The sequence below is a fragment of the Streptacidiphilus sp. MAP5-3 genome (assembly GCF_041262505.1).
GTDB lineage: Bacteria > Actinomycetota > Actinomycetes > Streptomycetales > Streptomycetaceae > Streptacidiphilus.
The window spans coordinates 1-112,633 of the sequence record NZ_JBGCCL010000007.1 but is presented as its reverse complement, the minus strand read 5'-3'; the positions used below and the strand labels follow the sequence as shown (position 1 = coordinate 112,633).

Below are 112,633 nucleotides of genomic sequence, written 5' to 3'. Positions count from 1 at the left end.
CTGGCAGTCCTGGATGGCCCAGAACTGGAGCCCCGGCCAGGTGCGCTCCGCCATGGCTGCCATGGGCAAGCAGATGGCCGCCGCAGGCGTGAACATGGACCTCGCCCCGGTCGCGGACGTCGACGGACGTCAGGTCGTCCCCGGCCCCACCAACCCGGACGGCGTGCGCGCGTTCAGTGGCGACAGCAACGTGGTCTCGCAGTACAGCGTGGCCGCGATGCAGGGTCTGCGCGACGCCGGCGTGGTGCCGGTGGTGAAGCACTTCCCCGGCCTGGGCGGCTCGAACGCGGACTCGGACTACGCCGCGGCGAACACCGTGCCGTGGTCGACCGAGCAGCAGGTCGGCATCCCGCCGTTCCAGGCGCAGATCGCCGCCGGGGCGCCGGCCATCATGGTGGCCAACAACACCGTTCCGGGGCTGACGACCGGCCCGGCCTCGCTCTCCTCCGCGGCGATCACCGGTGAGCTGCGCGACCACCTCGGCTTCCACGGTCTGGTCATCACCGACTCCCTCGACGCCGGGGCGATCACGGCGGCCGGCTACGACCTGCCGTCGGCGTCCGTCCAGGCGATTCGCGCGGGCGCGGACATGGTGATGTTCAGCAACACCGCCCAGGCCGGTCCGGAGACCAGCGCGATCGCGAACGCCATCACCTCCGCCGTCGACAACGGCCAGCTCTCCCGCGCCCGGCTCGTCTCGGCCGCGGCCTCGGTCCTGGCCGTCCGCAACGTCAACCTCTGCGGCTGACGAACCGAGTCGTCGGCCCGGCTGTCCCCGCCCTGAGTCCCCGGCCGCTCACGCGGCCGGGTGCCAGACCGGGAGGTCGAGGACCATGGTCAGCCCGCCGCCAGGGGTGTCCTCGCAGGTGAGAGCGGATCCCATGGCCTCGGCGAAGCCGTGGGCCAGGGCGAGGTGCAGGGTGGGGCCTGCGCGGGTGGCGGCGGGCGGCACCACGCCGTCGAAGGCGGGGACGGCGGGGTCGAAGAGCGCCTCGCGCTCTGCCTCGCGCAGGGACGGCCCGTGGTCGGCCACCCGCAGTTCGACCCGGTCGGCGAATCTGCTGGCGGAGACCAGCACCGCAGACGGCTCCCGGGCCGCCGACGGCGGTTCCTCGGCCGCCGACGCCGACGCCGAGACCGGAGCATCGGCCACTGCCACGGCGGCTGCGGGCACCACCGCCGGAGCGGCGGAGTGCTGCAGCGCGTCGGTGACCAGGTTGGACAGGATCCGCTCCAGCAGCGCGGGATCGGCGTCCACCTCCGGGATCTGGTCCAGCCCGCGCGCGGCGATCCGGTCCGCGCCGTCGCCGTCCGCCTCGGCCAGCGTCTCCTTGACCGAGGCGAACACCCGTGCCGTGTCCGTGGCCTGATGCTGCGGCACCAGCGCGCCCGCGTGGGTGCGGCTGAGGTCGTAGAGGTCGTCGGCGAGCTCCGCCAGGCGGTCCAGCGACTCCTCGGCGACGTCGAGCAGCTCGTCCTGGTCCTGGCAGGCCGCGTCGTCCTCGGCACTGCGCAGCGAGCCGACGGCGGAGAGCGCGGTGTCGATCGGCTGGCGCAGGTCGTGGCTGACGGCGGCGAGCAGGCCTGCCCGGCTGCGCTTGACGGCCCCCGCCGGGCCCGCCTCGGCGGCGGCATGGGCGAGCCGGGCCCGGCCCAACGCGACGCGGACGTGCGCGGCGAACGCGGTGAGGACCCGGCGGTCGGAGGCGGGCAGCGCCCGGCCGCGCAGGATCAGCGACACGTCGCCGGTCACCGCAACCTCCTCGTCGACCGCTCCCGGTTCCCGCGCCCGCGACTTCGCGGGCGCGGGCGCGGGCGACGGCGCGGGCTCGGCAAGGGCAGCGTCGTCGCCGGCCAGGCTGTCCGTCGCCAGCACCACGGTGTCCCCCGCCGGGCCGCGCGTGACCAGCGCGACGCTGTCCATACCGAAGGTCTCCCGCAGCCGGTCCAGCAGCGGCGGGATGGTGTCGTCGCCGTCGAGCAGGTCGTGGTTGAGCGCCGACAGGGTCTCCGCCTCGGCGGTGGCGCGGGCGGCGTGGTGGGCGAGTTCGGTGGCGCGGTCCACCACCGCGGCGACCACCACCGCCACCACCACGAAGGCGATCAGTGCCAGCACGTTGTTGGCGGTGTCGACGGTGAACTGGTGGATCGGCGGGATGAAGTAGTAGTTGAGCAGCAGCGACGCCACGACCGCGGTGAGCAGCGCGTTGCCCACGCCGCCGAGCATCGCCACGCCGACCACGGCGAGCACGAACAGCAGCGAAGTGCCGGTCAGGTTGAGCGAGCCCCGCGCTGCCGTGAGCACCAGCGTCAGCAGCACCGGAACGGCCACCGCCACCACCGGGTACGCGATCCGCCGCCACGACGTCGTCCCCCGCCCGGTCCCGCGGCGCAGGTGGAGACCACGACCGGCGGCCTCGTGGGTGACCATGTGGACGTCGATGTCGCCGGAGTCCTCGATCGTGCTCTCGCCGATGCCGCGTCCGGCGTTGAGCGTGCGGGCCATCCGGCCGCGGCGACTGGTGCCGAGCACGAGCTGGGTGGCGTTCTCGGCGCGGGCGAAGTCGAGCAGCGCGGTGGGGATGTGGTCGCCGACGACCGAGTGGTACGTGCCGCCCATGCTCTCCACCAACTGCCGCTGCGCCGCGAGCGCGGCGGGCGAGGCTTCGGCGAGGCCGTCGCTGCGGGCCACATGCACGGCGAGCAGTTCGCCTCCGGCCGTGCGGGCGGCGATGCGGGCCGCGCGGCGGATCAGCGTCTCGCCCTCACGGCCGCCGGTCAGGGCGACCACCACCCTTTCCTTCGTCTCCCAGACACCCCCGATCCCGTGCTCGGCGCGGTACCGCTGCAACCCCTCGTCGACGCGTCCGGCGACCCAGAGCAGCGCGAGTTCGCGCAGCGCGGTCAGGTTGCCGACGCGGAAGTAGTTGGAGAGCGCGGCGTCGACCTTCTCCGCGCCGTAGACGTTGCCGTGCACCATCCGGCGACGCAGGCCCTCGGGCGGCATGTCGACCAGCTCGATCTGGTCGGCGCGGCGCACCACCTCGTCCGGGACGGTCTCCCGCTGCGGAACGCCGGTGATCTTCTGGACGACGTCGTTGAGCGACTCCAGGTGCTGCACGTTGACGGTGGTGAGCACGTCGATCCCGGCGGCCAGGATGTCCTGGACGTCCTGCCAGCGCTTGGTGTGGGTGCCGCCGGGGATGTTGGTGTGGGCCAGCTCGTCCACGAGTACCACCTCGGGGCGGCGGGCGAGGACGGCGTCGGTGTCCATCTCGGTGAACATCGCCCCGCGGTACTCGCGGGACGCACGAGGCAGCACCTCCAGTCCGGCCAACCGCTCCTCGGTCCGGGGGCGGCCGTGGCACTCGACCAGGCCGACGACCACGTCGGTCCCCCGGTCACGGCGACGCAGCGCCTCGTCGAGCATCCGGAAGGTCTTCCCGACGCCGGGCGCCGAGCCGAGGTAGACCTTCAGCTGCCCCGGAACGGATCGGACATGCGCGCGAGTCTCGGACACGGACACGGCGGCCTCCCTCCGTGCACTCCCTTTCAGGGTAGGCAGGCCCACGGCAAACGGGGCGGTTGCAGGCCCACAGGTGACGGCCAGCGGTTGTCGGTCAGCGGTTGTCGGTCAGCGGTTGTCGGTCAGCAGCTCGGCACGACGCGTGCGCCGTCGCTCGGAGAGCCAGGTGGCGGCCAGGTAAAGCGGCATGCTGACGGCGATCAGAACCGCGCAGCCGGTCACCGCGCTGGCCAGGAAGTGCCCGCCGACCTTGGAGACGCCCTGGTAGAAGGCGACGATGACGACCATCAGCAGCACATAGCCACCGAGCGCGGTCGCCCCCGTCTGCCAGAGCAGCGCGGGCCAGCCCTGCCGCGCCCACGCGGGCGTGAACCGGCCGGTCCGCCACCGGCGTTCGCGCTCGTCCGGGTGGCGGGCGAGGGCGCGCAGGCCGAGGGCCAGGTAGAGCATGAGCAGCAGGTAGCCGGCGAACGTCACCCCGAACGACAGCGGCCCGGACAGCAGCGGCTGCGGCGCGGGCTGCGACTGATCCGCCGTCACCAACGCCGTCACCAACGCTGTACCCGAGGCGACGTACGCCGCGAGCATGCTCACTGGCCGCTGCCTTCCCGCAGCAGGAAGTGCCAGCCGCGGATGAAGGTGTGCCAGCCGAACCAGAGCCACAGGCCGAACAACACCCAGCGCCCGACCGGATACCGCATGACGGCGCGGGCCGTGTCGCTCAGCGTCGGGTATCCGGCCGCCACGCCGCCGCGCGCCAGCGCGAAGCCCTCCCAGGCGAAGAGCGCGCCGAAGACCACCGCCCAGACGAGATACCCGATCAACCGCTGGTGTCCCATTCCGCTCCCTCGCCGCCTCGCTGCCTCGCCTTCGGGCACTATCGCCGATCGTGCTGCATGGCCCCGGCGAAGCTCGGCAGATCCCGCCCCCGGCAGCGCGTCGTGTCGCGGATCGGACCCTGACGCGGGACCGCAGGCGGAGTACCGTAGAAGGCGGCCTGCAGGGTGAGCAAGGGAGCTTGACCGGGCAGTACCGGGCAGATGCGCACCGCCCGGAACCGCGGTCGACGGCCGAACTGATCCGCCGGAGGAACGACAGACTCCGGCGCACTCCACCACCTCGCCAAGGCGATGCCCCCCGGAGGGCGCGCGCTCTGCAGGTCGGCAGTGAGATGCAGGTGTACGAGGCCCGCGCGGGAACACGCCCGCGCGGGCCGGTGGCGTTCCGGGCCGGCGCCCCAGCCGCACGCGGCCGTCGAGGTGCTGGCACTCGGCCGGATCCCGATTCATGCTGCTGGAGTCGGCTCCGCCGACCGTAGCCAGACAGCCACCGGACGCGAATCGAGCATCATGCTGAATCTCCGCATCGCATCGGTCGAGTGCACGGACCTCTTCGTCGGCTCCACGGACGGGTCCGCCGGCGAACCCCGCCAGGTCGTCCGGGTCCGGGTCAAGGGGGCCCGATCCGGCCGGGACGTGACGGTCACCGTCCGGGGCGGGGCCGAGGGCTCGCTGACCGCACCGGCCGGACGCGAGGCGCTCGAAGTCCCGGTCCGGTGCACCGAACCGCCCGGCACGGAGGTGCCGGTGGAGGTCGAGGCGGTCGTCGGCAGACGCCGGGCGACGGCCAGGGCCACCATGACCGTGGCCGAGCCGGGCTGGACCATGTACATGGTCTCCCACTTCCACTACGACCCGGTCTGGTGGAACACCCAGGCGGGATACACCGTCGCGTGGAACGACCAGAAGCACGCGCAGAAGCACCGCTCCGGCTTCCAGCACGCCGGGTTCGACCTGGTCCACGCGCATCTGGAGCTGGCCCGGCGCGACCCGGACTACTGCTTCGTGCTGGCGGAACTCGACTACCTCAAACCGTACTGGGACGCCTTCCCCCAGGACCGGGACGCCCTGCGCCGGCTGCTCGCCGAAGGACGGCTGGAGCTGATGGGCGGCCTCTACAACGAGCCGAACACCAACCTGACCGGAGCCGAGACGACCATCCGCAACGCGGTGCACGGCCTCGGCTTCCAGCAGGACGTGATCGGCGGCGACCCGGCCACCGCCTGGCAGCTCGACGTCTTCGGTCACGACCCGCAGTTCCCCGGCCTGATGGCCGCGGCAGGACTGACGTCCTCGTCCTGGGCACGCGGGCCGTTCCACCAGTGGGGCCCGAACATGACGCCGCACGGCTCCCGGCCCAAGGACGCCGACACCGAAGGGATGCAGTTCGCCAGCGAGTTCGACTGGGTCGCGCCGAGCGGCGAGTCGCTGCTGACCCACTACATGGCCGGGCACTACAGCGCCGGCTGGAAACTGGACTCCTGCGGCGCGCTGCGCGAGGCCGAGGAGGCCGCGCTGCGGCTGTTCCGGATCCTCTCCAAGGCGGCAGCGACGAAGAACGTGCTGCTTCCCGTCGGCACCGACTACACGCCGCCGAACCGCTGGGCCACCGCGATCCACCGCGACTGGAACGCACGCTACGTCTGGCCGCGCATCGTCTGCGGGCTGCCGCGCGACTTCTTCGCCGCCGTCCGGGCCGAGTTGGCGTCGAGCGGACGTCGACTGACGCCGCAGACCCGGGACATGAACCCGATCTACACCGGCAAGGACGTCTCCTACATCGACACCAAGCTGGCCCAGCGCGCCACCGAGAACCTGCTGCTCGACGCCGAGAAGTTCGCCACCCTCGCCTGCCTGCTGGGCGACGCCGCCTACCCCGAGGCGGCCCTGGACAAGGCCTGGCGGCACCTGGTCTACGGCGCGCACCACGATGGCATCACCGGGTCCGAGTCCGACCAGGTCTACCTGGACCTGCTCGCGGGGTGGCGCGAGGCCTGGGATCTGGCGTCCACCGTCCACTGCAACGCGCTGACCCACCTGACCGCGCGCATCGACACCGCGTCTCTTGCTGCTGCGGAACCCGACGCCGCCGGACGCGTGTTGACGGTTTTCAACCCGAGCAGCTGGGCGCGGACCGATCTGGTCCGGTTCACCGCTCCGCCGTCCTTCGGCGGGCTGGTGGACGCGGAGGGCCGCGCGGTCCCGACGCTGCGCGAGCCGGGCGGGGAGGGCCCGGACACCGTCACCTTCCTTGCGCAGGACGTCCCTTCGCTCGGTCACCGCAGCTACCGGGTCGCGGCGAACGGGTCCACCGCCGCCGCACCGGAGGGCTGGCGGGCACGCGAAGGCACGTCCATCGCCAACGAGTTCCACGACCTGACCGTCGCCCCCGCACGCGGCGGCGGCGTGTCGAGCCTGCGCGAGCGGGCCACCGGTCGCGAGCTGATCGCGTCCGGCGCGGTCGGCAACGAGCTCCTCGTCTACGACGAGTACCCCGCGCACCCGGACTTCCACGAAGGCCCGTGGCATCTGCTGCCCACCGGACGCTACGACGGCGCGGCCGCGCACCCGGCGGAGTCCGTCGTGGTCGAGCAGTGCCCGCTGGGCGAGCGGGTCACCGTCCGGGGCAGGGTCGGTCCGGCCGACTACACCCAGCGGCTCACCCTCTGGCGTGGGCTGGACCGGGTCGACTGCGAGACGCGGCTGGACGACTGGACCGGCAGCGACCAACTGGTCCGGCTGCGCTGGCCCTGCCCGGTCCCGGGTGCGCTGCCGGTCTCCGAGGTGGCGGACGCCGTGATCGGACGCGGCTTCGCGCACCCGGACGTCGACGTGGCCGTCCATCCGTGGACCCTGGACAACCCCGCCCACCAGTGGTTCGGCCTGAGCAGTGCCGCGCGTGTGGTGCTCACCGGCACGGACGGCGCGGCCATCGGCGCGCGCGCCCTCGGCGTCGCCGAGATCGTCGCCCCGGACGAGGCGGGCGCGGCCGGGCTGGGCCGCGAGCTGAGCGTCGCGCTCGTGCGGGCCGGGGTCACCGCGACCTGCTCGGTGGCGGACGGCCACCGTTACGGGGTTCCGGCGCTGGACTCGAACCTGCCGGACGTCCGGATCAGCGTCGGCGGCCCGGAGGTCAACAGCTTCACCGCCGCCGTCCTCGACGCAGCCGGGCCCGCCCACGCGGACGAGCTGAAGCGCCAACTCGCCGCCGACGGCCACGCCTTGGTCTGGGTTCCGGCGCGCAAGCCGCTGGCGCACACCTGGCTTCCCGGCGCGGACCTGACGGCTCCGCTGGATCTGCCCGTGCTCGTCCTCGCGGGCGCGTCGGGCGGCGACGGCGTCGAGCTGGAGGCGGCCGTCGCCCGCGTGGTCGCGGACCTGCGCGACGCCCGGATCGAGGTGCGCCAGGCCGCGAAGCTCTGCGGCGAGGCGGACCTGCAGTTCGAGGACCGGACGGTCGCGCTGCTCAACCGGGGCATGCCGGGCTTCGCCGTGGACGTGCGCGGACGGCTGCACGTCTCCCTGCTGCGCTCCTGCACCGGCTGGCCCTCGGGCGTGTGGATCGACCCGCCCAAGCGCACCGTGCCCGACGGCAGCGGCTTCCAACTCCAGCACTGGACGCACACGTTCGCGTATGCGCTGGCCTCGGGAGCGGGCGACTGGCGCGAGACCGGCATGGTGGCGCGCGCCCATGACTTCAACCACCCGCTGACCGCCGTTCTGACAGATCGTCATGCTGCCGGTCCATCGGAAACTCCAGGAGCATCAGGAATGCTGCCGCCCACCGGCTCGCTGGTCTCGGTCGAACCGGCCGGGCAGGTGGTGCTGACGGGGCTCAAGGCGACCGGCAATCCGCTGGCCACCGGCCGCTCCGGCGGCGCGGATCCGGTCGGCTCCGGCTTCACCGCCCGGTTCTACGAGGCCCACGGCCACGACGCCGAGGCCCGGCTCACCGTTCCGGTCCCGCTCGCCTCGGCCGCCCACGCCGACCTGGTCGAGCGGCCGGGCGCGGCGATCGGCGTCGGGCCGGACGGGACGGTCACCACGACCGTCGGGCCCAACGGCGTGCAGACCGTCCTGCTGAGCCCCGCAACGCGCGGATCGGAGGCAACCACAGCGCTCGCATCCCGGCACGAGGCGGCCCAGCCGGTCTTCACCCGTTACTGGCTGCACAACCGGGGCCCAGCTCCGCTCGGCAACCTGCCCGTCGGCGTCCATCTGACGGCCGCACCGGACGCTGCCACCACCGCCCTGCGCGTGACAGTCGCCTCCGATCTGGTCGACCGCGCGGCGGAGGTCGCCCTGCGCCTGGTCGCGCCCGAGGGCTGGCAGATCGACCCGTCGGACCGTCCGCTGTGGCTGCCCCCCGGCGACTGGACCGAGGTCGAGGCCACGCTCACCCCGCCCGCCCCTCCCGCGAAGGCCGGAGCAGGTCCGCACCTCGTCCGGGCGCAGCTGGAGCACGAGGGCCGGACCTACGAGGACGTCCTCTTCGTGGACGGCTCCGGCCGGCCGACCTCCGTCGACAACGGCACGCTCACCGTCGAGTTGGACGCGAAACGGCTCACCCTCCGTCCCGGCGGCAGCGCCACGCTGACCGCGACCCTGCGCAACAGCGCACCCTTCGAGATCCAGGGCGAGTGCCAGGCGGTCAGCCCGTGGGGCACCTGGTCCGCCGTCACCCCGGCGACGCAGGGGTTCACCGTGCCCGCGCACGGGTCGGCGCAGGTACGGGTCGACGTGGCCGCGCCGGGCGGCGCGGCAGGTGACGACGGGGGGCACTGGTGGGTGCTGCTCAAGACGATGTGGTTCGGGCGGATCGGCTACTCGCCCGCCGTCCGCCTCGTGGTCGGGGAGCAGCCGTGATCGCCGCCCGGATCGGCGGCCTCACGGTCACCGCCGACGAGGTCGACGCGCGGGTGGCCGAGCTGCGACTCGGCCCCTACGCCGGCCTGCTGCCGTCCCCGACCACCGCCGAGGGCCGCCAGTTGCGCCGGTGGACCACGCAAGTCCTGGTCACCGAGCGGGTGTTGCGCGACCACGCCCGTCGGCACGACCGTCCCGCTCCACCCGACGCGCCCCGGCCGTTGCCGCAGTCGGCACGGATCGAACTGGGCAGCGTGCTCGCCGCGGTGCTGGCCACCTGCCCGGCTGCGTGGGCGGCCTACGACCTGGTCACCGCGTCGGCCACGGTCCCGGAGGAGGCCGTGCGGGCCTACGCCACCCCCGACCGTCGTCGCCCGGCGCGGCGCAGCGTCGTCCACCGGTTCCGCGGACGACCCGTCAACAACGGGCGCCCGTACCTGGTCGCGCGGCACGAACTGCCGCCGCCGGTCGCGGCGGCGGTGTTCGCCGGGCCGGTCGGGGCGGTCGTGGAACCGTCACCCGACCACTGGTTCACCCTCGGCGAGCTGGAACCCGCCGCCTCCGCACCCGGGAACCCGACTGCGGAAGCCCTTGCCGCGGCCCGTGACGCGTTGACCGAGGCGCAGCGGCGGCACGTCTTCGCCGAGTGGACGAGTCGTCAGGTCGCCCGGGCCACCCTGATGCCCGGCTTCGAACACCCGGCCGACATCCGCCAACCCGACGCGACTCACCACCACTGACCGCTCCCCCGGCACCACGGCCGCCACGGCCGCTACGGCACCCGCTCGGTGAAGCACTGCGGATCGCCGGGGTGCCCGACGGGGGTCAGACAGGCCCGGAGCACGGCCCCGGGACGCGTCGCGCTGACCATCGGGGTGGACGCCCCGTCCGACGCCAGGTAGGGGTTGGCCATCAACAGGTCCTGCGTCGCCACCCCAGGCGTCGAGATCGACACGGTGTCACCGACCTGCCCGTTCCAGGCCTTGACCCAGGCCGAGTCGCACGTCTGGCTGTAACGGAAACTCAGGTCCGCGCCGGTGCGGGTGGCGAAGTAGTCCGGCCCCAGGGTCGCCGGGCCCATGCCGCAGCCCGTCTGCTGCGCGTCCGCCCCGACGCAGGAACTTCCCGAACAGCCCATCCGCACCGCCTTCCAGTACGGCACGGGAGGCGCAGCGGAACTCGCCGAGCGCCACGCGTACGCCGCGCCCGCCGTGAGCGTGGCACAGACCACCGCGACGACGACGAACAACCATGCCCCGGACCGCGGTCGGCGCAGCCGCCGCGCCCGGCGCACCGGCGCAGCCTTCTCGGTCTGCTCCGGCTCCTCGGCCTTCTCCGCTTCAACCGGCTTCTCGGCCGGTGCGGTGTCGTCGACCGGGTCGCCGTCACGGGGGTCGTCGGCTGCCGACGCGTCGGTGTCGTCCGACACCGCCTCAACGGCCGGGGCCGGCACGGCCAAGACAGTCGGCACAGCCGACACGGCCGACGCGGCTCCGGCCGAAGGGTTCGCGGCCACCTTCCCGCGTCCGCTCCAGGCCGCCTCCGCGAGCTCCCACAGGGCGCGCAGCGCCCGTTCGGGCTCGCCGGCGACCAGGCACAGCTCCTGAACGGCGGCCCACGGCGGCAACGACTTGGCGTTGAGGTAGCGCTCCCACGACGACTTGCTGTACGTCGTGGCCGCCGCGAGCTGGGCGAGCGAGAGGCCCGCACGGACGCGCAACGCTCGGAGTTCTGCCGCCAGGCGGCGACACTCGGGACCTGTCGTACTCATGCCTGCCACCTCGCGCTTCGCTTCGGCTCCGCAGCGCTGCGCCTCAGCTCGCCGCTCACCGTTGTCCCCTCGCGCTTCGCTTCGGCTCCGCTGCGCTACGCCTCAGCTCGCCGCTCACCGGCGCAGCGCTCCCCAGGTCTGCGGGCCCACCACCCCGTCGATCTCCAGGTGCCGGGCCACCTGGAACTGAACCACGGCCTTCTCGGTCTTCATCCCGAAGCTCCCGTCGATGCCCTCGGGCGTGAAACCGGCCCGCTGCAACAGGCACTGGAGCTCGACGACCACCGGACTCTGCATGGTGATCTCGGTGGTCGTGGTGGTGGTCGTGCTGTAGCCGGCCTCCCACAGCCCGTTGACGCGACTGTCGTGGCACACGTAGGCCGGCGGCGACGGCACGATGGGCGGCTGGGGCGGCGCGACGGTCGCACAGGCGGCGGTCCCGTTCCAGGGCTGGACGATCGCCAGTGCGATCCCCGCCCCGGCGAGCGCGGCTACAGCCGAGGCGATGACGGTCCGCCAACCCCGGTGCGCCTGCTGCGGAGTGGCGGACCCCCCGGCCGCCACGCCCACGACCGGCTCGGTCGGCCCACCCACTCCGCCTGCTTCGCCCGAGTCCCCCCACTCTCCCGGCTCCCCCGACTCGTCCTGCCCGCCCGGTTCCTCGGCATCCAGATCTGCAGCCGCGTCCATATCTGCATCCGCGTCCGCCTCGACCCCGTCCGTCGCGCCCTCCGGGCGGGTGGCGGACGTGGACTGCCAGGCCTCGCGTGCGGCCTGATGCAGGGCCAGCAGCGGGACGGGATCCGCGCCGGTCGCCCGGGCCAGGGACTCGACGGCCTCACGCGGGGGCAGCAGCCTCCCGCCGAGGTAGCGCTCCCACGACGAAGCGCTGTACTCGGTGCGGGCGGCGAGCCGATCCAGGCTGGATCCGCTCTCGTCCTTGAGCCGCCGCAGCTCCGCCACCAGCTGCACCACCGCCGAGGGAAGCCCCTCGGGCAGTGCCTTCCAACGCGCCATGCGTCGCCCCCCTGTGCATCAACCTTGCTCACATGATCGGCTTCCGACCGAGGCTCTTCCGCGCAGCCCGCGTGATGCTACCGCGCATGCGCATGCCACCCCCAAGCGTCCCGCCACACCGTCGTGCACCCCTGAATCGCCGCTGTTCAGAGGCTCGTCGTCCCAAGATCTCGGCAAATGTCCCGTCAGACTGGCGCAGTGGGACACAAACCGGAAGCCTGTCTGCCATCAGCTGCCGAACCGCCGCAGTCGCGTCGGCGGAACGGCCTCCGCCGTCCAGGCCCTCGCCGGGGAGGGGCCTGGGCGGCGCACGGAGCCAGACCCTCCCCACGGGTCCCTCCGCTCACCCCCGTGCGCAAGCATGCACCTGCCACGCCGCTCAGGGACATCCGTCTTTCAGCCAACCGACACCCGGATCTCACACCGCCGCACACCATCTCGATGCGCCTTACAGCGCCTCAGAGCACCATCGGCCGGTCGGACGCGGCGATCGGGGCGGGCAGCTCGGTCGGCCGCCCGCGCAGATAGCGGTCGGCCGCGGCGGCAGCCGCGCGCCCCTCGGCGATGGCCCAGACGACCAACGACTGCCCGCGTCCCGCGTCGCCCGCGACGAAGACGCCCGGCCTTCCGCCCGCGAAGCCCTCGTCCCGCGCGAACGCACCCGTCGGCCCGAGGCGCAAGCCCAGCTGGTCGACCAGCCCCCCGTCCTCCGGTCCGGTGAAGCCGAGGGCGAGCAGCACCAGCTCCGCCGGGATCACCCGCTCCGTCTCCGGGACGGGTCGGCGCGAGCCGGGATCGGCGTCGCTGAGATGGAGCGCGCGCACCCGTCCCTGCGCGTCGCCGTCGAGCCGGACCGTGGCCGCGGCGAAGACCCTGACGTCGCCGTGCTCGCCGGTGAGGTGCTGGTCGTCGGGGTCGCCCGGGGCGACGACGCGGAGCCGGACCAGGTCCCGGCCCTCCACGTGCGCGGGCGTCAGCCGGTGGATGCGCGGATAGGTCGGCCACGGCTGGTCGTCCGGGCGCTCCTCGTCCGGCTGCGGCTTGATGTCGAGCTGGACCACCGAGGCGGCGTGCTGGCGCAGCGCCGTGCCCAGGCAGTCGGCGCCGGTGTCGCCGCCGCCGATGATGACGACCCGCCTGCCCTCGGCGGTGATCGGCGGCCGGGGGTAGTCGCCCTCCTGGACCCGGTTGGCCTGCACCAGGTACTCCATGGCCTGGTGCACCCCGGCCAGCTCCCGTCCGGGCACCGGCAGTTCGCGCGGGCGGGTGGCGCCGGAGGCGACGACCACCGCACCGTGGCGCTCCAGCAGCGTGCTCGCGTCGAGCTCGGTGCCGACGGCGACGCCTGGGCGGAACACCGTCCCCTCCGCCTCCAGCTGCGCGATCCGGCGCGCCAGATACCGCTTGTCCATCTTGAAGGCCGGGATGCCGTAGCGGAGCAGCCCGCCGATCCGGTCGTCGCGCTCGTAGACGACCACCTCGTGCCCGGCGCGGGTCAGCTGCTGCGCGGCGGCGAGCCCGGCCGGGCCAGAGCCGATCACGGCGACCCGCGCTCCGGTGTGCTCCTCGGGACGGACGGGGCGGGCCAGTCCGTGCTCCCAGGCGTAGTCGGCGATGGCCGCCTCGATCGCCTTGATCGCCACCGCGTCGCGGCCGTCGATCGCCAGCACGCAGGCACTCTCACAGGGGGCCGGACAGAGGGAGCCGGTGAACTCGGGGAAGTTGTTGGTGGCGTGCAGGCGGTCGGCCGCCGCGTCCCAGTCCTCGCCCGCGGAGAGCACGTTCCAGTCGGGGATGAGGTTCCCCAGCGGGCAGGCGTGGTGGCAGAAGGGGATACCGCAGTCCATGCACCGACCCGCCTGCGCGCTGATCAGCGGCAGCAGCCCGCCGGGCACCTCGGCATCCGGGACGTGCACGTCCCGCCAGTCGTCGACCCGGTCCGGAACCGGGCGCAGCGGCCAGTCGTGTCGCGGGGTGGTGAGAAAGCGCCAACGGTCATCCATGGCAGGCTCCCAGCGGATGTGACCTGCGTCACACCACCATACGACCGCCACGGGCAGCACAGCACGCCCTCGCCCTCACGTTGCACTCATGCGTCCTTCACACTCCCTTCACTACCCCACCGACCTGCGCAAATGCCTCATGCCACCGCCTGTACGGACACTCCGGACATGTGTGGCTTGAACCACTTCGCCGCGAATTTCCTTGCCCGGCCGGACGCGTGCGTGTGACGGTGTTGAAGCGTTGGACGACGTCGAGACGTCCCCGACGACACAGCGGCCGGACGCACGGCCGCACCGGAGCCGACGGGCTCCGGGGTGATCGGTTCCCCACCCTCTTGTGCGAGAGGCGGCAGGTGCGACTGCCGAGCTGGGCATGCCGGATCACTTCTCCCACATATGCACAACCACACCTCCCACACAGTGGCTGCGTCCTGCCTTGTTCGGCAGGCCCCGACGGTTCGGCCGCGCTGCGAGAGAGCTCGACGGAGCTCGCCACAGCTCGACCGCGTCCGCCTGCGGGGTCTCCGCCACTCCCCCCTGTCCACATGGAGTGACATGCGCATCAGCGCTCGCAAGACCCGTATCGCCGTCCGCGTTGCCGTTGCCGCGACCCTCATCGGCGGCGTGGCCGCCGGCACCGTCGGCACCGCCGAGGCCGCCGCCCCCGCGTCCGCCCCGGCCGTCACGTCCGGCTACTCCAACAGCTTCTACGGCTGGATCGCCCAGGCGCAGTCCATCCTGGCCGCCCACGGCGACCACGTCCCGCCGGCGGCTGCCATCGCCGCGCGTGCCATGACCGAGTCCTCCGGCAACCCCAGCGCCGAGAACAACTGGGACTCCAACGCCGCCGCGGGCACCCCGTCCATCGGTCTGCTCCAGGTGATCCAGCCCACCTTCGACACCTACTCGCTGCCGGGCTACAGCAACATCTGGAACCCGGTCGACAACATCATCGCCGCCGTGCGCTACGCGAACGCCCGCTACGGCGCGTTCGAGAACATCGCCTACGGCACCAACGGCTACTGAGCCGAGCCGGCTGACACAGCTTCACCAAAGACCCCGCCGACCCGCACCCGGGCCGCCGGGGTCTGGGTGCGTTGAGGCCTGGGCACATTGAGGCTCGGCTGCGTTGGGGCTTGGGTACGTTGGGGCCCTGACATCCCGTCATCTGACGATCCGTCACATGTCGAGCTCGCCCTCGATCAACGCCAACTTCCGCCTGGCCATGGCCAGATTGGCGCGCTCCCGATCCAGCACCAGGACCAGGAAGAGCCCCGCGCCCGTGCGGGCGGTCAGCGGGCGGATCAGGTGGTACTGCCGGGTCAGTGTGATCAGGATGTCCTCGATGGTTCCTTGCAGCCCGAGCATCTCCATGGTCCGGTGCTTGGCCCGCACCAGGTCGGTATGACCCGCGGCGGCGATCGCCATGTCGAGTTCGCCGTTCCCGCCGCCCAGAGCCCCGAGGCTCATTCCACTGGTCAGATCGACAAGCGCGACGCCCAGCGCGCCGTCGATGCTCATGGCGTCTTTGAGTGCGATGTCCGTGTTCACCATGGATCGTGACGTTAGGGGCGCGCCGACCGGCGGATTCGACGAATTTCAGAAGTCTGCAACTCGCGGAATCCGCAGGTGTATGCTCCCTCGCCCTACGTCAGACCGCCTTCGCCGCATGGCGTTCGAAGACCTCGGGACGCGCGCGCCGCAGCGCCGTCGTGATCGCACCGAGCAGGACCGCGTCGTCGCCCAACTCGCTCGCCGCCACGCGGGGACGCAGCGGGGTGAGCAGCCGGAGCGACGCTCGGACCGGGTCGAGCAGCAGGTCGGCGCCGTGGCCGACACCGCCGCCGAGGACGACGAGGTCCGGATCGAGCACGGCGGACACCGCCGAGACCACCAAGGCCAGCCGCTCGCCCTCCTTGCGCACCGCCGCGACGGCGGCGGGCTGCCCGGTGCGGGCCGCGTCGAAGACGTCCTTGGCGGAGGCGACTTCGTCCAGGCCGAGCGCGCGGGCGATGCGGACCACCGCATCGGCGGAGACCGCGTCCTCCAGCGCGCCGCGCCGGACCCGCCCGTCGACCGAACCAGCCTCCCTACCCGCCTCGACGCCCGCCGCCGCACCCGCCTCGACGCCCGCCTCGACGGCGCCGTCGAGGGCACGGCCGTCCAGCGCGCCGCCGTCGAGCGCGGCGAGCGAGACGGGCAGGAAGCCGACCTCACCCGCCGCGCCGTGCGCGCCGGTGAAAAGCTCGCCGTCGGCGACGATGCCGATGCCCAACCCCGTGCCGACCAGCGCGTAGACGAAGAGGCGGCTGCCGCGCCCTGCGCCGAAGGCGTACTCGCCGAGCGCGGCCAGGTTGGCGTCGTTGTGGACGGAGAGGTCGGGACCGCCCAACTGTCCGCGGATCCGCTCCACCAGCCCGGCCCGGCCCCAGCCCGGCAAGTTCACCGCATAGCGGACCCGCCCGGACTCCGGGTCGAAGACGCCGGGCGTGGCGACCGCAGCGTGCACGACGCGGTCCGCCGGCACGTCGGCCTCGCGCAGCACCTCGCGGGCCGCGGCGACCACCGCGTCCGCGACTGCGTCGGCGGTGGTGCCTTCGTTGGGCACGTCGATCCGGGCCCGGATCCCGCCCGACAGGTCGGCGACCGCGGTACGCAGCCGGGCCCGGCCGATGTCGATGCCGAGCACGTACCCCGCGGTCGGGTCGGGTTCGTAGAGCACGGCCGTGCGTCCGCGCTCCGGGACGACCGTCCCCGCCTCACGCACCAGCCCGCCCTGCTCCAGGGCGGCGAGCGCGCTGGACACCGTCGGCTTCGACAGGCCGGTCTCCCGCGCGAGTTGGGCACGCGAGGCGGCACCCGTGGTGCGCAGGTGCTCCAGCAGCAGCCACTCGTTGTTGCTGCGCAGGCGCTGCCGGTTCCAGGGTTGCTCGTCCACGTGCTGGTGATCCTCGGTCGGTCCGATGGGGATGCGTGCTCGACCACTGTAGGCAACCGGTGATCTCGGACACGCGCCCCTTGACGATACAAGTAAAGGAATTTAACTTTACTAACTGCCGAGCTCGTCCTGCAGCGTGCCTCCACGCCCCCGCACCCTCACTCCCCGCTCTCCCACGCCACCCCCACTCCCCACGGAGGATGACAACGATGTCCGAATCCCCGACGCCCCGACTGTCCAGACGGGTCGGACTGTTCCAGGCGACCGCCATCAATATGAGCCAGATGTGCGGCATCGGTCCGTTCGTCACCATCCCGCTGATGGTCGCCGCCTTCGGCGGACCCCAGGCCGTCATCGGCTGGGTGGTCGGCGCACTGCTCGCGCTCGCCGACGGCCTGGTCTGGGCCGAGCTCGGGGCCTCGCTCCCCGGCTCCGGCGGCACCTACGTCTACCTCCGTGAGGCCTTCCAGTACCGAAGCGGCAAGCTGATGCCGTTCCTGTTCGTCTGGACGGCCATGCTCTTCATCCCGCTGATCATGTCGACCGGCGTCCAGGGCATGGTCCAGTACCTCGGCTACCTGTGGCCCGGCATGACGACACTCCAGGGCGACATCGTCGGCGTCGCCGTGGTCGCATTGGTGATCGTGCTGCTGTGGCGCAAGGTCGAGAACATCGGCAGGATCACTGTCGCGATGTGGGCCGTCATGATCGTCGCGGTCGCCGTGGTGATCCTGGCCGCCTTCACGCACTTTCACCCGTCGCTGGCCTTCACCTGGCCCGCGCACGCGATCCAGCTGACCCACGGCTCGTTCTGGATCGGCTTCGCCTCCGGCCTGACCATCGGCATCTACGACTACCTCGGCTACAACACCACCGCCTACATGGGCGCCGAGATCAAGAACCCGGGCCGGGTGCTGCCGCGTTCGGTCATCTACTCGATCGTCGCGATCATGGGCATCTACCTGCTGCTGCAGATCGGCGTCCTCGGCGTCGTGCGCTGGCAGGACATGCTGAACCCCGGCAACGTGGCCTCCCAGTCCGTCGCCTCGGCGGTCATGGAGAAGACCTTCGGCAAGGGCGCGGCCGACGTGGTCACCGTGCTGATCCTGATCACCGCCTTCGCCTCGGTCTTCACCGGCCTGCTCGGGGGCTCCCGGGTGCCCTTCGACGCGGCACGCGACCGGGTCTTCTTCCGGTCCTTCGGCAAGCTGCACCCCAAGCACAACTTCCCCGTCCTCGGGCTGGTGAGCATGGGCGTGATCACTGCCGCCGGATTCGTGCTGGCCCGCCACGTCGGCAACGCCGCCACCCACCCGCCGCTGGGCGTGCTGATCACGCTGCTGACCACCGTCATGGTGATCATCCAGGCGCTGGCGCAGATCGCCGCGGTCACCGTGCTGCGCCGCCGTCAGCCGAACCTGGCCCGCCCGTACAAGATGCTGCTCTACCCGCTCCCCAGCGTGGTCGCCGGGATCGGCTGGCTCGTCATCTACGGCTGGGCGGACAAGGCCAACCCCGGCGTGCACCCGATCGAGTGGTCGCTGGCCTGGGTCGTGCTCGGCGTGGTCGCCTACCTGATCTGGTCGCGCGTGGAGAAGTCCTGGCCGTTCGGCCCGAAGGAGATCCACGAGGAGTACCTCACGGCGCAGGAGCAGCCGGTCCCGGCCGCCTCGCGCTGAGGCCGCGCCGGCCGGGCTCCTCGCCCCCGCCGCGCCGCACCACCCATCCCGCCGGTCTCCCGGTCGGGCGCACGCACCGCTCCCCGTGACGGTCGCGCCCGGCCGGGGCCCTGCCCAAGGACGCCTCCCGATGCTGGAACACCCCGCGCCCCACCCCGACCCCGACTCGGGCCTCGGCCCTGGCCTCGACCCCGGCCTCGACGTCGGAGCTTCCCCTTACCCTGCAACGCCGTTCACCGTGATCGGCATCGACTTCGGCGGCACCAAGACCGAGGTCGCCCTCGCCGACCCGCACGGCGCCGTCCTGGCCCGCGAACGGATCGCAACCCTGGCCGACCGCGGCCCCGAACAGGCGCTGGCCCGCGCCGCCGAGGCCGCCGGACGCCTCGCCCGCGCCTCGCTGGACCGCTTCGGCGTGCCGGTCGCCGCGCACGCGGCCGTCGCGCCGGGCATCGTCCAGGCCGACCGGATCCTGCTCACGCCCAACCTCCCCGGCTGGGAACGCATCGCGCTCGCCTCCCGCCTCGCCGAGGTGTTGGGGACCGACGCGGTCTCCGTCGCCAACGACGTCCGGGCCGGCGCCCTGGCCGAGCTGCGTTTCGGCGCGCTGCACGGCGTCGATCCGGGCATGTACGTGAGCCTGGGCACCGGCATCGCCGCCGCGCTCACCACCGGCGGACGCGTGCTCGCGGGCGCGCACCAAGCGGCGGGCGAGATCGGCTACATGAACCCGGGAGACGCCCCCGCCGACGCGGTCACGGCCGGTCGGGCCCCGCTGGAGGAGGCCGTCGCCGGAAAGGGCCTCGGCGAGCGCGCGGCCGAGCTGCTCGGCGTCCCGGTCACCGGTGCGGAGCTGTTCCACAGCAAGGCCCCGGCCGCCCGGGAGTTGGTGGACGAGACGCTGACGGTCCTGGCCACCGCGCTCGCCAACCTCGCCGTCTTCGTCGACCCGCAGCGGATCGTCCTGGGCGGCGGCATGATGGCCTCCGCCGATGTCATCCTGCCCCGGCTCACCGAGCTGATCGCCGCGGCCACCCCCTTCCCGCCGGAGCTGCGGGCGGCGCGCTTCCTCCAGGACGCCTCGCTGCACGGGGCCGTCGCCCTCGCGCTGGACGGCCTGCGCGCGCGGCCCGCAGCGTCGGCGCGCCCCGCCCGCCCGGCCTCCGCCCTGTCCGTCACGTCCCGTCCCGGAGCGACCCAATGACCACGACCTCTCCCCAGTCCGCACTGCTCGGTGCGCAGATGAACACCGAGATGCGTCAACAGCCGGACGTCCTGGCGGCGTTGGCCGACCGGTTCCCGGCACTGACCGCTGAGGTCTCCCGGCTGGCCGCGTCGCTGGGCGGTCCCGGCGGCGGCCCGCTCGGCGTGGCCTTCCTGGCGCGCGGCTCGTCGGACCACGCCGCCCTGCTCGGGCGCTACGCCGTCGAGCTGCAGACCGGCCTGCCGACCTGCCTGGTCGCGCCGAGCGTCACCACCGCCTATCACCGCGCGCCGGAGGGCTTCCGTGGCTGGCTTCTGGTGGCCCTCTCGCAATCCGGCCGCACGCCGGAGATCGTCGACCTGGCCCGGCGCTACACCGCCGCAGGCGCGGCGGTGGTCGCGGTGACCAACGACGGCGACTCCGACCTCGCCCACACCGCCGCGCTGACCGTCGCCCTGGACGCCGGACCGGAGCGCGCCGTCCCGGCGACCAAGACGGTGACCGCCCAGATGCTCGCCGTCCTGGCCGTCGCCTCGGGGCTGGGCGGCACCGGGGCTTTGACGCATCGTCAGGCCGCGTCGCTGCCTTCGGTCCTGGCGGACCTGCTCGCGGACTCCGAAGGCCCGGCAACAGCCGCCGAGTTGGTGGCCCGCCACGACCGGCTGGCCGTCGTCGGACGCGGCGCGTGCTACCCGGCCGCACTGGAGAGCGCATTGAAGCTCCAGGAGACCACCGGCCTGATGGCCCACGGCTTCTCCACCGCCGACTTCCGCCACGGCCCGATAGCGGTCTGCGGCCCGCACGCCCCAGCCGTCCTGCTCGCGGGCTCCGGCCCTGCCGACGCCGACACCCTCGACCTCCGCACGGCCCTGACCGAACGCGGCGCACCGACCGTCCTCGCCGGCACCGCCCCCGAGGCGCTGCTGCCCTGGCCCGCCCTCGGCCACCTCGGCGAGTGCCTCCCCGCCACCGTCCGCGGCCAGCAACTCGCCCTGGCCACCTCCCGCGCCCTCTCCATCGACCCGGACCAGCCCGTGGGGTTGAACAAGGTGACCATGACGTCCTGACTCTTCCTCCGCGTGGCGGACGCGCGGGGCGGGGCCGTGCTGGAGACCGCGTGGTCGGCCCACCTGCGGCCGTTCGCCCGGGCCGGGCTGCGCCCCGCGGGCGCGACCGACGTCGGCGCGGTCTGGTGCGAGGTGCCGCTTGACGTGGCACGGCCTCACCCAGCGGCTGCGGTGACCAGCGAACCCTCAAGCCCGGCCTGCGCCCGCTCCACCGCCTTGATCTGACGTCGCGCCAGCCACAGCGGGATCGCGCCGATGACACCGAAGGACATGTCGATCGGCAGCCACCACAACGGCAACCCACGCAGCGGGCCGCAGATCAGCGCCAGCGGGACGATCCCGGCGCAGGCGATCAGCCCGAACTCCAGTACCCACACGTTCCGGACGGGATCCCGCAGCGGCCCGACGAACGCGACGGCGATCGTCAGGTGCGCGAAGGCGAGCCAGTCGGTCCCGTAGGCGAGGAACGGATAGGCCTTCCCCGTCGCGACCAACCCGTCGTGCGCGTGCCGAATCCAGGCGACCTGAGCCGGAAGACGGGCCGCCACCCCGGCGAGCGGCGAACTCCGGTCCGTGGCCCACCACAGCAGCCACCGGCTCTCGGTCACCAGCGGAAAGGCCGTCAGCCCGGCGAGCACCAGGCCCGCCATGAACACCACGATCCACACGCGTGCGCGCCTCAGGCGCTCCCCCTCGGTCATGGCCGCCATCATGGACCTGTTTTTGAACACGTTCAACTCCACCTCTGACATTGGTCGTCACCCCTCCCCACGCGGATACTTGAGCTGTGTACACCGTGTACGAGGAGCGTCCGGCCGAGCGGTTCGCCGGGGCGGTGGTGTGGAGCCGGGTGCGGGAGGCGGCCGCGCCGACGCCGGTGCGGGTGCTGCCCGACGGGTGCATGGACCTGATCTGGATGGACGGCGAGCTGCTGGTCGCCGGGCCCGACACGGCCGCGCAGGTGGTGTCCGGGGCGGCCGGACAGCACTACACCGGGCTGCGGTTCGCGCCCGGCCGGGCCGCCGCCGTGCTCGGGGTCGCCGCGTGGGAGCTGCGGGACCAGCGGGTGCCGCTGGCGGCGCTGCGGTCGGACCGCCTGGTCCGCGAGTGGAGCGAGCGCGTCGGCGACGCCGCCGACCGGGGCGTGGCGCTGGAGACGCTGGCCGCGCAGCTCGCCGAGACTCGTGACCTCGCCGACCCGGTTCCGCCCGGCGTCCTCGGGGGCCTGCGCCGCGGACTGGCCGTGCCCGCTCTGGCCCGCGGCCTCGCGCTCAGCGAGCGGCAGTTGCGGCGGCGCTGCCTGGACGCCTTCGGCTACGGGCCGAAGACGCTCGACCGGGTGCTACGGCTGGGCCGGGCACTCGGACCGGCGCGCGGCGGGCTGCCCTTCGCGCAGGTCGCCGCCGTCGCGGGCTACGCCGACCAGGCGCACCTGGCCCGCGAGGTGCGGGCGCTCGCCGGCGTGCCGCTGGGACGACTGCTGGCCGACGAGGCTGGTGCGAACGGGTCCGAGCAGTCCGCGCCGGGGACCACTCAGGCGGGAACCTCAGGCGGGCAGTGAGGCGAAGAGGTCGACGCCGTTGCCGTCCGGGTCGTGGACGATCGCGTAGCGCTGTCCCCAGAAGGCGTCCCACGGGGCCTTGTGGCCGTGATGGCCCGCGGCGACCAGATCCGCGTACACCTTGTCCACCCCGGCCGGATCGCCGCAGTCGAACGCCAGGGCCACCCGTGCGCCACCGGTCGGCGGCTGCCACTCCGGGTCGAAGCTCCGGATCGTCTCGACGGTGTCCCAGGCCAGCCGCAGACCGCTCGGGAGCACCACGTCGACATGCGGCTGCGAGTCCGCGTCGGCGGGGATGTCGATCCCGAGGCGGCGGTAGAAGGCGAGCGCCGCGGCCATGTCCCCGACGGTCAGGCCGATCATTCCAAGGAAGGGCTGTGAAGTCATGGCTTCACGCTAGCCAGCGCAACACGTCGCGGTCTTGAACGAAACGGCCACACCGCAGCGACGTCGCAGGCACGTCCCAGCCACGTCCCGCTGCCCACCCGCCCGCCGCCGGCCCGGCGGGCTTGGGTACGCTCGGAGCGCATGTCAGCCGATTCACGCGTGGTGCTCAGGACGGTCGCCGCCCGGGTGATCGACCGGATGCCGGAGCTCAGCGCCCGGACCATCGAGTTGATCGTGTCCCACGAGCGGGCCTACCAGAGCGGTGGGCGGGTCCCGCTCAGCATGCTCACCGAGTCCGTCGACGCCAACATGCGCTCGATCCTGGAGGCACTGGCCGGCGCGGCGCGGCCGGAGGCGGACGAGCTCGCCCCCGCCCGCACCACCGGCCGCCACCGCGCCCAGCAGGGCGTGCCGCTGGAGTGCGTGCTGCGCGCGTACCGGCTGGCCACCCGGGTCATCCTGCACGCCATGATGGCCGAGGTGCGGGGACGGCCCTACGACGAGCTCGAGGCCTTCCTCGACGTCACCACGGCGGTCACCGACATGGTGGACCGCCACTCCCAGGCCGTCGTCGACGGCTACCGGCGCACCGAGGCCGAGCTGCGCCACCGCGACACCCAGCGCCGACAGGCCATGTTCGACGCACTGCTGGAGGGCCGCGGCAGCGACCCGCGGACCGCCGCGGAAGCGCTGGACGCCCTCGACCTCCCGACGACCGGCCGTTACGCCGTCATCGTGGCCGCGTTCGACGTGGCGGCGCAGCACACCTTCAGCGCCGCGCGCGACGCGCTGGCCGCCTACGGATTCTCCGCCGCCTGGCGCAGCCGCAGCGACCGGGAGATCGGCCTCGTGTCGCTGGCCGACGGGTCGCCGACGGACAGGTCAGCGAGGGACAGGTCGCCGGCGGACAGGTCGCCCGCCGCCGACGCGTCGCTGGCGCGTCTGCTGACGACGCTGCGTCGCGCGCCGCTCGGCCGGGTCGGGGTGTCGGACGCGTTCGACCGAGTCAGGGACCTGCCGGACGCGCACCGCTGGGCCGATCTGGCGGCCCGGACCATCCCGCCGGGCGAGGCCGAGGTCGCCTGGATCGCGGAACGGCTGCCCGAGGCACTGCTGGTGGCCAGCCCGGCACTTGCGGAACGCCTCGCCCAGGACACTTTCGGCGGTGTACTCGACCTGCCCCCGGAGGAGCGGGACCTGCTGCTCTCCACCCTGGCCGAGTGGTTCGCCCACGGCCGCTCGTCGGCGCGCGCCGCCCCCGGCCTCTACTGCCACCGCAACACGGTGGTGCACCGCCTGCACCGCGTCGAGCACCTCAGCGGCGGCAGTTTGGAGGACCCCCGGTTCCTCCTCCACTGCCAGCTCGGCCTGCTGACGCTCCGACCACCACGTCCGAGCGCTGCAGGCTGACGAACTGACGGGCCGACGGATCGACCGGGGGCGATCGGGGGTCGATCGCGGGGCCATCAGAGGACGATCCGGGGGCGATCGACGCAGAGGCTTTTCACAGCTTCGGCCCCATTTGAGCGTGATCACCGTCACAGCAGGCCGGATCGCGTCGGTCCTGCCGGTCACGGTTCCGTTACCACGGCATTCACCCTGTAGCGTGATCGCCGCACGGTCGACGCACGCTGACGCGACGTCCGGGTCGGCAGCGGTTGGAGAGGGCTGAAGCATGGAAGAACGGCGTCGTCTGGGCGGACGGTACGAGCTGGGCGGCCTCCTCGGACGGGGTGGCATGGCCGAGGTGTACATCGCCCACGACGTCCGGCTGGACCGGACCGTCGCCGTCAAGACCCTGCGTGCGGACATGGCCCACGACGAGACCGGCCTGGCCCGGTTCCGTCGCGAGGCGCAGTCCACCGCGAGCCTCAACCACCCGGCCATCGTCGCCGTCTACGACACCGACGAGGACCAGTTCAACGGGGCGTCGATCCCGTTCATCGTGATGGAGTACGTCGAGGGCTCCACCCTGCTCAAGCTGGCCCAGAGCGGTCGCCGTCTGCTGCCCGAGCGTACGTTGGAGATGACCGTCGGCATCCTCCAGGCGCTGGCCTACTCGCACCGCAACGGCATCATCCACCGCGACATGAAGCCGGCCAACGTCATGCTCACCCGTACCGGCCAGGTCAAGGTGATGGACTTCGGCATCGCCCGCGCCATGGGCGACGCCGGGATGACCATGACGGCGACCTCCGCCGTCATCGGCACCGCCCAGTACCTCTCCCCCGAGCAGGCACGCGGCGAGCAGGTGGACGTCCGCACCGACCTCTACTCCACCGGCTGCCTGCTCTACGAACTGCTGGCACTGCGCCCGCCGTTCATCGGCGACTCGCCGATCTCGGTCGCCTACCAGCACGTCCAGGACCAGCCGCTGCCCCCGTCGACGTTCGACCCGCAGATCCGGCCGGAGATCGACGCCATCGTGCTCAAGGCGCTGACCAAGGACCGCGAGGCCCGCTACCAGACCGCCGACGAGATGCGCGCCGACATCGAGCGCGTGCTGGGCGGCCAGCCGCTGACCGTCGCCGCCCCGATGGTCAACACGGTCGCGGCCGGCGCCCGCAGCCAGGACTTCGGCGGCCCGCAGGCGGCCTCGCGGCCCGCCGCGCCCGCGTCCCCCGCCGCCACGACGTACGGCACGTCCCGCCCGGACGCCACGCGTTCGCGTGGCGCGTCCTCCACCACGGGCAAGGACCAGCGCCGCGCGTACGCGCTGATCGCCCTCCTGGGCGGCGTGGTCCTGCTGGTCTCGTGCCTCGCCACGCAGGCGCTGATGAGCTGAGGGGCGCGGGTGGTGAGTCCCCACGGGGCTACCGCCGGCCGAAGGCACTTCAGGCTTCGGCCACCGCCGTCACGGCGACGAGCAGCACCAGCGCGATCGCCAACGCCCAGGCCGCGCCGACGTGCAGGAACACCGCCGCCCCGCACAGCGCGCCACACAGCATCGCCGTGACCGACAGAACCCTGCGCAGCGCCGCTCGCGCGGGTGGGTCGGTGGCGAGGCCGGTGAGGGTGAGCGTCAGCACGGTCGTCGTCAGGTCCGGCACGGCCAGCCTGCGGACCACCGCGTTCTGCATGCCCATCCCCCAGCCGAGCAGCGCGATCAGCGCCACCTTCGCGCCGACCGAGGTGTGTCCCGCCGTGCCCGCGACCACGACCGCCCCCGCCACCAGCAGCGACTGGACGCCGACGACGGTCCGGAACAACGGAACCGGAGCCGCACCGGAGCCCGCGGCGCGCGCCTCGCGCAGGCCGGAGAAGCGGCCGACCAGCCAGGCGCCCGCCGCGAAGGCGCCGATGGCGAGCAGCGAGGCCCAGACCGACAGGCCCGGCGCACCCGCCAGGGAGAAGCCGAGGAAGACCACGTTGCCGGTCATGTTGGCGACGAAGACCCGGCCGAGCCCGAGGTAACTGACCGCGTCCACCACGCCCGTGACGAAGGTCAGCACGACCAGCAGCACCGGCAGCGCGCCGAAGCGGTTGCCGTCGGGCGGAAAGAGCCGGTCCGCCGCACGCCGCAGCGCCTCCCGCACGCCGCCCGAACCCGCGCCCGAGCCCGCGCCTGCGCCTGCGCCTGCGCCCGAACTGGCCTGCTGCGACTCGCCCATGACGGTGCCTCCGAATCCACCTCACGCGAACGGCCCGCCCCTCTCGCGCAGGGCCAGAGGCGAGCTTCTCATGGTCAACAGCCCCCCGCGTGGGAGGACGTGGGAGCTTCGCGGGTCCGGCTGCTGACGGCGGCGGGACTGGTCCGCTCAGCCGTCGGCAGCGGTCAGCACGGTGACGCCGTTCAGCCGAGAGGGTGAAACGTCCCGCTCGGGCGCTCCCCCAGAGCCCCCGTCGGCGTTGGTCGCGGTGTACGTCGACTCGCTGGTCGGGCCGACAACAGACGTGATCCACGGATCTTCTGATCCACCGACAGTTCCTGGAAGGGACGGATTTCATGCGTAGCACCAAGCGCGGCCTCCTCGTCACCGTCGCCGCCGCCGGCATCCTGGCCGCCGGCGCGGGCGTGGCCGCCGCCAGCAGCACCGCCAACGGCGACGCCTCCAACTCCCCCGGCTTCCTCTCCGGCAACCTGGTCCAGGTTCCGGTCCACATCCCGGTCAACGCGTGCGGCAACACCGTCAACGTGATCGGCGCCCTGAACCCGGCGTTCGGCAACGGCTGCGCCAACGCCGGCTGAGTCACCTCAGCACCCCAGAGCCCGGGCCTGGGTCCGGACCTGGCTCCGGTGCCCCCGGTCCGACCGCTTTCGCGGCCGGGCCGGGGGCACCGGCGTCTGCGGACGCCACACCGGAACATGCCGCGTTCTGGCGGAGCGCCGGGCCTGGAGCGATCCTGTGATCGTGAGGCACACGGCTGCGCACTTCCTGCACCGGCTCTGGGAGGAGGGCCGGGAAGCGGAGATCCTGAACCGCTCCATGGCCTTCGCCGCGCTCTTCTTCGTCACGCTGGTGCCCCTGCTGGTGGTCATCTCCGCCGCGTCCGCGTCGCGCGGCAACGGCATCACCCAGTGGATCACCGACGGTCTCGGCCTCTCCGGCTCGGGAGCGCACGCCGTGAAGATGCTCTTCGCCTCGCGCAAGCAGGTACTCAGCACCACCACCGCCTTCGGCCTCGCCGCGCTCGCGGTGTTCGGCCTTTCGCTGTTGGCCTCCGTGCAGACGGCCTTGGAGCGGATCTGGAAGCTGCCGCGCGGCCCCTGGCACACCACCTGGCGACAGGCCGTGGGGCTGGCCGGGCTGATCGGCTACATCCTGATCGCCGCCTGGAGCGGCGTGCCGTGGCAGCAGACCGTGCTGCAGCCGACGCTGCACGTGGTGGCGACGATCTTCGGCGGCGTGGCCCTCTTCTGGTGGCTGCAGTGGCTGTTGCTCGGCTCCCGGGTGAGCTGGGGCCGCCTGCTGCCGGGCGCGGTGGCGACCATGGTCGCGCTGGCCGGACTCCGGCTCTTCTCGCGCTTCGTCTTCGCCCCGCTGCTGGTCTCGAACGCCGTCTCGTACGGGACGGTCGGCACGGTGCTGATCTTCCAGTCCTGGCTGATCGGGGTCGGCTACACGATCTACGGCGGCGCCCTCGCGGGACGCATCCTGGCCGAGGCGCACCCCACGCACACCGACCACTGAGCAACGACCGCTGACCGCTGGCCACCGATCGGTTCGGCCGCCTGACGTGCGCCGCCCCGCCAGGGGGTAGTTACAACTGATTGATTAAGCTAGTGTAAGTATTCGTGGAACCCAAGGAATCCCCCGAACGCACTGCCGAACGCGCGCGCGAACACGCGTCCGAACTGGCCGCCGAACTGCGGCTGGCCGTTGGCCGGATCGCCAGGTCGCTGCGACAGGCGCACGCCGTCGGCGACCAGACGATGTCCGAGGTGTCCGTGCTCGCCCGGCTGGACCGGGACGGGCCGATGTCGCCGAGCACGCTGGCCGCGTGCGAGCGGGTCCGGCCGCAGGCGATGGCCACCACGCTGGCCGGTCTGGTGGACCGCGGGCTGGTCGCCCGGACGCAGGACGCCAGCGACGGCCGGCGGATGCTGATCTCCGTCACCCCGGACGGCCTGCGGATCCTCTCGGATCGCCGCTCGGCGTCGCTCCAGCGGCTCACCGAGGCGGTCCACACCGCACTGACACCGGCCGAGCAGGAGCAACTGCTCGCCGCCATCCCCCTGCTGGAACGACTCGCGGAGCAGTTGTGATATCCGACAAGGCCCCGTCCGGCCAGTCGCCCTCGGGCGCGACCGTGGTGCGGAGCGACCGCTACAAGTGGGTCGCCCTGTCCAACACCACGCTCGGCGTGCTGATCGCGACGGTGGACAGCTCCATCGTGATCATCTCGCTGCCCGCGATCTTCCGCGGCATCGGCCTGGACCCGCTCTCGCCTGGCAACATCGGCTACCTGCTCTGGATGATCCTCGGCTACACCCTGGTCTCCGCCGTGCTGGTGGTGGCGCTGGGACGGCTCGGCGACATGTTCGGCCGGGTCCGGATGTACAACATCGGCTTCGTCGTCTTCTCCCTGGCCTCGCTCGCGCTCTCGCTGGACCCGATGCACGGCGGCGCAGGCGCGCTCTGGCTGATCGGCTTCCGCATCGTCCAGGCCGTCGGCGGCTCGATGCTGACGGCCAACTCCGCGGCGATCCTCACCGACGCGTTCCCGGCCCGGCAGCGCGGCATGGCGCTGGGCATCAACCAGATCACCGCCCTGGCGGGCATGTTCCTCGGCCTGCTGGCGGGCGGCGTGCTCGCGGCGATCGACTGGCGCGCGGTGTTCTGGGTCAGCGTCCCGATCGGCGTGGTCGGCACCTTCTGGTCGTACCGGAGCCTGCGCGAGGTCGGCACCCGCAAGCCGGGACGGATCGACTGGATCGGCAACATCACCTTCACCGCCGGTGCCGCCGTGCTGCTGGCCGGGGTCACCTACGGGATCCAGCCCTACGGGGGCCACTCCACCGGCTGGACCAACCCGTGGGTGATCGCCGGGCTGGTGGGCGGTGTGCTGCTGCTGGCGGCGTTCTGCCTTGCCGAGACCAAGGTCGCCGACCCGATGTTCCAGCTGAGCCTGTTCCGGATCCGTGCCTTCGCGGCCGGGAACATCGCGGCGCTGCTGATCGCCATCGCGCGCGGCGGCATGCAGTTCATGCTGATCGTCTGGCTGCAGGGCATCTGGCTGCCGCTGCACGGCTACAGCTTCGAGCGGACACCGCTGTGGGCCGGCATCTTCATGCTCCCGCTGACCGTCGGCTTCCTGATCGGCGGCCCGGCGTCCGGGTACCTCTCCGACCGCTACGGCGCGCGGCTCTTCGCGACCACAGGTCTGCTGCTGGTCGCCGGGTCGTTCATCGGCCTGGTGCTGCTGCCGGTCGACTTCTCCTACCCCACGTTCGCCGGGCTGCTCTTCGTCAGCGGGCTGGGTCAGGGGATGTTCTCTGCGCCCAACACGTCGTCGATCATGGGCAGCGTCCCGCCGGGCCAGCGCGGCGTGGCGTCGGGCATGCGGTCCACCTTCCAGAACTCCGGGACCGCACTCTCCATCGGCCTGTTCTTCTCGCTGATGGTCGTCGGCCTGTCCGGCACCCTGCCGCACACGCTGAGCAGCGGCCTGCACGCCCAGGGCGTCCCGGTGGCGACCGCGAACCAGGTCGCCTCGCTACCGCCGGTGGCGACGCTCTTCGCCACGTTCCTCGGCAACAACCCGATCGGCCACCTGCTCGGCCCGAGCGGCGTGCTGAACACGCTGCCCGCGCACGCCGTCCAGACGCTGACCGGCAACAGGTTCTTCCCCGAGCTGGTCTCCGACCCATTCCACCACGGGCTGATCACCGTCTTCGGCGCGGCTGCGGCGATGGCCCTGGTCGCGGCGGGTGCGTCGATGCTGCGCGGCAAGCACCAGGCGGCGCCGGGGCGTCCGGGCGGTCCGGGCTCGGGGTCGGACGCGAGCGCGGACGCGTCCGGCGGCTCCCCCGCTGCCGCCGGGCAGGACGACGCGGCCACGTCCCGCTCCTGACTCCCTGGAATCAGGCAGGGGCACCACAGGGTTTCCACAAAGTGCCCCCGTAGGGTCCAGACCTACCCGCGAGTGATCGGAGCACGACCCATGGCAGAACTGCACATGTTCGCGGGCGGAACCGCCGTCGAGGACCGGCTGGTCCCCGACGCCGCCTGGTGGGTCCGGCCCGCGCACTCCTCGCGGGGACGCCAGGCGCTGGAGATCTACCACGGCGACAGGCTGCTCGACGTGATGGTCGAGGGCGCACTCGCGCCCGAGGTGCTGCGCGGGGCCGTGCGCGGCGAGCCGGACGAGCCGGTGCTGGCCTGGGGCCTGCTCGCGGCCGAGGAGGGCCTGCCGGAGGTCCGCTTCGGCCGGGAGTCGGCCGCGGCGGAGGTCCGCGTCGTCGCGGACGTCTTCTGGGTCGCGCTCGGGCGTGCGGACGCGGACCGCGTCACCGTCCTCGCCCACCCGGGCGCCGAGCCGGAGGGCCTCCGGGTCGGGCGTCCGCGCTGAGCCGGCTGGTTGAGCTGACCGGAGGAACGGGCCTGGCCGAACGGTCAACCGCTCGATCCCGGGTATGACTCCGACACGGAGAACATGACCGGGCGGAGGAGCGACATGGCCAGGAAAGACAGCCCCGCGTCCTCGCCCGACACCGCACCGTCGGGCGCGCGGCAGAGCCAGGGACCCCACCCGCACCTGCGCCGCACCCGGCTGAGCTCGGCCTGGGTGGCCACGATCGTCGCGTCCGTGGTGCTGGTGCTGCTCCTGATCTTCATCCTCGAGAACAGCGACCAGGTCGACGTCTCCTTCCTCGGTGCCCACGGCCACCTGCCCCTGGGCGTGGCGCTGCTTCTGGCAGCGGTCTGCGGCGTCCTGCTGGTCGCCGTCCCGGGCACCGCCCGCATCATGCAGCTCCGCCGCGCCGGCAAGAAGCTCGCCGCCAACCCACCGGCGCCGTCGACGCGCATCGACGCCTCCGAAACCGGCACCAGCATGGGCACGGGCACCAGTTGAGTCGTCATCGTCGCTGTCCGGAACTCCGGTGACGTCGCTTCGCCAACGGCTAAGCTCTGCTACCGACCGGTAACCAGGGCCCTTCGACCGCTGCGAGGCATCCGTGCACGCGACCACGACCGCATCCGACCGATCCGCCGCATCCGACCGCTCGGCCCGACGGCTCGCCGGACTGCTGGCCACCGCCGGGGCGCTGCACTTCCTCGCGCCCAAGTCCTTCGACGCGATCGTCCCGCGCGCCCTGCCCGGACGCGCCCGCGCGTGGACCTATGCGAGCGGGGTTGCCGAACTCGCGGTCGCGGCAGCACTCGCGTCCCCCCGCCACCGTCGGCTGGGTGGTCAGCTCGCGGCCGGGCTCTTCGTCGCCGTGCTGCCCGCCAACGTACAGATGGCCGTCGACTGGCGGCAGAAGCCGCTGCCGCTCCGTGTCGGCGCCTGGGCCCGACTGCCGCTCCAGCTGCCGCTGGTCATGGAAGCCGTCAAGGTCGCTCGTGGCAGCGGCGGCGTCGGCGCCCCGTGCGAGGATGGCCGCGCCAGCATGGTGTGAGACGGGACGCAGGAGGGGAGGAGCGCGGGGTGCCCGAGGGCGATTCGGTGTTCCTGGCGGCCAAGCAGCTGCACGACGCACTGGCCGGGCAGTCGTTGACCGTCTCCGACCTGCGCGTCCCGGCCCACGCCACCGCTGACCTGACCGGTCGTCAGGTGCTGGACGTGACCCCGCGCGGCAAACACCTGCTGACCCGGATCGAAGGCGGCCTCACCCTCCACACGCATCTGCGGATGGAGGGCCGCTGGCGCGTCTTCCCGACCGGCGCGCCCTGGCATGGCGGTCCGGCGTCGCAGATCCGCGCGGTGCTGGGCAACGCGACGAACACGGCCGTCGGCTACCGCCTCGGCGTCGTCGAACTCCTGCCGACCGCCGCCGAACCGCGCATCGTCGGTCACCTGGGCCCCGACCTGCTCGGCCCCGACTGGGACCCCGCCGAGGCCGTCCGCCGACTGACCGCCGACCCACGACGCGGCTTCGCCGAGGCCCTGCTCGACCAGCGCAACCTGGCCGGGATCGGCAACGTCTACGCCAACGAGCTGTGCTTCATTGCGGGCGTCTCCCCGTGGACCCCGGTCGCGGACGTCGCCGAACTCGACCGCGTCGTCCGCCTCGCCCACCACCTGCTGACGGTCAACCGGCTCCAGCACGGCCATGTGACGACGGGTGACCCCCGCCCCGACCGCCAGAACTGGGTCTACGGCCGCACCCACAAACCCTGCCGCCGCTGCGGCCGCCCCATCCGCACCGGCCGCATCGGCACCCCACCCAAGGACCGCACCGCCTTATGGTGCCCCCGCTGCCAGCCCCGCCCGCAGGCGTGACAGTGCGCCACTCTCATTGCGGTCCCTGACTCTTCCGGGGGACAGGGCTACGGAGCATTAGCCTCAGGTGTGGCCAGAATCAGCCTGTCCCGGACCGTGGACCTTCCTGCTGACGTCTGCTGGCGGCGTGTCACGGACTGGGACCGTCATGGTGACCGGGTGCCGTTCACCCGGGTGTTCGTCGCGGAGGGGTCCGGGCGGGAGTGCGGTGACGTCATCGTGGCCCGGACCGGGATCGGGGCGCTGGGGTTCGACGACGCGATGGAGATCGCGGAGCTGCGCGCACCGGAGCAAGTGGCCGGGGACGACGAGTCCGGGTTCTGCCGACTGGTCAAGCGCGGGCGGGTGGTGCGTGGTTGGGCGGAGCTGAGCGTCGTGCCGGTGCGCGGCGCGTCGCTGACGGAGGTGCGCTGGGAGGAGGAGATCCGGGTGGTCGGGGTGCCCCGGTTCGCCGATCCGCTGGTCGGCGCCGTGGGACGGGTCGTGTTCGGGCGCGCGTTGGAGCACCTGTTGCGCGGGGTGCCGCGCTGAGCGCTGGAGCGCTCGGATCAGCCGCCCGTCCCCGTCAGGCCGACGATACGGCTGTCGAAGCCCGGGCCGACCTCGGCGGTGAGGACCACGTCGGAGTGGTGGGTGTGGGAGTCGACGGCGATGTGGTGGTCGTCGCCGCAGACGCGCGTGACCGTGTCGCTGCCGAAGTAGAGCCCGAGGTGCATCTGGACCGCCTTGAGCACGACGCAGCCGTGGTCGCTGGTGACCTCGCCGCGCACGTGGAACGCGCCGTGGTCCCTGGTGACGAGCAGTCGGGCGTGGCCGCCGACGGCGGAGTCGCCGCTGTAGGCGTTCAGGTTGATCGTCTGGTAGTCCGCCGTGCGGGTGAGGGCGGTGCCCGCCAGCATGAGGACTCCGGCGGCGACCGCGGCGACTGCGTGGAGCTTCATGTTCCCTTCAACCGTGGGATCGGCCGCAGGTCACCGACGGTGGACCGGGATCATCCGGATGGCCGCGCACCCTGACGCTGGACCGCGCGGGCGCCTGCCGCGCAGGCGTGGGCGGCGGCGCGGAGCGGGTCGGTTCCGGCGAGGCGGGCGGCCAGCAACGCTCCCGCGAAGGCGTCGCCCGCGCCCGTCGTGTCAACCGCGGGACGCTCCAACGCGGGCGCCGGGACGCGGCCCAACAGCCCCTCCGGACCGGCCAGCAGCGCGCCCCGCGGGCCCAGCTTCACGGCGATCAGGCTCCCCGTCCGCTCCGCGAGCAGCACTGCGGCGCGCTCGGGATCGGTGGCGCCGCTGAGCAGCCGGGCCTCGTCCAGATTGGGCAGCAGCATGTCCACCCCGCCGCCCACCAGCTCCAGGAACCGTGCCGGTCCGAGCAGGCCCAACTCGCCCGCCGATGCCGGATCGACGCTGATGCCGAGCCCGCGCTCCCATGCGCGCCGCAGCAGCAGTCAGGCCAACTCCCGCCCCGGCTCAGCGAAGAGCAGGTAGCCGGAGAGGTGCACCCATCCCACTCCGTCGAGCAGGGCGTCGTCCCAGTCGGCGACGCCGAGGGCCGCGCTCGCGCCGCGGTCGTTGAGCATGGTCCGCTCGCCCCGGTCGTCGACCAGGCAGACGACCACGGTGGTCGGCCGCTCCGCGTCGACCCGCAGCTCAGCGGTGACGCCGACGCGGTGGAGCTCGTCGCGGTGCCAGTCCGCCGACTCGCGGCCGACCCGGGCCAGCAGCGTGACGTCCGCGCCCCAATCTGCCGCCCAGGCGGCGACGTTGGCTGCCGCGCCGCCGGGGAGCAGCGCGATCGAGGCCGGAGTGTCGGTGGCGGGTGTCAGCCGTCCGGCGTGGACGGCGACGACGTCCGTCGCCAGGTCGCCCACCACCAACAGCCGGCCACCCGCACCCGAGGTCACCGCCCCGCCGAGGTGTGCGATGCCTGCGAGGCGTACGCGACGGCCACCGCAGTGGCCACCCGCACGTTGCCGCGCACGGCGGCGAGGTTGGCCTCCAGCGACGCGCCCTGCGTGTGCTCGGCGAGGTAGGCGAGCAGGAACGGCGTGACCGCCTGCCCGGTGACGCCCTCACGCCGGGCCGCGTCGAGGGCCTCGGCGAGGACGCGGTCGTGGAGGGCGGGATCGAGCTGTTCCTCCGTCGCGACCGGGTTGGCGACGACCAGCGCGGACGAGGCGGTGCCGACCGCGTCCTGCGCCCGCATCACCGCCGCGACCTGGTCCGGCGAGTCGGCGCGCCAGTCGACGGGCAGGCCCGAACTGCGCAGGTAGAAGCCGGGGAACTGGTCGGTGCGGTAGCCGATCACGCCGACGCTCAGCGTCTCCAGGCGCTGCAGCGTCGCGGGGACGTCGAGGATCGACTTCACCCCGGCGCAGACGACGGTGATCGGGGTCCGGGCCAGCAGCCCGAGGTCGGCGGACTCGTCCTGGTCGGTGACCCACTCGCGGTGGACGCCGCCGAGGCCGCCGGTCGCGAAGACGCGGATGCCCGCCCGCGCGGCGAGGTGGGCGGTGCCGGAGACGGTCGTCGCGCCGCTCTCCCCGAACGCCAGCGCGGGCGCGAGGTCACGGACGCCCAGTTTGCGGATGCCGTCCTGGAACGCGATCCGCTCCAACTCGGCCTTGGCCAGGCCGATCCGGGCACGTCCGTCGAGCACGGCCACGGTCGCGGGGACCGCTCCCCCGGCGCGGACCAGTGCCTCCAGCTCCTGCGCGAGCACGAGATTGCGCGGCCGGGGCAGGCCGTGCGCGATGATCGTCGACTCCAGCGCGACGACGGGCGCGCCGCGCTCCAGCGCGTCCCGGACCTCCTCGGAGAACTCCACAGCCTCATGCGTCGCGTCGTTCGTCATGGTGGTGATCCTGACCGGACGTTCGCCCCCCGAAACCCCTGAGCGCCAGGCGCTAACGCGCGTAGAGCTCCGCCAGCAGCGCGACGACGTCGTGGGTTGCCGGATGCGGGTCGCTGCGCCGCCAGATCAGGTGGACCGGGACCGGTGGCGCGTCGCGGACGCGGCGGTAGGCGATGCCGTCGCGCCGGTACTGGGCCACCGTGCCCTCCGGGGTGAGGCCGACGCAGCGGCCGGTGGCGATGGCGGCGAGCCAGTCGTCGATGTCGCGGGTCTGCTCCAGCCGGGGGCGGTCGCCCTCGGGCCACAGGTCGGCGGTGGTGGTACCGGTGCGGCGGTCGACGACGAGGGTGCGGGAGCGGAAGTCGTCCAGCAGCACCGTGCGCCGACCGGCCCACGGGTCGTCGGCGGCCATGGCACAGTAGCGGCGCTCCTGCCCGACCAGCGCGTTGGCGTGGCGGCGGGCGTCGACACCGGTGCGGATGACGGCGAGATCGCAGAGCCCCTCGTCCAGGCCGCCGGTGGCGGTGTTGCTGCGCACCAGCTGGAGTTCGACGTCGGGTCGCGCGCTCGCCCAGCGGCGTTGGAACTCGGCGGTGTGGCGGCCCATCGACGACCAGGCGTGGCCGATCCGCAGCCGGGTGTGGCCGGTCGCGACCTCGGCGACCAGGTCGTCCGCCTCCGCGAGCAGATGCCGGGCGCGGCCGAGGATCCGCGTGCAGGCGGCGGTCGGCGCGACCGATCGGCTGGTGCGGTGCAACAGGCGCGCGCCGAGGATCTGCTCCAGGGACTGGATCGTGCGGGAGACGGCGGCCTGGGAGAGGCCGAGTTCGGCCGCCGCATCGGTGAAGCCGCCCGCGTCGACGACGGCCACCAGGCAGCGCAGGTGCCGCAGTTCGAGGCTGCTGCCGCGTTCTGCCTTGGTTCCGTCGACTCGGCCGGTTCGATCCATGTGTTCAGCGTATCAATTGGCCGATCCATGCATTTTGCGCATGCATCGAGCGGGTGCATGGTCGATGGCATGGCGACGCAGACGAGCGGGGCGGCAGCAGGGATCGGCCGCACGGCCGCGCGGGCAAACGACGGGCCGTCGGGTCAACTGGCCGGAACCGCAACGATGCTGGGCAGCGCGCTGTCCAACCAGGTGGGCGCGGCCGTGGCGGCGACGGCCTTCCCCGCGATCGGGCCGGCGGGGGTGGTCGCGGTCCGGCAGTGGGTGGCAGCCGTCGTGCTGGTCGCCGCCGGGCGGCCACGGCTGCGGTCGTTCACGCGGGCGCAGTGGGGGCCGATCCTGGGCCTGGCCGTGGTGTTCGCGACGATGAACCTGTCCCTCTACACCGCGATCGACCGGATCGGGCTCGGTCTGGCGGTGACGCTGGAGTTCCTCGGACCGCTCGCCGTCGCCCTGGCGGGCTCGCGGCGGGCGATCGACCTCGGCTGCGGGCTGGTCGCCGGTGCGGCAGCGGTGGTGCTGGCGCGTCCGCAGCCTTCGACGGACTACCTCGGCATCGGGCTCGGGCTGCTCGCGGCGGCCTGCTGGGCCGCGTACATCCTGCTCAACCGGACGCTCGGGCAACGGGTCCCGGGCGCGCAGGGGTCCGCCGCCGCGGCGCTGGTCTCGGCGCTGCTCTATGTTCCGGTCGGGGTGGTGGTGCTGGTCCACCACCACGCGTCCGCAGGCGCGCTGGCACGGGCGGGGGTCGCGGGCGTGCTGTCCTCGGCGGTGCCGTTCCTGGCCGACCTGTTCGCACTGCGGCGGGTGCCGACGCGGTTCTTCGGGCTCTTCATGAGCGTCAATCCGGTGTTCGCGGCGCTGGTCGGGCTGGTGGTGCTCGGTCAGTCGCTGGGCTGGGTGGAGTGCGTCGCGATCGCGGCGATCGTGGCGGCGAACATGACCGCCAGCCTGGTCCCGCTGCTGGCAGGCGCAGACCAGGCCGCTTGACCCCGGACCGCTTGACATTCTTAGGTTAGGCTACCCTAAGTTGATCGCATGCTAGAGACCCGCTCGCTCCGCCTCGACTACCGCGGCCCGCGTCGCCGACCCGCCGCCGCACGCCCCGAAGCCCATCAACCTGACGAACCATCAGCGGTGGTCGCGGACCTGGACCTGCGGCTGCCGGAGGGCGCGGTGACCGCGATCATCGGCCCCAACGGCTGCGGCAAGTCGACGCTGCTGCGCGGCTTGGCCCGACTGCTCCGGCCCAGCGCGGGATCGGTCCTGCTGGACGGCGTAGACCTGCACCGGCTGCCCTCCCGCGAACTGGCCCGCCGCCTGGGCCTGCTGCCGCAGCAGCCCACCGCACCGGACGGGATCACCGTCGAGGGCCTGGTCCGGCTCGGCCGCCATCCGCACCAGGGGCTCTTCAGCCCGTGGACCCGCGCCGACCAGGACGCCGTCGAGCAGGCGCTGGCGCAGACCGGGACCGTCGAGCTGCGCGACCGCCCGGTGGACGAGCTCAGCGGCGGCCAACGCCAGCGCGCCTGGATCGCGCTGACCCTGGCCCAGCAGACCGAACTGCTGCTGCTCGACGAACCGACCACCTTCCTCGACCTGCGCCACCAACTGGAGGTGCTCGACCTGGTCGCCCGGCTGCAGCGCGAGTCCGGCCGGACCGTCGTCGCCGTCCTGCACGACCTGGGCCAGGCCGCCCGCTACGCCGACCACCTGGTGGTGCTGGAGCGGGGACGCCTCGCCGCCGCAGGCGCACCGGCAGAGGTCCTCACGGCCGAGCTGGTGGCGCGGGTCTTCGGCGTGGAGTGCCGGATCGTGCCCGACCCGGAGTCCGGCACCCCGCTCGTCGTCCCTGCGGCCCGGCACGGTTCGCACGCGGCAACCGGGAGGACGGACGACTAGGCCCTGTCTGACAATTCCCGTCGGATCAGCCCGGGTCGGCTGGCGCGGTCAGCTGCAAGGCGGAGGATCGCCCTCGTACTGGGCCGTACTTGGGCGATCCGACAACGCAGCATGGGGGCACCCCCTAGCCGAAGGCCGGGGGAGGCCGTGCCAGGCGGGTCGGGCCCGACGGGAATTGTCAGACAGGGCCTAGGCCCCTCAGGCCGCCGTCCGGCGTTGAGCGGCCAGGAGCCAGATCAGGTATCCGCCGCCGAGCAGCCCGGTCACCACCCCTGCGGGGAGTTGGTGGCCGGGCACCAAACGTTGTGCCACCCAGTCCGCCAGTACCAACAGCACCGCTCCCGTCGCCGTCGACGGCAGCAGGTTGGGACCGGGTGAGCGGGTCAGACGGCGGGCCACCTGCGGTGCCGTGAGCGCGACAAAGGCCACCGGCCCGACGGCGGCAGCGGCCGCCGCCGCGAGCAGCAGCGCGGCCACCAGCAGCGTCCGTCGCGTGCGCTCGGCCGGGACGCCGAGCGCGGTCGCGGCGTCGTCGCCGAGTTCCAGCAGCCGCAGTGCACGCCCGTAGCCGAGGCAGACGACGGGCACGAGCAGCCCGAGCACGGCCAGCAGCAGCATCGCACCGCTCCAGTCCGCGCCGTCCAGGCTGCCGGTGAGCCAGAGCATCGCACGTGCCGCGTCCGTCAGCTGACCACGCGTCAGCAGATAGCCGTTGACGCCGGTCAGGACCGCGCCCACCGCGATCCCCACCAGGACGAGGTGCTGCCCACCCCGCCCGGCGAGCAGCAGCACCGATCCACCGGCCGCCAGGGCACCGATCACCGCGCCCAGCGGGACAGCGAGCGCGCCGCCGCCGAACAGGACGATCGCACTCAGCGCACCGGTGGCCGCGCCCTGGGTGAAGCCGAGCACGTCCGGGCTGCCGAGCGGATTGCGTACCAGCGACTGGAACACCGCGCCGGAGAGCGCCAACGCCGCTCCGGCGAGCAGTGCGGTCAGCACGCGGGGCAGGCGCAGCTGCCAGACGATGAAGTGCGTGCTCGGGTCGCTCGTCGCGTTCGCGCCGACGAGGCTGCGCAGCACGTCGAGCGGGCCGATCGGGACGTCCCCACTGCCGAGCACCACCACGGCGACGACGAGGGCGGCCACGCAGAGCAAGGCGGTCACGGTCCGCGCGCGCCGCGTCGTGCGCCTCACGCGCCCTGTGCACCTCATGCGTCACCTCGGCGGACGCGCAGCAGGTTGAGCAGCAGCAGGCCGCCCACCACGGCTGTCACCACTCCGACCTGGAGTTCGCCGGGCCGGGCCACCAGGCGGCCGAGGACGTCGGCGGCCAGCAGCAGGCAGGGGCCGGCCACCGCGCAGTACGGCAGCAGCCGTCGCGGGTCCGGGCCGGTGAACCGCTCGACCAGATGCGGCGTCAGCAGCCCGACGAAGACGATCGGTCCGCAGGCCGCCGTGGCCGCGCCGCAGAGCAGCGTGACGGACGCGACCGCTCCCGCGCGGGTCGCGGTGAGCCGGGAGCCGAGGGCACGGGCCGTGTCCTCGCCCAGGGCGAGCGCGCCGAGCGGACGGGCCAGCAGCAGCGCGAGCAGCAGTCCCAACGCCACGAACGGTGCGAGCGCGGCGACCGTGCCGAGCGACGCGGAGGCGAGCGATCCCACGGTCCAGAACCGCATCCGGTCCAACGCGTCGCTGTCGAGCAGCTCGACGGCGCTGACGTAGGAGTAGAGCGCGGCGTTGACCGCCGTCCCCGACAGCACCAGCCGGGCGGGGGTGGCGGCGCGACCGCCGCCGACGGCGTAGACGAGCACGGCGACCCCCGCCGCCCCGGCGAAGGCGAACCAGACCGCGCCGGCGAAGCCGCCGAGGCCGAGGACGGCGGACGCGGTGACGACGGCCGCTGACGCACCGGCGTTGATGCCGAGCAGTCCCGGGTCGGCGAGCGGATTGCGGGTCAGCGCACGCAGGACTCCCCCGGCCGTCCCGAGCGCCGCTCCCGCCAGCAGCCCGAGCAGGGTGCGCGGCAGGCGCAGGCCGTGGACGACGTCGTAGGCGGGCGCCGCCGGATCGGTGAGGCCCTGCCAGACCGCCTGCGGCGAGAGAGCCCGCGCGCCGAGGGCCAGCGACAGGACCAGCACGGCCGCCAGCAGCACCGCAGCGGTCAGCGCCCGCGTGAGGCCGGGCGCGGGCGATGAGGGCGGGTCAGCCGTGGTGGCTGCCGGGGCCGACGGAGCCGTGGTCATCGGGGTCCTCCTCAGGGTGGCGGCAAGGCCGATCAAAACTTAGGTTAGGCTACCCTAAGTTGACCTTGGCAAAGGGTTCTCCCCGGCCCTCCCTGAACCACCGAACCACCAGGACCGCCATGCCACTTCACCCCACCCGCCGTTCCGTGCTCGCCGCCGGTGGCATCACCGGACTCGGCGCCCTCCTCGCCGCCTGCGGCTCCGGCAGCTCCGTCCCACGCTCCGCCACAAGCTCCGCCACAAGCTCCGGCGAACCGTGGACCTTCACCGACGACCGCGGCACGCGCATCGCGCTTCCCCAGCGCCCGAGCCGGGTCGTCGCCTACACCGGCACCGCCGCCGCGCTCCACGACTTCGGCGTCACCGACCGGATCGTCGGCGTCTTCGGCCCGACCCGCCTCGCTGACGGCAGGCCCGATCCGATGGCCGGGAACCTCGACCTCGCCAAGCTGACGGTCCTCGGCAACGCCTGGGGCGAGTTCGACCTGGAGAAGTACGCCGCGCTGCGCCCGCAGCTGCTGGTCACCGACATGTGGGTGCCGAGCCAGCTCTGGTACGTCCCGGACGCGAGCAAGGACACGATCGCCGCGCTGGCGCCCACCGCCGGGATCACCATCGCCAAGGTCCAACTGCCCGAACCTCTGCGCCGCCACGAGCAGTTGGCCGGGCTGCTGGGAGCGGACCCGACCGGGAGCGCGGTGGTCGCCGCCAAGAGGCGGTTCGAGCAGGCGGTGGAGACGGTCCGTCAGGCCGCCAAGGCCAAGCGCGGGTTGCGGGTGATGGCCGCCTCCGCCGGCGCGGACCTGCTCTACGTCTCGGTTCCGGGCGTCTATCCCGACCTCAGCTACTACCGCAGCCTCGGCGTCGAGCTGGTCACCCCGGCCAAGGTCCAGGGCGGCTTCTTCGAGCCGCTGAGCTGGGAGAACGCCGACACCTACGCGGCCGACCTGATCCTGCTCGACAGCCGCAGCTCCGCCCTCCAGCCCACGGACCTCACCGCCAAGCCGACCTGGCAGCAACTCCCCGCCGTCAAAGCCGGTCAGGTGATCCCCTGGCTCAGCGAGGTGCGGTTCTCCTACGCGGGCTGCGCTCCGCTGATCGAGCAACTCGCCGCCGCGCTCGACCGCGCAAAGCGGGTGGCCTGATGGCCGCCTCCGGCTGGGACTTCTTCCGGCTGCGGGTGGCGCGCGCCGTACCGCTCGGCGCGTCGACGATACGGATCACCTTCACGGGACCGCGGATCGACGACTTCCGCTCGGGCGGCCGGGACCAGCGGTTCAAGCTCTTCCTCCCGCAACCGGGCGAGCTCGACCCGCTCGTGCCCACCGGGGCGGGCAGTGAGTGGTTCGCCGCCTGGCGCACGCTGGACCCGGCGCGGCGCGGCATCATGCGCAGCTACACCGTCGGCGCCCGGCGTCCCGGTGTGCTGGACGTCGACTTCGCCGTCCACGGCGGCACCGGGCCCGCCGGACGCTGGGCCGCCGCGGCACGGCCCGGGGACCGCGCGCTCGCGCTCGGCCCCACCGACCCCGACAACGCGGGCGTCGACTTCCGCCCGCCGCCCGGAACCGACGCGGTCCTGCTGGCCGGGGACCTGACGGCACTCCCGGCCATCGCCGCCATCCTCGAAACACTGGACCCGGGCCTGCCCGTCCGTGCTTTCGTCGAGGTCCCGGACCGTGCGGACCGCCGCGCTCTGCCCAGCGGCAGCACGGACGCCCAGGTGCACTGGGTCACACCCGGCGGGCTTCCCGACGCGCTCGCCCGCTGCCCGCTGCCGGGCAGCACGCCGTACGCGTGGATCGCGGGCGAGGCGGGCGGCGTCCGGGCGCTCCGCCGCCATCTGGTCCACGGGCGCGGCTTCCCCCGAGCCGCGGTCACCTTCACCGGCTACTGGCGGCTCGGAGCGACCGAGGAGCAACTGGTCGCCGAGGCCGTCGCGATACCACCCCAGCCCGCTGGTCGCTGAACCGACCATCAGTCAGTCCCCTGAACAACCTGCCCTGCCCGAAGGAAGCCCATGGCCACCCCGCAGCACCCACGGACCCCACGGACCCAGCTCCTCCACGCCGCCTCCACCGACGCGTACGTCGACCTCGTCCACCACGGCGCCCGACGGGTCGCCGCCCGCGCGGTGCGGGCGCAGAGCGCCGGTCCGTTCACCGGTGTCACCCCCGATGCCCTCGCTGCCGAGTTCGCCGGGATCGACCTGGACGTCCCCCTCCCCGACCCGGACGCCGCGCTCGACGAGCTGGACCGGCTCTACCTCCGGGACGCGGTCTGGTTCCACCACCCGCGCTATCTGGCCCACCTCAACTGCCCGGTCCTGCTGCCCGCGCTGCTCGGCGAGACCGTGCTGGCAGCGGTCAACTCCTCGCTGGACACCTGGGACCAGAGCGCGGGGGGCACGCTGATCGAGCAGCGGCTGATCGACTGGACCGCTGGGCGGATCGGCCTCGGCCCGCACGCGGACGGCGTCTTCACCAGCGGCGGCACGCAGTCCAACCTCCAGGCGCTGCTGATCGCCCGTCAGGAGGCGTGCGGCGGCGACCTGTCCATGCTTCCGCGGCTGCGCATCCTCGCCTCGTCCGATACGCACTTCAGCGTCACCAAGGCCGCGACACTCCTCGGGCTCGGACCGGACGCGGTGGTGGCCGTCCCCTGCGACACCGACCGCCGGATGCAACCGGCCGCGCTGGAACGCGCGTTGGAGCGCTGCCGCCGCGCCGGGGAGGTGCCCGTGGCGGTCGTCGCCACCGCCGGGACCACCGACTTCGGCAGCATCGACCCGCTCCCGGCGATCGCCGACCTCTGTGACCGCCACGACGTGTGGCTGCACGTGGACGCGGCCTACGGCTGCGGGCTGCTGGTCTCACCGACCCGCCGCGCGCTGCTCGACGGCATCGAGCGAGCGGACTCGGTGACCGTCGACTTCCACAAGTCGTTCTTCCAGCCGGTGAGTTGCAGCGCCCTGCTGGTCCGCGACCGGTCCGCGCTGCGGCACGCCACCTACCACGCCGACTACCTCAACCCGAAGCGCATGACCGAACAGCGCATCCCCAATCAGGTCGACAAGAGCCTGCAGACCACCCGGCGCTTCGACGCCCTCAAGCTCTGGCTCAGCCTGCGCACCCTCGGCGCGGACGCCGTCGGCGCGCTCTTCGACGCCGTGGTGGACCTGGCCGCCGACGGTTGGGAGCTGCTGGCGCCCGACGACCGTTTCGAGGTCGTGGTCCGGCCGCAGCTCAGCACGCTCGTCTTCCGCTGGGCTCCGCGTCCCCGCTCGGCACATCGGGAGGACCTGCTCGACGCCGCCAACCTGCACGCCCGCGACGCGCTGGCCGCCAGCGGCGCGGCCATGGTCGCCGGAACGGTCGTGGACGGCCGGCACCACCTCAAGTTCACCCTGCTCAACCCGGAGACCACCACGGCTGACCTCGCCGCCGTCCTGGACCTGATCGCCGCACACGCCGAGGCCTACCTCGACCTCGCCCGAGCCGCCTGAACCGGAGTCACCCTTGAGCCACACCACGCGTACCCACGACTTCGTCGCCGTCGGCCTCGGCCCGTTCAACCTGGGCCTGGCCTGCCTGACCGATCCGGTGCCCGATCTCGACGGCGTCTTCCTGGAGCGCAGGCCGGAGTTCGACTGGCACCCCGGCATGCTGCTCGAGCAGGCAAGCCTGCAGACCCCCTTCCTGGCCGACCTGGTCACCCTGGCCGACCCCGGTTCGCCGTTCTCCTTCCTGAACTACCTCAAGCAGACCGGGCGGCTCTACGCGTTCTACATCCGCGAGAACTTCTTCCCGCTGCGCCGCGAGTACGTGGACTACTGCCGCTGGGCGGCCTCCCGGCTCGACACCATCCGGTTCGGGCGCGACGTCACCGCGATCACCTACGAGCCCGACGGTGAGCGCTACCGCGTCGAGTGCGCCGACGGCGAGGTCCACCACGCCCGTCGGCTGGTGCTCGGCACCGGCACCCCGCCGCACCTGCCTGCGGCGCTGGACGGGCTGGACGGCCCGGCCGTGCACAGCTCCCGCTACCTCGACCACGCCGACGAACTGCGCCGGTGCCGCAGCATCACCGTCGTCGGCAGCGGCCAGAGCGCGGCGGAGATCTACCAGGACCTGCTGGCCGACATCGACCGCCACGACTACCGGTTGACCTGGGCCACCCGCTCGCCGCGCTTCTTCCCGCTGGAGTACACCAAGCTCACGCTGGAGCTGACCTCGCCGGAGTACGTCGACTACTTCCACGCCCTCCCCTACCCGGTCCGGGACACCCTCGCCGCCGCGCAGAAGGGCCTCTACAAGGGCATCAGCTCCGACACCGTCAACGCCCTCCACGAACTCCTCTACGCCAAGAGCCTGGACGGCCCGGTGCCGACCCGGCTGCTGACCAACACCGAGCTGACGGCAGCCCGTTGGAACAAGGAGAAGCAGCAGTACGAGCTGACGCTGCACCAGCGCGAACAGGACGTCGTGCACGGTCTCACCTCCGAGGGCCTGGTGCTGGCGACCGGCTACCGCTACCAGGAGCCGCCGTTCCTGTCCGGCATCGCCGACCGGATCGCCCGCGACAGCCAGGGCCGCCTCGCGGTGCGCCGCGACTGGTCCGTGGACACGGGCGACCGTGGCGAGATCTTCGTCCAGAACGCCGCCCTGCACACACACGGCCTGGCTGACCCCGACCTCGGCATGGGCGCGTACCGCAACTCCAGCATCATCTGCTCGCTGACCGGACGCGAGGTCTACCCGATCGAGCGCCGCATCGCCTTCCAGGAGTTCTCCGCCGCATGAACCGCAACGCCCGCTTCGAGGCCCACCCCGACGACTTCACCTTCCGTCCCGTCGACCCGGACGCCGACGCCGCGCTGCTGCACGGCTGGGTCACCGACCCCAAGGCCGTCTTCTGGCTGATGCAACAGGCCACCGTCGCCGACGTGGCCCGCGAGTACCGCTCGCTGGACGCCCGGATCGGCCTGTTCCGGGGCGAGCCCGCCGTCCTGACGGAGCGTTACGACATCGCGTCGGGCGAACTCGCCGACGTCCACCGAGCCTTGGCCGGCGACGTCGGCATGCATCTCCTCACGGCTCCGACCGACACACCCGTCCCCGGCTTCACCCGCGCCGCCATGACCGCCGTGCTGCGCGAGCTCTTCGCCGACCCGGCGGTGCGTCGCGTCGTGGTCGAGCCGGACCTGCGCAACCGCGCCGTCCACGCGCTCAACGCCGCCGTCGGCTTCCGCCCGGTCCGCCCGGTCACGCTGCCGCGCTCGGGCAAGCGCGCGCTGCTCAGCACCTGCACCCGCGAGCAGTTCCACGCCGCGACCGGCGACCGCGACCCGCTCGCCCACCTCACGCCGGAGCTGTGGGCGGCGGCCAACCGGCATCTGGTCCGCAAGGCGCTGGCCGAGTTCGCGCACGAGCGCCTGATCAGTCCGGTCCCGCTCCCCGAGGGAGGGGGCTGGTACGGCGTCGGCGGCGACGACGACTCGGTGGCCTACCGCTTCCGCGCCGAGCTGCTGGCGCTGGACCACTGGCGGATCGACCCCGAGTCACTGACCCGCGTCCGGACCGCCGACGGAACCAGCCTGCCCCTGGACGCGGCCGAGCTGGTGCGGGAGCTGCGCCGGAGCCTGGGGCTGACCGACACCGTGCTGCCGCTCTACCTGGAGGAGGTCACCAGCACCCTCGCCTCGGCCGCCTACAAGCTCTCACTCCCGCCCGTCCCGGCCGCCGAGCTGGCGGCGGCCGATCTTCAGACCGTCGAGGCGGGCATGACCGAGGGCCATCCGTGCTTCGTCGCCAACAACGGCCGGTTGGGCTTCGACGCGGCCGAGTACCCGCGGTACGCGCCCGAGGTCGGCGCTCCGGTCCGCCTGCTCTGGGTCGCCGTCCACCCCGACCACGCCGTCGTCGCGGCAGGGCACGGTGTCGACCCCGCCGACCTGGTCGACCTGACGCTTCAGGTGCCCGACGGCCTGGACGACCACCTGCTGATCCCCGTCCACCCGTGGCAGTGGCAGAACCGGATCGCCGTCACCTACGCCGACGAGATCGCGGCGGGCCGGATCGTGCTGCTCGGCGAGGGCCGTGAGAGCCATCTTCCGCAGCAGTCGATCCGCACCTTCTTCAACACCACCGTCCCCGGCAAGCCCTACGTCAAGACGGCGCTGTCCGTGCTCAACATGGGCTTCGTACGCGGCCTTTCGGCCGACTACATGGAGCACACGCCCGCAATCAACGACTGGCTGGCCGACCTGGTCGCCACTGATCCGACGCTGACCGCCTGCGACTTCTCGATCCTCCGCGAGCACGCGGCGGTCGGCTACCGCCATCCCCGCTACCCGAAGGGCACACCGCAGCAGAAGATGCTCGCCGCGCTCTGGCGCGAGAGCCCCTTGGCGCTGCTGCGCGAGGGCGAACGCGCCGTCACCATGGCCGCGTTGCTCCACACCGACCGCGACGGGGCGTCCTTCGCCGCCGCGCTGGTCGCCGACTCCGGCCTGACGGCGAAGGAGTGGCTGCGCCGCTATCTGACGGCCTATCTGGTACCGGTGGTGCACTGCCTGTTCGCCTACGGGCTGACGTTCATGCCGCACGGCGAGAACGTCCTCCTGGTCCTGGACGAGCACGGCACGCCGCTCCGCGTCTTCTTCAAGGACATAGCCGAGGAGATCGCCGTCCTCGACAAGGCCGTCCCGCTGCCTCCGGAGGTGGCTCGGATCCGCGCCGAGGTCCCGGAGGAGCACTGGGCGCTGTCGGTGCAGACGGACGTCTTCGACTGCTTCCTGCGGTTCCTCTCCGCCGAGTTGCACGCCTGCGGGGCGCTCGACCAGCACGTCTTCTGGGGCACGGTCGCGCAGGTCATCCGCGGCTACCAGGCAGCCCACCCGCAGCTGGCCGAACGCTTCGCCCGCCACGACCTGTTCGCCGCACGCTTCCCGCTCTCCTGCCTGAACCGGCTGCAACTGCGCGACAACCGGCAGATGGTGGACCTGACCGATCCGTCCGGCGCGCTGCAGTTCGCCGGCACGCTGGCCAATCCGCTGGTCCGAAACCGGTAGGAGCCGGGCGGCCCCATACCACACCTGCCCGTCGTGGCTCCCAGGACCTGACGTCGACGATGGTCCCGAGCGGTGCCGGATCCGACCCGCGCTTGGCCCCGCGCGCCGCCGTCGTCCTCGACCTCGCGGCGCGCATCGAGACCCTGCTCGCCCGCTGACCCGTCGACACCACACCGACACCGACGCCGGCCCGAGCACCACGCACGGATGGCAGGAGGAGCCCCATGGCAACCGAACGCGACCTCACACCGCCTCAGCAGCCGCCGCACGGAGCCGCGCCCGGCCCTCGAAGGCACACCCGCTCGACCCGCGCCGCGCTCGGCGCGCTCGGGGCGGCCGCCCTCGTCCTGGCCCTGGCAACGGGCTGCCAGAGCTCGTCAGAGACGGACCCGTACGCGGGCCCGACGGACACCTACGCCCCGCCGACCGATCCGTACGCGTCGCCCACCGACCCGAACGTCGACCCGACCGACACCTACGCCGACCCCACCGACACCTACGCGCCGCCCACGGACCCGTACTCGCCGCCGGCCGACACCACGCCGCCCTCGCCGAGCCCCTTCGACTCGGGCACCTGCCTCAACGGCACCCTGCCGGACTCGACGACGGCGCAGACGGTCAACGACGTCAACCAGGTCGACTGCTCGGCCTCGGACGCGCACTACAAGGTGATCCAGGTCTTCTACGAGACCACCGACCTGAGCCAGTGCGACAACGTGTCGGACACGCAGTACTCGTTCTCCTCCCAGGAGACCTGGAACGGCGCGACCATCAACTCCTACGTCTACTGCCTCGTGGGCCTCGGCTCCTACGCCCGCTGAGCGCCGCCGCCGGATCCGGCGACCGGCAACCGCAGGCCCAGCAACGGCCCGTGCTGCTGCGCGCCGTAGACGTCGCTGTCGCCCACGCCGCCGGACGGGACCGGTCGGCGCAGGTTGATCTTCACCGCGCGGGCCGGGTCGTAGTAGATCGCCTCGCCGACGTCCTCGACCGGGACCCCGTAGAGCCGGGCCACCAACTCCCGGTTCACCGCCCGTTCCCGCTTGACCAGCTCGTACTGGGCGCGGCTCGCGAAGATGACGTCGAGCGTCAGCTCGAACGGGCCCGCGTTCTTGCTGCGGACCACCTCCGCGAGTTCGGCCAGCGGCGCGGTCGGCCGGTCGCTCATGAGGTCTCCTCCATGTCGTCCCCCGACTCGACGAAGGTGACCGGGAAGAGCGCCGACGGATCGGCCACCGCCATCAGGTGGTAGACGCTCCACTCGTACACCGCGCCCGCGTGGAAGTCCGAGGGCGAGTACGGGAACGCCAGGTTCCCCGCCGTCGAGAGCCGTCCGGGATAGCCGAAGTGCAGCATCGTGGAGCGGGCGAACGAGCAGAGCGTGTCCGCGAGTTGCTGCGTGTCCGCGACGGCCTCGATCACGATCCCGACCTCGTGGCCCGCGGCCGGCGTCGGCTCCCGCGGGCCCATGCAGGCGTCCCTGCCGTAGGCGCGGACGATCAACTCGTAGCGCTCGGCCGGGATGTCGGGAAAGTTGTCGGCGACGCGCGCCCGCACTCCGGCGACGATCGCGTCCAGGGAGTCGATGAAGCGCGGGTCCCGTGCACCCGCCAACGAGACCGTCCGATGACCGCGCAGCCGCGCGCCTTCCAGCTTGACGGCGTACGGACGCGGGACGTGCCGCGACCCGGAGACCTTGACGCCGCGCTCGCCCGCGGGCGTGAAGACGCACGCGCTCAGGTCCAACTCCCCGCCCGGACCCGGCAGATGGTACGGGTCGCTCTTCTCGTAGAGGGTGTGCGCGGCCACGGAGGTCGGCGTGCAGCGGCGCTCCGGGGTCAGCGGCTCGACGACGAAGTGGTCGCGGCGCAGCGTGCCGAACATGCAGTCGCTGCCGCTGCCGGGCAGGGTGGCGATCGCGGCGCATTCGAGGATCTTGCCCAGGTGCAGGGCGAGTCCGGCGTCGAAGCCGTGCAGCAGCGGCAGGGCGGCGAAGACCGCCGGATCGTACGCGCGGCCCGCGAGCACCACGTCCGCCCCGCCCGCCAGGGCGGCGACGAACGGCTCGGTGCCCATCTGCGCCACCACGTGCGTACTGGCGTCGACGTCCTCCGCCGTCAGCTGCGGGCCGAACGGCACGGAGCTGATCCGGCCCTCGCGCAGCGCCTCGCGCACGGTCGCCTTGTCGACGTCGGCCGGGATCAGCGCGACACGCAGCCGCAGCCCGTGCGCGGCGGCGATCTCGTCGACGATCCCGCGCAGCCATTCCAGATGCGGCGCAGCGCCCGCACCGCCCGCCGAACCGACCACGACCGGGACGCCCGAGCGGCGTCCGGCGAGGATCATCCGTTCCAGGTCGCGCCGCACGGCGACGCGGTCGGTGAAGGAGACGCCCGCGCCGAGGTAGTAAGGGCCGGGGTCGGTGGACCCGGCGTCGGCGGCGATGACGTGCGGCCCGCGGGCCAGCCCCGCCTCGAACGAGGCGTCCGGAAAGCCGTAGCCCAGGATCGCCGTCGTCGACAGCACCCGGATCTCCTCCATCAGGCCTCCCTACCCGTCACCGGTTCGTTCTCAGCCGCTCGCGATCAAGTATCGCGGCCGCCCCGACCCGGGGGTGGTTGGGGTGCCCGCCTCGCGGGAAGAAAAGTGATATCTCTATCTACGCGACAGGAGTGCAGACCGCACCCGCGCGGGGAGGCGAGAGGCAAGGTGGCCGACATGGACGCAGCCGACAGGGACGCTACAGGAGGCGGCGCGGCAACGGGCGGGCGGACTCCGGAGAACCCCCGGACCGGCACACCCGTGGGCGTCGTGGAGCGGGAGGCGGCCAGCCTGCCGGGCGGCATCGGGCTGGTCGTCTGCGTGGCGCTGATCGCGGCCGGAATCGCCCTGCTCAACGGCAGCGGCACCCACGCCCCCAGCGTGGTGCTGCTGGTCCTCGGCGTGCTGGCGCTGGCCGGGCTCACGGCGGTGGCACCCGGCCAGGCGCGGGTGGTGACGCTGTTCGGACGCTACCTGGGCACGGTCCGCGCCAACGGGCTGCGCTGGCTCAACCCGTTCACCAAGCGCCAGCGCGTCTCGACCCGGATCCGCAACCACGAGACCGAGACGCTCAAGGTCAACGACGCCGACGGCAACCCGATCGAGATGGCCGCGGTCGTGGTCTGGCAGATCGCCGACACCGCCGAGGCGGTCTTCGGCGTCGACGACGTTGTCGACTTCGTCTCCATCCAGACCGACACCGCCGTCCGGCACATCGCCGGCAGCTTCCCGTACGACGCGCGCGGGGAGGCGCGGCTGTCGCTGCGCGAGAACGCCGAGGAGATCACCTCGCGGCTCTCTGCCGAGATCGCCGACCGGGTACAGCGCGCGGGCGTGGTGGTGCTGGAGTCCCGGATCACCCGCCTCTCCTACGCGCCCGAGATCGCCCAGGCGATGCTGCGCCGCCAGCAGGCGGACGCGATCGTGGCGGCGCGTCAGCGACTGGTCGAGGGAGCGGTCGGCATGGTGCGCAGCGCGCTGGACCAGCTGGCCGAGGAGGACGTCGTCGACCTCGACGAGGAGCGGAAGGCCGTGATGGTCAGCAACCTGCTGGTGGTGCTCTGCAGCGACCACGCGACCCAGCCCGTGGTCAACACCGGCACCCTCTACCAGTAAGCGGACGCCGTGAGCGAACGCAAGAGCATCCTGCTGCGGCTCGATCCCGCCGTCCACGACGCCCTGGCGCGCTGGGCGGGCGACGAGCTGCGCAGCACCACGGCGCAGATCGAACTGCTGCTGCGCAACGCGCTGTCCCAGGCGGGCCGGCTGCCGGGCAACGTCGGCAGCATGCCTCGGCGCGGCCGTCCGCCCAAGCATCAGCCGACCGAGGCGGCGGCGGAGGACACCCCGGCCGAGGGCACCCCGGCCGAGGACACCGTGGCCGGGAGCGGGGAGGAATGAGGCCGGCGGGTCCATTGTCCGGGCCCACTTAAAGTGATATCACTTTAAATGTGAGTACGACGCTGAAAACCACCTCACCCGCGCTGGCCGTCACGGGCCTGGCCAAGCGCTTCGGGCCGCGCACCGCCTTCTCCGACCTCTCGTTCCAGGTCGACCAGGGTGAGGTGTTCGGATTCCTCGGCCCCAACGGAGCCGGCAAGACCACCACGGTCCGCACACTCGGCACGCTGATCGCGCCGAGCGAGGGCAGCGCGACGGTCGCCGGACTCCCGCTGACTCCGGCCAACGGGATCGAGATCCGCAAGCGGATCTCGATCATGCCGGAGTCCCCCGGTCTCTACCTGCGGCTGACCGTCGCGGAGAACCTGCGGTTCTTCGCCGGGCTGCACGAGCTGCCGGACGCCAAGGACCGCATCGACCGCGCCCTGCGCGCGGTCAACCTCACGGACCGGGCGAACGACCCCTGCCGCAGCCTCTCCAAGGGCCTGCGCCAGCGGGTCGGCCTGGCCCGCGCGCTGCTCAACGACCCGTCCGTACTCTTCCTCGACGAGCCCACCTCCGGCCTGGACCCGGTCTCGGCCCGCGAGGTGCACGAGCTGATCGACGGGCTGCGCCGGCGCGGGGTGACCATCTTCCTGACCACCCACCGGCTGGCCGAGGCGGAACGGCTCTGCGACCGGGTCGCGATCCTCAACACCACGCTGCGCACCATCGGCCGCCCCGACGAACTGCGCGACCAGCTGTTCAGCAAGACGCTCGGCGTCCGCACCGCCCGGCCGCTGGCCGATCCGGCAGCCGTCTTCACCGGCCTTCCGGGCGTGGAGAGTTGGCGTGCCGACAACAGCGCCGGCGACAGCTCCGACGACGGCTGCGGCAGCTATGTCCTCGGCGTCACCGACCCCGACCTGGCCGCGCCCGCGGCGACCCGCGCCCTGGTGGCCGCGGACGCGGACGTGCTGTCGCTGAGCCAGTCTCAGCACTCGCTGGAGGACGTCTACCTCCAACTGATCGACACCGACGGGGAGACTGCGTCATGAGCCTGATCCTCACGCGCCGTCCGGGCGCAGGCCGGACCGGACCGCTGAGCCGGCCCCGGATCCGCGCGGTGGTGCGCAAGGAGATCCAGGACTACCGGCGCAACCGCTTCATCGTGGTCACCATGACCGTGATGCCGGTGATCTTCATGATCCTCCCGGTGATCGACACCTTCGCCCTGCCCTCCGACGTGGCGAGCTCGATGCTGACCCAGCGGGTCGGCCTGTCGCTGCTCTACATGCTGATCGTCCCGGCGGTGACCCCGGCGGCCATCTCCGCCTACTCGGTGGTCGGCGAACGCGAACAGGGCACCATGGAGCCGGTGTTGACCACGCCGCTGCGCACCGAGGAGTTCCTGATCGGCAAGGCGCTCGCGGCGCTGCTGCCGACGCTGGCGATCTCCTACGGGGTCTTCGGCCTCTTCCTGCTGCTCACCGAGCTGTTCGCGCATCCGAACGTGGCCACGGCCGTCTTCCAGGGACCGCTGCTGCTCGCCCAGGTGCTGTTCACGCCACTGGTGGCGGGGTGGTCGATCTGGGCCGGGATCGCCATCTCGGCCAGGTCCAACGACGTGCGCGTCGCGCAGCAGCTCAGCACGCTGGCCAGCCTGCCGCCGCTGGCCGTCACCTCGCTGTTCTCCTTCGGCGTGCTGACGCCGACGCTGCGGCTGGCACTGATCCTGGCGGCTGTGCTGCTGGTCGTCGACAGTCTCGGCTGGCGTGCGGTCTCGGCGCTGTTCGACCGCGAGCGGCTGGTGACCGGGCGTCGGGCGTCCTGAGCCTGTTCCGCCGCCTGCTTCCGTCCGGCGCGGGCGGGTCTCGCCCGCGCCGGACGGAGAGGGTATGGTCGGCTTGGCGGTTACCGGCCGCACCTGGGTTCGCGGGCAGGGCTCAAAGCCCACCGGATGCAGCACACGCATGCACAGGCATGTCTTTCCAGCCCGATGTCGCGAACCCGCGGGCGCCGAGGAAGGACTGCCATGTCGTCCGAGAAGTCGTCCGACGCTTCTGCTTCGTCGCGGGCACTGCCCGACCGCCCGAACCTCCGCTTCCTCAAGCTGGAGGCCAAGCGCCGGCTCGCCGCAGGCGAGTTCCCGACGCTGCACGACGCCCAACTCGCTGTCGCCCGCGAGCACGGGCTGCCCAGCTGGACCGCCCTCAAGGAGCACATCGCCGCGCTCGACGCCGCCGGTGCGGGCGTCGGGGTCGACAACCAGGCGCTGACGCAGGTCCGTTGGGTGGTGGAGCGGTTCCGCGAGGCCGACCGGCCCGGCTGGACGGCGCCCGACCGCGCCGAGTTGGGCGAGCACTTCGCCGACCACTTCCTGAGCATGGTCCCGGCCGACCAGATCGCCACCACCCTGGCCGGACAGGCGGCGCGGCTGCGCGAGCCGCTGACCGTGCTGGGATCCGCGCCGCAGGCGCTTCGCGCCGGTCTCGGCGACCTGCGCGTCGAGGCCGTCGCCGACCGGCTCCCGCCGCACCGCCTGATCGGGCTTCGCGTCTACCCGGCGGGGCAACGCGTGCGCGACCCCCGCGTCGCCGAGCCGCCGACGTCCACCGACGGGCCGGTACCGCAGGCCGTACCGGGCCTGGTCGCGGAGTCGCACGGCGACCTCGGCCTGGTGGGACTCGTCGCAGCGGGCTCGGGCGGCCGGAGCGACTCGGACGGCGCGGACGGCCCGGCCGCCCTCTGGGCCCACGCGCGTGGCTGGGCCGATCTGGAGCGGGGCGTCCCGCTGCGCCCCGACCACCGGTTCCCCGCCTACGCGATCACCAAGCTGATCACGGCAACGGCCGTGCTGCGGCTGGTCGGTGAGGGCGCTGTCGGCCTTGACGACCGCGTCGACGACCACCTGCGGACGCTTCGCCTCGCCGACAGTGAGGTGACGGTTCGTCACCTGCTCAGTCACACCGGCGGTGTGGACAATCCGGAGCGAGCGTTCGGCGAACCGGTCACGGACGTGGGCGCGCTGCTGGGCCCGGTCGTGGGCTGCTCCGGGCCGCGCGGTGAATTCACCTACAGCCACGGCGGGTTCGCGGTCCTCGGCGAGCTGGTCGCCCAGCTGACCGGACTCCGCTACGCCGAGGCGGCGGCTGGGCTGGTCCTCGGCCCGCTCGGGATGGACGCGTCCTCGTTCCCCTTGACGGTGCCCGAGAATGACCCGGTCACCGGCTACCGGCTGGGCGAGGACGGGCAGTTCGAGCCCGTCCCGACGCCGCTCGCCACCCTCCAGGCGGCGGGCGGGCTCTGGTCGACGGCGCCGGACCTGGTCCGCTTCGCCACGGGCTGGCGCTCGCTGCTGCCCGCCGAGCTCGCGGAGCAGGCGCTGACGCCGCAGGCCACCCGCGACGACTCCGGCGCCCAGATCGGCCTGGGCTGGCTGCTGCACCTCACCCGTGACGCCGTCGGCCACGCGGGCGGCGGCGACGCCTCGGCGACCTCGCTGCTCGTCCGCCCGAGCACCGGTCAGGTGGGCGTGGTCCACGCCAACCGCCAGATCCCGGCGGAGCCGATCAACGCCAAGCTGGTCCGCACCGAACGGTGATTCGCCGCTCTGCCCGTGGCGAATCTGCCACGGGCAGAGAAACGGTATCCGGGGGTCGTTCCAGGTCAAGAGTGGAGTGGACGGCAAATCCCAGCCTCGACGAGGAGACCCGATGACTCCACTCACCCCGCTCGCGCCCCGCGCGGAGGACGGCGACACGCCGCCCAGCCGCTTCGACGACCACCTCGCCGCGCAGCTGCTCGCCCAGCGGATCGTGCTGCTCGGCACCCAGGTCGACGAGGTGTCGGCCAACCGGGTGTGCGCGCAGTTGCTGCTGCTCTCGGCGGAGGACCCGCGCACCGACATCAGCCTCTACATCAACAGCCCCGGGGGTTCGGTCACCGCGGGTCTCGCCATCTTCGACACCATGCGGCTCATCCCCAACGACGTCTCGACGCTGGCGATGGGGATGGCCGCCAGCATGGGCCAGTTCCTGCTGAGCGTCGGGGCGCGCGGCAAGCGGCTCGCGCTGCCGAACGCGCGGATCATGATGCACCAGCCCTCCGCGGGCATCGGCGGCACCGCCGCGGACATCGAGATCCAGGCGGAGAACCTGGAGTTCACCAAGAAGGCCATCGAGCGGATCACCGCCGAGCACACCGGTCAGAGCGAGGAGACGATCTCGCGGGACGGCGACCGGGACCGCTGGTTCACCGCCGAACAGGCCAAGGAGTACGGAATGGTGGACCGGGTGGTGGAGTCGCTCACCGACATCCGCCCGGCCACCTCGCGTCCGCGGATGGGGTTGTGACATGGGGTCGTACACGGTTCCCTACGTCGTCGAGCGGACCGCGCAGGGCGAGCGCTCCTACGACGTCTTCAGCCGGCTGCTGAACGAGCGGATCATCTTCCTCGGCACCGAGATCGACGACGGGGTCGCCAACGTCGTCATCGCGCAGCTCCTGCACCTGGAGTCGGCCAACCCGGACCAGGAGATCTCGATCTACCTCAACTCGCCTGGGGGATCGTTCACTTCGCTGATGGCGATCTACGACACGATGACGTTCGTGCAGGCGCCCATCTCCACGTTCTGCGTCGGTCAGGCGGCGTCGACGGCGGCGGTGCTGCTGGCCGGCGGGGATCCCGGGCGGCGGCTCGTGCTCCAGCACTCGCGGGTGCTGCTCGGCCAACCCGCCAGCGGCGGGCAGCAGGGGACGGTCTCCGACCTCAGCGTGGCGGCCAAGGAGATGGCCCGCATCCGCGCGCAGGTGGAGGAGGTCCTCGCCCGGCACACGCACCACGACCCGGCCACACTGCGCGCGGACATGAACCGCGACAAGATCCTCACCGCCGAGGAGGCCGTCGCCTACGGCATCGCCGACCAGGTGCTGAGCCGACGGGTCCCGTTCACGTGAGCAGGAAAGCCTTTGCATGCTCGCGCAAAAGCCTGGCCGCTGGGGTACTGACGGTCGATCGTTTAACCAGCACCCCGGACGTCTGGGCCACCATCAACGGGAACTACGCCTACCACGGCGAGGTTGAGAGCCCTGCCGTCCAGGTGTCCTGACGGGGACGGGAGGCGGGCTTCCGGCCCAGCGGCCGGGAGCCCTCCTCCACACGGCCGGTACCACGAGGGGAGTACCGGCCGTGGCTGGGCGCTCGGTCAGGCGGCGAGGCAGAGGCCGTCGTGGCGCGACGCGGACGACGTTGACGTCGTGCGTCCCCGGTCCACGCTGCTGCGCGAGTATCGGGACCGGGCCAGGTCGTCCTGGGCCAGTGAGAGCAGATCACCGAGGCCGAGCCCGAGGGCCCGGGCGGCCGCCGCGAGCACCTCGGAGGAGGCCTCCTTGCGTCCGCGCTCCAGCTCCGACAGGTACGGCATCGAGATCCGGGCCGACTCCGCGACCTCCTTCAGCGTCCGCTCCTGCGCGAGCCGCTCGCGCCGCAGCGCACCGCCGACGAGGTCGCGCCAGAGCGGCTCCCTCGGCACGGGAGCCGACTGCACGGGCGTCTGCTGAACAGGTGGCTGTTGAACAGGTGGCTGCTGCACGGGTGTCGGTGGCACGGGCGTCTGTTGCACGGGTGTCTGCCGGCGCAGCGGGATGACGCGGGCCTCGTCCGGCGCGTGACTGCTCATCCCTCCAGCCTAGGGATCCTGGTCGCCGGGGGAAGGGAACGGCGTTCTGCCCTGGGTGAAGTCGAACCGGACTCGTCCGGAGCTCAGCCGCCCTCCAGCACGATCCAGGTGCGCCCCGGGGCCAGCTCCATCGGCTTGCCGCCGACCGTGTACTGCGTCGCGGAGGTGTCCGACGGCTTCGACCACTGGCCGTGCCAGACCTTGCCGTCGCGGTAGAAGTCGGCGCTGCCCTGGCCGGTGGTCTCGGAGAAGACCTCGTTGTCGGCGTGACCGGCGTTGTAGTCGGTGTACTTGCCCTGGACCACCTTGACGTGCTGGACGATCACGTTGACCGTGTTGGCCCGGCCCGCGTCGAGGGTGTTCACCGGGTGGCCGTCGGCGGAGACCAGCCACTGGTTGCCCGAGGCCGTGAAGGTGAAGGACGCGGCCGGCATGGTCGCCGTGACCGAACCCGCCGCCGACCCGCCCGCCGGTTCCGCGCCGAAGTGGAGGCCGATGTCCTGGGCCTGGGCCAGCTTGGGGAAGGCGGCGAAGACCTGCGACGGCTGGATGTAGGTCGGCGCACTCCCGCCGTTGCTGAACAGGTTGGCGTTGTTGATCGGGTTGATCTCCTGCAGGTTGGCCGCCGCCAGGTCCGGTTTGAGCCCCGATATCGCGCCCGAGTAGGCCAGTCCGACGTGCCCGAACGCGGCCAGCAGCGGGATGTCGGTCTGCCGGGCGCTGCGCACCGGGCCGACCTTGGACGGGACGTGGTTGCTGTCGAAGACGACGAGGTAGCGGCTGAGGCCGCCCTCGACCTGGATCGCGTAGACCAGGTCGGCCGAGTTGAGTCCGGTCTGCTGGTACTGGGCCTGCCCGACGTTGTCGATCTTGACCGCCAGCACGTGGCCCTCCGGGCCCTGCCCGGTCAGCGGGTTGCTGGGCGCCGGTGGCGCGCTCGTGGTGGGCGGGGGCGGCGGCTGGGTGGTCTTCGTCGGCGCGGGTTTGCCTCCGCCGCAGGCCGCGAGTCCTGCCCCGACGCCAACGGCTGCCAGGGCCGCGACGGCTGCGATCCAGGCTCTGCGGGTCGGGGAGCCGCGACGCCGCGAATTGCGGGAGTGGAACGGGGACGGGGCTCCGGAGGAGCCGCCCTGGTGCGGGTCGGGATTCGCCTGGTCCGTCATACGCGCTCACCACCTGCGGGAGAAGGTCGGGACAGGGACGCCGGAAACAACCGAAGAGCCTCACGACAGCACGCGGCGCCGGAAGTTGCGCAGGCCGAGTGCCAGGAACAGGGCGCAGAAGCCGGTCAGTACGGGGTAGATCACCACCAGGGACATGTGCGACGCGTCGGTGAACCCGGCCCGCATGCCCTCGGCAATGTAGATCAACGGGTTGACGAGCACCAGCACTTGGAGCCAGTGGAACCCGCCGACGTGGACCGCTCCCAGCCGGGTCCACTGGTAGTAGGTGCCCCCGAGGAAGACCAGCGGCAGCACCACGAAGCCGAACATCAACCCGATGTTGCGCGGCTCGAAGGTGGTGCCGAGCACGAGCCCGAGGGAGGTCATCGCCACGCACGCCAGCGGGATCAGCGTCACCACCACCCACCAGTGCACGCTCAAGTGCGCCTGCACGCCCGGTGCGTGGACCACGGCCGCGATCGGGAAGACGATCAGCGCGGAGATCAGCGCCTGCGTCGCACCCGACAGCACTCGGGCCAGTGCCACCAGCCAGATCGGGCAGGGCGCCTGCACCCGGTCCTCTATCTCGCGGGTGAAGCCGAACTCCTGGGACAGCTGGATGGCAACGGACTGGATGCCCTGGAACATGATGGAGATCGCCACCACGCCCGGCACCAGCACCGTGGCGAAGTCCGACTCGCCTGCTCGTCCGCCGCCTCCGCCGACGCCCTGGCCGATGGTCGGGAAGACGTAGAGGAAGACGAAGACGAGCAGCAGCGGCTGCATGATGGTGCGTCCGACGAACTCGCCGAAGTTCTTGCGCAGCACCGTCAGGTCACGGCGGATCAGCGCGCCGAGCGCGGTCCGGCTGGACGCGGCGGCGGAACGGGTGGGCCGCAGTGCCACGGGCGCAGTCGCGTCCGCCGGGGCCTGCACCGGACGTGCGAGGTGAGCCGACATCAGTCCCGCAACTCCTTCCCGGTCAGCCGGATGAAGACGGTCTCCAGCGTCGTCTCGGCCACGGACAGGTCGGCGACCTGGAACCCCTCGGACTCGGCGGCCGCAAGGACGCGGGGCAGCAGCCGGTCGCCGCCGTCGACGTGGAGCTCGACGCGTCCGTCGGCGACGCGCGTGCGCACCACGCCGGGCACCCGCCGGGACAGCAGCTCGGCCAGCGCCTGCCCGTCGTGGGAGGCGTCCTCCGCACCGGTGTCGCCGCCGTGATCGACGAGTTGGACGGTGACCTGGGTGTCCGCCTCGATGCCCCGCTTGAGCGCGGTCGGCGTGTCCAGGGCGAGGATCCGGCCGTGGTCGATGATGGCGACGCGGTCGCAGAGCCGGTCCGCCTCCTCCATGTTGTGGGTGGTCAGCAGGATCGTCTGCCCGTCGGCGATCAGCCCGGCCAGCACCTCCCAGAGCGCCAGACGGCTCTGCGGGTCGAGACCGGCCGTCGGCTCGTCGAGGAAGAGCACGGCGGGGCGATGCAGGATCGCGCGGGCGACCATCAGCCGCTGTGCCATGCCGCCGGAGAGGATGTGCACCGAGGCGTCCGCCTGCGCGGTGAGGTGGAACCGCTCCAGCAGCGCGTCCGCGGCGGCGCGGGCCTGACGCGAGGGCAGGCCGAAGAGGAGGCCGTGGAAGTAGAGGTTCTCGCGCACCGTGAGCGCGCGGTCCAGCGTGTTCTGCTGGGTGACCACCGAGATGACCTGCTTGGCCAGCGTGGACCGGGTGACCACGTCGATCCCGGCGACCTCGGCCCGGCCGGAGGTGGGGATGACGCGGGTGGTCAGCATGCCCACGGTGGTGGTCTTGCCGGCGCCGTTCGGGCCCAGCAGCCCGAAGAGTTCGCCCCGACGGACGGCCAGGTCGATGCCGTCCACGGCCGGCACGGTGGCCTTGGGGTAGACCTTGGTCAGCGCTGCGGCGCGGATGACCGTCTCCTCCGCCGCATCCGCAGTCGCAGACGTGTTCACCTGCGCATGCGCGGAGGCCGAGGGGATCGGTATCGACGCGTCGTCCGGTGGGGCGCCGTGAGCGCCGCCGGACGGCCCGGGTGCAACCATGCCTCACCTCGCCACTGCGACGTGCAGGCCCGGGAGGCTCTGAGCCCTGACTCCCCCAGGATGCGCCGAACGGGTTGCCACCGACAACCGGGCGGAGCGCTTCCTGATCGACTCAGTCGCGGGGACGCCCGCGCAGGCCGAGGACGAGCAGCGCCACGCCGCCCGCCACCAGCAGGACCCCGAGCACGGTGTAGCCGGGACGCCCGGTCATCACCGACCCGTGCAACGCGCCGACCCCCTGCGCGATCCAGACCCCGCCGATCGCGATCAGCACCAGTCCGATGACTCTGGGGACCCACATGGTGTCCCACCTTCCGCCGACGACGACCCGCGCTCTCCCACCAGTACGCCGCGCGGAAGTCGCCGAGGTCAACCAGTCAAACGCTCAGTCGCTCGCGCTCACGCAGCGCGACCGGTCAGCACCACGCCGCGTCCGGCGAAGAAGGGCTCCAACTCGGTGCAGGTCAGTCGGACGAAGCGCTGCGACCGCCCGGCGAAGCCGGAGGGGTTGTGCAGGAACAGGACGCCGCCCTGAGCGCTCTCGCCCGCCCCGACGGCGAGGACCAGGTGTCCGCCGCGCTGCGGCGGCTGCCGCTCGGGCGTGCGGACGGAGGGGTGGACCGAGAGCATCACCAGGCTCCCGTCCCGCACCGACGCGGCGACCTCGCCGAGCGTCAACTCCGCGCGCACCTGCGCGTGCAGCGGGTGACGCGCGCTGGTGTGCGCGGCGAACGGCGCGTAGATCAGCCCGTCCAGCCCGCCGTCGTCCCGCTTCACGTAGGCGCCGGCCCGCAGGTAGTCACGGGCCAGCTCCAGGGCGCGCGGGGGTTCCGCGCCGGTGACGTGGTGCAGCGCCATCCGCAGGCAGGCCATCCCGCACAGTCGCCGGGCCCACCAGGCGTACTCCTCCGGCGTCGTCGCGCCGGACGCCGCCCAGGCCGGGTCATCGGCCGCGGACAGCCGCCCCCCGATGATCGCCTCGATCAGGTCGGGAGACTCCCACTGGGCGTAGTACGGCACGTCGTGCACGACGTCGGCAGGCGCGATCATGACCGTCGTTCTACCACGTGCTCCCACATGCGAGGATCGGCGCATGTCGAACCCCGTCGAGTTGGTCGTCCCGCCCCTGTTCAACGGCCCGCCCACGTCCGCGAACGGCGGCTGGATCTCCGGCGCCCTGGCCCAGCACGTCGCCGGCAGTGGCAGCTCCAGCAGTGACGCCTCCAGCGGTGACGCCCCGGCTGTTGTGGTGACGCTCCGTCAGCCGCCGCCGCTGGACCGGCCGATGGCCGTCGTGCCGACTCCGGACGGCGTCGCGGGGGCGGTGCGGCTGCTCGACGGGGAGCTGCTGGTCGCCGAGGCCGCTCCGGCCCGGCTGGCCGGTCTGGGGACGCCGCCGCCGGTGCCCTTCGACGTCGCCGAGGCGGCCGAGGCGGGCTTCCGCGGCCACAAGCACCACCCCTTCCCGACCTGTTTCGTCTGCGGCACCGGACGCGGCGACCGCGAGGGGCTGCACCTCTTCTCCGGCCCGGTCAGTGACGAGCCGGGCGCACTGCACGCCTGCACCTGGACCCCGAGCGCGACGCTCGCCGACCCGGGCGCATCGACCGTCCGCCCGGAGTTCGTCTGGGCCGCGCTGGACTGCCCCGGCGCGTGGACGGTGGATCTGGAGACCCGGGAGGTGGTGCTCGGCCGGATCACCGCGCGGGTGGACGGGGCGCCCGCGCCGGGCGAGGCCTGCGTGATCACCTCGCGTCTGATCAGCCAGGACGGCCGCAAGTTCACCACCTGCACGGCGCTCTACGGCAGCACGGGACGCCTGCTCGGCGAGGCGGAGAGCGTCTGGATCGAGCTGCGCCGGGCCTGAGCACCAGCAGGCGACTGATCACCTGATCGTTTGAACGAAATTCGGTGAATCGATCCCAACTTATTGACGTCCGATCATACGAGTGAGCACTATCCGTGGCATCCCGATGCCTCGGAGGCCCGCGTGCGCCACTCCCCCGCCGATCGCCATCCCTCCTCTCCCTCCCTCTCCGCCTCCCTGCCCCCGCTCCCGGCGCTGACCCGACGTCGCCTGCTGCAACTGGGCGGCCTCGGGCTGGGCGCGCTCGCGCTGCCCTTCGGCGCGGCCTCTCCGGTCGCCGCCACCACCGACCCCTACGCGGCGCTGCGCTCCGCCTGGACCGGCTATCTCACCGGCGGCGTGACCGACACGTCCCCCTCGGTCTACGCCCCGGCGATCGCCGGGCTCAACGCCGAGGCCGCCGCGTTCCTTAGCTCGATCCAGACCGGCTCGGGCCGGACCTCGCTCTGGTCCGACCTGCCGCTCGGCTCGGTCTCGGCCAACATGACCACCAGCTTCTCCCGGCTCAAGACCCTGGCCCTGGCCTGGACCGTCCCCGGCACCGCCTACACCGGCAGCTCCTCGCTGGCGGCCACGGTGGCGTCGGCGCTCGACTTCATGACGAGCTCCGTCTACGCGCCGGGCACCACCCCGTACAACAACTGGTGGGACTGGCAGATCGGCTCCAGCCAGGCGCTGGAGGACACCGCGATCCTGATGTACAGCCAGCTGACGTCCACTCAGGTCGCCGCCTGCTGCGCCGCCATCGACGCCTTCGTGCCCGACCCGACCAAGCAGCTGATCGTGCCGAGCAGTTCGACCACCTCGACCGGAGCCAACCGCCTCGACGAGTGCCGCGCGGTGATCGTGCGCGGCGCGCTCGGCTCCGACGCGACCGCCATCAGCACCGGAGTCGCCGACCTCTCCCCCGCGCTGCCGCTGGTGATGTACGGCGACGGCCTCTACGCGGACGGCTCGTACCAGCAGCACACCGGCGTCGCCTACACCGGCACCTACGGCGAGATCTACTTCGCCGACGTCGTCGCTCTGGTGCTGCTGCTCCAGGGCTCCCAGTGGGCGGTCACCGACCCGAACCTGACCGACCTCTTCACCGGCGTCGCCGACGGCTTCGCACCGATGGTCCACAACGGCCTGATGCTGGACTCGGTGCGCGGCCGGGCCGTCTCGCGCTTCAACGAGTCGGACGCCGGCGACGGCTTCTCCGCCTCGCTGATGCTGCTGCGCTACGCCCAGGCCACCACCGACGCCACCCAGGCCGCGACCTGGCGCGCGACCGCCAAGGGCTGGCTGCAGCGCAACACGGTCAGCACCATCGCCTCCACCACCCAGTCGATCGTCGACTACACCACCGGCCAGACCGTGACCACGTCCACCGCCGGGGTCTCGGGCATCGCCCTGGCGCAGAGCGTGCTCGGCGACTCCTCGGTCCCGGCCGCGCCCGAGCCGCAGACGCACCGTCAGTTCCCGGACATGGCACGGGCCGTGCACCGTCGTCCGGGGTGGGCGTACTCGCTGTCGCTCTGCTCGCGCCAGATCACCCGCTACGAGGTGATCAACGGCGAGAACCTGCACGGCTGGTTCACCGGCGACGGTATGGGCCAGCTCCATCTCGACGGCGACGTGGCGCAGTTCAACGACGCCTACTGGGACACCGCCGACATGTACCAGCTCCCCGGCACCACGGCCGACCAGGGCCCGCTCGCCAACTCGGCCGGGGAGAACACCAAGCCGAGCACCAGCTGGGTCGGCGGCTCGGTCGTCGCGGGCAGCTACGGCGCGGTCGGCATGCAGCTGCAGGCGGCGTCGACCAACCTGACCGCCGTCAAGTCCTGGTTCTGCCTGGACGATTCGGTGGTCTGCCTGGGTGCGGGCATCACCTCGACCAGCGGCAACCAGGTGGTGACCACGGTGGAGAACCGCAACCTGCACAGCGGCGGCGGCGCCACCCTCTCGGTCAACGGCAACGCCCAAGCCACCGGTGCCGGTTGGACCAGCACGGTGAACGGGGTGCGCTGGGCGAGCATCAGCGGCGTCGGCGGCTACTTCTTCCTCTGGCCGGCCGGGGCCAACAACGTCGTGCTCGCCGACACCAGCCGCACCGGCAACTGGACGGACGTCAACGCCTCCGCGCCCACCACGCTGGCGAGCGACACCCGCCCCTACCTCTCCCTCGCCCTCGACCACGGCGCCAACCCCGCCGGGGCGACCTACTCCTACGTCCTGCTGCCGACGTTCACCGAGGCGCAGACCGCCGCCTACGCCGCCGCGCCGCCGGTGTCGGTCCTCAGCAACTCCCCGACCGCGCAGGCCGTCACGGACAGCGCGCTCGGCGTGACGATGGCCAACTTCTTCGCGGCGGGCACCGCCGGGCCGATCACGGTCGACGCGCCCGCGTCGGTGTCGACACAGACCGGCGGCGGGCAGCTCACCATCGCCGTCTCCGACCCGAGCCGGGCCGCGGCGACGGTCCACATCACCGTCACCGCCTCCGGCTACACCTCACTCGTCTCGGCCGACCCGACCGTGACCGTGCTCGGCACCAGCGGCGGAGCGGTCCGGCTGCTGGTGGAGACCGGCGGCAGCCGCGGCGGCACGCACAGCGTCACCCTGGCCGCCTCCGGCGCCGCGCTCACCCCGGCCACCGGCCAACTGCTCCCCGCGAACGCCGACACCTACGTGCGCGACGGCTCATACGCCGCCACCAACTACGGGACGTCGACGACGCTCCAGATCAAGAACGCCAATGCGACCAACACCGGCTACGACCGGATCGCACTGCTGAGATTCGACACGGCCGGCATCAGCGGGACGGTCGACCGGGCGGTGCTCTGGCTCAACGGAAGCGTCCAGGACGCGGGCGGCAACCAGACCACGCTCCAGGCCTTCACCACCGCCACGGACAGTTGGAGCGAGACCGGCACCACCTGGAACAACGCCCCGTCGGTCGGCACCGCGCTCGGCACCGGCGCCCTCTCCAGCACCGCGGACTGGGTCGGCCTCGACGTCACCAGCGCGGTCGCCGCCTCGCTGACCGGAGCGGGCGGTGACGGGACGGCGTCCCTCGCCGTCTGGAAACCGCAGGGCACGGCCGGTCTGGCCGTCGTGGTCAACTCCCGTGAGAACGCGAGCAATCCGCCGGTGCTGGAGGTGGTCACCCACTGACGGACGGGATGACCGTCCTGGCCGCGGCGGGGTCGTTGGTGATCAGCACGTCCACGCCCCGCGCGGCCAGGCGCGCCATCCGGGCCGGGCGGTCGACGGTCCAGACGCTGACCCGCAGCCCGCGCCGGTGCGCGGCCCGGACCAGTGCGGGAGTGACCCGGTGCTGCTCGACGTTGAGGAACTCCGGGCGGATCCGGTCCAGGATCCGTTGGCGGGGCAGCAGCGGCGACTCCCAGCTGAGCGCGATCCGGGCATCCGGCGCGGCGTCGCGAATCAGGCCGAGCGCGGCCCGGTCGCCCGCGAAGACCACGGCGTCGAGCGCGCCGATCCCGCGCAGCAGCGCCAGCGACGCCGCGCCCTCGGCCGGGCCGGGAACGTCCACCATCACGGTCACGCCCGCCGCGCGGGCCGGCTCTACGCCCGCGCGCAACGTGGGAACACCCCCACCGCCACCTTCAACCCCGCCTCCGCCCAGCCGCGCCAACTCCTCGGCGTCGAGGGCGCCGACGGGCCGCCGGTCACCCCAGAGCCGCTCCAGCGTGGCGTCGTGGAGCAGCACCGGCGTGCCGCAGCGGGCCACGCGGACGTCGACCTCGATCCAGTCGGCGCCGAGCTCCAACGCGGCCCGGATCGAGGCCAGGGTGTTCTCCCTGGCCACGCGCGGCGCACCCCGGTGCCCGACAACAAGCATGATCAACCCGTTTCGCCCGGCATGGTCTTGCCCTCGGTCGCCACCGCGTGCGCCCGGGCGAGGACCTCACGGAGCATGGCCGGGGTCAACCGTCCGGTGAACGTGTTCTGCTGGCTGACGTGGTAGCAGCCGAACACCGCCATACCCGGACGCCCCGGATCGCTCGCGTCGAGATCCACCCGGACGCCGTGCCCGAAGCGCGGCAGCGGACGCGGCACCTGCCAACCTGCCTGCGCCAGCGCGGGCATGACGGCCTGCCAGCCGAACGCGCCGAGCACCACCAGCGACCGCAGCGTCGGCCGCATCAGCTCCAGTTCGCGGACCAGCCACGGGCGGCAGGTGTCCCGCTCGGTCGGCGTGGGCTTGTTGTCCGGCGGCGCGCAGTGGACCGGCGCGGTGAACCGGACGTCGTGCAGCCGCAGCCCGTCGTCGCGCCGCTCGGAGGTCGCCTGGTTGGCGAGCCCGAGATCGTGCAGCGCCGCGACCAGCACGTCGCCGGAGCGGTCGCCGGTGAACATCCGTCCGGTCCGGTTACCGCCGTGCGCGGCCGGGGCCAGGCCGACGAGCAGCATCGAGGCGTCGTGCGGCCCGAAGCCCGCGACCGGGCGGGACCAGTAGTCCCACTCGGCGAAGGAACGCCGCTTGGTCCGCCCGACCTCCTCGCGCCAGGCGACCAGGCGCGGGCAGGCCCGGCAGTCGCCGACCAGCGCGTCGAGCGCGTCGAGGCCGCGGGCGGCCGGGGCCCGCTGCTCAGGGGTCGGCACGGCGGCTCCAGGACTGCGGGGTCAGTACGGGCGGACGGGCGTCACGGCCATCGTCGCACGGCCGCGCGCCCGTCCGCCTGATCTCGGTGCTTCAACAGCCTCAGTGCTGCGCGCCGCTCGACAGTGAGAAGTCCGCGAAGTACGCGTGTGTGGTCACCTTGGGGCCCCAACTGGTGTCGTGGCCGCCATAGAAGGTGGAGAAGAAGACCCCGCTGAACGGGATCGAGCCGATCCCGGACGCCGCGCCGGAGAAGGACGCCGCCTGCTTGCCGTCGAGCCAGACCGTCACGTCGCCGGTGCTGCGATCGACCAGCTGCTCCACGGTGTGCCAGTTGCCGTCGGCGAGCCACTTCCAGTCGCCGACGCCGAGGTCCACGCCGTAGCCGGTCGGGCCGGAGTTGGTGGGCGTGTAGAGGTAGACCTCACCGTTGTTCGGGGCGGCGCTGGTGCCGCGCCACATGTAGCGGGTCGACCAGCCGTTGCCGTGGTTCCCACCGGACTCCTGGCCGATCTGGCCACCGTAGAGGCCGGGCAGCTTGCCCGCCTTGCCCCAGTCGTACCCGGACGGGAACTTCACGCTGTACTTGAGGTCGAGCGTGCTGCCGCCGGCCAGTGCGCTGCCGCCACCGATCGAGCTCAGCTGGGTGTAGAACTGTCCGCCGCCGGGGTTCGGGCAGTCGGAGCAGGAGTTGGCCGAGGAGCCCGCGCCGTAGGTGACCTGGAGCGCGCTGCCGTCACCGGGCGCGGTCGAGTCCGAGATCTCCTGCAACTGCGCCTGCCCCCACGCGCCGGTGGAGGTCCAACCCCAGGCCGACTTCCACGCGCTGGAGCCGTAGCCGGTGAACTGCCCCGTCCACGCGGCCGGACTGCCGCTGCCGGTCGAGGTCGCCGACGGGGTGGGCGACGGAGTCGCACTGGCGGAGGCGGAGGCGCTGGCCGACGCGGAGGCGCTCGCGCTGGCGGACGTGCTCGGCGTCGCGGTCGGCGTGCCCGCGCTGCCGAAGACCTCGAACTCGTCCACGGTGAACCCGGCGTTGCCCGCGTAGTGCTCGCCGTAGATCTCGATCCAGCGGGTGCTGACTCCGCTGGGCAGGGCGACGGTCTCGGTGCCGCCGGTCCCGGCTGTGACGGCGGTCTGGGTGTGCCAGGTCGTGCCGTCCGGGGAGGTGCGGATCTTGAAGGAGCTGCCGTAGCCGCTCCCCCAGACGACGGTGACGTGGTCGACGGCCTGGGTCGAGCCGAGGTCGACCTTGAGCTCCTGCAGCGTCGCCGGCGCGCTCTGCCAGCCCGTCGCGGTGTCGCAGTCGGTGGCGTTGCCCGGGGCGCTGCCGCTCGCCGTGGTGGTGGCGGTGGTCGCGGCGCCGCAGGCGAGGTCTCCGGGAACGGAGGCGGCGGACGAGGCGGACGAGGTGCCGGCTAACGCGAGCGCGGCGGTCCCGCTCAACGCCACGGCGACGGCGCCGGCCAGGGTGAGGGGTACGAGTCGACGGGCACGATGGGAGGACATCTGACTCCTTGTCATAAGGCTCTGGGGCTCGGGGCCGGGGCCGAGGCAGTGACGGCAATGACGGCAATGACCTGGACCAGTCCTGACGAAGCGTGGGATTCATCGTGGGCACCGACGCCGGACGAGGCAATCGCCAGAACGTCAAGGAATGGCAAAGTTGTTCGTCATTTCGATCCTAGTTCAGATTCCTGAACGGATAGAGCCGACTAATCGTATTGAAACAGGCGATTCCGACGAGCCGTTGATCCCGGATATGGACGCGGACCCTTGACCCGCCGGACCTGACGGGGCTTCAATCCCCGAGCGGCACCAACGCCGTCACCCCGCCCTCCCCTCGCCACGGCCAACGGCCCGGACCGGTCCTGCGAAGCGCGCCACGACCATCCACCGCCCCCGCTCCGAGACGAGGCGATCCCGCATGACCCAGGCCACCGCGTCCGCATCCTCCCCGCCGTCCCCCGGCCGCGGGACGGTCACCCGCAGAGTCAGCCCGGCCACCCTCTACGTCTTCGGCGCACTGGGCGGCATCCTCTTCGGCTACGACCTCGGCGTGATCGCCGGGATCCTGGTCGTCATCTCCAATTCCTGGAACCTGTCCGGCTTCGACAAGGGCATGCTCACCGCCAGCCTCTCCGTCGGCGCGATGGTCGGCGCGGGCCTGGCCGCCCGGCTGACCAGCAGGGTCGGCCGTCGCCGGACCATCATGGCGGCGGGCGGCGTCGTCATCGTCGGCACGCTCGCCTGCGCGCTGGCCCCGGGATTCGGCGCGCTGGTCGGCTTCCGGACCGTGCTCGGCGTCGGCATCGGCCTCTCCTCCGCGACCGTGCCGACCTACCTCAGCGAGCTCGCACCGGCCCGGATCCGCGGCGCGATGGGATCGCTCAACCAGATCTTCATCGTCAGCGGCATCCTGATCGCGTTCCTGGTGGACTACTGGCTGCAGCCGCACGCGCTGTGGCGGTGGATGTTCGCCGGCGCGCTGGTCCCGGCGCTGGTGCTGGTCGTCGGCCTCACCTTCCTGCCGGAGACACCGCGTTGGCTGCTCAACCTGGGCCGCGAGGACGAGGCCCGCGCTGTGCTGGCGGGCACCCACCGGGCCGACGAGATCGAGGCCGAGCTCGCCTCGATCCGCCAGGTGATCCGCCTCGACAGCGAGCAGACCTACCGGGTGCGCGACCTGTGGCGGCCCTGGGTGCGTCCGATGCTGCTGGTGGCGCTGCTGCTGGCGATCGGCCAGCAGTTCAGCGGCGTCAACGCGATCAACGCCTACTTCCCGACCATGCTGGTCGCCCTGGGCTTCACCGCCAACACCGCGCTGCTCTCCGCCATCGTGCTGGGCGTGACCAAGCTGGCGTTCACCGCCTGGGTCGTCTTCGTGGTGGACCGCTGGGGGCGCAAGCCGCTGCTGCTGATCGGCAACGTGGTCATGGTGGTCACCCTGGTGCTCACCGGCTGGGTGGTGCTCAACGTGCACGACAAGGGCACCCTCGGCACGCTGACGGTCGTGCTGCTCGTGCTCTACCTCGCCGGGTACGAGCTGGGGTGGGGCGCGGTGGTCTGGGTGATGATGGCCGAGGTCTTCCCGCTCAAGGCGCGCGGGGCGGGCATGGCCGTCGGCTCGGTCGTGCTCTGGGCGGCGACGGGCCTGATCAGCGCGATCTTCCCGATCATGTCGGACAAGAACCATCTCGGCGTCGGCACCTCGATGTACGTGTTCGCGGCCGTCAACCTGGTGCTGTTGCTGCTGACCAGGCGCCTGGTCCCGGAGACCAAGGGCCGCAGCCTGGAGCAGATCGAACTGGGCCTGCGCGGCTGACGCCAGCCACCGCGACGGCACCGCGCAGGCAACGCGAAGGCACCGCGCAGGGGACGGACCGTGACGGTCCGTCCCCTGGTCGGGATCAGCGCAGCTCGGGCGGCAACAGCTCGGACGGCACGTCCTGGTACGCCACCGGCACCAGCCAGCGGTCGATGGCCGCGGCGCCGACGGAGGTGTGGGCCGGGCTGGTGCTGGCCGGGAACGGGCCGCCGTGGTGCTGGGCGCGGGTCACCGCGACGCCCGTGGGCCAGCCGTTGACCACCAGCCGCCCCGCGCGCCGTGCCGCCACCGGCAGCAGCGCGCGGGCCGCATCGATGTCCTCCGGCCGATCGCGGTCCAGCTGGACGCTGACGGTCAGGCTGCCCTCGACGCCTCCGAGTCGGGTCCGGGTACGGTCGGCGTCACCGTCGACCACGACCACGCCGACCGGCCCGAAGCGCTCCTGACCGAAGACCTCCGGCGCGCGGTCGTACGCCGCGCCGTCGACGGCGAAGACCGTGGGCGTCGCCGCCCACGGCCCCTTGCCGGGACGGCCTTCGGCCAGCACCCGCACGTCGTCCCGGCCGCGCAGCTCGGCGACCGCGGCCGCCCACGCGTCGTGGATCCGGGCGGAGAGCATCGGTCCGCCGTCGGTCCCCGCGACCGACTCTGCCAGCGCACCCATTAGTGATGCGTCATCAGGAACGAACATCAGTCCGGGGTTGGTGCAGAACTGACCCACCCCCTGGGTCAGCGAGGCCGCGTAGCCGGAGGCCACCTCCGCCGCGCGGGACCGGGCCGCGCCCGGTAGGACGACGACCGGGTTGACGGAGCCGAGCTCACCGTGGAAAGGAACCGGCACCGGTCGCTCGGCGCAGAGCCGGGCCAGGGCCAGTCCGCCACGCGTGGAGCCGGTGAACCCGACGGCGGTGACGGCCGGGTGCCCGATCACGGCGGCCCCGGCCGCGAAGCCGTGCACGATGTCGAAGACCGGCGGCGCACCAACCTCCGCGAGGGCGGCCTTGACCAGCTCGGCGGTGCGCCGCGAGGTCCCGGGGTGGGCCTCGTGCGCCTTGACCACCACCGGACATCCGGCGGCCAGTGCTGACGCCGTGTCACCACCGGCCACGGAGAAGGCGAAGGGGAAGTTGGACGCGGCGAAGACGGCAACCAGGCCGGTCGGCTGCTTCACCCGGCGCAGGTCGGGTCGGCCCTCGGCGGCGGGCTCGACGACCCGGCCCAGATACGCGCCCTCGCGCAACACCTCGGCGAAGAGCCGCAGTTGCCCGGTGGTCCGGGCGACCTCGCCGGTCAGTCGCGGCATGCCGAGCGCGGTCTCCGCGTCCGCCAGCCCGGCGAGTTCGTCGCTGTGCGCGTCCAGCGCGGCGGCGACCGCCTCCAGCGCGCGGGCCCGGCCCTCGCGCGAGGTCCCCGCCCAGACGGACGCGGTCGCGTCCAGGTCGGCGCAGATCCGGTCGACCTCGGCGGCCGAGGTCGCCGGCACGGGCGCGCCGACCGGCTCTCCGGTCCGCGGGTCGTACCCCTGGACGTGCGGTTCCTGGTCGGTCCGGGACGTGCTGTGCGTCATCGCAGGTGTCTCCTCAGTGCCGGTCGAGCCTGGTCAGTGCCGGTCAAGTCTGGGCCGATCGAGTCCGGGCCGGTCGGATCAGGGCCGGTCGCGCCGGTCGGCGTCGAGATCGGGGAAGGTGAACTGGCCACCCACATAACGGTAGACCGGGTCGTCCGCAGGCGGCTCGCCGTGTTCGGCGAGGACCTCGGCCGCATAGACCTCGGCGTCGTCGGCGGGGCGGTAGCCGAGGGCCCGCGCCTCGTCGAGGGAGACCCAACCGCCGCGTGTGTTGGGCGAGACGCCGTAGACGATCCGGAAGCCCGGCTCCGGCACGGAGAGGCAGGCCTCCAGCAGCCGGGCGCAGTCGTCCGGGGAGAGCCAGGTGGACAGCGCACGCGGGTCGGGCGGTTCGGGGAAGCAGGTCATGATCCGGATGCAGATCACGTCGAGCCCGTAGCGGTGGTGGTAGAGCGCGCCGAGCGCCTCGCCCGCGACCTTCGAGACGCCGTAGTAGGTGTCCGGCAGCGGCGGCGTGTCGGCGGTCAGCGGGTACTCGTCCGGGGTGCGGAAGCCGACGGCGTGGTTGGAGGAGGCGAACACGACGCGCGGCACTCCGGCCCGCCGGGCGGCCTCGAAGACGGTGTAGGTGCCGTTGATGTTGGCGTCCAGGATGTGCTCCCAGGGCGCCTCCAGCGAGATGCCGCCGAGGTGGATCACCGCGTCGACACCGGCGCAGGCCTGCTCCATCGCGGGCAGGTCGGTGACCGACGCCTGGATCAGCTCCTCGTCGCCGGCTCCCGCCGCCCCGGCCGTGCCTGCTGCTCCGGGGGTGAGCGGGGCGATGTCGAGCAGCCGCAGGACGCGGTCGGCGCGGGCCAGCCGGGGCCGGATCAAGGTGCCCACGCCGCCTGCGGCGCCGGTGATGAGAATGCGGGACAAGGTCTCCCCCTCGCGCTGCCGGTGCTGCATCGTCTCGGTCCTGCCTCTCGGCCCTGCCCATGCTCACAGAAGATCAGCTTGTTCACAATGCCAATCCTTGTTCATATATATGGACGCCGCTCCCTTGACCCGGGTCGAATGGCGCGCTTACGCTTTCCCGCGTTCAGATCCATATACGCTGACCATGTACATGGATCTGCTGTGTTCCCGTGCCACCGAAGGGATCCACGACCTTGTCCTCTCCCGCCTCCCGGCCCGACTCCACCCAGCCCCTGGCCGCCCGCCTCGACGGACTGCTCTTCTTCCCGGTCACCGCCTTCGACGACTCCGGCGCCTTCGACCCGGTCGGCTACCAGGGGCATGTGGAGGCGCGGCTGGAGGACGGCCCCGGCGCCGTCTTCGCCGCCTGCGGAACGGGTGAGTTCCCCGCCCTCGCGCCCGCCGAGTACGAGCAGGTGCTGCGGGTCGCCGTCCGTGCGGCGGGCGGCCGGGTCCCGGTCGTCGGCGGCACCGGCTACGGCACCGCGCTCGCCCTCGACTACGCCCGCGCCGCCGAACGCGCGGGTGTGGACGGCCTGTTGGTGCTTCCTCCGTACAGCGCCGACGGCGGCCAGGACGGGCTGCTGCGCCACTACACGGCCCTCGCCGCCGCGACCCCGCTCGACCTCGTCCTCTACCAGCGTGACCAGGTGGCCTTCGCCCCGGACACGGTCGCGGAGTTGGCGACGGTGCCGAACATCGTCGGCTTCAAGGACGGACGCGGCGACCTGGACCTGATGCTCCGTATCGTCAGCGCGGTGCGCACCTCCGGCGTGGGCGAGGACTTCCTCTTCTTCAACGGCATGCCCACCGCCGAGATGACGCAGCAGGCCTATCGGGCGATCGGCGTCCCGCTCTACTCCTCCGCGCTGTTCTGCTTCGCCCCGGACCTCGCCCTCGCCTTCCACCGGGCGCTGGAGAAGGGCGACGCGGCCACACTGACCACGCTCACCGACGTCCTGCTCCGCCCCTACGTCGAGCTGCGCCGCCAACGGCCGGGCTACGCGGTCTCGTTGGTCAAGGCCGCGACCCGTGCGGCCGGGCACGCCGTCGGCGGCGTCCGGGCGCCGCTGACCGAGCCCGAGCCGGAGCACCTGCGCACGCTGCTGGACCTGCTCGCCCGCACCCGCCAGGCGCTCGGGTGAGCGCGGCGGCCGACCCTTGGACCGACATCGGGGCCGTGCCCGTCGGCGCCTACCTCTACCCGTGGGACGTCGTCGAGGACCCGGGCTGTGCGGACCGGGTCGCCGAACTCGGCATCCGCCGGGTCGCCCTGGCCGCCGCGTACCACAGCGTCCGGGCGCTGACGCCGCGTCACCCCGGGCACCGGGTGGTGACCGCGGACCACTCGGCGGTCTACTACCGCCTGGATCCGGCCCGTTGGGCGGACGGCGGAGAGCTCGAGCCCGCCCCGGCTTCCTGGATCGCCGAAGGAGCCTTCGAGCAGGCCGCGGCATCCCTCGCCGAAGCGGGCCTGGAGGTCTACGCCTGGACCGTGCTGGCGCACAACCAGCGCCTGGGGACGCTCCATCCCGACAGCGCGGTGGTCAACGCCTACGGCGACCGCTACCCGTGGGCGCTGTGCGTGTCCTCCCCGGCCGTCCGCCGCTACGGCGCGACGCTGGCGGCCGAGACCGCCGCGCTCCCCCACCTCGCCGGGCTGGAGCTGGAGTCCTGCGGCTGGTACGGCTTCGACCACCTGCACGCCCACGACAAGACCTCCGGCGTCGCCCTGCCGCCCGCCGCCCGCCTGCTCCTCTCGCTCTGCTTCTGCCGATCCTGCGCGGACGGCTACGCCGCCCACGGCGCGGAGCCCTGGCGCCTGCGTCGAGCCGTCCGCGAGTCCCTGGACGAGGTCTTCTCCGGGCGCGCCGGTGGCCGCCCGGACGATGCCACGCTCCCGCCCGAACTCGCTGACGCGGTACGGCGGATGCGCATCGCCACGGCCACCGCGTTCCGCGCCGGAGTGCTGGACGCCGTCCGGGCCGAGCGGCCGGGACTGCCCGTGCTGCTGCACACCCAACCCGACCCGCTCGCCGTCGGCGCGAACCCGGGCGCCGAGCCGGCCACGCTCCACGCCACCGCCGACGGCGCGATCCTGCCCTGCCCGGTGCGCGCGTCGTCCGCACTGGACGCCGTCCGGACGCAGGCGGGGCCCGGACGGCGGGTGGCCGCGACCGTCACGGCGGTGCGCGGCATGGGCGCGGACCTCGACGACCTGCCCGCGTGGTGCGCCGACCTCGTCGCCGCCGGGGCGACCGAACTGCGCTTCTACCATGCCGGATTGGCATCGGCCGCGGACCTTGCGGCGATCCGCGCGGCGGTGGCCGGGCTCACCGCCTGACCACCGCGCCTGACCACCGCCGCGCGCACAGACCGTCAGAAGCGCGGCGTGCGGCGCTCCCAGGCCGGGTCGGCGAGCACCATGCCGACCCGGTCGTCGCGGCTCCGGACGCCGCAGTCGAGGTACTGCTTGTGCAGCCGCTCCAACGCGTCGCGGTCCAACTCGACGCCCAGTCCCGGCCCCTGCGGCACGGCCAGCGACCCGTCCGACCAGATGAGCGCGCCGGGCCGGACCACGTCCTCGCGCTGCCACGGCGAGTGCGTGTCGCAGGCGTAGGTGAGGCCGGGGACGGCGGCGGCCAGGTGCGTCATCGCGGCCAGGGAGATGCCGAGATGCGTGTTGGAGTGCATGGAGAGGTCCCAGCCGAAGGTCTCGCAGATGCCCGCCAGCTTCAGGCTGGCCCGGAAGCCGCCCCAGTAGTGATGGTCCGTCAGCACGATGGCGACCGAGTTGAGCGCGGCGGCCTCCGGTACCTCCGCGAAGGAGGTGACGCACATGTTGGTGGCCAGCGGCAGCGAGGTCGACCTGGCCACCTCCGCCATGCCGGGGTTGCCGCCGGTGGGGTCCTCCAGGTACTCCAGCAGGCCCTCCAGCCGGGGCGCGATCCGCTTGGACGTCGCCACCGACCAGTTGGCGTTCGGGTCCAGCCGCAGCGGATGCTCGGGGAAGGCCGCCCGCAGCGCCTCGATCGCCTCGACCTCCGCCTCGGGCTCGAAGACACCGCCCTTGAGCTTGAGCGAGCGGAAGCCGTAGGTGTCCACCAGCCGACGGGCCTGGGCCACGATCCCGTCGGGGTCGAGCGCCGCGCCCCAGTCGTCGTCCGGGTAGCCGTCGGGGGCCGCGCCTTCGGGGTGCGCCGCCCAGCGGTAGAAGAGGTAGGCGCTGAACGGGACGGACTCCCGCACCGGGCCGCCGAGCAGGTCGCAGACCCGCAGACCGGTGGCCTTGCCCTGCGCGTCGTAGCAGGCGACCTCGAAGGCCCCGACCGTCTGCGCCACGGACTTCTCGCGCGACGCGGCGCCGATCAGGTCCGTCATGCCGACCGAGTCGACCGAGCCGCCCAGCGCCTTCGCCACGCGCGTACCGATGCCGTTGAGGTCGAACACCGAGAGCCCGACCAGCGCGGGCGCGGCGGCGCGGAGGTTGGCGAGCGTCGGGTCGTCTCCGTAGGCCTCGCCGAGGCCGGTGATCCCGGCGTCGGTGTGCAGTTCGATGACGGCCCGCAGCTGGTACGGCTGATGCACGCCGGAGGCGTTGAGCAACGGCGGGTCGAGCACCGCCACGGGCGTGACGACGACGTCGGTGACCTTGGGAGTACGCAACGACTGCCCCTTACGGCTGTATTCAGACATATGAACGCATCACATGGATATGAACAGCCTAGAACTGTGCCTCCGCCTGGGCAATGCCTGAGCCGTCGAGCAGTGCCGAAGCCGTCCAGCAGTGCCTGACCCGTCGGGGAACTCAGAGGTGCCGCGTCGCCAGCGCCAGCCGCTCCCGCGCGCCGATCAGCGCGTCCCGGATCATCTGCTCCCGCCCCGGCGTCAGCCGGGCGACCGGGACCGAGCAGCTGACCGCGTCGCGGGCCGGGGTGCGGTAGGGGATGTCGACCGCGAAGCAGCACAGCCCCAGGGTGTTCTCCTCCCGGTCCATCGCGTAGCCGCGCTCGCGGACCGTCCGCAGGTCCTCGATCAGCGCGGCGCGGGTGGTGTGGGTCCGCTCGGTCATCGGCTCCAACCGCTCGGGCAGCATCCGCTCCAGCTCGGCGTCGTCGTAGGTGGCGAGCAACGCCTTGCCCAGGGACGTCGCGTACGCGGGCAGCCGCCGGCCGACGCGGGTGAACGGGCGCAGGTAGTGCTGCGAGGCGCGGGTGGCCAGGTAGACGACGTCGGTGCCGTCCAGCCGGGCCAGGTGGATGGTCTCGGTGGTGTCGTCGGCGAGCCGGTCCAGCACCGGCCTGGTCGCGGCGACCACCTCGTCGCCGTCGATGTACGAGGTGCCGACCAGCAGCGCGCGCATGCCGATCCCGTAGCGGGTGCCGGTGACGTCGGTCTCCACCCAGCCGAGCTCGACCAGGGTGCGCAGCAGCATGTAGAGGCTGGACTTGGGGTAGCCCAGCGCCTCCTGGACCTCGGCCAGACTGTGCAGCCCGGGGCGTCCGGCGAAGAACTCCAGCAACTCGACCGTGCGCACCGCGGACTTGACGTTCGCACCGCCGCTCGCAGCGGTGGTTGCGGCGGTGCTGGACTGCGCCATCGAACGGCCCCCTCGGATTCGTACAGGTCTTCTGGAGAAGTTCACACACATGGACTGCGTTCAGCATAGACCGGAGTAGATGTTCATGCATATGAACTCTGTCCAACTCCTTGACTGGCTTCGGAAGAAGCCCTGTCATGTCATCCATGGACGAGACCGACGGGACAGACCCGACGACGATCCGTCGCGCGCAGCTGACGCGCCGACACCTCCTCAGCACCGGCGCCGCGGTGACCGGCGCCGCCCTCCTCGGCGCGGCTGCAGCCGCCGGACCGGCCGACGCCGCCGCTCCCCCTGCAACGCCGTCCCCGACTCCGACTCCGGCGACCACTCCGGCGCCCACTCCGACGTCGGACCCGTTCGACCAGCTGCGCGGCGTCTGGTCCGACATCCTCACCGGCGGCAGCGCGGTCGATCCGAGCGACCCCGACTACGCCGCCGCGATCGCGACCGTCGACGCCACGGCAGCGGCGGACATCGCGCTCTACGACGACTCCCCGAGCCCGGCGTCCGTCTACACCGACCTGCCGTTCACCCACGTCGAGAACGCCAGCGCCACCTACGCCCGGCTGCTGGCCGCCGCCGTCGCCTGGGGAACGCCCGGTTCGCGCTACCACCAGGACCCGGCCGTGGCGGCCCGACTGGTCCAGGCGCTGCGGCTGATCGGCACGGCGTACTACAACCCGTCCTCGGCCGAGGTCGGCAACTGGTACCACTGGGAGATCGCCGCACCGCAGAACCTGGTCAACACCTGCGCCGTACTCGGCACCCAGGTCCCGAGCGCCGATCTCACCTCCTACGTCGCCACCGTGGCCCACTTCGTGCCGGACCCCACCCACCAGCAGCAGGGCACCGTGGTCAGCACCGGGGCCAACCGCTCCGACCTGTGCCAGATCACCATCCTGCGCGGCATCCTGGCCAAGGACGGCACGCTGATCGCTCTCGGCCGCGACAAGCTCTCCGACATCTACCCCTACGTCACCGCCTCCGACGGCTACTACCGCGACGGGGGCTACATCCAGCACGGCAGCGTGGCCTACAACGGACACTACGCGTACGTGCTGCTGAACGACCTGAGCCAGCTGTCGCTGCTGCTGACCGGCTCGTCCTGGCCGATCAGCGACCCGGGCTTCGCGGTGATCCTCGACTCCGTCGACCTGACCTACGCGCCGTACATGTACGACGGGTTGGTGATGGACGTGGTGCGCGGCCGGTTCCTCTCCCGGCAGGGCGAGACCGACCACGACGCGGGGCACGACATCACCGAGGCGGTGCTGCGGCTGATCCCGGTCGGCTCGCGGGAGCAGCAGAAGCGCTGGAAGGCGCTGGCCAAGGGCTGGATCACCCGCGAGAGCTTCGCGCCGATCAGGGCCACCGCCTCGCCCGCCCGGATGGCGCTGGTCAAGTCGGTGCTGGACGACCCCTTGGTCCACCCGGCGCGGCAGGGGCCGAACCACGTCCAGCAGCCGTCGATCGAGCGCGCGGTCCACCGGCGCGAGGGCTGGGGTTGGGCGGTCGCGCTCTCCAGCGGCCGGATCGCCCGGCTGGAGGCGATCAACGGCGAGAACCAGCGCGGCTGGCACACCGGCGACGGCGCGACCTACCTCTACACGAACGACAACGGCCACTACACGGACAACTACTGGCCCACCGTCGACTGCACCCGGCTCCCCGGCGTCACCGCCGACACGCTGCCGCTCCCGAACAGCGCGGGCAACGGCACCTTGCCGCCGACCACCTGGGCGGGCGGCGCGGTGTTGGACGACCGGTGGGGCGCGGTCGGCCTGGACCTGGTGCCGTACGGCTCACCGCTGCGGGCGCGAAAGTCCTGGTTCTGCCTCGACGACTGCGTGGTGGCACTCGGCGCGGGCATCACCGGCAGCTCCGGCCACACCGTCGAGACCACGCTGGAGAACCGCAACCTGCACCCGACGGGCACCAACCGGCTGACCGTCGACGGCACCGCGCAGTCGACCGCACTCGGCTGGACGGCGGCGTTCCCGGCCGGCTCGGGCTGGGCGCACCTGGACGGCGTCGGCGGCTACGTCCAGCTGCCGGGCGGGACGTCGGACGGCACCGTGCTGCGCGCGCTGCGCGAACAGCGGACCGGCGCCTGGGCCGACATCGACAACGGCCCCAGCACCGGCGGAACCTCCACGCCCTACACCAACACCTACCTCACGCTCTGGCTCGACCACGGCGTGAACCCGACCGACGCGCAGTACGCCTACGTCCTGCTGCCCGGCGCGGACGCCCGCACCACCGCGCGGCGGGCGGCCCGTCCGCTGGTCGAGGTGCCGGCCAACTCGGCCGACCTGCAGGCGATCCGGGACCGGCAGCAGGACCTGACGGCGGCCAACTTCTTCACCGCCGGCACGGGCGTCGGCCTCACGGTCAGCGGTCCCGCCTCGGTGCTGGTGCGGCGCAGAGGAGCCGCGCTCTCGGTCGCGATGAGCGACCCCACCTGCACCCAGTCCACGCTCACCGTCACCGTGACCGGCTTCGGCCGGATCCGCGGCGGCTTCGGCGACGACCCAGGCGTCCGGGTCCGGGTGGCCGACGGCGCAGCGACGATCACGCTGGACCTCGCCCAGGGCCTGCCAGGCACCACCCGCACCGCCCGGCTCCGCCTGTGAGAGAACGGGTTCGGACCCCCGGCGGCGGTCAGAACTTGTCCGCCGCCGAGAGGATCGCCTCGCGGATGCGGACGTAGGTCCCGCAGCGGCAGATGTTCCGGATCTCGTCGAAGTCCGCGTCGCCGATCTCGTGGCCTGCGGCGCGCGCCTCCAGGACCTTGGCGACGGCCGCCATGATCTGCCCCGGCTGGCAGTAGCCGCACTGCGGGACGTCCATCTCCAGCCAGGCCTCCTGCATCGGGTGCAGGTCCTTGCCCACGGTGGCGGGCAGGCCCTCGATGGTGGTGACCTCGTCCGTCGACGCCACGTCGGAGACGGGGATGCAGCAGAGGTTCACCGCCTTGCCGTTGAGGTGGCTGGTGCACGCCTGGCAGACGCCGAGCCCGCAGCCGTACTTGGGCCCCCGCACGCCCAGGATGTCGCGCAGCACCCAGAGCAGGCGCACGTCGTCCTCGACGTCCACGGTGACCTGCTTACCGTTGAGGACGAAGGTGTGCTGGGGCATGAACGGAACTCTCCTTGTTCAGATCGTTCGAAGCAGGGCTGACGAGCCGTCAGTACGCGCGGCTGAGGCCGTCGGTGGGCGACTGCGGGATCGGCGGCACGGTGGGCAGCGGCGTGAAGCCCAGCGGCTGGTCGTGGTTGATCGGGAAGGTGGTGGGAAACGTCCCGGTCGCCCGCGCGTAGGCGCACGCCACGGCCGCCATCGACGCCGCCACACCGAACTCGCCGGCGCCGCCCGGCTGGCCGGTGGTCGGCGGCATCACCACGATCTCCAGGTCGTTCGGGACGTTCCACTGCCGGGTGTAGAAGTAGTTGTCCCAACTCCCCTCCTGGAAGACGCCGTTCGTAAGGTGCAGGGAGGAGCTCAGGGTCAGCGCGATGCCGTCCATGATGCCGCCCATCATCTGCGCCTTCAGGCCCAGCGGGTTGACGGCCAGGCCGACGTCGACGGCGCAGACCGCCTTGGTCACCCGCGGCCCGGTGTACGCGTCCGGGATCTTCCGGTCGACGGTCGCCGCCGTGCAGTCGATCTCCACCAGCATCGCGACGAAGCCGTGGTACTCCGCGTGCAGCGCGATGCCCTGGGCGGTGCCGGGGGCCATCGTCCGGCCCCAGTCGCCCTGCCGGGCCACCGTGTCCAGCACCGCGATCGCCCGCTGGTCCTTGAGGAAGGAGCGGCGGAACGCGTACGGGTCCTGGTTCATCGCGGCGGCCAGCTTGTCGACCACCAACTCCTGGGCGCAGCGCACGTTGGGCGAGTAGATGTTGCGCATGCTGCCGGTGTTGAAGCCCTTGTCGACCTCGCTGAGCAGCTGCGTCGTCACGCCGAAGTTGTAGGGCGTCTGCTGGGTCAGCTCGAAGATGGTCTCCGAGAAGCCGATGTCGCCGACCGGGAGCTTGGCGACCAGCGCGGTGATGATCTCACCGAGCCCGTGACTGAAGTCGGTCGCCACCGAGGTGTGTCGCTGCTCGTAACTGATCACCTCGCCGAGCGAGTAGGTCGCCCGGACCCGGGAGGTCGACATCGGGTGGCTGCGGCCCTGCCGGAAGTCGTCGGTGCGGTGCCACATCAGCCGGACCGGCTTGCCCATGGCCTTCGAGATCTCGGCCGCCTCGCGGGCCGCGTCGAAGAAGAGCTTGCGCCCGAACGACCCGCCGCCCTGGACCACGTGGACGGTGACCGCCGAGACCGGCAGACCGAGGTCGGCCGCGATCGCCTCCTGCGCCACGATGGGCGACTTGAGCGAGGCCCAGATCTCCGCCCGGTCCGAACGGACGTCGGCGACCGCGCAGTTGGGCTCCAGCGCGCTGTTGCTGGCGAAGTGGAAGGTGAACCGCTCGTCGACCGCCTGCGTCAGCAGCGGCAACGGCGGTACGACCAGCGGCAGTTCGGCGGCGGCCAGCTCGGCGAGCACGGTGGCGTCCGAGGAGTGGTCCTCCGTCCCCGGGCCCCAGGTGACCTGCAGCGCACGCACCGCGTCGATGCACTGCCCGAAGGTCGCGCCGCGCACGGCGACGCCGGTGGAGATCACGGCCACGTCGGTGATCCCGGGCATGGCCAGCACGGCGCCCTGGTTCTGCACCGAGACGACCGTGCCGTTGATCGTCGGCGGACGGCACACCATGCTCGGAAGCGCGCCCTCGACCTGCAGGTCCATCGCGAACTGCTTGCGTCCGGTGACCGCGTCCAGCGCGTCGATCCGGCCCTGCGGCGTACCGACGAGGGTGAAGTCCTTGGCGTCCTTGAGCGTGACCGAGACCGCCGTCGTGCTCACCGAGGCTGCCGCCGTGGCGAGCTGACCGTACGTCATCTTCGCGCCGCTGGCTGCGGTCACCACGCCGAGGGCGGTGGTCAGCGTGTCGATCGGCTCGGCGAGCGCCAGCGCGGCGGCGTTGAGCAACCGCCCGCGCGCGATCGCGGCGGCGACCCGGATCGGGGTGAAGGTGGAGATGGTGGTGTTGGACCCACCGGTCAGCTGGTTGAAGAGCAGCTCCGGCCGGGCGTCGGCCAGGGTGATCCGGACCTGGCTCAGCGGGATGTCCAGCTCCTCAGCCACGATCATGGCGCTGGAGGTGGTGATGCCCTGCCCGACCTCGGCGCGGGGCAGGGCAAGCGTGGCGGTCCCGTCGGTGCCGAGCTGGATGCTGATCAGATTGGCCGTGGGCAGGGCCGCATCGGTCAGCATGTCGTTGAGGTCGTAGATCTCGGACGGCTCCGGCAGGGACGGGATGCCCGCCTCCGGGAGGCCCGACTCGGGCACGGCCGCGGAGGCGCGCTGCGGCGCCGCGACGCTCTCGCCGAACTGCGCGGCGACGGTCAGCGTCGACGCGGCGAGGACGTATCCCAGAAAGGTCCGCCGCCCGACACCCGGCGCCCCACTCCGCCCGTCCGTCCCCTGGTCGCCCATCAACGCCCCTCCGGCTTCGTCCACTTGACCCTGTTCCCACCCGTGCGACCCGATCCGAGCCGTACGCGCCGTGCGCCTCTTACGCGCCAGTAAGGTGTCGAACCTGGAGCTTTGCACAGTTGACGGCGTCGCGCCACGGCCCGTGCGATCTTCGGTCCGGCTCGGCGAAGTTCAACACGTGCCAGGCCCGCGGCCCTGGCTGTGATAGGCACGACCCGGGCCACCGCCGTGTCGTGAAGAGGGGAGCCGTCCGTGGACGACCGCGAGGAACTGAGCAGGCGCTTCGAGGAACAGCGGCCCCGGCTGCGGGCCGTCGCCTACCGGATGCTCGGCTCGCTCGCGGAGGCCGAGGACGCGGTCCAGGAGGCCTGGTTGCGGCTGGACCGGGCCGTGAACCGGACGGAGCAGGACCCCGAGGCCGAGCCGGTGGAGAACCTGGCGGGCTGGCTGACCACCACGGTCGGGCGCATCTGCCTGAACCTGCTGCGCTCACGCGAGCGCCGCCGCGAGGACGCCCTGGACGCGGCCGTGGTCGAACCCGCCGTCGGCCGTGAGGCCGCGCCGGAGCAGCGCCCGGCCGATCCGGAGCAGGAGGCGCTGCTGGCCGACGAGGTCAGCCTGGCCATGCTGGTGGTGCTGGACACACTCACCCCGGCCGAGCGGTTCGCCTTCGTGCTGCACGACATGTTCGCCGTCCCCTTCGACGACATCAGCCCGATGATGGAGCGCACCTCGGCCTCCGTCCGGCAGTTGGCCAGCCGGGCGCGGCGCCGGGTCAAGGGCGTCACCGTCGTCCCGCAGCCGGATCCGGACCGGCGACGGGAGGTGGTGTCGGCGTATCTGACGGCCTGTCGCGGCGGGGACTTCGAGGCGCTGGTCACCCTGCTGGACCCGGACGTGGTCATCCGCGCCGACGCGGCGGCCGGCCCGACCCCGCATCCGATCTCGCTCAGCGGCGCGCGGATCGTCGCCAAGGCGGCGCTCGGTTCCAAGGAGCGCGCCCAAGTCACCGAGGAGGCGCTGGTCGACGGCGGCTACGGGCTGGTCATGGCGCCGCTCGGCCGAATCGCGGTCGTGCTGACCTTCGGCTTCACCGAGGGCCCGGACGCACGGATCACCGGGATCAACGTGATCGGCGAGCCGGAGCAACTGCGGAAGTTGGAGCTTGGCGTCCTCGATCTCCCTGAGCCGTCAGAGAGCTGACACCCGGTCAGTTCCCTTGATCCAGGCCTCGGCGCGCAACCGCTTCAGCGTCTCGACGTCGGCGGCGTGCCCGAAGCCGGGCGCGGCGCTGCGGTCGGGCGTCTCCAGGATCAGCGGCACCCCGTCCGTCGCGGGGTGCCGGAACAGCTCCCGGAACGGCTCCGCGCCGATGTGGCCGTCGCCGATGTTGGCGTGCCGGTCCTTGCGCGCGCCGACCACGTCCTTGGAGTCGTTGGCGTGGATCAGCTTCAGCCGCCCCGGACCGAAGACCTCCTCCAGCAGGTCCAGCGCCTCCGTCACGCCGCCGGGCGCGGCCAGGTCGTGCCCGGCCGCGAAAGCGTGGCAGGTGTCCAGGCAGACGCCGAGCCGGGGATGGCGGTCCAGCGCGTCGGCGTAGGCGGCCAGGTCCTCGATCCGCGAGCAGAGCGACTGGCCCTGACCGGCCGTCGGCTCCAGCAGCAGCCAGGGCACCGCCTCGCCGCCCTGCAGCTCGTCCAACTCGTCCAACTCGTCCAAGAGCGGCCGCACGTCCGCGCGGACCTGGGCCATCGCCTCGGCCCGGCGCGATCCGCCGTCCGCGGTGCGGCCGACCGCCGAGCCGGTGTGGACCACCACGCCCAGCGCGCCGATCGCGTGCGCGCGCAGCAGTGAGTGCCGCAGCGAGTCGGTGGACCGCTCACGGGTCGCGGCCGTGTCCGAACCGAAGTTGATGAGGTACGGCGCGTGCACGTACGCGGGGATGCCGCGCTCCCGGCAGGCCTCACGGAACGCCCGGTCCTGGGCGGGATCGCCCTCGGGCGTGGCCCAGCCGCGCGGGTTGGCGACGAAGACCTGGACCGCCTCCGCCCCCATCCGCTCCGCGTAGGCGAGCCCGGTCCCGACCAGCCCGCGCCCCGCGACCGGGACGTGCGCCCCGATCGGGTTGCGTCGCCGCGCTGCCGGGTCGACCACGGGGGCGAAGGCAGCTGCGGAGGCGGATGCGGCGGTATTGGTGACGTCGTGCGGGGCGTGCATGCCCGCAGCATCCCACGCTCCGCAGGACGACCGGTTCCCGGGCCCGCCGCATGACGGATACGTGACGGATTCCCCGACCACGGCGTTCGCGGAGACTCGAAGCATCGGAACGAACGAGCCGAACCACCGAGAACCAACCGCAGAGAACCGGAGCCCGAGATGACCGCCTACGCCCTCGCCCTTGTCCACTCCGTCGAGTTCGGCCCGGACATCGTCGACTACCTCCGGCGGATCGACGCCACCCTCGACCCCTTCGGCGGCCGGTTCCTCATCCACGGCGGCAACGTCGAGGCCTTCGAGGGCACCTGGGACGACATCCGCGACGTGATCCTGATCGAGTTCCCGGACGAGGACAACCTCCGCGCCTGGCACGCCTCGCCCGCGTACCAGGAGATCCTGCCGCTGCGCACCCGCCACATGAACGCCGACGCCGCCTTCGTCGCGGGCGTCCCGTCCGGCTACCGAGGCGTCGACTCCCTCGCCCACTGACGGCGAAACGCTCACCCTCACCGAACGGAGACTTCAGGCACGCGTGGTATAGCTGTGCCATGAACGGATCCCTGAGCGCTTCCACGATCCACTTCCCCGGTCACGACGGGGACGAGATCGAGGGCTACCTGGCCCGCCCCGATGGCGACGCTTCGCGCGGCGGCGTGGTGGTCATCCACCACATGCCCGGATACGACCGGGCCACCAAGGAGATCGTCCGGCGCTTCGCCGAGATGGGCTACGACGCCCTCTGCCCCAACCTCTACTCCCGTGAGGCGCCCGGCGCGGCGCCGGACGACGCCGCAGCCGTGGCCCGCGCCAACGGCGGTGTGCCGGACGACCGCCTGGTCGGCGACGTCGGCGGCGCCGCCGCGTACCTGCGGGCGCTGCCGCACTCCAACGGCAAGATCGGCGTGATCGGCTACTGCTCCGGCGGTCGCCAGTCCGTGCTCGCCGCCTGCCACCTCGACCTCCAGGCCGCCGTCGACTGCTACGGCGCGTTCGTCACCCTCGACCCGCCGGCGGACTTCCCGACCTCGGCCCGCTCGCTGGTCTCCCAGCTGCCGCAGCTGCGCGCGCCGCTGCTGGGCCTGTTCGGCGCGGAGGACAAGTTCCCCTCCCCCGACCAGGTCGAGGAGCTGGACCAGCTGCTGACCAAGGACGACAAGCCGCACGAGTTCCACAGCTACGAGGGCGCGGGCCACGCGTTCTTCGCCGTGGACCGTCCGTCGTACAACGTGGCCGCGGTCAACGACGGCTGGGAGCGGATCGCCGCCTTCTACGCCGCCCACCTCGGTAACTGAGCGTTTGAGCAACTGAGCAGGAGTTCGGACCATGTGCACGTACACCACCGTCAAGGCCGAGATCGACGGCAGCGGCAAGGGGCCGGGCGGCTCCTGGCTCCACGTCACGGACGCGACGGTCTACTACGACCACCCCGTCCACGCGATGCACGAGCACACGCTCAACATCGACTTCGCCGACCCGTCCCGTGACCCGGCGTCCCGGGTCGCGCTGGAGCTGACGGCGGAGTCCGCGCGGCGTCTGGTCGCGGCGATCCAGGAGGCGCTGGCGGCGGTTCCGGAGGAACTGCTCACCTGAGCCGACAGGCTGAACCGCCGGGGGTGCGCGTCACGATGCGCACCCCCGGCGTTTTCCTGTGCTTTCTCATCCAGCCTTCATCGATACCGGCCCGCCACCGGGTATCAGCCAGGCAGCACCCCGTCAGCCGGACGGGGGCGAGCAGGGCAGGCGACTGACATGGGACCGTTCGGACCGTATGGACGCTACGGGGGCCCGCACCACGGGGGCCTGTGGATCTTCCCGGTGATCACGATGGTGATCTTCTGGGTGCTGCTGCTGATCATCATCGTGCTGCTGGTCCGCTTCATGGCCCGCCGCTCGCGCTGGAACGCGCAGCAGGCGCACCAGAGCGGACCCGGTACCGCCCCCGGACCGGGCGGCTGGCCCGGCCCGCCGAAGTGGGGTCCGCGCGCCCAGGCCGCGCCCAGCGCGGAACAACTGCTGGCCGAACGCCTGGCCCGCGGCGACATCGAGGTCGACGACTACTACCGCCGCCTCGCCGCCCTCCGCGGCGAACCACCACAGACCGAACCACCGATCCCACCGATACCGCCCGAGCCTCCGGCGACCACCTGACTCCGAACTGCTCCGGCCGAACTCCTACTTGAACCAGTAGCGGACGCCGTGGTGGTAGGAGCAGGTGCCCTGGGAGTGAGCGCTGTAGCTGATCGAGTAGTCACGGCACTGGGCGGTCTCCCACTTGTTCGCCGGACGCTGGCGGTGGGTCCAGCCACAGAGACCTGTGGTGTGGGAGACGCAGCGGTGAGCCGTGTTGGTGGCCGGCAGGCTGCCGCTCGCCGAGGCGGCAGCAGCGGGTGCGAGGGCGAGCGCGGCTGCGGTGGCGACGACGGCTATGGAACGACGGAGCAAGGCATCTCCTCGATGTCCGGATGTGCAGGATCCATGAAGATCATGTGATGAATCTGCACTCTTCCAGACCGCGCACCCCCGCACCGGCGCCGTTGCAACCTCGTGACCTTGGGTTTCCACGAGCGGTTTCCACGAGCGGTTTCCACGAGCCGGCGACCGACGGCTACGCCGAGCCCCGCTCCGCCGTCCCCGCCCGTGCGGCCAACGCCCGGGCCGCGCGCCGGACGCGCCAGGCGTGCGGGACGGGCGGGAACATGCGGCGCCCGAGGCTGCCCGCCTCGTCCTTGGTCCAGCCGAGGTTGTACTGGGCGAAGGCCAGGTTGGCCCGACCGGCCAGCGTCGCGAGCCGGTTGGCGCGCAGATGGGTGCTCACGGACCCGATCCGCACGACGAGCAGCCGGTCGCCGTCGGCGTCGAGCAGCACGATCCAGCGGCGATGGAAGAGCCCGACCTCCTCGACGACCTCGGCCAGGGTCGCGGGCCGGGGTCCGGGGCCCTCCGCCCGGAAGCCGTAGACGACCCCGCGCCGTACCCGGACCCGGAGCAGCTCTCCGTCCCAGTCCAGCGCCGGAAGCCGCTCGGCCGGGAACGGCAACCGGTGCTGCTTCGAGGCGGGATCCAACCGCAGCGGCTTACCCGGCGTGCCCGGCGCCGGCACGTGCTGCTGCGGCAGTTCGCCCCGGACCAGGCTGCGCCGCGGGTCGGCCAGTTCCTCCGTGACCCGGTCCAGCATCGCCGCGCGCCGCAGCTGACGCGGCATCAACCGCCACAGCGGCACGTCCAGCAGGGCGGGAAGGGGCGAGAGCAGCAGCATCCACAGGCCGACGGAGCCGGAGGCACGCGAGAGCTGGCCGAGGTGGTCGTAGCTCGCCATGCTCGCGGTGTCGGGCAGCCCGTCCTGGCGGTACGCGAACCACGCGTTGCCGAGCAGCCCGAAGCACGCACCGTAGAGTGCCGTCACCGACCCACGCCAGCAGACCCGGCGCTGCCGCAACCGCCACCGCAGCGCCGGAAGTTCGGCCCTCGGCGCACGCCAGACCCAGAGCGTCGCGGCGGTCAGCAGCAGGACCACCGCGATCGAGAAGTCCACGTTGTCGAGCGGGTCGGTGTCGTCGCCCGCCGGAAAGCAGAAGCCGATCCCGAGCAGCACGAAGAGGACCACGACCGCGATCCGCGCCCTCCGCCGCCGATACCGCACCCGCGCGCCCACCACCGACGCCAGCCTCCGCCAACTGCCCGCCACGACGCTCCCCTTCGTCCTTCACCGGCCCGCGCGCCTGCCCTCGTGCCTGCCTACGTGGGCCGGCCCGCGATATTCGGATGCCCCGCAGCGGGCCCCTTCCCTACACTCACCACGAACCGAACACACAGGAGACGAGAGGGGCCGGGCCATGCGTCAGCGTAGTGCCGACATGCTCTCCGTCCTCCGCCGGGCCGCCCGGTCCGAGGTGATTCTGGTGTCCTCGTCGCACCGGTCCCGGCTGCGCGGCCGGTACCGGACCCGGTGACGACACCCGCGTCCTGACACTCGAGTTCAGACACCCGAGTTCTGACGCCCGCGTTCAGACGCGTCCCGTCCCGGGCAATCGCGCCGTCCTGTCCAGGTATTCCCTGAAAGGCCAACGGCCGTGCGTACCACCCTGATCAGCAACCTCTCCCGCGTCCGCAACATCGGCATCCTCGCCCATGTGGACGCCGGTAAGACCACCGTCACCGAGCGCGTCCTCTTCCTGACCGGCGCGACCCACAAGCGCGGCGAGGTCCACGACGGCACCACCGTCACCGACTTCGACCCGCAGGAGCGCGACCGCGGCATCACCATCTTCGCCGCGGCGGTCAGCTGCGACTGGGACGGGCACCGGATCAACCTGCTCGACACCCCCGGCCACGTCGACTTCGCCGACGAGGTCGAACGCTCGCTCCGGGTCCTCGACGGCGCGGTTGCGGTCTTCGACGCCGTCGCCGGGGTCGAGCCGCAGAGCGAGTCGGTGTGGCGGCAGGCGGACCGGCACGGCGTGCCGCGGATCGCCTTCGTCAACAAGCTCGACCGCGCCGGGGCCGACCTCGACGCCGCGGTGGACTCCATCCGGCAGCGGCTGCACCCCAACCCGCTGGCGGTGCAACTGCCGATCGGTCAGGAGGACGCGTTCACGGGCGTGGTGGACCTGGTCCGGATGCAGGCGCTGCTCTGGCCGGGCGGCCCGACGGACGGCCCGACGGACGGGACTGCGGGCGGCCCGACGGGCGGAACGGCAGACGGAACGGTGGAGGGCATGCTCGTCACCCCGGTGCCCGAGCAACTGCGGCCGGAGGCCGAGGCCAGGCGTCACCGCCTCGCCGAGGCCGTGGCCGAGCTGCACCCGGTGGCCCTGGAGGAGTTCTGTGCCCTCGGCACCCTCTCCCCCGGGACGCTGAACGCAGCGCTGCGCGACCTCACCCGCAGCGGTGAGGCCGTGGTGGTGCTCTGCGGCTCGGCCTACCGCAACCGCGGCGTCGAGCCGCTGCTGGACGCCGTCGTGGCGTACCTCCCTGCCCCCTCGGACCTCCCGCCGGTCCGGGCTGCCGGGAGCGATGCCGGGGCCACCGACAGCACCGGGGAACGCCCGGCCGATCCGGACGCGCCGCTGGTCGCGCTGGTCTTCAAGGTCCACGCGGCGCCGACGGGACGGCTGACGTTCCTGCGCCTCTACGCGGGGACGCTGCGCCGGGGTGACACCGTGCTCGACACGGCCTCGGGCCGTACCGAGCGGGTGGGCCGGATCCTCCGCGTCCAGGCGGACCGGCATGTCGACGTGGCGCAGGCCGTGGCCGGCGACATCGTCGCCGTGATCGGTCCCCGTTCGGCACGGGCCGGGGCGACCCTGTGCGCGCCGAACGCGCCGCTGGTGCTGGAACCGCCGAGCGTGGCCGTCCCGGTGGTGACGGTCGCGATCGAGCCGCGCCGCTCCGCCGACGCCGACCGACTGGCGACGGCGCTGGCTCGGTTGATCGAGGAGGACCCGTCACTGTCGGTCCGCACCGATCCGGAGACGGGTCAGACGGTGCTGTCCGGGATGGGCGAACTGCACCTGGAGGTGGCGGCTACGAAGATCCGCAGGGAACGGGAGTTGGAGGTGGTCGTGGGCCGCCCGCAGGTGGCCTTCCGCGAGACGGTGACGCGTCCGGTCACCGGGCTGACCTACCGGCACGCCAAACAGGACGGCGGCTCGGGTCAGTTCGCCCAGGTGGTGCTGGACGTCGAACCGGCGGAGCAGGGCGAGGAGTTCGCCTTCTCCTCCGCCGTGGTCGGCGGCCGGGTCCCGCAGGAGTTCGTCCGCGCCGTCGAGGCGGGCTGCCGCGACGCGCTCGCGGACGGTCCCCTCGGCAGCCACCCGGTGACGGGTGTGCGGGTCACCCTGACCGACGGGGCGACCCATGTGAAGGACTCCTCGGAGTTGGCGTTCCGCACCGCCGGACGCCTCGCCCTACGCGAGGCGCTACGGCAGGCCGCGCCGATCCTGCTGGAGCCCGTGGTCGAGGTCACCGTGACCGTCCCGGACGACGCGGTCGGCGCCGTCCTCGGTGATCTGGCCGCCCGACGCGGCCGGGTGACCGGCGGGGCGGCGCGGACGGGCACGGCGGTGGTGACGGCGACGGTGCCGCTGGCCGAGCTCTTCGGCTACGCGACCCGGCTCCGCAGCCGCACCCAGGGCCGCGGCACCTTCACCAGCCGGCCCACCGGCTACGCCCCGGCGCCGTAACGCTGCGTGATCACCGGCCCGCCCCCTCCGACGGGGGCGGGCCGGTGACTTGACGGATTCTCACAAGTTCTCACAAGGTTCACGCATCCACCCCACATCGCCACCCCACACCCGTGCGTGGTGTGACAGACTGCTCACGGTTGGCAACCGGCAGGGTCATTCTGATATGACTTGGACATGTCACTCACGGTCCCTTCCATCCTGGCCGAAGGGCCCGCCGAGCGGGCCCTCGAGTCCCTTGGCCTGCCCCCGTACGCGGCAAGGGTCTACGCCGCGCTGGCCCGCGTCGCGCAGGCCACGGCGGCCGAGTTGTCGGAGGAGGCTCGGGTGCCCCGGCAACGCGTCTACGACGTGCTGGAGTCACTGATCGACCAGGGCCTGGTGACCAAGAGCCCGGCCAAGCCCGCCGTCTTCCACGCAGTGGACCCCCTCGACGCGAGCGCCGTGCTGCTCGGCGCGCAGCGGGAGAACCTGGTCCGGCTGGAGTCGATCGCCGCCGACCTGGTGGCCGACCTGCGCCGGGCCTGGCAGTGCGCCCGCGCCGCCGCCCGCCGCGCGGGACGCCGGGACACGAAGGCCGCCGCCGTCGACGCAGACCGGGACACCGGACGGATCGCGCTGGCGCGCATGGAGCACTGGCGGGACTACGCGATGCACTCGGTCCTGGCCACCGCCCGCCCGCCGTTCGAAGGCCTCGACGACCCGGACTGGATCCGCCGGGTCCGTACGCTGACCGGCTCGGGCGGGATCGTCCGCTGCGTCTACCACTCCGACCTGCTCGACGACCCCGCGCTCGTGCGCCAGGCCGCCGCCTACGTCGCCGCAGGCGAGGAGGCACGGGTCACCGACAGCGTGGAGACCCGGATGATCCTCACCGACAGCGCCCGCGCCCTGCTGACGCTCCCCGCCGCGGACCCGGCGACGGCCGGCGGCCCGGTGCTGTTGATCGATCTCCCGCCCGCCGTCGAGGAGTTGGCGGAGTCGTTCGCCCGCCTCTGGGACCACGCGACACCGTTCGCGGCGTAGCGCCCGCCTGCCCAGCCCGGCCCGGACTGACGTGCGCCGTCCGACGCGCGGCGCGCGGGCCGGGGGCGGGCGCGGGAGAATGGTGCGAGGGGTCTGCCCGTCCATCTGGGAGGACCCGATGAGAAGCCACTCGCGTTACCCCCGCTACGCGGCAACAGCAGCCGCGCTCGCCGCAGGCGCCTTCGTACTCGCGGCCGGAAGCGCGTCCTCGACGCCCAACGCCTCCAGCTCCGCCTCTGCCTACCCGTCGTCCAGTTCGATGTCGTCCACCTCGATGTCGTCCAGTTCCATGCCGTCCAGTTCCATGCCGTCCAGCTCGACGTCGTCCGGTTCCACGTCGTCCAGCCCGATGCCCGCGCCCTCGTCCAGCGGGAGCGGGTCCGGCACGACCACCACCACCCTGCGCCTCTACAGCGTCGCGGAGATGTCCAACCTGTACGCGCCCGACGGGACGGTGGTGACCAACCCGAGCACCGCGCCCACGCTCGGCAGCTACGTGGTGTCCACGGACACCGACTACCTCGGCAACCACACCTCGCACGGCTCCACCGCGGTCGGCACCGACCACCTCTACTGCCTGATCACCAAGGCTCCGGCCACCGCCACCTGCTCGGCCCAGATCGCCATGGCGGACGGGTCGATGCTGATCTCCGACAACTCCACGCAGAACCTGGCGACCAGCCAGAACTCCACTGCCCCGATGACCTTCCCGATCACCAGCGGCACCGGCAGGCTGGCGGGCGCCCACGGCACGGTGACGGTCACCCCGATCGCCAACAGCAGCAACGCCGACTTCACGGTCACCTACACGAAGTGAGCCACCCTCCAGGGGACGGGGCAGCCGCGCGGCTAGGCTCAGGATCATGGAGAAGCTGCGCTGTGCCGTCCTCGACGACTACCAGAACGTCGCACTGACCGCTGCCGACTGGTCCCCCGTCACGGACCGGGTCGAGGTGCGGACGGTGCGTCGGCACATCAGCGACCGCGAGGAGCTGGTCAAGGCCGTAGACGACTGCGAGATCGTCTTCATCATGCGCGAGCGCACGCCGTTCGACGCGGAGCTGTTCGCGCGCCTGCCCCGGCTGCGGTTGCTGGTCACCTCCGGGATGCACAACGCCTCGGTCGACCTCGACGCGGCGGCGCGGCACGGCGTCACCGTCTGCGGGACGGCCGGCTCCGCAGAACCCCCGGCCGAGCTCACCTGGGCGCTGCTGCTGGGCCTGGCCCGGCAGGTCACGACGGAGAACGACGCCCTGCGGTCGGGCGGTCCGTGGCAGCAGACGGTCGGCACGGACCTGTACGGCCGACGGCTCGGCCTGCTCGGGCTCGGCAGGATCGGCTCGCGGGTGGCCAAGGTGGGGCAGGCGTTCGGTATGGAGGTCTCCGCCTGGAGCCAGAACCTCACCGCGGAACGGGCCGGCGCGGAGGGCGTCGCGCTTGCCGCGAGCAAGGAGGAGCTGCTGGAGACCAGCGACTTCCTCTCCGTCCATCTGGTGCTGAGCGAGCGGACCCGCGGCCTTGTCGGCGCGCCCGAGCTGCGGCGGATGCGCCCCACCGCCTACCTGGTCAACACCTCGCGCGCGGCCGTCGTCCACCAGGACGCGCTGGCCCGGGCGCTCCGCGAGGGCTGGATCGCGGGCGCGGCCGTCGACGTGTTCGACATCGAGCCGCTCCCGGCGGACCACCCCTTCCGCACGCTGCCCAACCTGCTGGCGACGCCGCACATCGGCTACGTGACCGAGCGGAACTACACGCGCTTCTTCACCGAGGGAGTCGAGGACATCGCCGCCTTCCTCGACGGCGCACCCGTGCGCACGCTCGGCAAGGGCTGACCGCCCGGACACGGAACGGGCGCCGAGCGCTCAGGAACCCGACCCGCCCGACCCGCGCGACCACCAGTGCCGCTTCGGCCCCCGGTGCGAGACCGGCCCGTCGGTCAACCCCTCCGCACTGGGCGCGTCCGCGTTCGACGGGGCTCCATTCGACGCCCCCGCGTTCGACGCCGCCGACCTCGGCGGCGCGACCGGCCGGCCTGCGGCGTCCTTCGGCGGGTACAGGCCCTCGCGCTCGTACTCGGTGGTGGCGATCACCTCGATCAGCTGGTCCTCGCTCATGTCCTCCGAGCCGGGGACGTGCGGGACCAAGCCCATGAGCACGCCGTCCTGCAGCACCTCGGCCTCCAGGCCCAGCGCGTCGCTGCTGTCCCAGATCGCCTCGCCTTCGTCGTCGGGGAGCAGCACGCGCACCGCGTACGCGTACACGCCGAGGTCGGCGAGGTGGGCCATCACTCCGCGTGCCCGCAACGCGGCCACCAACCGCTCCGCCCGCTCCTGCTCCATCCCGGCACCGCCTCGGTCGACTGGCCCCGTTCCCCACCGTAAGCCGCTCCCGCCCGCACTACCTCCCGCAGCTCCGTCCAGCAGCTACATCCCTCCGGCGACGCGCAGCACCGCGCCCGTGGTGAAGGAGGCGTCGGCCGACATCAACCAGGAGACCGCGCCCGCGATCTCGGCCGGATCGCCCGAGCGCCCCATCGGGATGGTGGACGCCAGCTTGGCGGGACGCTCCGGATCGGCGTGGAACTCGGTCCAAATAACGCCCGGAGCAACGCAGTTGACGCGGATGCCGTCCTGCGCGACCTCCTTGGCCAGCCCGATCGTCATCGCGTCCACGGCCGCCTTCGACGCCGCGTAGTGGACGTACTGGCCGGGGCTGCCGAGGGTAGCCGCGGCCGAGGAGATGTTGACGATCGCGCCGCCGCCGTTCGCGGTCATGTCCCGGATCGCCCGGCGGGCGCAGAGCAGGTAGCCGAGGACGTTGGTGTCCAGCGCGCGGCGCAGGCCGTCCACGTCGGCGTCGGCCAGACGGCCGTTCGGCCCGCTTTCGCCCGCGTTGTTGACCAGCCCCGTCACCGGGCCGAGTTCCCGGGCGGCGGCGTCGAAGAGCGCGTCGACGGCGGCCTCGTCCCCGGTGTCGACCGCGACGGTCAGCGCGCGGCGTCCCGCGCCGCGGACGGCGTCGGCGACCTTCTCGGCGGCGGCCCGGTCGGAGCGGTAACCGACGACGATGTCGTGACCGTCGACGGCGAGCCGTTCGCAGATCGCCGCGCCGATGCCACGGCTTCCGCCGGTGACCACTGTGACCTGCTGCTTCGCGTCCTGCGTCGCGTCCTGCATCGCGTACCTCCGCGGCCGAGTCGATCTTTCTCGGCCCCAGAGTTCCACAGATGAGTTCCACAGATGCTCCGGCTGCCGGGATCTGACTGCTGATCGACCCCCGGCTCAGTCCGCGGCGGCTCAGTCCGCGGCCAGGTACTCCTTGACCAGCTTCTTCGGCGCGCGGTCCAGCCAGGCCTCGGTGATCAGTTCCGTCAGCTCCTGGACGTCGATGTGGTCGAGCTGGACCAGGACCGCCGGGTAGCCGTCGAAGTGCGGGGTGGTGAAGTAGACGTCGCCGCCCTGCTCGACCAGCGCCGTCTTGACGCCGAGATCGGGCACCCGGACGCCCAGGACCGGCCCTTCCGGCGCCGCCGCGCCGAGCGCGGCCAGGTCGGTGGAGCGCAGCGGGCGCTCCCAGACGAACCCCTTGTCCCCGACCCACCAGTGCGCATGGTCGCGCGAGGGGCGCTCGCTGGTGCCGGGCAGCCCGAGCGCGATCCGGCGGACGTCGTCCCAGGTCGCCATGGAGCGAGTCTAGGTCCGTCCGACCGGCCGCGCCCGGGCCGCAGCTCCGGACTCCGGAGTGCGCGTCAGCCGCGCTTGCCGCCGAGGAAACCGCGTCGGCCGCTGTCCTCCGGCGCAGTCACGGGCTTCACCGCACCGTTGTCGGCCTTGGCCTTCCCCTCGCCCTTGCCCTTCTCGATCGCGGACCTGTCGACCGGGGACTGGTCAGCCTGGGGCTTGTCGATCATGGCCTTGTCAACAGTGAGCGCGCGGGCCAGGGCGACCACGTCGTCCAGCGGCCGGTGCACGGCGGCGATGCGCAGCGCGCTCTCCACGGCGGCGACGGCGGGCCCGTCCGCCAGTGAGCCGACCAGGAACGCGACATCCGCTATCGGCCGGTGGACCACCGCCGCACACAGGATCTCGTGTCCTCTCGCCTGTTGAGCGCCGTCGAGTGACGCAAGTAGTCGCGACACGTCCTCCAACGGGCGGCCTGCGGCGATCGCGCAGGCCGGGCTCGGTGAGCCCATCTCACCCGCGGAGTCGAGGATCGCGAAGAGCTGTGCCACCTCCTCCACCGGCCGGTTCGCAACAGCGGTGTGGACCAGCGAGGCGGCCCAGTCGTGCCCGGGAGGGGCGGTGACGACGTCGGCGGAGGTCTGGCCGCTGGAGGTCTGGCCGGTGGTGGTCTGGGCGTTGGACGACGGGGTGAGCGAGAGAGCGCGTGCCACGGTACTACTCCAGTGTGTGCAGTGATTCCGCAGCGTCCCTGCGGAAACGCCCGTCCCGAGCTCGGAGGGTTTCCGGGGTTCCGCAGACGAACGCTCCCACCAGAGTCTCCGCCACCCAGCCGGGCGAACCACCCCGGACGGCCATGTGGGGGAACCGTCTCGGCGCGTCGGCCGGCCGGCCGAGGCGGCGTCAGTACCGGGCGTTCATCGCCGAGCGGACTTCGTCCAGCGTGGCGTCGGCCACGGCGTTGGCGCGCGCGTTGCCGCGCCGCAGCACCTCCCGCACGGCGTCACGGTCCCGGGCGAGCTCGGCACGGCGCGCCCGGATCGGGGCGAGGTGGCCGTTGACGGCGTCGGTGACCCGCCGCTTCAGCGCCGCCGCGCCGCCGTCGCCGATCTCCTCGGCGACCTGGTGCGGATCGACGTCCTCGCAGAGCGCGGCCAGCAGCACCAGGGACGAGACCGCAGGGCGGCCGACGGGGTCGTAGCTGATCCGACGGTCGGCGTCGGTGACCGCACCGCGGATCAGCTTGGCCGTCTCGTCCGCGGTCGCCGCCAGCGAGACCGCGTTGCCCCGGCTCTTGCTCATCTTGGTGCCGTCGGTCCCCAGCAGCAGCGGCGCTGCGGAGAGCTGCGCCTCCGGCTCGGGAAAGACGGGCTCTGCGGCAGAGGCGTAGCGCTCGTTGAAGCGCCGTGCCACGGTCCGGGTGACCTCCAGATGTGGCAGCTGGTCCTGCCCGACCGGAACAACGGACGCCTTGCAGAAGAGGATGTCGGCCGCCTGGTGCACGGGATAGGTGAACATCAGTCCGCTGACGGCATGTTGGCGCGAGTGGGCGATCTCGTCCTTGACCGTCGGGTTGCGGCGCAGCTCCGCGACGGAGACCAGGCTGAGGAACGGCAGCAGCAGCTGGTTGAGGGCCGGGACGGCACTGTGCGTGAAGATCGTGGCGCGCTCGGGGTCGATGCCGACGGCGAGGTAGTCGAGGACCAGCTCCTCGACATGGCCGGGCAGGTCCTCGGCGACGTCGCGATCGGTGATCACCTGGTAGTCCGCGATCACGACGAAGAGGTCCGCGCCCTGCCGCTGGAGCGCGACGCGATTGCGCAAGGTGCCGAAGTAGTGCCCCAGGTGCAGCCGACCGGTGGGACGGTCGCCGGTGAGCACGCGGGTGGCGGTGGCGGTGCTGGTCATGGTTTCTCCCGGTGGTGTCGCTGGGCGGTGCGGATGGCAGGGGCCGTAGGACGGCGGGCCACCCGCGCCTGGGAAACCGGGACCGGGGAAACCGAAGGGCCGTCCAGACGGACGGCCCTGGCATGCGTACTGGGCATGCGTGCGTGAGGGTCGGCCGCTCCTAGAAGGAGCGCCACCAACCCAGCGATGTCGTACGCACGCACGAAGAACGATGCATGGGGCAAGCATAGCGTCCGGGGCCCGGCGGGGTTCGGACTTCCGAGGTGCGCCGGGAACTCACGGCCCGCAGGCTGGAGTCGTCGAGGGACGTTTCCGCGGCAGGAGAGGCGGGCCCACAGCGTGGCATCGAGCGAAGCGGTCGGCATCGAGGTGGTCGGCGTGGACAAGCCGGACGACCTCAACGTCGTCATCGGCCAGTCCCACTTCATCAAGACCGTCGAGGACCTGCACGAGGCGCTGGTCGGCATCAGTCCGCACCTGCGCTTCGGTCTGGCCTTCTGCGAGGCCTCCGGCCCACGCCTGGTCCGCCGTTCCGGCAACGACGCCGAGCTGACCGCGCTGGCCGTCGCCAACGCGACGGCGATCGGGGCCGGGCACTGCTTCGTCCTGCTGCTCCGCGAGGGCTACCCGGTCAACGTGCTCAACGCGATCAAGGCCGTGCCGGAGGTCTGCAGCCTCTACTGCGCGACCGCCAACCCGGTCCAGGTACTGGTCGCGGTGACCGGGCAGGGCCGCGGCATCGTGGGCGTGGTCGACGGCGAGCCGCCGCTCGGTGAGGAGACCGAGACCGACGTCGCCGCGCGCAAGCAGCTGCTCAGGACGATCGGCTACAAACTCTAAAGGCTCTGAAAGCTCTGAGCCGGCCCGGTGAGGTCACGGCGCAGGCGCCGGGAGATGGTCGCTCAGGTAGGTCAGGCACGCCGGGAGCAGCCGGACCCAGGTGGTGAAGTTGTGCCCGCCGGTGTCGACTGTCGCCTCGGCGACCGTGGTCGGCGGGCGCACCAGCGCGGCGAAGGACCGGGCGAGCGCGTAGGTGTCGCCGTCCTGCTTGCTGCTGGCCAGCATCAGCGCCACCGGCGGCGCGGGCAGGTTCTGCATCCGCCAGCTCAGGTCGGCCTCGTTGCGCCGCAGTTGGCTGCCGCCGAAGAGGTCGCCGGTGGTCACGTCCTCGGCCGCCTTGAAGTAGCCGGAGAGGGAGGCCGCGGTGGCGTAGAGGGCGGGGTTGCGCATCGCGAGCTTGAGCGCGCAGTAACCGCCGGTCGAGTCACCCATCGCGCTGAAGCCACGACCGTCGGTGCGGACCCGGTACGAGTTCTCCACGTCCAACGGCACGTCAGCGGTGAAGTAGGTCTCCGCCTGCGGGCCGTTCGGGATGTCCTCGCACTCGCTGTCCCTGGGCATGGACGGTGACGGCTGCATCAGCACCTGGATCATCGGCTTGATCCTCCCCTGCTGGATCAGCTGCAGCTCGATCGAGGGGTACTGGAGCTTGGTCACCAGGTTGGTGGCCTCGCCGGGGAACCCGGTCATGGCCACCAGCGCCGGGAACCGGTCCTTGGCGTAGGCGGGTTGGAAGTACTGCGGCGGCAGGTAGACATAGCCGTCGGTGGTCAGACCGGTGACCGTGCCGGGGATGCGGACCCGCTCCAGCTTGCCCACCTTGGCGGGGTCGAGCAGACCGATACCCGCCGAGGCGACGGTGACCGGGCCCAGCACCTGCACCTGCGCCCCGGCCGGTCCGTGCGGACCGGAGCCGGAGTGCCCCGACGTGCCCGACGGACCAGACCCCACCGTGACCGGGCCCTTCGCCCCGATGCCCAGCAGATCGGACCAACTGCCGTAGAACGAGAAGGAGTCGTTGATCCAGATCCCGAGCGTGCAGAGCAGGAGCACCTGCGTCACCACGATCGTCCCGATCCGGCCCAGGAGCGCCCACCAGCGACGCCGGGCGAGGCGGGGCCAGATCCAGACGGTTCCCACGACCGAGAGCACGGTCAGCACCATCCCGAGGATCAGCACCCCGCTGCCGGTCAGCGACACGACGCTCCCGCTCCTCCGGTCCTTCGCTCTCGGTTCCAGCCGCCGCTAGTGCGGCGCTGCGGTCGGCTCCAGGACGAAGACCGGGATCTGACGGTCCGTCTTGAGCTGGTAGTCGGCGTAGTCCGGGAACGCCGCGACGGCCCGCTCCCACCACTGCGCCTTCTCCTCGCCGGTGACCTCACGGGCCGTCATGTCCTGGACGACCGTGGCGTCCCGGAGCTCGACGTGCGGGTCGGCCTTCAGGTTCCAGTACCAGACCGGGTGCTTCGGCGCACCGCCCTGGGAGGCGACCACAGCGTAGCTGCCGTCGTGCTCGACCCGCATCAGCGGGGTCTTCCTGAGCTTGCCGCTCTTCACACCGCGCGAGGTCAGCAGGATCACCGACATCCCACGCATGGACATGCCCTTCGCCCCGCCCGAGGACTCGATCTCCTCGACCTGGTTGCGCACCCATTCGGTCGGGCTCGGCTCGTACTCACCGTTCAGCGGCATGCGCTTCCGTCCCCTCGCGATCGTCGGAACGTGATGGTTCCGATACTGACGATACTGACGGTCCCATCTTCCACCCGGCCCGTCCGCTCCGTCAGTCCCTCCGGCCACGACACGCGTCGGCGTACAGCTTCCGTACTTCCGACCGGATGTCGAATCGTCGAGCTGTCCGCAAGCCGGACAGGCCCTAGGCCCTGTCTGACAATTCCCGCCGGGCCCGACCCGCCTGGCACGGCCTCCCCCGGCCTTCGGCTAGGGGGTGCCCCCACGCTGCGTTGTCGAATCGCCCAAGTACGGCCCAGCACGAGGGCGATCCTCCGCCTTGCAGCTGACCGCGCCAGCCGACCCGGGCTGATCCGACGGGAATTGTCAGACAGGCCCTAGCCCAGGCAGATGATCAGCAGCTGGATCGCGCACGCGGGGCCGGGGGTCCCGGTGGACCCGAGCGGAACGGTGACGCCGGGCGTGGGCAGCTGGCTCGGCAGGCCGGGGATGTAGGTCGGGCTGGCGGGGCCGGTCGGCGCGGGCGTCGGTCGGCCAGGCGTCGGGACGCGCGACGGCAGGGGCGTCGGGTTGCTCCCGCCCGCGCCGGTGGGCACGGCGCCGGTGGGCAGGGCAGGTGTCGGCGAGCCGGTGAGCAGGCTGGTCGGCACGCCGGACGGTGTGTCGTCCGGCGTCGCGTCGGCGACGGCTGCCACCGGTGCGGCGTTGGGGGTCTGAGTGGCCGTCAGGCCGGGGGCGGTTCCGTAGCCGCCGACGGTCGGGTTCTGCGGCGCGTCGACGTTCGGGGGCAGGCCGACCAACGGGCCCGACGAGGAGGGCAACGAACCCCCGGCCGCACTCGCCTGCCCGGTGCCGGCCCCGGCTCCGGCGACGGCGCTCATCACGGCGAATCCGAGCCCGGCCGCCAGCAGCGCGGGGGCGACCTTCCGCGCACCCGCCTGCCGCACCGGCCGTCGCGCGTGGCTGATCGGGACGCGCGGGCGTCCGGCCCGGAACACCGACGCGTCCGGGGGGGACGGGAGCGGGCGCATCGTCACCCTCGGCCGCGGTGGCTCGACCGGCGTCGGCACCTCGGGCAGGGTCCGGGCATCGGCGCCGCAGCCCGCGCAGGAGAACGCGCCGTTGAGATAGCGATGACAGGGCGGGCAGAACCTCATGACGGGCCTCCGCGCGGCGCGGGACGGGAATGCGGGACGGGGATGAAGAGTGGCGCCACCAGGGACTGTTCCAGCGACACGATCTTCACAGTCGCAGCCGCCTCGGCGAAGGACCGCAATCTCGCCCGAACTCCTCACGGCCACCAGGCTGAGCTGGTAATCTCCCGGGCTCTGCAGACAGTTCGCGGGTCCGGGGGCAGGATGAGCCTGTCCTGCCGTCCACCCCGAGGATCCGCCATGGCGCACGCGACCGAGCACACCGACGCAGAACGCCCCGCCGCAAAACACCCCGCCACAGAACACGCCGACGCCGGCGCGGACTTCTCGCTCTTCGACCCCCGGTTCCGCGCGGACCCCTACCCCGGCTACGCGCGCCTGCACGCCGCCGGTCGGCTGCGCCGGACCGCGTTCGGCGCGTGGATCTCGCCCTCCTACCGCGTATGCGCACAGGTGCTGCGCGACCCGCGCTTCGGACGTGCCGAACTGCCGGACGACGGCCGTACCCGCTCCTTCCTCGCGCTCAATCCGCCGGACCACACCCGCCTGCGCCGCCTGGCCGCCAAGGCGTTCACGCCGCGGCTGATCGAGGGCCTGCGCCCGCGCATCGAGGAGTTGGCGGAACAGCTGCTCGACGAGGCGCTGCGGCACGACGAGTTCGACCTGGTCGCGACGTTCGCCCACCCGCTGCCGGTGATCGTGATCAGCGAGCTGCTGGGCGTGCCGACGCAGGACCGCGACCGGTTCACCGCCTGGTCCGACACCCTGGCCCGCGCGCTGGGGCCGGAGTACCTGCTGCCGCCGGACGCGCTGGCCGAGATCGACAGCGTCCGTGAGCAGTTCGAGGCGTACTTCCGCGAACTGGCCGCGCAGCGCCGTGTTCGGCCGACCGACGACCTGCTCAGCGCCCTGGTCGCGGTCTGCGACGAGGGCGAGGTGCTCTCCGAGGCAGAGCTGATCGCCACCTGCATCCTGCTGCTCATCGCCGGGCACGAGACCACGGTCAACCTGATCGCCAACGGCACGCTGGCGCTGCTGCGCGAGCCGGAGCAGCTGGCCTGGTTCCGCGCCCATCCGGAGGCCGCTCCCGCCGTGGTGGAGGAGTTGCTCCGCTTCGACCCGCCGGTCCAACTGACCATGCGCACGGCACTGGAGGACGCCGACGTCGAGGGCACCCCGATCGCGGCGGGCGAGCAGATCCTGCTGGTGATCGGCGCGGCCAACCGCGACCCCGAGGCCTACGCCGACCCCGACCGCCTCGACTTCGCCCGCGCGGACGCGACCGACCGCCACCTCGCCTTCGGCCTCGGCATCCACTTCTGCCTGGGCGCGGCACTGGCCCGGATGGAGGGTCAGATCGCGCTCGCCGCCTTCGCCCGACGGGTGCGCGAGCCGGAGCTCGCGACGGACGAGGTGCCCTACCGGGACAACCTCATCCTGCGCGGCCCGGCCTCGCTGCCCGTCAAGCACCGGCGAGCCTGAGCACCCGCGAGACTGAGCCCGCGAGGTGACGGCCTGTCAGTCCAGCCGGGCGTCAAAGGCCAGCGACTCCGCCAGCTCCTCCACCCGCCGCTCCGGCAGGCCGCGCGCGGTGAACCAGGCCCCGACGTTGCGCACGTCGCGCTCCAGGAAGGCGCGTCCGCGCGGGTTGGCGATGACGTCGACGATCTGGGGCACGTCGATGATCACCAACCGGCCCTCGTGCACCAGGATGTTGTAGGCGCTGAGGTCCCCGTGCGCGTAGCCGTCCCGGGCGAGCAGCGAGAGGCTGTGCCCGAGCTGCTCCCAGAGGTCGTCGAGGTCGGCCTCCTCCGGCCGCACCTGGGCGAGCCGCGGGGCGGCGGCGCCTTCGGCATCGCCGATGAACTCCATCAGGATCTCCGTGCCCATGATCTGCACCGGGTACGGCACGGCCGCACCGGCCTGCCAGAGCCGCGACAGCGCGGCGAACTCGGCTGCCGCCCACTGCCCGGCGATGGCCTGCTTGCCGAACTCGGTGCGCTTGGACATGGCCCGGCTGACCCGGGACTCCTTGTGCGCGCGGCCCTCCAGATAGCCGGAGTCGCGGTGGAAGAGGCGGTGCCGGCCGTCGCGGTAGCGCTTGGCGGCCATCAGGGTGCGGCAGTCGGTCCCGGGGACGCCGCGTTCGAGGAGGAAGACGTCAGCCTCCTTGCCGGTCTTGAGAATGCCGAACTCCGTGTCCACGGCCGCGAGTTCGGTGACCACCCAGTCAGGGCGCGGCTCGGGGCCCTTCTCGGTGGGCGTGGACCGGTCCCAGGTCGACCAGCGGTCGCCCTCGGGCGGCAGCTCGGCGGACGTGGCGGACACGGCGAATGTGCCGGACTCGTCGGACGCAGACTCATCGTCCGCACCCGGCAGCCAGTCGTGAGGGAAGTCGTAGGCGATCGCGTACTCGGCGTCGCGGTCACGGCCGCGGCGGGACATACGCACGAAGGAGTGGTCGTCGCTGTCGGCAAAGCGCTTGCGCACGGAAAGGTCTCCTGCTGGAGGGCCCGCCGGAGCGCATGGAAGTGACGCGGATTCAGCCGGCGAGCGGGTGACGAGGGAAGGCGTCTGGCGCGCATACGAAGGCGCGCCGCACGAAGGCGACAACCACTGCTACGCACCTCCTCGCCGTACTCACTCACTCACATCTGCAGGAACGTCAGCCATCGTAACGAGCGGCGCCGGCGGCGCAACCGAATTAACCTCGCGACTCCCGCGCGCGCCGCCTCCCGCCCTCCGCTCCGCGCCGCTAGCGTCGAGGGAAGCCCCGCCCGTGCCGTCGAAACCCGTGCCGTCGAAAGCAGGCGATTGTGAAACGCTCCCTCGTCGTGGCCGTCTCTCTCGCCGCGCTCACCGCTGGATGCTCTTCGAGCGGCTCGACGTCAGCGTCCACCTCCCCGCCCGCGTCGACCGCTGCCACGAGCGCGATCGCGAGCACAGGCACAGGCACGAACGTCACGGTGAAGGAGACCGAGTTCAAACTCACCCTCTCCACCACGGCGTTCAAGCCCGGCGCCTACACCTTCGTCGCCCAGAACGCCGGGACCGTCTCGCACGCGCTGGCGATCTCCGGTCCCGGCGTCCCGACGCACCAGACGCCGATCCTTTCGCCCGGCGGCAAGGCCGACCTCTCGGTCACCCTGAAGCCGGGCAGCTACGAACTCTGGTGCCCGGTCGACGGCCACAAGGCCCTCGGCATGGACACCCACATCACCGTCTCCTGAGAGCTCCTATTCCGCCGCGTGCGGGAGCTTGGCCGCGATCAGGTCCATCACCGACGCGTCGGTGAGCGTCGTGGTGTCCCCGAGGGCGCGGTCCTCGGCGACGTCCTTCAGCAGCCGTCGCATGATCTTGCCGGACCGGGTCTTGGGCAGCTCCTGAACCACCTGGATCTGCCGCGGCTTGGCGATCGGCCCGATCTCCTTGGCGACATGCGCCTGGAGCGTCTCGACGAGCGTGGGGACCTCCTCGTTCCCGCCGCGCAGGATGACGAAGGCGACAATGCGCTGGCCCGTCGTCTCGTCCGCCGCGCCGACCACTGCGGCCTCGGCCACCGCCGGGTGGGAGACCAGCGCCGACTCGACCTCGGTGGTCGAGATGTTGTGCCCGGAGACGAGCATGATGTCGTCGACCCGGCCCAGCAGCCAGATGTCGCCGTCCTCGTCCTTCTTGGCACCGTCGCCCGCGAAGTAGTAGCCCTGGTCGGCGAAGCGCGCCCAGTACGTCTCCCGGAACCGCTCGTCGTCGCCCCAGATGCCGCGCAGCATCGACGGCCACGGCTGGTCGATCACCAGCAGTCCGCCGCTGCCGTTGGGCACCGGCTTGCCGTCGATGTCCACCACCTCGGCGGAGATCCCCGGCAGCGGGGTCATCGCCGAACCCGGCTTGGTGGCGGTGACGCCCGGCAGTGGGCTGATCATCATCGCCCCGGTCTCGGTCTGCCACCAGGTGTCGACGATCGGGCAGCGGTCGCGGCCGATGTTCTCCCGGTACCAGATCCACGCCTCGGGGTTGATCGGCTCGCCGACGGAGCCGAGCACCCGCAGCGAGGAGAGGTCGAACCGGGCCGGGATCTCGTCGCCCCACTTCATGAAGGTGCGGATGGCGGTGGGCGCGGTGTAGATGAGCGTCACGCCGTAGCGGTCGACGTTCTCCCAGAACCGGCCCTTGTCCGGGGTGTCCGGGGTGCCCTCGTAGAGCACGCTGGTGGCCCGGTTGGCCAACGGCCCGTAGACGATGTAGGAGTGGCCGGTCACCCAGCCCACGTCCGCCGTGCACCAGAAGACGTCGGTGTCCGGCTTGAGATCGAAGACGGCGTTGTGGGTGAAGGCGACCTGGGTCAGGTACCCGCCGGTGGTGTGCAGGATGCCCTTCGGCTTCCCCGTGGTGCCGGAGGTGTAGAGGATGAAGAGCGGGTGCTCGGAGTCGAACGACTCCGGGGTGTGCCGGTCGGACTGACGCTCCATCAGCTCGTCCCACCACAGGTCGCGGCCCTCGGTCCAGGGCACCTCCTGGCCGGTGCGGCGGACCACGATCACGTGCTCGATGCTGCCGGCGACGCCGCTGGACTCGCCGGCCCCGCCCGCGCCGACTGCCTCGTCGGCGTTCGGCTTGAGCGGCACCAACGCGCCGCGGCGGTTGTACCCGTCCGCGGTGATCAGCACCTTGGCCCGGGCGTCGTCGATCCGCGAGCGCAGCGCGCTCGGCGAGAACGCCGCGAAGACCACCGAGTGCGGCGCACCGATGCGGGCGCAGGCCAGCATCGCGACGACCGTCTCCGGGATCATCGGCATGTAGATGGCGACCCGGTCCCCCGCCCGGACGCCGAGTTCGGTCAGCGCGTTGGCCGCCTTGGACACCTCGCGCTGGAGTTCCGCGTAGGTGACGGAGCGTCGGTCGCCGGGCTCGCCCTCGAAGTGGAAGGCCACCTGGTCTCCGTGGCCCGCCTCGACGTGCCGGTCGACGCAGTTGTAGGCGACGTTGAGCCGTCCCCCGACGAACCAGCGGGCGAAGGGCGCGCCGCTCCAGTCGAGGACCTCGGTCCACTCCTGGTCCCAGTGCAGCCGTCGGGCCTGCTCCGCCCAGAAGGCGAGCCGGTCCGCGCGGGCGGCCTGGTAGGCGTCCGCGCGGACGTTGGCGGCCTCGGCGAGCGCAGCGGGCGGCTGGAACCGCCGCCCCTCGTGGAGCAGGTTGGACAGCGTCTCCTGCGCCGCCCCTTGCGCTGTCCCCTTTGCTGCCTCTTCCGCAGCCATGGTGAGTTCCTCCTTGGGACGACGGACTCTTGGCGACGACGAGCTCGTCGGGGCGACCGGGTGTCAGCGCTCCAACGGCGGGATGGGCAGCACGGTGCGCTTGTGCTGGGCGTTCACGACGGTCGCGGCGGATGCGTAGAACGCGGCGGCGGCCGTGAAGATGCCGATCCACCCGCCCACCTTGATCATCGTGTCCGGCACGGGCACGCCGTTCTGGAAGTAGCCGATGCCCAGGAAGAGGAAGGCCAGCGTCAGCAGCGCGAGGACGACGACCACCGCGAGGTTGGTGCGCAACGCGGCGAGGGTCAGGTAGGCGCTGATGATGCACCAGCCGATCAGGTAGAGACCGATCGCCTGGTGGACGTCTCCGGTGCGCAGGGTGACATGGGTGATGATCCACCAGTAGGACAGCCAGAACGCGCCGTACGAGCAGAAGGCCATCAGGCCGAAGGTGTTGCCCCGCCGCCATTCGAGGATGCCGGCCACGAACTGCGCCAGACCGCCGTAGAACGCGGCCAGGCCCAGCACGACGAGGATCGCGCCGGTCTCCTTGATGATGTTGGCGTTGACGAACGACAGCACCAGGGTGGTCAGCGCGAAGCCGGCCAGCCCGAGCGGCGCCGGATCGGCGTACGCGGGCGCGGGGGTGTTCGTCGTCAGCGGGCTGGACGACGAGCCGGATGACGCGGTGGGGGTTTCGTTGCTCATGACCGTGCTCCTTCCAAGAGGCTCGATCAGGACGTCGCACAGGACGTCACGAAAATCACAGTACGGCTGCTTTTGCCCCCCGTACAGCTGACAAACACGGACGCTTTTATGTTTCGAAAGCACCCCTTCTGACCAGCGGAAACGTTTCCTCGGCAGAAAGCGGGCGCGCAGACCCGGCCCGGCACCTCCCCGGCACCGGCAGGCCGCCGGAAATTCCGGACAGCGAAACCCGCGGATCTGCGATGATCACGCCGGAGGAAACCCATGCACCGTCTGTTCAGTCCTTACCGCTCCGTCTTGCGCATACCCGGCACCAGGTCGCTGTTCGCCGTCGCCCTGCTGGCACGCGTCCCGTCGACGGCCAAAGGGATGCTGCTGACCCTGCACATCGTGCTCGACCTGCACCGCGGCTACGGCGCCGCAGGCCTGGCCGCGATGGCGCTGACCATAGGCGTGGCGGCGGGCAGCCCGGTGCTGGGCCGGATGGTGGACCGGCACGGGGTGCGGCCGGTGCTGGTGGTCACCGGGCTGGCCGAGAGCGTCTTCTGGCTGGCCGCACCGTTCCTCCCGTACGACGCGCTGCTCCCGGCCACCCTGGTCGGCGGGCTGGTCGCGGTGCCGGTCTTCCCGGCGATCCGGCAGGCCGTCTCGGTGCACGTTCCGGGCGGGCAGCGGCGGCAGGCGTTCGCGCTGGACTCGATGATCGTCGAGGTCGCCTACATGATCGGCCCCGCCGTCGCCGTCCTCGTGGTCACCGGCCTGCACCGGGCCGAGCCGGCCATGCTGGCCATCGGCGTGCTGACGCTGGCCGGCGCCGCCGCGCTCTGGCCGCTCGGCCGCATCCTCACCCCGGGCCTGCCCGGCGCCGAGGCGGCGTCGACAGCCACCGAGACCGTCAAGGGCGGACGCCCGTTCTGGCTGCACCCGGGGCTACTGCTGACGCTGGCCGTCTGCATGTCGGCCAACCTGGTGCTCTCCGGCACCGAGGTCTCCGTGGTGGCGTCGCTGCGTGCGGTCGGGCAGACCCAGTGGGCGGGCGTGACCATCATCGCCTGGTGCACCGCCTCCCTGATCGGCGGCTTCTGGCACGGGACGACGGCCAAGCCGCTGCGGCTGCCGGTGCTGATGCTGATGCTGGGTCTGGGCACCGTCCCGATCGGTGTCGTCGCCGCCCACGGCTGGACCTGGGCCGCGCTGGCGCTGCTGCCAGCGGGCCTGGTCTGCGCGCCCACGATCGCGTCGACGGCCGAGGCCATCAGCCGGTCGGTCCCGGAGTCGGCACGCGGTCAGGCCATGGGCCTGCAGGGCTCCGCGCTGACGCTGGGCGGCTCGCTGGGCGCGCCGCTGGCGGGCTCGGTCATCGACCACTCGTCCCCCGTCTGGGGCTTCGTCGTGGCCGGCCTGATCGGCACCGTTCTCGCCGGGCTGGCCCTCGCCTACCGCCCGCGTGCTGCGGCTCCGGGGGGCGTTGTGGCCGCGCCCGCGGACGTTGCGACGGACGCCGTCCCGAACGCCGTGGCGGAGCCTGTCGCCACGTGAGGATCACTCGCTACCCTCGCTACCCCAGGATCGCGCTGAGGTCGTAGCCGACCGGCTCGTCCAACTGGGTGTAGTCGCAGCTCTCCGGGGACCGGTCCGGACGCCACCGCTTGAACTGCGTGGTGTGCCGGAACCGGTCCCCCTGCATGTGGTCGTAGCCGACCTCGATCACCCGCTCCGGCCGCAGCGGCACCCAGGACAGGTCCTTGGTGCCGGTCCAGCGGCTGGTCGCGCCCGGCAGCCGCGAGCTCGCCTGGGCGTCCTCGTCCTGCCACGCGGCCCACGGATGGCCCTCGGCCGTCCCCATCCGCAGCGGCGCGAGCTCCTCGACCAGCTCCGCGCGCCGCTTCATCGGGAACGAGGCGCAGACGCCGACGTGCTGCAGCCGCCCGTCCGCGTCGTGCAGGCCGAGCAGCAGCGAGCCGACCACCGGTCCGCTCTTGTGCTCGCGGTAGCCGGCCACCACGCAGTCGGCGGTGCGCTCGTGCTTGATCTTGAACATCTGCCGCTGGTCCGGCGCGTAGGGCAGGTCCAGCGGCTTGGCCACCACGCCGTCCAGGCCCGCGCCCTCGTACCGCTCGAACCACTGCTGCGCCTCCGCCTGGTCCAGGGTCGCGGGCGCGAGGTGCAGCGGTGGCTCGGTCCCGGCGAGGACCTGCTCCAGCTCGGCGCGGCGCTCGCGCTGCGGGGCGTCCAGCAGGCTGCGGTCCCCCAGCGCCAGCAGGTCGAACGCGACGAACGAGGCGGGCGTCCGCTCCGAGAGCAGCTTGACCCGGGAGGCCGCCGGATGGATCCGCTCCGTCAGCGCGTCGAAGTCCAGCCGGTCGCCGCGGACCAGCACGATCTCCCCGTCCAGCACGCAGCGCTGCGGCAGCTGCCGTTCCAGCTCGCGGACCAGCTCGGGGAAGTAACGCGTCAGCGGCTTGCCGGTGCGGGAGCCGATCACCGTCTCCGGCCCGTCGCGGTGGACGATGGCACGGAAGCCGTCCCACTTGGCCTCGTAGAGCATCCCCGGCGGGATCGCCTTGACGGACTTGGCCAGCATCGGCTTGACCGGCGGCATCACGGGCAGGTCCATGAGCCGATTCTGCTGCCTGGGTCCGGTCTCCGCAGTCCCGGCTCCGCCCGACAGGCGCACTCCCGACAGGCGCAGCCCCGAAGGCCGCCCTACGGTGGACGTCATGGCGGACGCGCTGGAGCTCGAGATCGGCGGGCGCGCGGTGCGCGTGACCCACCCGGACAAGGTGTACTTCCCCGAGACCGGCTACACCAAGCTGGACGTGGCCCGCTACTTCGAGGCCGTCCAGGACGGCGCGCTGCGCGCGGTCCGCGACCGGCCGACGACGCTGCAGCGCTTCGTCGACGGCATCGGCGGCGAGGCCTTCTACCAGAAGCGCGTCCCGCGCGACCTGCCCGACTGGATTCCGAGCACTCGGGTGACCTTCCCCAGCGGCCGGCCGGCGGACGAGATGTGCCCGACCGAGCCGGCCGCCGTGCTCTGGGCGGTCAACCGCGGCTGCCTCACCTTCCACCCGTGGCCGGTCCGCAGCTCCGACACCGACCACCCCGACGAGCTCCGTATCGACCTCGACCCGCAGCCGGGCACCGACTTCACCGACGCGGTCCACGCCGCGCACCGGCTCCGCGAGGTGCTCGGCGAACTCGGCCTGACCGGTTGGCCGAAGACCTCCGGCGGTCGCGGCCTGCACGTCTTCGTCCCGATCCGCCCGGAGTGGACCTTCGTCGAGGTACGGCGCGCGGTGATCGCCATCGGGCGGGAGCTGGAACGCCGGATGCCCGAGAGGGTCACCACCGCGTGGTGGAAGGAGGAGCGCGGCAGCCGGATCTTCGTCGACTTCAACCAGACCGCCCGCGACCGCACCATCGCCTCCGCGTACTCGGTCCGCCCGCACCCCAACGCCCCCGTCTCCGCACCCCTGCGCTGGGAGGAGCTGGACGCGGCCCGCCCCGACCGGTTCGACATCGTCACCATGCCGCGCCGCTACGCCGAACTCGGCGACGTCCACGCGGACATGGAGGACCACGCCTTCGACCTGACGGCGGCTCTGGAGCTGGCCCGGCAGGACGAGGAGGAGCGCGGCCTGGGCGACATGCCGTACCCACCCGAGTACCCGAAGATGCCGGGCGAGCCCAAGCGGGTCCAGCCGAGCCGCGCCCGCTCGGACACGTAGATGGCCGTGCACCGCGTCGGACTCGTCGTCCACCAGGGCCGTGCCGCCGCCAGGGACGCCGCACAGACCGTGCGGGCCTGGTGCGCGGCGCACGGCCTGCCGTGCACCGACATCGACGTCTGGGCGGACCACCACCGGCGCTCCGGCCGCGACGAGTCGCACGCGGCCGGAGACCCGGACCTGGTCGTCACCCTGGGCGGGGACGGGACGTTCCTGCGCGGCGCACGGATCGCCGTGAAGACCTCGGCCAGCGTGCTCGGCGTCGACCTGGGCCACGTCGGCTTCCTCACCGAGGTGCCCGCCCACGACGTCACCGCCGCCCTGGACGCCGTCCACACCGGCCACGCCCTGGTCGAGGAACGCATGACCTTGACCATGCGGGCGTCCAGGCCACCCGAGCTGCCGAAGGAGCTGGAGTCCTTCCTCCACTTCGGTCGCGGTCCTGCCCTGCCGCCCCCACCGGTGCGGCCGGAGAGCACCGAAGGCGGCGGCTGGGGGATGGCCCTGGACGTCAACGCCCTCAACGACGTCGTCGTGGAGAAGCTCGCCCGGGACCGCCAGGTCAGTGCCGGCGTCTACATCTCCGGCCGACTGCTGGCCGCCTACTCGGCCGACGCCCTGGTGGTCGCCACGCCCACCGGTTCCACCGCCTACTCCTTCTCGGCCGGGGGTCCGGTGCTCTCCCCGCACATGGACGCCGTCGTGTTCACGCCGATCGCACCCCACATGACCTTCAACCGCAGTGTCGTGGCAGCCCCCGACGAGCCGGTCGCGCTGCGCATCCTGCCGCACTCCGGCCGGGCGGTGGTCACCATCGACGGCCAGTTGCGCGGGGTGCTCGACCCCGGCGACTGGATCGGCGTCTACCGCGCCCCGCAACGGGTCCGGTTGATCCGCATCCACCCGACCGACTTCTACGGCCGCCTGCGGGACCGGTTCCAGCTCACCGACGCGCCCGCGACGGCTTCTGACGGGGAGTCGGCGCCGTTCTTCTTCCGCCCCGACTCCCCCGTCCCACCGGACCTGGCCGACCTGCGCCTGCTGCCTCCGACCGCGGCCCGCTAGCTGTATTGATCCGCAGCGTTGTTGACTCGGCTGATGGGGGTTTGGCCTCCGAGTGCGGTGTGACAGCGATGGTAGTTGTAGCGGTGGAGGA

General features: G+C 72.4%; 103 protein-coding genes and 2 pseudogenes (1 of these 105 cut by a window edge). 55 read left to right on the top strand and 50 right to left on the bottom strand.

Annotated elements, in window-relative coordinates:
- A protein-coding gene (locus ABH928_RS13560; protein WP_370065749.1) for a glycoside hydrolase family 3 N-terminal domain-containing protein crosses the window boundary here: on the top strand, positions 1–748 show its 3' portion. The gene continues 230 nt to the left of window position 1, outside the view; only the last 748 of its 978 coding nucleotides appear in the window; the start codon falls outside the window, past its left edge; the stop codon is at positions 746–748.
- Positions 749–796: 48 nt separating this feature from the next.
- On the opposite strand, the gene ABH928_RS13555 is transcribed toward ABH928_RS13560, so the two are convergent.
- The 3 genes from ABH928_RS13555 to ABH928_RS13545 form a co-directional block, all read right to left on the bottom strand.
- On the bottom strand, positions 797–3,520 hold the full coding sequence (locus tag ABH928_RS13555; protein ID WP_370065747.1) for a DUF4118 domain-containing protein: 2,724 nt from the start codon (positions 3,518–3,520) through the stop codon (positions 797–799).
- A gap of 114 nt (positions 3,521–3,634) precedes the next feature.
- Positions 3,635–4,114, bottom strand: coding sequence for a DUF6256 family protein (locus tag ABH928_RS13550; RefSeq protein WP_370066090.1), 480 nt, complete (start codon positions 4,112–4,114; stop codon positions 3,635–3,637).
- Between the two features lie 2 nt (positions 4,115–4,116).
- Positions 4,117–4,365, bottom strand: a complete 249-nt coding sequence (locus tag ABH928_RS13545) for a DUF6186 family protein (RefSeq protein WP_370065745.1) — start codon at positions 4,363–4,365, stop codon at positions 4,117–4,119.
- Positions 4,366–4,875: 510 nt separating this feature from the next.
- On the opposite strand from ABH928_RS13545, the gene ABH928_RS13540 reads away from it, so the two are divergent.
- Together ABH928_RS13540 and ABH928_RS13535 are read left to right on the top strand one after the other, a co-directional pair.
- Positions 4,876–9,231, top strand: a complete 4,356-nt coding sequence (locus ABH928_RS13540) for a glycoside hydrolase family 38 C-terminal domain-containing protein (RefSeq protein ID WP_370065743.1) — start codon at positions 4,876–4,878, stop codon at positions 9,229–9,231.
- On the top strand, positions 9,228–9,971 hold the full coding sequence (locus ABH928_RS13535) for a hypothetical protein (protein WP_370065741.1): 744 nt from the start codon (positions 9,228–9,230) through the stop codon (positions 9,969–9,971). The genes ABH928_RS13540 and ABH928_RS13535 overlap by 4 nt, the downstream gene beginning before the upstream one ends.
- A 32-nt stretch (positions 9,972–10,003) precedes the next feature.
- Here ABH928_RS13535 and ABH928_RS13530 read toward each other — a convergent pair whose 3' ends face one another.
- The 3 genes from ABH928_RS13530 to ABH928_RS13520 form a co-directional block, all read right to left on the bottom strand.
- Positions 10,004–11,002 (bottom strand): helix-turn-helix domain-containing protein, encoded by a 999-nt coding sequence (locus ABH928_RS13530; protein ID WP_370065739.1) that lies wholly within the window; start codon positions 11,000–11,002, stop codon positions 10,004–10,006.
- 114 nt (positions 11,003–11,116) lie between these two features.
- Entirely contained in the window at positions 11,117–12,019 is a 903-nt protein-coding gene (locus ABH928_RS13525) for a peptidoglycan-binding protein (RefSeq protein WP_370065737.1), read from the bottom strand.
- Between the two features lie 458 nt (positions 12,020–12,477).
- Positions 12,478–14,022, bottom strand: coding sequence for a glutamate synthase subunit beta (locus ABH928_RS13520; RefSeq protein WP_370065735.1), 1,545 nt, complete (start codon positions 14,020–14,022; stop codon positions 12,478–12,480).
- A 555-nt stretch (positions 14,023–14,577) separates the two neighbouring features.
- Between ABH928_RS13520 and ABH928_RS13515 the strand changes: the two genes are divergently transcribed.
- Complete coding sequence (locus ABH928_RS13515; RefSeq protein WP_370065733.1) at positions 14,578–15,048, top strand: transglycosylase SLT domain-containing protein; 471 nt, start codon at positions 14,578–14,580, stop codon at positions 15,046–15,048.
- A gap of 153 nt (positions 15,049–15,201) precedes the next feature.
- On the opposite strand, the gene ABH928_RS13510 is transcribed toward ABH928_RS13515, so the two are convergent.
- Together ABH928_RS13510 and ABH928_RS13505 are read right to left on the bottom strand one after the other, a co-directional pair.
- Positions 15,202–15,576, bottom strand: coding sequence for a hypothetical protein (locus tag ABH928_RS13510; RefSeq protein WP_370065731.1), 375 nt, complete (start codon positions 15,574–15,576; stop codon positions 15,202–15,204).
- Positions 15,577–15,673: 97 nt separating this feature from the next.
- A complete protein-coding gene (locus tag ABH928_RS13505; RefSeq protein WP_370065729.1) occupies positions 15,674–16,960 on the bottom strand; it encodes an ROK family protein in 1,287 nt (428 codons plus the stop codon).
- Between the two features lie 209 nt (positions 16,961–17,169).
- Here ABH928_RS13505 and ABH928_RS13500 point away from each other — a divergent pair, with 209 nt between their 5' ends.
- From ABH928_RS13500 to ABH928_RS13490, 3 genes are all read left to right on the top strand, one after another.
- Positions 17,170–18,639: an APC family permease gene (locus ABH928_RS13500; protein ID WP_370065727.1), complete on the top strand. Its 1,470-nt coding sequence runs from the start codon at positions 17,170–17,172 to the stop codon at positions 18,637–18,639.
- A 130-nt stretch (positions 18,640–18,769) separates the two neighbouring features.
- Positions 18,770–19,843: an ROK family protein gene (locus tag ABH928_RS13495; RefSeq protein ID WP_370065725.1), complete on the top strand. Its 1,074-nt coding sequence runs from the start codon at positions 18,770–18,772 to the stop codon at positions 19,841–19,843.
- Positions 19,840–20,910: an SIS domain-containing protein gene (locus ABH928_RS13490; protein ID WP_370065723.1), complete on the top strand. Its 1,071-nt coding sequence runs from the start codon at positions 19,840–19,842 to the stop codon at positions 20,908–20,910. The genes ABH928_RS13495 and ABH928_RS13490 overlap by 4 nt, the downstream gene beginning before the upstream one ends.
- Positions 20,911–21,065: 155 nt before the next feature.
- Here the strand turns inward: ABH928_RS13490 and ABH928_RS13485 are convergent, their stop codons facing one another.
- Positions 21,066–21,611: a hypothetical protein gene (locus ABH928_RS13485; RefSeq protein WP_370065721.1), complete on the bottom strand. Its 546-nt coding sequence runs from the start codon at positions 21,609–21,611 to the stop codon at positions 21,066–21,068.
- Between the two features lie 95 nt (positions 21,612–21,706).
- Between ABH928_RS13485 and ABH928_RS13480 the strand changes: the two genes are divergently transcribed.
- A complete protein-coding gene (locus tag ABH928_RS13480) occupies positions 21,707–22,471 on the top strand; it encodes a helix-turn-helix domain-containing protein (protein ID WP_370066088.1) in 765 nt (254 codons plus the stop codon).
- On the opposite strand, the gene ABH928_RS13475 is transcribed toward ABH928_RS13480, so the two are convergent.
- Complete coding sequence (locus ABH928_RS13475; RefSeq protein WP_370065719.1) at positions 22,457–22,858, bottom strand: VOC family protein; 402 nt, start codon at positions 22,856–22,858, stop codon at positions 22,457–22,459. The genes ABH928_RS13480 and ABH928_RS13475 overlap by 15 nt on opposite strands.
- 141 nt (positions 22,859–22,999) lie before the next feature.
- On the opposite strand from ABH928_RS13475, the gene ABH928_RS13470 reads away from it, so the two are divergent.
- Both ABH928_RS13470 and pknB read left to right on the top strand, forming a co-directional pair.
- Positions 23,000–24,268: a PucR family transcriptional regulator gene (locus ABH928_RS13470; RefSeq protein ID WP_370065717.1), complete on the top strand. Its 1,269-nt coding sequence runs from the start codon at positions 23,000–23,002 to the stop codon at positions 24,266–24,268.
- Between the two features lie 265 nt (positions 24,269–24,533).
- Positions 24,534–25,604 (top strand): annotated as a pseudogene (pknB, locus tag ABH928_RS13465) (Stk1 family PASTA domain-containing Ser/Thr kinase); the annotation flags it as partial.
- A gap of 88 nt (positions 25,605–25,692) precedes the next feature.
- Here the strand turns inward: pknB and ABH928_RS13460 are convergent.
- Positions 25,693–26,469 (bottom strand): YoaK family protein, encoded by a 777-nt coding sequence (locus tag ABH928_RS13460; protein ID WP_370065715.1) that lies wholly within the window; start codon positions 26,467–26,469, stop codon positions 25,693–25,695.
- 335 nt (positions 26,470–26,804) lie between these two features.
- On the opposite strand from ABH928_RS13460, the gene ABH928_RS13455 reads away from it, so the two are divergent.
- The 9 genes from ABH928_RS13455 to ABH928_RS13415 all read left to right on the top strand — a co-directional run bounded on the left by ABH928_RS13455 (position 26,805) and on the right by ABH928_RS13415 (position 33,277).
- Positions 26,805–27,047: a chaplin gene (locus tag ABH928_RS13455; protein WP_370065713.1), complete on the top strand. Its 243-nt coding sequence runs from the start codon at positions 26,805–26,807 to the stop codon at positions 27,045–27,047.
- Between the two features lie 163 nt (positions 27,048–27,210).
- The gene (locus ABH928_RS13450; protein ID WP_370065711.1) at positions 27,211–27,990 is read left to right on the top strand and encodes a ribonuclease BN; all 780 of its coding nucleotides are present in this window, start codon (positions 27,211–27,213) and stop codon (positions 27,988–27,990) included.
- Positions 27,991–28,094: 104 nt separating this feature from the next.
- Positions 28,095–28,565: a MarR family winged helix-turn-helix transcriptional regulator gene (locus ABH928_RS13445; protein ID WP_370065709.1), complete on the top strand. Its 471-nt coding sequence runs from the start codon at positions 28,095–28,097 to the stop codon at positions 28,563–28,565.
- Positions 28,565–30,373 (top strand): MFS transporter, encoded by a 1,809-nt coding sequence (locus ABH928_RS13440; protein ID WP_370066086.1) that lies wholly within the window; start codon positions 28,565–28,567, stop codon positions 30,371–30,373. The genes ABH928_RS13445 and ABH928_RS13440 overlap by 1 nt, the downstream gene beginning before the upstream one ends.
- Before the next feature lie 90 nt (positions 30,374–30,463).
- Positions 30,464–30,871: a hypothetical protein gene (locus ABH928_RS13435; protein ID WP_370065707.1), complete on the top strand. Its 408-nt coding sequence runs from the start codon at positions 30,464–30,466 to the stop codon at positions 30,869–30,871.
- A 105-nt stretch (positions 30,872–30,976) separates the two neighbouring features.
- Positions 30,977–31,375 (top strand): lipopolysaccharide assembly LapA domain-containing protein, encoded by a 399-nt coding sequence (locus tag ABH928_RS13430; RefSeq protein ID WP_370065705.1) that lies wholly within the window; start codon positions 30,977–30,979, stop codon positions 31,373–31,375.
- A 103-nt stretch (positions 31,376–31,478) separates the two neighbouring features.
- A complete protein-coding gene (locus ABH928_RS13425) occupies positions 31,479–31,922 on the top strand; it encodes a hypothetical protein (RefSeq protein WP_370065703.1) in 444 nt (147 codons plus the stop codon).
- Between the two features lie 29 nt (positions 31,923–31,951).
- Positions 31,952–32,746 (top strand): DNA-formamidopyrimidine glycosylase family protein, encoded by a 795-nt coding sequence (locus ABH928_RS13420; protein ID WP_370065701.1) that lies wholly within the window; start codon positions 31,952–31,954, stop codon positions 32,744–32,746.
- A gap of 96 nt (positions 32,747–32,842) precedes the next feature.
- Positions 32,843–33,277 (top strand): SRPBCC family protein, encoded by a 435-nt coding sequence (locus ABH928_RS13415; RefSeq protein WP_370065699.1) that lies wholly within the window; start codon positions 32,843–32,845, stop codon positions 33,275–33,277.
- A gap of 17 nt (positions 33,278–33,294) precedes the next feature.
- Here the strand turns inward: ABH928_RS13415 and ABH928_RS13410 are convergent, their stop codons facing one another.
- The 4 genes and pseudogenes from ABH928_RS13410 to ABH928_RS13395 form a co-directional block, all read right to left on the bottom strand.
- Entirely contained in the window at positions 33,295–33,687 is a 393-nt protein-coding gene (locus ABH928_RS13410; RefSeq protein WP_370065697.1) for a hypothetical protein, read from the bottom strand.
- Positions 33,688–33,737: 50 nt separating this feature from the next.
- Positions 33,738–34,649: pseudogene (locus ABH928_RS13405) on the bottom strand (carbohydrate kinase family protein).
- Positions 34,646–35,599: a pseudouridine-5'-phosphate glycosidase gene (locus ABH928_RS13400; RefSeq protein ID WP_370065695.1), complete on the bottom strand. Its 954-nt coding sequence runs from the start codon at positions 35,597–35,599 to the stop codon at positions 34,646–34,648. The pseudogene ABH928_RS13405 and the gene ABH928_RS13400 overlap by 4 nt, the downstream one beginning before the upstream one ends.
- Before the next feature lie 52 nt (positions 35,600–35,651).
- Positions 35,652–36,548: a LysR family transcriptional regulator gene (locus ABH928_RS13395; protein ID WP_370065693.1), complete on the bottom strand. Its 897-nt coding sequence runs from the start codon at positions 36,546–36,548 to the stop codon at positions 35,652–35,654.
- Positions 36,549–36,617: 69 nt separating this feature from the next.
- On the opposite strand from ABH928_RS13395, the gene ABH928_RS13390 reads away from it, so the two are divergent.
- Both ABH928_RS13390 and ABH928_RS13385 read left to right on the top strand, forming a co-directional pair.
- Positions 36,618–37,538, top strand: a complete 921-nt coding sequence (locus ABH928_RS13390) for a DMT family transporter (protein ID WP_370065691.1) — start codon at positions 36,618–36,620, stop codon at positions 37,536–37,538.
- Positions 37,539–37,586: 48 nt separating this feature from the next.
- Entirely contained in the window at positions 37,587–38,450 is an 864-nt protein-coding gene (locus tag ABH928_RS13385) for an ABC transporter ATP-binding protein (RefSeq protein WP_370065689.1), read from the top strand.
- A 198-nt stretch (positions 38,451–38,648) separates the two neighbouring features.
- On the opposite strand, the gene ABH928_RS13380 is transcribed toward ABH928_RS13385, so the two are convergent.
- Both ABH928_RS13380 and ABH928_RS13375 read right to left on the bottom strand, forming a co-directional pair.
- Positions 38,649–39,665 (bottom strand): FecCD family ABC transporter permease, encoded by a 1,017-nt coding sequence (locus ABH928_RS13380; RefSeq protein WP_370065687.1) that lies wholly within the window; start codon positions 39,663–39,665, stop codon positions 38,649–38,651.
- Positions 39,662–40,696: a FecCD family ABC transporter permease gene (locus ABH928_RS13375; protein ID WP_370065685.1), complete on the bottom strand. Its 1,035-nt coding sequence runs from the start codon at positions 40,694–40,696 to the stop codon at positions 39,662–39,664. The genes ABH928_RS13380 and ABH928_RS13375 overlap by 4 nt, the downstream gene beginning before the upstream one ends.
- 119 nt (positions 40,697–40,815) lie before the next feature.
- Here ABH928_RS13375 and ABH928_RS13370 point away from each other — a divergent pair, with 119 nt between their 5' ends.
- The 6 genes from ABH928_RS13370 (at position 40,816) to ABH928_RS13345 (ending at position 48,589) form a co-directional block, all read left to right on the top strand.
- Positions 40,816–41,841 carry an ABC transporter substrate-binding protein gene (locus ABH928_RS13370; RefSeq protein ID WP_370065683.1) on the top strand — a complete coding sequence of 342 codons (1,026 nt, stop codon included), beginning with the start codon at positions 40,816–40,818 and terminating at the stop codon, positions 41,839–41,841.
- Positions 41,841–42,665, top strand: coding sequence for a siderophore-interacting protein (locus ABH928_RS13365; protein ID WP_370065681.1), 825 nt, complete (start codon positions 41,841–41,843; stop codon positions 42,663–42,665). Before ABH928_RS13370 ends, ABH928_RS13365 begins: the two co-directional genes overlap by 1 nt.
- 51 nt (positions 42,666–42,716) lie before the next feature.
- A complete protein-coding gene (locus ABH928_RS13360) occupies positions 42,717–44,201 on the top strand; it encodes an aspartate aminotransferase family protein (RefSeq protein ID WP_370065679.1) in 1,485 nt (494 codons plus the stop codon).
- 13 nt (positions 44,202–44,214) lie between these two features.
- Positions 44,215–45,498, top strand: coding sequence for a lysine N(6)-hydroxylase/L-ornithine N(5)-oxygenase family protein (locus ABH928_RS13355; protein ID WP_370065677.1), 1,284 nt, complete (start codon positions 44,215–44,217; stop codon positions 45,496–45,498).
- Complete coding sequence (locus ABH928_RS13350; RefSeq protein WP_370065675.1) at positions 45,495–47,768, top strand: GNAT family N-acetyltransferase; 2,274 nt, start codon at positions 45,495–45,497, stop codon at positions 47,766–47,768. The genes ABH928_RS13355 and ABH928_RS13350 overlap by 4 nt, the downstream gene beginning before the upstream one ends.
- A gap of 224 nt (positions 47,769–47,992) precedes the next feature.
- Positions 47,993–48,589, top strand: a complete 597-nt coding sequence (locus ABH928_RS13345; RefSeq protein ID WP_370065673.1) for a hypothetical protein — start codon at positions 47,993–47,995, stop codon at positions 48,587–48,589.
- Here ABH928_RS13345 and ABH928_RS13340 read toward each other — a convergent pair.
- Both ABH928_RS13340 and ABH928_RS13335 read right to left on the bottom strand, forming a co-directional pair.
- Entirely contained in the window at positions 48,577–48,936 is a 360-nt protein-coding gene (locus tag ABH928_RS13340) for a DUF4387 domain-containing protein (protein ID WP_370065671.1), read from the bottom strand. The two genes, ABH928_RS13345 and ABH928_RS13340, sit on opposite strands and share 13 nt — an antisense overlap.
- On the bottom strand, positions 48,933–50,309 hold the full coding sequence (locus ABH928_RS13335) for an acyclic terpene utilization AtuA family protein (protein WP_370065669.1): 1,377 nt from the start codon (positions 50,307–50,309) through the stop codon (positions 48,933–48,935). Before ABH928_RS13335 ends, ABH928_RS13340 begins: the two co-directional genes overlap by 4 nt.
- A 177-nt stretch (positions 50,310–50,486) precedes the next feature.
- Here ABH928_RS13335 and ABH928_RS13330 point away from each other — a divergent pair, with 177 nt between their 5' ends.
- From ABH928_RS13330 to ABH928_RS13300, 7 genes are all read left to right on the top strand, one after another.
- Positions 50,487–51,425, top strand: coding sequence for an SPFH domain-containing protein (locus ABH928_RS13330; protein ID WP_370065667.1), 939 nt, complete (start codon positions 50,487–50,489; stop codon positions 51,423–51,425).
- A 9-nt stretch (positions 51,426–51,434) separates the two neighbouring features.
- The gene (locus ABH928_RS13325) at positions 51,435–51,710 is read left to right on the top strand and encodes a hypothetical protein (RefSeq protein WP_370065665.1); all 276 of its coding nucleotides are present in this window, start codon (positions 51,435–51,437) and stop codon (positions 51,708–51,710) included.
- A 50-nt stretch (positions 51,711–51,760) separates the two neighbouring features.
- Entirely contained in the window at positions 51,761–52,747 is a 987-nt protein-coding gene (locus tag ABH928_RS13320) for an ABC transporter ATP-binding protein (RefSeq protein ID WP_370065663.1), read from the top strand.
- The gene (locus tag ABH928_RS13315; RefSeq protein WP_370065661.1) at positions 52,744–53,523 is read left to right on the top strand and encodes an ABC transporter permease subunit; all 780 of its coding nucleotides are present in this window, start codon (positions 52,744–52,746) and stop codon (positions 53,521–53,523) included. The genes ABH928_RS13320 and ABH928_RS13315 overlap by 4 nt, the downstream gene beginning before the upstream one ends.
- 201 nt (positions 53,524–53,724) lie before the next feature.
- Positions 53,725–55,293, top strand: a complete 1,569-nt coding sequence (locus ABH928_RS13310; protein WP_370065659.1) for a serine hydrolase domain-containing protein — start codon at positions 53,725–53,727, stop codon at positions 55,291–55,293.
- Positions 55,294–55,405: 112 nt separating this feature from the next.
- Positions 55,406–56,044, top strand: a complete 639-nt coding sequence (locus tag ABH928_RS13305) for an ATP-dependent Clp protease proteolytic subunit (RefSeq protein ID WP_370065657.1) — start codon at positions 55,406–55,408, stop codon at positions 56,042–56,044.
- Between the two features lies 1 nt (position 56,045).
- On the top strand, positions 56,046–56,648 hold the full coding sequence (locus ABH928_RS13300; RefSeq protein ID WP_370065655.1) for a ClpP family protease: 603 nt from the start codon (positions 56,046–56,048) through the stop codon (positions 56,646–56,648).
- A gap of 248 nt (positions 56,649–56,896) precedes the next feature.
- Here ABH928_RS13300 and ABH928_RS13295 read toward each other — a convergent pair whose 3' ends face one another.
- From ABH928_RS13295 to ABH928_RS13270, 6 genes are all read right to left on the bottom strand, one after another.
- On the bottom strand, positions 56,897–57,370 hold the full coding sequence (locus ABH928_RS13295; protein ID WP_370065653.1) for a helix-turn-helix domain-containing protein: 474 nt from the start codon (positions 57,368–57,370) through the stop codon (positions 56,897–56,899).
- 83 nt (positions 57,371–57,453) lie between these two features.
- Positions 57,454–58,533, bottom strand: a complete 1,080-nt coding sequence (locus ABH928_RS13290) for a DUF3048 domain-containing protein (RefSeq protein WP_370065651.1) — start codon at positions 58,531–58,533, stop codon at positions 57,454–57,456.
- A gap of 60 nt (positions 58,534–58,593) precedes the next feature.
- On the bottom strand, positions 58,594–59,493 hold the full coding sequence (locus ABH928_RS13285) for an ABC transporter permease (RefSeq protein ID WP_370065649.1): 900 nt from the start codon (positions 59,491–59,493) through the stop codon (positions 58,594–58,596).
- Positions 59,493–60,506 (bottom strand): ATP-binding cassette domain-containing protein, encoded by a 1,014-nt coding sequence (locus ABH928_RS13280; RefSeq protein ID WP_370065647.1) that lies wholly within the window; start codon positions 60,504–60,506, stop codon positions 59,493–59,495. The genes ABH928_RS13285 and ABH928_RS13280 overlap by 1 nt, the downstream gene beginning before the upstream one ends.
- A 202-nt stretch (positions 60,507–60,708) precedes the next feature.
- Positions 60,709–60,897: a hypothetical protein gene (locus ABH928_RS13275; RefSeq protein ID WP_370065645.1), complete on the bottom strand. Its 189-nt coding sequence runs from the start codon at positions 60,895–60,897 to the stop codon at positions 60,709–60,711.
- Positions 60,898–60,995: 98 nt separating this feature from the next.
- Entirely contained in the window at positions 60,996–61,646 is a 651-nt protein-coding gene (locus ABH928_RS13270; RefSeq protein WP_370065643.1) for a C39 family peptidase, read from the bottom strand.
- A gap of 43 nt (positions 61,647–61,689) precedes the next feature.
- Here ABH928_RS13270 and ABH928_RS13265 point away from each other — a divergent pair, with 43 nt between their 5' ends.
- Both ABH928_RS13265 and ABH928_RS13260 read left to right on the top strand, forming a co-directional pair.
- The gene (locus ABH928_RS13265) at positions 61,690–62,463 is read left to right on the top strand and encodes a hypothetical protein (protein WP_370065641.1); all 774 of its coding nucleotides are present in this window, start codon (positions 61,690–61,692) and stop codon (positions 62,461–62,463) included.
- Positions 62,464–62,586: 123 nt separating this feature from the next.
- On the top strand, positions 62,587–65,625 hold the full coding sequence (locus tag ABH928_RS13260; RefSeq protein ID WP_370065639.1) for a polysaccharide lyase family 8 super-sandwich domain-containing protein: 3,039 nt from the start codon (positions 62,587–62,589) through the stop codon (positions 65,623–65,625).
- Here ABH928_RS13260 and ABH928_RS13255 read toward each other — a convergent pair.
- From ABH928_RS13255 to ABH928_RS13245, 3 genes are all read right to left on the bottom strand, one after another.
- Positions 65,615–66,316, bottom strand: coding sequence for a glycerophosphodiester phosphodiesterase (locus tag ABH928_RS13255; RefSeq protein WP_370066084.1), 702 nt, complete (start codon positions 66,314–66,316; stop codon positions 65,615–65,617). The genes ABH928_RS13260 and ABH928_RS13255 overlap by 11 nt on opposite strands.
- A 2-nt stretch (positions 66,317–66,318) precedes the next feature.
- Positions 66,319–67,080: a uracil-DNA glycosylase gene (locus ABH928_RS13250; protein WP_370065637.1), complete on the bottom strand. Its 762-nt coding sequence runs from the start codon at positions 67,078–67,080 to the stop codon at positions 66,319–66,321.
- Between the two features lie 100 nt (positions 67,081–67,180).
- On the bottom strand, positions 67,181–68,587 hold the full coding sequence (locus tag ABH928_RS13245; protein WP_370065635.1) for a polysaccharide lyase: 1,407 nt from the start codon (positions 68,585–68,587) through the stop codon (positions 67,181–67,183).
- Positions 68,588–69,005: 418 nt separating this feature from the next.
- Here ABH928_RS13245 and ABH928_RS13240 point away from each other — a divergent pair, with 418 nt between their 5' ends.
- Positions 69,006–70,403, top strand: coding sequence for a sugar porter family MFS transporter (locus ABH928_RS13240; protein WP_370065633.1), 1,398 nt, complete (start codon positions 69,006–69,008; stop codon positions 70,401–70,403).
- A gap of 85 nt (positions 70,404–70,488) precedes the next feature.
- Here ABH928_RS13240 and ABH928_RS13235 read toward each other — a convergent pair whose 3' ends face one another.
- Together ABH928_RS13235 and ABH928_RS13230 are read right to left on the bottom strand one after the other, a co-directional pair.
- On the bottom strand, positions 70,489–71,973 hold the full coding sequence (locus ABH928_RS13235) for an aldehyde dehydrogenase (NADP(+)) (RefSeq protein ID WP_370065631.1): 1,485 nt from the start codon (positions 71,971–71,973) through the stop codon (positions 70,489–70,491).
- A 78-nt stretch (positions 71,974–72,051) separates the two neighbouring features.
- The gene (locus ABH928_RS13230; RefSeq protein WP_370065629.1) at positions 72,052–72,894 is read right to left on the bottom strand and encodes an NAD-dependent epimerase/dehydratase family protein; all 843 of its coding nucleotides are present in this window, start codon (positions 72,892–72,894) and stop codon (positions 72,052–72,054) included.
- A 233-nt stretch (positions 72,895–73,127) separates the two neighbouring features.
- Here ABH928_RS13230 and ABH928_RS13225 point away from each other — a divergent pair, with 233 nt between their 5' ends.
- Both ABH928_RS13225 and ABH928_RS13220 read left to right on the top strand, forming a co-directional pair.
- Complete coding sequence (locus ABH928_RS13225; protein ID WP_370065627.1) at positions 73,128–74,078, top strand: 5-dehydro-4-deoxyglucarate dehydratase; 951 nt, start codon at positions 73,128–73,130, stop codon at positions 74,076–74,078.
- Positions 74,075–75,277 carry a hypothetical protein gene (locus tag ABH928_RS13220; protein WP_370065625.1) on the top strand — a complete coding sequence of 401 codons (1,203 nt, stop codon included), beginning with the start codon at positions 74,075–74,077 and terminating at the stop codon, positions 75,275–75,277. The genes ABH928_RS13225 and ABH928_RS13220 overlap by 4 nt, the downstream gene beginning before the upstream one ends.
- 35 nt (positions 75,278–75,312) lie before the next feature.
- Here ABH928_RS13220 and ABH928_RS13215 read toward each other — a convergent pair whose 3' ends face one another.
- The gene (locus ABH928_RS13215; RefSeq protein ID WP_370065623.1) at positions 75,313–76,599 is read right to left on the bottom strand and encodes a glucarate dehydratase family protein; all 1,287 of its coding nucleotides are present in this window, start codon (positions 76,597–76,599) and stop codon (positions 75,313–75,315) included.
- A 142-nt stretch (positions 76,600–76,741) separates the two neighbouring features.
- A complete protein-coding gene (locus tag ABH928_RS13210) occupies positions 76,742–77,533 on the bottom strand; it encodes an IclR family transcriptional regulator (RefSeq protein ID WP_370065621.1) in 792 nt (263 codons plus the stop codon).
- Between the two features lie 137 nt (positions 77,534–77,670).
- Between ABH928_RS13210 and ABH928_RS13205 the strand changes: the two genes are divergently transcribed.
- Positions 77,671–80,169: a polysaccharide lyase 8 family protein gene (locus ABH928_RS13205; RefSeq protein ID WP_370065619.1), complete on the top strand. Its 2,499-nt coding sequence runs from the start codon at positions 77,671–77,673 to the stop codon at positions 80,167–80,169.
- A gap of 28 nt (positions 80,170–80,197) precedes the next feature.
- Here ABH928_RS13205 and ABH928_RS13200 read toward each other — a convergent pair whose 3' ends face one another.
- Positions 80,198–80,674 (bottom strand): (2Fe-2S)-binding protein, encoded by a 477-nt coding sequence (locus ABH928_RS13200; RefSeq protein WP_370065617.1) that lies wholly within the window; start codon positions 80,672–80,674, stop codon positions 80,198–80,200.
- A gap of 49 nt (positions 80,675–80,723) precedes the next feature.
- Positions 80,724–83,081, bottom strand: a complete 2,358-nt coding sequence (locus tag ABH928_RS13195) for a molybdopterin cofactor-binding domain-containing protein (RefSeq protein WP_370065615.1) — start codon at positions 83,079–83,081, stop codon at positions 80,724–80,726.
- A 252-nt stretch (positions 83,082–83,333) separates the two neighbouring features.
- On the opposite strand from ABH928_RS13195, the gene ABH928_RS13190 reads away from it, so the two are divergent.
- Positions 83,334–84,284 (top strand): sigma-70 family RNA polymerase sigma factor, encoded by a 951-nt coding sequence (locus tag ABH928_RS13190; protein WP_370065613.1) that lies wholly within the window; start codon positions 83,334–83,336, stop codon positions 84,282–84,284.
- Here the strand turns inward: ABH928_RS13190 and ABH928_RS13185 are convergent.
- Complete coding sequence (locus tag ABH928_RS13185; protein ID WP_370065611.1) at positions 84,273–85,298, bottom strand: deoxyribonuclease IV; 1,026 nt, start codon at positions 85,296–85,298, stop codon at positions 84,273–84,275. The genes ABH928_RS13190 and ABH928_RS13185 overlap by 12 nt on opposite strands.
- A gap of 159 nt (positions 85,299–85,457) precedes the next feature.
- Here ABH928_RS13185 and ABH928_RS13180 point away from each other — a divergent pair, with 159 nt between their 5' ends.
- The 4 genes from ABH928_RS13180 to ABH928_RS13165 all read left to right on the top strand — a co-directional run bounded on the left by ABH928_RS13180 (position 85,458) and on the right by ABH928_RS13165 (position 87,446).
- Complete coding sequence (locus ABH928_RS13180; RefSeq protein WP_370065609.1) at positions 85,458–85,787, top strand: DUF1330 domain-containing protein; 330 nt, start codon at positions 85,458–85,460, stop codon at positions 85,785–85,787.
- A gap of 59 nt (positions 85,788–85,846) precedes the next feature.
- Complete coding sequence (locus ABH928_RS13175; protein ID WP_370065607.1) at positions 85,847–86,590, top strand: dienelactone hydrolase family protein; 744 nt, start codon at positions 85,847–85,849, stop codon at positions 86,588–86,590.
- A 31-nt stretch (positions 86,591–86,621) separates the two neighbouring features.
- Positions 86,622–86,888 carry a DUF6295 family protein gene (locus tag ABH928_RS13170; protein ID WP_370065605.1) on the top strand — a complete coding sequence of 89 codons (267 nt, stop codon included), beginning with the start codon at positions 86,622–86,624 and terminating at the stop codon, positions 86,886–86,888.
- 159 nt (positions 86,889–87,047) lie between these two features.
- Positions 87,048–87,446 carry a hypothetical protein gene (locus ABH928_RS13165; protein WP_370065603.1) on the top strand — a complete coding sequence of 133 codons (399 nt, stop codon included), beginning with the start codon at positions 87,048–87,050 and terminating at the stop codon, positions 87,444–87,446.
- 24 nt (positions 87,447–87,470) lie between these two features.
- On the opposite strand, the gene ABH928_RS13160 is transcribed toward ABH928_RS13165, so the two are convergent.
- Both ABH928_RS13160 and ABH928_RS13155 read right to left on the bottom strand, forming a co-directional pair.
- Positions 87,471–87,740, bottom strand: a complete 270-nt coding sequence (locus tag ABH928_RS13160) for a hypothetical protein (protein ID WP_370065601.1) — start codon at positions 87,738–87,740, stop codon at positions 87,471–87,473.
- Positions 87,741–87,903: 163 nt separating this feature from the next.
- The gene (locus ABH928_RS13155; protein ID WP_370065599.1) at positions 87,904–88,983 is read right to left on the bottom strand and encodes a hypothetical protein; all 1,080 of its coding nucleotides are present in this window, start codon (positions 88,981–88,983) and stop codon (positions 87,904–87,906) included.
- A 385-nt stretch (positions 88,984–89,368) separates the two neighbouring features.
- Here ABH928_RS13155 and fusA point away from each other — a divergent pair, with 385 nt between their 5' ends.
- Positions 89,369–91,480, top strand: a complete 2,112-nt coding sequence (gene fusA / locus ABH928_RS13150; RefSeq protein ID WP_370065597.1) for an elongation factor G — start codon at positions 89,369–89,371, stop codon at positions 91,478–91,480.
- A gap of 177 nt (positions 91,481–91,657) precedes the next feature.
- On the top strand, positions 91,658–92,506 hold the full coding sequence (locus ABH928_RS13145) for a TrmB family transcriptional regulator (RefSeq protein ID WP_370065595.1): 849 nt from the start codon (positions 91,658–91,660) through the stop codon (positions 92,504–92,506).
- Between the two features lie 240 nt (positions 92,507–92,746).
- On the opposite strand, the gene ABH928_RS13140 is transcribed toward ABH928_RS13145, so the two are convergent.
- Positions 92,747–92,893, bottom strand: a complete 147-nt coding sequence (locus ABH928_RS13140; RefSeq protein WP_370065593.1) for a hypothetical protein — start codon at positions 92,891–92,893, stop codon at positions 92,747–92,749.
- Between the two features lie 37 nt (positions 92,894–92,930).
- Between ABH928_RS13140 and ABH928_RS13135 the strand changes: the two genes are divergently transcribed.
- Both ABH928_RS13135 and ABH928_RS13130 read left to right on the top strand, forming a co-directional pair.
- Positions 92,931–93,323, top strand: a complete 393-nt coding sequence (locus tag ABH928_RS13135) for a hypothetical protein (protein ID WP_370065591.1) — start codon at positions 92,931–92,933, stop codon at positions 93,321–93,323.
- 46 nt (positions 93,324–93,369) lie between these two features.
- The gene (locus ABH928_RS13130; RefSeq protein ID WP_370065589.1) at positions 93,370–94,338 is read left to right on the top strand and encodes a D-2-hydroxyacid dehydrogenase family protein; all 969 of its coding nucleotides are present in this window, start codon (positions 93,370–93,372) and stop codon (positions 94,336–94,338) included.
- 30 nt (positions 94,339–94,368) lie between these two features.
- Here the strand turns inward: ABH928_RS13130 and ABH928_RS13125 are convergent, their stop codons facing one another.
- From ABH928_RS13125 to trpS, 5 genes are all read right to left on the bottom strand, one after another.
- Entirely contained in the window at positions 94,369–94,845 is a 477-nt protein-coding gene (locus ABH928_RS13125) for a hypothetical protein (protein ID WP_370065588.1), read from the bottom strand.
- Positions 94,846–94,929: 84 nt separating this feature from the next.
- Positions 94,930–95,682 (bottom strand): SDR family NAD(P)-dependent oxidoreductase, encoded by a 753-nt coding sequence (locus tag ABH928_RS13120; RefSeq protein ID WP_370065586.1) that lies wholly within the window; start codon positions 95,680–95,682, stop codon positions 94,930–94,932.
- A gap of 120 nt (positions 95,683–95,802) precedes the next feature.
- Complete coding sequence (locus ABH928_RS13115; RefSeq protein ID WP_370065584.1) at positions 95,803–96,189, bottom strand: MmcQ/YjbR family DNA-binding protein; 387 nt, start codon at positions 96,187–96,189, stop codon at positions 95,803–95,805.
- A 65-nt stretch (positions 96,190–96,254) separates the two neighbouring features.
- The gene (locus ABH928_RS13110; RefSeq protein WP_370065582.1) at positions 96,255–96,899 is read right to left on the bottom strand and encodes a hypothetical protein; all 645 of its coding nucleotides are present in this window, start codon (positions 96,897–96,899) and stop codon (positions 96,255–96,257) included.
- 190 nt (positions 96,900–97,089) lie between these two features.
- On the bottom strand, positions 97,090–98,094 hold the full coding sequence (trpS, locus tag ABH928_RS13105) for a tryptophan--tRNA ligase (RefSeq protein WP_370065580.1): 1,005 nt from the start codon (positions 98,092–98,094) through the stop codon (positions 97,090–97,092).
- Positions 98,095–98,433: 339 nt separating this feature from the next.
- Here trpS and ABH928_RS13100 point away from each other — a divergent pair, with 339 nt between their 5' ends.
- A complete protein-coding gene (locus ABH928_RS13100; RefSeq protein WP_370065578.1) occupies positions 98,434–98,934 on the top strand; it encodes an adenosine-specific kinase in 501 nt (166 codons plus the stop codon).
- Positions 98,935–98,967: 33 nt separating this feature from the next.
- Here ABH928_RS13100 and ABH928_RS13095 read toward each other — a convergent pair whose 3' ends face one another.
- The 3 genes from ABH928_RS13095 to ABH928_RS13085 form a co-directional block, all read right to left on the bottom strand.
- Positions 98,968–100,134, bottom strand: coding sequence for an alpha/beta hydrolase (locus ABH928_RS13095; protein ID WP_370065576.1), 1,167 nt, complete (start codon positions 100,132–100,134; stop codon positions 98,968–98,970).
- A gap of 45 nt (positions 100,135–100,179) precedes the next feature.
- Positions 100,180–100,626 (bottom strand): nitroreductase family deazaflavin-dependent oxidoreductase, encoded by a 447-nt coding sequence (locus ABH928_RS13090; RefSeq protein ID WP_370065574.1) that lies wholly within the window; start codon positions 100,624–100,626, stop codon positions 100,180–100,182.
- A gap of 377 nt (positions 100,627–101,003) precedes the next feature.
- On the bottom strand, positions 101,004–101,783 hold the full coding sequence (locus ABH928_RS13085; RefSeq protein WP_370065572.1) for a hypothetical protein: 780 nt from the start codon (positions 101,781–101,783) through the stop codon (positions 101,004–101,006).
- Between the two features lie 237 nt (positions 101,784–102,020).
- Between ABH928_RS13085 and ABH928_RS13080 the strand changes: the two genes are divergently transcribed.
- On the top strand, positions 102,021–103,262 hold the full coding sequence (locus ABH928_RS13080) for a cytochrome P450 (protein WP_370065570.1): 1,242 nt from the start codon (positions 102,021–102,023) through the stop codon (positions 103,260–103,262).
- A 36-nt stretch (positions 103,263–103,298) separates the two neighbouring features.
- Here ABH928_RS13080 and ABH928_RS13075 read toward each other — a convergent pair whose 3' ends face one another.
- Positions 103,299–104,270, bottom strand: coding sequence for a serine protein kinase RIO (locus ABH928_RS13075; protein ID WP_370065568.1), 972 nt, complete (start codon positions 104,268–104,270; stop codon positions 103,299–103,301).
- 476 nt (positions 104,271–104,746) lie between these two features.
- Between ABH928_RS13075 and ABH928_RS13070 the strand changes: the two genes are divergently transcribed.
- A complete protein-coding gene (locus tag ABH928_RS13070) occupies positions 104,747–105,010 on the top strand; it encodes a hypothetical protein (protein WP_370065566.1) in 264 nt (87 codons plus the stop codon).
- Positions 105,011–105,016: 6 nt separating this feature from the next.
- Here ABH928_RS13070 and acs read toward each other — a convergent pair whose 3' ends face one another.
- Both acs and ABH928_RS13060 read right to left on the bottom strand, forming a co-directional pair.
- A complete protein-coding gene (acs, locus tag ABH928_RS13065; protein ID WP_370065565.1) occupies positions 105,017–107,038 on the bottom strand; it encodes an acetate--CoA ligase in 2,022 nt (673 codons plus the stop codon).
- Positions 107,039–107,101: 63 nt separating this feature from the next.
- Positions 107,102–107,746 carry an acetate uptake transporter gene (locus tag ABH928_RS13060; RefSeq protein ID WP_370065563.1) on the bottom strand — a complete coding sequence of 215 codons (645 nt, stop codon included), beginning with the start codon at positions 107,744–107,746 and terminating at the stop codon, positions 107,102–107,104.
- A 264-nt stretch (positions 107,747–108,010) separates the two neighbouring features.
- Between ABH928_RS13060 and ABH928_RS13055 the strand changes: the two genes are divergently transcribed.
- On the top strand, positions 108,011–109,285 hold the full coding sequence (locus ABH928_RS13055; protein WP_370065561.1) for an MFS transporter: 1,275 nt from the start codon (positions 108,011–108,013) through the stop codon (positions 109,283–109,285).
- A 19-nt stretch (positions 109,286–109,304) separates the two neighbouring features.
- Here the strand turns inward: ABH928_RS13055 and ABH928_RS13050 are convergent, their stop codons facing one another.
- Positions 109,305–110,363, bottom strand: coding sequence for an ATP-dependent DNA ligase (locus ABH928_RS13050; protein WP_370065560.1), 1,059 nt, complete (start codon positions 110,361–110,363; stop codon positions 109,305–109,307).
- A gap of 103 nt (positions 110,364–110,466) precedes the next feature.
- Here ABH928_RS13050 and ligD point away from each other — a divergent pair, with 103 nt between their 5' ends.
- Positions 110,467–111,477 (top strand): non-homologous end-joining DNA ligase, encoded by a 1,011-nt coding sequence (gene ligD / locus ABH928_RS13045; RefSeq protein ID WP_370065559.1) that lies wholly within the window; start codon positions 110,467–110,469, stop codon positions 111,475–111,477.
- Complete coding sequence (locus ABH928_RS13040) at positions 111,478–112,542, top strand: NAD(+)/NADH kinase (protein WP_370065558.1); 1,065 nt, start codon at positions 111,478–111,480, stop codon at positions 112,540–112,542.
- Positions 112,543–112,633 lie beyond the last annotated feature (91 nt).

Bases quoted from the DNA above. Each gene is read 5' to 3' on its own strand.
- ABH928_RS13385 (WP_370065689.1), top strand. From the start codon at position 37,587: ATGCTAGAGACCCGCTCGCTCCGCCTCGACTACCGCGGCCCGCGTCGC.
- ABH928_RS13255 (WP_370066084.1), bottom strand. From the start codon at position 66,316: ATGCTTGTTGTCGGGCACCGGGGTGCGCCGCGCGTGGCCAGGGAGAAC.
- ABH928_RS13540 (WP_370065743.1), top strand. From the start codon at position 4,876: ATGCTGAATCTCCGCATCGCATCGGTCGAGTGCACGGACCTCTTCGTC.
- ABH928_RS13515 (WP_370065733.1), top strand. From the start codon at position 14,578: ATGCGCATCAGCGCTCGCAAGACCCGTATCGCCGTCCGCGTTGCCGTT.
- ABH928_RS13365 (WP_370065681.1), top strand. From the start codon at position 41,841: ATGGCCGCCTCCGGCTGGGACTTCTTCCGGCTGCGGGTGGCGCGCGCC.
- acs (WP_370065565.1), bottom strand. From the start codon at position 107,038: ATGGCTGCGGAAGAGGCAGCAAAGGGGACAGCGCAAGGGGCGGCGCAG.
- ABH928_RS13400 (WP_370065695.1), bottom strand. From the start codon at position 35,599: ATGACGAACGACGCGACGCATGAGGCTGTGGAGTTCTCCGAGGAGGTC.
- ABH928_RS13285 (WP_370065649.1), bottom strand. From the start codon at position 59,493: ATGTCGGCTCACCTCGCACGTCCGGTGCAGGCCCCGGCGGACGCGACT.
- ABH928_RS13460 (WP_370065715.1), bottom strand. From the start codon at position 26,469: ATGGGCGAGTCGCAGCAGGCCAGTTCGGGCGCAGGCGCAGGCGCAGGC.
- ABH928_RS13185 (WP_370065611.1), bottom strand. From the start codon at position 85,298: ATGCACGCCCCGCACGACGTCACCAATACCGCCGCATCCGCCTCCGCA.
- trpS (WP_370065580.1), bottom strand. From the start codon at position 98,094: ATGACCAGCACCGCCACCGCCACCCGCGTGCTCACCGGCGACCGTCCC.
- ABH928_RS13125 (WP_370065588.1), bottom strand. From the start codon at position 94,845: ATGGAGCAGGAGCGGGCGGAGCGGTTGGTGGCCGCGTTGCGGGCACGC.
- ABH928_RS13050 (WP_370065560.1), bottom strand. From the start codon at position 110,363: ATGGACCTGCCCGTGATGCCGCCGGTCAAGCCGATGCTGGCCAAGTCC.
- ABH928_RS13345 (WP_370065673.1), top strand. From the start codon at position 47,993: ATGGCAACCGAACGCGACCTCACACCGCCTCAGCAGCCGCCGCACGGA.
- ABH928_RS13360 (WP_370065679.1), top strand. From the start codon at position 42,717: ATGGCCACCCCGCAGCACCCACGGACCCCACGGACCCAGCTCCTCCAC.
- ABH928_RS13175 (WP_370065607.1), top strand. From the start codon at position 85,847: ATGAACGGATCCCTGAGCGCTTCCACGATCCACTTCCCCGGTCACGAC.
- ABH928_RS13275 (WP_370065645.1), bottom strand. From the start codon at position 60,897: ATGTGGGTCCCCAGAGTCATCGGACTGGTGCTGATCGCGATCGGCGGG.
- ABH928_RS13130 (WP_370065589.1), top strand. From the start codon at position 93,370: ATGGAGAAGCTGCGCTGTGCCGTCCTCGACGACTACCAGAACGTCGCA.
- ABH928_RS13370 (WP_370065683.1), top strand. From the start codon at position 40,816: ATGCCACTTCACCCCACCCGCCGTTCCGTGCTCGCCGCCGGTGGCATC.
- ABH928_RS13475 (WP_370065719.1), bottom strand. From the start codon at position 22,858: ATGACTTCACAGCCCTTCCTTGGAATGATCGGCCTGACCGTCGGGGAC.
- ABH928_RS13490 (WP_370065723.1), top strand. From the start codon at position 19,840: ATGACCACGACCTCTCCCCAGTCCGCACTGCTCGGTGCGCAGATGAAC.
- ABH928_RS13430 (WP_370065705.1), top strand. From the start codon at position 30,977: ATGGCCAGGAAAGACAGCCCCGCGTCCTCGCCCGACACCGCACCGTCG.
- ABH928_RS13135 (WP_370065591.1), top strand. From the start codon at position 92,931: ATGTCCAACCTGTACGCGCCCGACGGGACGGTGGTGACCAACCCGAGC.
- ABH928_RS13485 (WP_370065721.1), bottom strand. From the start codon at position 21,611: ATGACCGAGGGGGAGCGCCTGAGGCGCGCACGCGTGTGGATCGTGGTG.
- ABH928_RS13330 (WP_370065667.1), top strand. From the start codon at position 50,487: ATGGACGCAGCCGACAGGGACGCTACAGGAGGCGGCGCGGCAACGGGC.
- ABH928_RS13295 (WP_370065653.1), bottom strand. From the start codon at position 57,370: ATGAGCAGTCACGCGCCGGACGAGGCCCGCGTCATCCCGCTGCGCCGG.
- ABH928_RS13390 (WP_370065691.1), top strand. From the start codon at position 36,618: ATGGCGACGCAGACGAGCGGGGCGGCAGCAGGGATCGGCCGCACGGCC.
- ABH928_RS13525 (WP_370065737.1), bottom strand. From the start codon at position 12,019: ATGGCGCGTTGGAAGGCACTGCCCGAGGGGCTTCCCTCGGCGGTGGTG.
- ABH928_RS13520 (WP_370065735.1), bottom strand. From the start codon at position 14,022: ATGGATGACCGTTGGCGCTTTCTCACCACCCCGCGACACGACTGGCCG.
- ABH928_RS13495 (WP_370065725.1), top strand. From the start codon at position 18,770: ATGCTGGAACACCCCGCGCCCCACCCCGACCCCGACTCGGGCCTCGGC.
- ABH928_RS13510 (WP_370065731.1), bottom strand. From the start codon at position 15,576: ATGGTGAACACGGACATCGCACTCAAAGACGCCATGAGCATCGACGGC.
- ABH928_RS13235 (WP_370065631.1), bottom strand. From the start codon at position 71,973: ATGACGCACAGCACGTCCCGGACCGACCAGGAACCGCACGTCCAGGGG.
- ABH928_RS13115 (WP_370065584.1), bottom strand. From the start codon at position 96,189: ATGGCGACCTGGGACGACGTCCGCCGGATCGCGCTCGGGCTGCCCGGC.
- ABH928_RS13395 (WP_370065693.1), bottom strand. From the start codon at position 36,548: ATGGATCGAACCGGCCGAGTCGACGGAACCAAGGCAGAACGCGGCAGC.
- ABH928_RS13380 (WP_370065687.1), bottom strand. From the start codon at position 39,665: ATGAGGTGCACAGGGCGCGTGAGGCGCACGACGCGGCGCGCGCGGACC.
- ABH928_RS13170 (WP_370065605.1), top strand. From the start codon at position 86,622: ATGTGCACGTACACCACCGTCAAGGCCGAGATCGACGGCAGCGGCAAG.
- ABH928_RS13305 (WP_370065657.1), top strand. From the start codon at position 55,406: ATGACTCCACTCACCCCGCTCGCGCCCCGCGCGGAGGACGGCGACACG.
- ABH928_RS13240 (WP_370065633.1), top strand. From the start codon at position 69,006: ATGACCCAGGCCACCGCGTCCGCATCCTCCCCGCCGTCCCCCGGCCGC.
- ABH928_RS13145 (WP_370065595.1), top strand. From the start codon at position 91,658: ATGTCACTCACGGTCCCTTCCATCCTGGCCGAAGGGCCCGCCGAGCGG.
- ABH928_RS13470 (WP_370065717.1), top strand. From the start codon at position 23,000: ATGTCAGCCGATTCACGCGTGGTGCTCAGGACGGTCGCCGCCCGGGTG.
- ABH928_RS13550 (WP_370066090.1), bottom strand. From the start codon at position 4,114: ATGCTCGCGGCGTACGTCGCCTCGGGTACAGCGTTGGTGACGGCGTTG.
- ABH928_RS13300 (WP_370065655.1), top strand. From the start codon at position 56,046: ATGGGGTCGTACACGGTTCCCTACGTCGTCGAGCGGACCGCGCAGGGC.
- ABH928_RS13375 (WP_370065685.1), bottom strand. From the start codon at position 40,696: ATGACCACGGCTCCGTCGGCCCCGGCAGCCACCACGGCTGACCCGCCC.
- ABH928_RS13340 (WP_370065671.1), bottom strand. From the start codon at position 48,936: ATGAGCGACCGGCCGACCGCGCCGCTGGCCGAACTCGCGGAGGTGGTC.
- ABH928_RS13310 (WP_370065659.1), top strand. From the start codon at position 53,725: ATGTCGTCCGAGAAGTCGTCCGACGCTTCTGCTTCGTCGCGGGCACTG.
- ABH928_RS13085 (WP_370065572.1), bottom strand. From the start codon at position 101,783: ATGAGGTTCTGCCCGCCCTGTCATCGCTATCTCAACGGCGCGTTCTCC.
- ABH928_RS13315 (WP_370065661.1), top strand. From the start codon at position 52,744: ATGAGCCTGATCCTCACGCGCCGTCCGGGCGCAGGCCGGACCGGACCG.
- ABH928_RS13205 (WP_370065619.1), top strand. From the start codon at position 77,671: ATGTCATCCATGGACGAGACCGACGGGACAGACCCGACGACGATCCGT.
- ABH928_RS13040 (WP_370065558.1), top strand. From the start codon at position 111,478: ATGGCCGTGCACCGCGTCGGACTCGTCGTCCACCAGGGCCGTGCCGCC.
- ABH928_RS13545 (WP_370065745.1), bottom strand. From the start codon at position 4,365: ATGGGACACCAGCGGTTGATCGGGTATCTCGTCTGGGCGGTGGTCTTC.
- ABH928_RS13290 (WP_370065651.1), bottom strand. From the start codon at position 58,533: ATGACGGACCAGGCGAATCCCGACCCGCACCAGGGCGGCTCCTCCGGA.
- ABH928_RS13210 (WP_370065621.1), bottom strand. From the start codon at position 77,533: ATGGCGCAGTCCAGCACCGCCGCAACCACCGCTGCGAGCGGCGGTGCG.
- ABH928_RS13265 (WP_370065641.1), top strand. From the start codon at position 61,690: ATGTCGAACCCCGTCGAGTTGGTCGTCCCGCCCCTGTTCAACGGCCCG.
- ABH928_RS13060 (WP_370065563.1), bottom strand. From the start codon at position 107,746: ATGAGCAACGAAACCCCCACCGCGTCATCCGGCTCGTCGTCCAGCCCG.
- ABH928_RS13165 (WP_370065603.1), top strand. From the start codon at position 87,048: ATGGGACCGTTCGGACCGTATGGACGCTACGGGGGCCCGCACCACGGG.
- ABH928_RS13180 (WP_370065609.1), top strand. From the start codon at position 85,458: ATGACCGCCTACGCCCTCGCCCTTGTCCACTCCGTCGAGTTCGGCCCG.
- ABH928_RS13350 (WP_370065675.1), top strand. From the start codon at position 45,495: ATGAACCGCAACGCCCGCTTCGAGGCCCACCCCGACGACTTCACCTTC.
- ABH928_RS13080 (WP_370065570.1), top strand. From the start codon at position 102,021: ATGGCGCACGCGACCGAGCACACCGACGCAGAACGCCCCGCCGCAAAA.
- ABH928_RS13200 (WP_370065617.1), bottom strand. From the start codon at position 80,674: ATGCCCCAGCACACCTTCGTCCTCAACGGTAAGCAGGTCACCGTGGAC.
- ABH928_RS13055 (WP_370065561.1), top strand. From the start codon at position 108,011: ATGCACCGTCTGTTCAGTCCTTACCGCTCCGTCTTGCGCATACCCGGC.
- ABH928_RS13270 (WP_370065643.1), bottom strand. From the start codon at position 61,646: ATGATCGCGCCTGCCGACGTCGTGCACGACGTGCCGTACTACGCCCAG.
- ABH928_RS13335 (WP_370065669.1), bottom strand. From the start codon at position 50,309: ATGGAGGAGATCCGGGTGCTGTCGACGACGGCGATCCTGGGCTACGGC.
- ABH928_RS13245 (WP_370065635.1), bottom strand. From the start codon at position 68,587: ATGTCCTCCCATCGTGCCCGTCGACTCGTACCCCTCACCCTGGCCGGC.
- ABH928_RS13120 (WP_370065586.1), bottom strand. From the start codon at position 95,682: ATGCAGGACGCGACGCAGGACGCGAAGCAGCAGGTCACAGTGGTCACC.
- ABH928_RS13195 (WP_370065615.1), bottom strand. From the start codon at position 83,081: ATGGGCGACCAGGGGACGGACGGGCGGAGTGGGGCGCCGGGTGTCGGG.
- ABH928_RS13530 (WP_370065739.1), bottom strand. From the start codon at position 11,002: ATGAGTACGACAGGTCCCGAGTGTCGCCGCCTGGCGGCAGAACTCCGA.
- ligD (WP_370065559.1), top strand. From the start codon at position 110,467: ATGGCGGACGCGCTGGAGCTCGAGATCGGCGGGCGCGCGGTGCGCGTG.
- ABH928_RS13410 (WP_370065697.1), bottom strand. From the start codon at position 33,687: ATGAAGCTCCACGCAGTCGCCGCGGTCGCCGCCGGAGTCCTCATGCTG.
- ABH928_RS13500 (WP_370065727.1), top strand. From the start codon at position 17,170: ATGTCCGAATCCCCGACGCCCCGACTGTCCAGACGGGTCGGACTGTTC.
- ABH928_RS13435 (WP_370065707.1), top strand. From the start codon at position 30,464: ATGGCAGAACTGCACATGTTCGCGGGCGGAACCGCCGTCGAGGACCGG.
- ABH928_RS13090 (WP_370065574.1), bottom strand. From the start codon at position 100,626: ATGCCGCTGAACGGTGAGTACGAGCCGAGCCCGACCGAATGGGTGCGC.
- ABH928_RS13455 (WP_370065713.1), top strand. From the start codon at position 26,805: ATGCGTAGCACCAAGCGCGGCCTCCTCGTCACCGTCGCCGCCGCCGGC.